Origin of the sequence: Nocardioides sp. (genome assembly GCF_030149505.1) — a bacterium.
GTDB lineage: Bacteria > Actinomycetota > Actinomycetes > Propionibacteriales > Nocardioidaceae > Nocardioides.
The window spans coordinates 1-108,509 of the sequence record NZ_JASBRN010000077.1 but is presented as its reverse complement, the minus strand read 5'-3'; the positions used below and the strand labels follow the sequence as shown (position 1 = coordinate 108,509).

Annotated in this window: 97 protein-coding genes, 3 tRNA genes and 1 other RNA gene; 56 read left to right on the top strand and 45 right to left on the bottom strand. The window is 73.8% G+C overall.

Features of this window, described 5'->3' with window-relative positions; all coding sequences use genetic code 11:
* Positions 1-93 precede the first annotated feature (93 nt).
* On the bottom strand, positions 94-855 hold the full coding sequence (locus Q1V71_RS17865; protein WP_300645574.1) for a WHG domain-containing protein: 762 nt from the start codon (positions 853-855) through the stop codon (positions 94-96).
* Positions 856-1,042: 187 nt separating this feature from the next.
* Between Q1V71_RS17865 and Q1V71_RS17860 the strand changes: the two genes are divergently transcribed.
* Positions 1,043-3,217, top strand: coding sequence for an MMPL family transporter (locus tag Q1V71_RS17860; RefSeq protein ID WP_300645573.1), 2,175 nt, complete (start codon positions 1,043-1,045; stop codon positions 3,215-3,217).
* 52 nt (positions 3,218-3,269) lie between these two features.
* On the opposite strand, the gene Q1V71_RS17855 is transcribed toward Q1V71_RS17860, so the two are convergent.
* The 4 genes from Q1V71_RS17855 to glgX form a co-directional block, all read right to left on the bottom strand.
* Positions 3,270-4,109 (bottom strand): hypothetical protein, encoded by an 840-nt coding sequence (locus tag Q1V71_RS17855; RefSeq protein ID WP_300645572.1) that lies wholly within the window; start codon positions 4,107-4,109, stop codon positions 3,270-3,272.
* A 92-nt stretch (positions 4,110-4,201) separates the two neighbouring features.
* On the bottom strand, positions 4,202-5,974 hold the full coding sequence (gene treZ / locus Q1V71_RS17850) for a malto-oligosyltrehalose trehalohydrolase (RefSeq protein WP_300645571.1): 1,773 nt from the start codon (positions 5,972-5,974) through the stop codon (positions 4,202-4,204).
* The gene (gene treY / locus Q1V71_RS17845; RefSeq protein WP_300645570.1) at positions 5,975-8,374 is read right to left on the bottom strand and encodes a malto-oligosyltrehalose synthase; all 2,400 of its coding nucleotides are present in this window, start codon (positions 8,372-8,374) and stop codon (positions 5,975-5,977) included.
* A complete protein-coding gene (gene glgX, locus Q1V71_RS17840) occupies positions 8,371-10,614 on the bottom strand; it encodes a glycogen debranching protein GlgX (protein WP_300645569.1) in 2,244 nt (747 codons plus the stop codon). Before glgX ends, treY begins: the two co-directional genes overlap by 4 nt.
* 159 nt (positions 10,615-10,773) lie before the next feature.
* On the opposite strand from glgX, the gene Q1V71_RS17835 reads away from it, so the two are divergent.
* From Q1V71_RS17835 to Q1V71_RS17805, 7 genes are all read left to right on the top strand, one after another.
* A complete protein-coding gene (locus Q1V71_RS17835; protein WP_300645567.1) occupies positions 10,774-11,919 on the top strand; it encodes an acyl-CoA dehydrogenase family protein in 1,146 nt (381 codons plus the stop codon).
* 257 nt (positions 11,920-12,176) lie between these two features.
* Positions 12,177-12,926, top strand: coding sequence for a VIT family protein (locus tag Q1V71_RS17830; protein WP_300645565.1), 750 nt, complete (start codon positions 12,177-12,179; stop codon positions 12,924-12,926).
* Positions 12,926-13,477 (top strand): RNA 2',3'-cyclic phosphodiesterase, encoded by a 552-nt coding sequence (gene thpR, locus Q1V71_RS17825; RefSeq protein ID WP_300645564.1) that lies wholly within the window; start codon positions 12,926-12,928, stop codon positions 13,475-13,477. The genes Q1V71_RS17830 and thpR overlap by 1 nt, the downstream gene beginning before the upstream one ends.
* A 99-nt stretch (positions 13,478-13,576) precedes the next feature.
* On the top strand, positions 13,577-14,719 hold the full coding sequence (locus Q1V71_RS17820; protein WP_300645562.1) for an NAD(P) transhydrogenase subunit alpha: 1,143 nt from the start codon (positions 13,577-13,579) through the stop codon (positions 14,717-14,719).
* A 14-nt stretch (positions 14,720-14,733) separates the two neighbouring features.
* Positions 14,734-15,051, top strand: coding sequence for an NAD(P) transhydrogenase subunit alpha (locus tag Q1V71_RS17815; protein ID WP_367280163.1), 318 nt, complete (start codon positions 14,734-14,736; stop codon positions 15,049-15,051).
* Positions 15,048-16,442: an NAD(P)(+) transhydrogenase (Re/Si-specific) subunit beta gene (locus tag Q1V71_RS17810; protein WP_300645559.1), complete on the top strand. Its 1,395-nt coding sequence runs from the start codon at positions 15,048-15,050 to the stop codon at positions 16,440-16,442. Before Q1V71_RS17815 ends, Q1V71_RS17810 begins: the two co-directional genes overlap by 4 nt.
* 391 nt (positions 16,443-16,833) lie before the next feature.
* On the top strand, positions 16,834-17,763 hold the full coding sequence (locus Q1V71_RS17805) for a hypothetical protein (protein ID WP_300645558.1): 930 nt from the start codon (positions 16,834-16,836) through the stop codon (positions 17,761-17,763).
* A gap of 167 nt (positions 17,764-17,930) precedes the next feature.
* Here Q1V71_RS17805 and upp read toward each other — a convergent pair whose 3' ends face one another.
* Entirely contained in the window at positions 17,931-18,572 is a 642-nt protein-coding gene (gene upp / locus Q1V71_RS17800; protein WP_300645557.1) for a uracil phosphoribosyltransferase, read from the bottom strand.
* Between the two features lie 176 nt (positions 18,573-18,748).
* On the opposite strand from upp, the gene Q1V71_RS17795 reads away from it, so the two are divergent.
* From Q1V71_RS17795 to Q1V71_RS17785, 3 genes are all read left to right on the top strand, one after another.
* On the top strand, positions 18,749-19,252 hold the full coding sequence (locus Q1V71_RS17795) for a tRNA adenosine deaminase-associated protein (RefSeq protein ID WP_300645556.1): 504 nt from the start codon (positions 18,749-18,751) through the stop codon (positions 19,250-19,252).
* 93 nt (positions 19,253-19,345) lie between these two features.
* A complete protein-coding gene (locus Q1V71_RS17790) occupies positions 19,346-19,780 on the top strand; it encodes a nucleoside deaminase (protein WP_300645555.1) in 435 nt (144 codons plus the stop codon).
* 151 nt (positions 19,781-19,931) lie between these two features.
* Positions 19,932-20,021: transfer RNA gene (locus tag Q1V71_RS17785), tRNA-Ser, on the top strand.
* A gap of 69 nt (positions 20,022-20,090) precedes the next feature.
* On the opposite strand, the gene Q1V71_RS17780 is transcribed toward Q1V71_RS17785, so the two are convergent.
* A complete protein-coding gene (locus Q1V71_RS17780; protein ID WP_300645553.1) occupies positions 20,091-21,524 on the bottom strand; it encodes an NAD(P)/FAD-dependent oxidoreductase in 1,434 nt (477 codons plus the stop codon).
* Positions 21,521-23,404, bottom strand: coding sequence for a DUF3556 domain-containing protein (locus Q1V71_RS17775; protein WP_300645551.1), 1,884 nt, complete (start codon positions 23,402-23,404; stop codon positions 21,521-21,523). Before Q1V71_RS17775 ends, Q1V71_RS17780 begins: the two co-directional genes overlap by 4 nt.
* A gap of 171 nt (positions 23,405-23,575) precedes the next feature.
* Between Q1V71_RS17775 and Q1V71_RS17770 the strand changes: the two genes are divergently transcribed.
* Positions 23,576-24,121 (top strand): gamma carbonic anhydrase family protein, encoded by a 546-nt coding sequence (locus Q1V71_RS17770; protein WP_300645549.1) that lies wholly within the window; start codon positions 23,576-23,578, stop codon positions 24,119-24,121.
* Positions 24,122-24,151: 30 nt separating this feature from the next.
* On the opposite strand, the gene Q1V71_RS17765 is transcribed toward Q1V71_RS17770, so the two are convergent.
* Genes Q1V71_RS17765 through Q1V71_RS17755 form a run of 3 tightly spaced genes read right to left on the bottom strand, consistent with a single transcriptional unit; the run spans position 24,152 to position 26,135 of the window.
* Positions 24,152-24,922, bottom strand: coding sequence for a fumarylacetoacetate hydrolase family protein (locus tag Q1V71_RS17765; protein WP_300645548.1), 771 nt, complete (start codon positions 24,920-24,922; stop codon positions 24,152-24,154).
* Positions 24,919-25,626: a serine esterase gene (locus Q1V71_RS17760; protein ID WP_300645547.1), complete on the bottom strand. Its 708-nt coding sequence runs from the start codon at positions 25,624-25,626 to the stop codon at positions 24,919-24,921. Before Q1V71_RS17760 ends, Q1V71_RS17765 begins: the two co-directional genes overlap by 4 nt.
* On the bottom strand, positions 25,623-26,135 hold the full coding sequence (locus Q1V71_RS17755; RefSeq protein ID WP_300645545.1) for a VOC family protein: 513 nt from the start codon (positions 26,133-26,135) through the stop codon (positions 25,623-25,625). Before Q1V71_RS17755 ends, Q1V71_RS17760 begins: the two co-directional genes overlap by 4 nt.
* A gap of 99 nt (positions 26,136-26,234) precedes the next feature.
* On the opposite strand from Q1V71_RS17755, the gene Q1V71_RS17750 reads away from it, so the two are divergent.
* Both Q1V71_RS17750 and Q1V71_RS17745 read left to right on the top strand, forming a co-directional pair.
* Entirely contained in the window at positions 26,235-26,780 is a 546-nt protein-coding gene (locus Q1V71_RS17750; protein ID WP_300645543.1) for a MarR family transcriptional regulator, read from the top strand.
* Between the two features lie 65 nt (positions 26,781-26,845).
* On the top strand, positions 26,846-27,640 hold the full coding sequence (locus Q1V71_RS17745; protein WP_300645542.1) for a crotonase/enoyl-CoA hydratase family protein: 795 nt from the start codon (positions 26,846-26,848) through the stop codon (positions 27,638-27,640).
* Positions 27,641-27,777: 137 nt separating this feature from the next.
* Here Q1V71_RS17745 and Q1V71_RS17740 read toward each other — a convergent pair whose 3' ends face one another.
* Positions 27,778-28,218, bottom strand: a complete 441-nt coding sequence (locus tag Q1V71_RS17740) for a hypothetical protein (RefSeq protein ID WP_300645541.1) — start codon at positions 28,216-28,218, stop codon at positions 27,778-27,780.
* Positions 28,219-28,319: 101 nt separating this feature from the next.
* On the opposite strand from Q1V71_RS17740, the gene Q1V71_RS17735 reads away from it, so the two are divergent.
* The 3 genes from Q1V71_RS17735 (at position 28,320) to Q1V71_RS17725 (ending at position 32,021) form a co-directional block, all read left to right on the top strand.
* Positions 28,320-29,195, top strand: a complete 876-nt coding sequence (locus Q1V71_RS17735; protein ID WP_300645540.1) for a MoxR family ATPase — start codon at positions 28,320-28,322, stop codon at positions 29,193-29,195.
* 1 nt (position 29,196) lies between these two features.
* Positions 29,197-30,651 carry a VWA domain-containing protein gene (locus Q1V71_RS17730; RefSeq protein WP_300645539.1) on the top strand — a complete coding sequence of 485 codons (1,455 nt, stop codon included), beginning with the start codon at positions 29,197-29,199 and terminating at the stop codon, positions 30,649-30,651.
* Positions 30,652-30,755: 104 nt separating this feature from the next.
* Positions 30,756-32,021 (top strand): PQQ-binding-like beta-propeller repeat protein, encoded by a 1,266-nt coding sequence (locus Q1V71_RS17725; RefSeq protein WP_300645538.1) that lies wholly within the window; start codon positions 30,756-30,758, stop codon positions 32,019-32,021.
* 20 nt (positions 32,022-32,041) lie between these two features.
* Here Q1V71_RS17725 and Q1V71_RS17720 read toward each other — a convergent pair whose 3' ends face one another.
* The 4 genes from Q1V71_RS17720 to Q1V71_RS17705 all read right to left on the bottom strand — a co-directional run bounded on the left by Q1V71_RS17720 (position 32,042) and on the right by Q1V71_RS17705 (position 36,823).
* Positions 32,042-33,274, bottom strand: a complete 1,233-nt coding sequence (locus tag Q1V71_RS17720; RefSeq protein WP_300645537.1) for a hypothetical protein — start codon at positions 33,272-33,274, stop codon at positions 32,042-32,044.
* Complete coding sequence (locus tag Q1V71_RS17715; protein ID WP_300645536.1) at positions 33,271-33,687, bottom strand: hypothetical protein; 417 nt, start codon at positions 33,685-33,687, stop codon at positions 33,271-33,273. Before Q1V71_RS17715 ends, Q1V71_RS17720 begins: the two co-directional genes overlap by 4 nt.
* Positions 33,688-33,977: 290 nt before the next feature.
* Complete coding sequence (locus Q1V71_RS17710) at positions 33,978-35,180, bottom strand: pyridoxal phosphate-dependent aminotransferase (protein ID WP_300645534.1); 1,203 nt, start codon at positions 35,178-35,180, stop codon at positions 33,978-33,980.
* A gap of 140 nt (positions 35,181-35,320) precedes the next feature.
* On the bottom strand, positions 35,321-36,823 hold the full coding sequence (locus tag Q1V71_RS17705; RefSeq protein ID WP_300645533.1) for an FAD-binding protein: 1,503 nt from the start codon (positions 36,821-36,823) through the stop codon (positions 35,321-35,323).
* Positions 36,824-36,902: 79 nt separating this feature from the next.
* On the opposite strand from Q1V71_RS17705, the gene Q1V71_RS17700 reads away from it, so the two are divergent.
* On the top strand, positions 36,903-38,456 hold the full coding sequence (locus Q1V71_RS17700) for a potassium/proton antiporter (protein ID WP_300645531.1): 1,554 nt from the start codon (positions 36,903-36,905) through the stop codon (positions 38,454-38,456).
* Positions 38,457-38,480: 24 nt separating this feature from the next.
* On the opposite strand, the gene Q1V71_RS17695 is transcribed toward Q1V71_RS17700, so the two are convergent.
* From Q1V71_RS17695 to Q1V71_RS17685, 3 genes are all read right to left on the bottom strand, one after another.
* Positions 38,481-39,005, bottom strand: coding sequence for a LytR C-terminal domain-containing protein (locus Q1V71_RS17695; protein ID WP_300645529.1), 525 nt, complete (start codon positions 39,003-39,005; stop codon positions 38,481-38,483).
* On the bottom strand, positions 39,002-39,316 hold the full coding sequence (locus Q1V71_RS17690; protein ID WP_300645528.1) for a type II toxin-antitoxin system VapB family antitoxin: 315 nt from the start codon (positions 39,314-39,316) through the stop codon (positions 39,002-39,004). The genes Q1V71_RS17695 and Q1V71_RS17690 overlap by 4 nt, the downstream gene beginning before the upstream one ends.
* A gap of 89 nt (positions 39,317-39,405) precedes the next feature.
* Positions 39,406-39,591, bottom strand: coding sequence for a hypothetical protein (locus Q1V71_RS17685; RefSeq protein ID WP_300645526.1), 186 nt, complete (start codon positions 39,589-39,591; stop codon positions 39,406-39,408).
* Positions 39,592-39,711: 120 nt separating this feature from the next.
* On the opposite strand from Q1V71_RS17685, the gene Q1V71_RS17680 reads away from it, so the two are divergent.
* On the top strand, positions 39,712-40,206 hold the full coding sequence (locus tag Q1V71_RS17680) for a nuclear transport factor 2 family protein (RefSeq protein ID WP_300645524.1): 495 nt from the start codon (positions 39,712-39,714) through the stop codon (positions 40,204-40,206).
* A gap of 189 nt (positions 40,207-40,395) precedes the next feature.
* Here Q1V71_RS17680 and eccCa read toward each other — a convergent pair whose 3' ends face one another.
* Positions 40,396-44,421, bottom strand: coding sequence for a type VII secretion protein EccCa (gene eccCa / locus Q1V71_RS17675; protein WP_300645522.1), 4,026 nt, complete (start codon positions 44,419-44,421; stop codon positions 40,396-40,398).
* A 168-nt stretch (positions 44,422-44,589) separates the two neighbouring features.
* Between eccCa and Q1V71_RS17670 the strand changes: the two genes are divergently transcribed.
* The 6 genes from Q1V71_RS17670 (at position 44,590) to Q1V71_RS17645 (ending at position 51,148) form a co-directional block, all read left to right on the top strand.
* Positions 44,590-45,948 carry a hypothetical protein gene (locus Q1V71_RS17670; protein ID WP_300645521.1) on the top strand — a complete coding sequence of 453 codons (1,359 nt, stop codon included), beginning with the start codon at positions 44,590-44,592 and terminating at the stop codon, positions 45,946-45,948.
* 229 nt (positions 45,949-46,177) lie between these two features.
* The gene (locus Q1V71_RS17665) at positions 46,178-46,510 is read left to right on the top strand and encodes a WXG100 family type VII secretion target (RefSeq protein ID WP_300645519.1); all 333 of its coding nucleotides are present in this window, start codon (positions 46,178-46,180) and stop codon (positions 46,508-46,510) included.
* Positions 46,511-46,529: 19 nt separating this feature from the next.
* A complete protein-coding gene (locus Q1V71_RS17660; RefSeq protein ID WP_300645517.1) occupies positions 46,530-46,826 on the top strand; it encodes a WXG100 family type VII secretion target in 297 nt (98 codons plus the stop codon).
* A 145-nt stretch (positions 46,827-46,971) separates the two neighbouring features.
* A complete protein-coding gene (eccD, locus tag Q1V71_RS17655) occupies positions 46,972-48,345 on the top strand; it encodes a type VII secretion integral membrane protein EccD (RefSeq protein ID WP_300645515.1) in 1,374 nt (457 codons plus the stop codon).
* Between the two features lie 8 nt (positions 48,346-48,353).
* The gene (gene eccB, locus Q1V71_RS17650) at positions 48,354-49,829 is read left to right on the top strand and encodes a type VII secretion protein EccB (RefSeq protein ID WP_300645513.1); all 1,476 of its coding nucleotides are present in this window, start codon (positions 48,354-48,356) and stop codon (positions 49,827-49,829) included.
* On the top strand, positions 49,820-51,148 hold the full coding sequence (locus tag Q1V71_RS17645) for a S8 family serine peptidase (protein ID WP_300645511.1): 1,329 nt from the start codon (positions 49,820-49,822) through the stop codon (positions 51,146-51,148). The genes eccB and Q1V71_RS17645 overlap by 10 nt, the downstream gene beginning before the upstream one ends.
* 221 nt (positions 51,149-51,369) lie before the next feature.
* Here the strand turns inward: Q1V71_RS17645 and Q1V71_RS17640 are convergent.
* Positions 51,370-51,455 (bottom strand) — tRNA-Ser (locus Q1V71_RS17640).
* Between the two features lie 167 nt (positions 51,456-51,622).
* Here Q1V71_RS17640 and ffs point away from each other — a divergent pair.
* The 7 genes from ffs (at position 51,623) to Q1V71_RS17605 (ending at position 58,309) form a co-directional block, all read left to right on the top strand.
* Positions 51,623-51,713: signal recognition particle sRNA small type (gene ffs, locus Q1V71_RS17635), an RNA gene on the top strand.
* 121 nt (positions 51,714-51,834) lie between these two features.
* Complete coding sequence (locus Q1V71_RS17630; protein WP_300645509.1) at positions 51,835-54,117, top strand: DNA polymerase III subunit gamma and tau; 2,283 nt, start codon at positions 51,835-51,837, stop codon at positions 54,115-54,117.
* A 69-nt stretch (positions 54,118-54,186) separates the two neighbouring features.
* Positions 54,187-54,609 carry a YbaB/EbfC family nucleoid-associated protein gene (locus tag Q1V71_RS17625; RefSeq protein ID WP_300645507.1) on the top strand — a complete coding sequence of 141 codons (423 nt, stop codon included), beginning with the start codon at positions 54,187-54,189 and terminating at the stop codon, positions 54,607-54,609.
* A gap of 9 nt (positions 54,610-54,618) precedes the next feature.
* A complete protein-coding gene (gene recR, locus Q1V71_RS17620; protein ID WP_300645505.1) occupies positions 54,619-55,215 on the top strand; it encodes a recombination mediator RecR in 597 nt (198 codons plus the stop codon).
* A complete protein-coding gene (locus tag Q1V71_RS17615) occupies positions 55,212-55,829 on the top strand; it encodes a DUF5063 domain-containing protein (protein WP_300645503.1) in 618 nt (205 codons plus the stop codon). The genes recR and Q1V71_RS17615 overlap by 4 nt, the downstream gene beginning before the upstream one ends.
* Positions 55,830-55,967: 138 nt before the next feature.
* Positions 55,968-57,242, top strand: coding sequence for an aspartate kinase (locus Q1V71_RS17610; RefSeq protein WP_300645501.1), 1,275 nt, complete (start codon positions 55,968-55,970; stop codon positions 57,240-57,242).
* Complete coding sequence (locus Q1V71_RS17605) at positions 57,239-58,309, top strand: aspartate-semialdehyde dehydrogenase (protein WP_300645499.1); 1,071 nt, start codon at positions 57,239-57,241, stop codon at positions 58,307-58,309. Before Q1V71_RS17610 ends, Q1V71_RS17605 begins: the two co-directional genes overlap by 4 nt.
* Positions 58,310-58,392: 83 nt before the next feature.
* Here Q1V71_RS17605 and Q1V71_RS17600 read toward each other — a convergent pair whose 3' ends face one another.
* The 3 genes from Q1V71_RS17600 to Q1V71_RS17590 all read right to left on the bottom strand — a co-directional run bounded on the left by Q1V71_RS17600 (position 58,393) and on the right by Q1V71_RS17590 (position 60,588).
* Positions 58,393-59,373 carry a hypothetical protein gene (locus Q1V71_RS17600; protein ID WP_300645497.1) on the bottom strand — a complete coding sequence of 327 codons (981 nt, stop codon included), beginning with the start codon at positions 59,371-59,373 and terminating at the stop codon, positions 58,393-58,395.
* 126 nt (positions 59,374-59,499) lie between these two features.
* Positions 59,500-59,573: transfer RNA gene (locus tag Q1V71_RS17595), tRNA-Pro, on the bottom strand.
* Positions 59,574-59,634: 61 nt separating this feature from the next.
* On the bottom strand, positions 59,635-60,588 hold the full coding sequence (locus Q1V71_RS17590; RefSeq protein WP_300645495.1) for a metallophosphoesterase: 954 nt from the start codon (positions 60,586-60,588) through the stop codon (positions 59,635-59,637).
* Between the two features lie 17 nt (positions 60,589-60,605).
* Between Q1V71_RS17590 and Q1V71_RS17585 the strand changes: the two genes are divergently transcribed.
* Positions 60,606-61,073, top strand: coding sequence for a GatB/YqeY domain-containing protein (locus tag Q1V71_RS17585; RefSeq protein ID WP_300645493.1), 468 nt, complete (start codon positions 60,606-60,608; stop codon positions 61,071-61,073).
* Between the two features lie 143 nt (positions 61,074-61,216).
* Here Q1V71_RS17585 and Q1V71_RS17580 read toward each other — a convergent pair whose 3' ends face one another.
* Positions 61,217-63,604 (bottom strand): transglycosylase domain-containing protein, encoded by a 2,388-nt coding sequence (locus tag Q1V71_RS17580; RefSeq protein ID WP_300645492.1) that lies wholly within the window; start codon positions 63,602-63,604, stop codon positions 61,217-61,219.
* Between the two features lie 191 nt (positions 63,605-63,795).
* On the opposite strand from Q1V71_RS17580, the gene Q1V71_RS17575 reads away from it, so the two are divergent.
* Entirely contained in the window at positions 63,796-64,104 is a 309-nt protein-coding gene (locus Q1V71_RS17575; protein WP_367280162.1) for a WhiB family transcriptional regulator, read from the top strand.
* A gap of 93 nt (positions 64,105-64,197) precedes the next feature.
* Here the strand turns inward: Q1V71_RS17575 and Q1V71_RS17570 are convergent, their stop codons facing one another.
* Entirely contained in the window at positions 64,198-65,427 is a 1,230-nt protein-coding gene (locus tag Q1V71_RS17570) for an ArsA-related P-loop ATPase (RefSeq protein WP_300645490.1), read from the bottom strand.
* Positions 65,424-66,428, bottom strand: a complete 1,005-nt coding sequence (locus Q1V71_RS17565) for an ArsA-related P-loop ATPase (RefSeq protein WP_300645489.1) — start codon at positions 66,426-66,428, stop codon at positions 65,424-65,426. Before Q1V71_RS17565 ends, Q1V71_RS17570 begins: the two co-directional genes overlap by 4 nt.
* Positions 66,429-66,536: 108 nt before the next feature.
* Here Q1V71_RS17565 and Q1V71_RS17560 point away from each other — a divergent pair, with 108 nt between their 5' ends.
* From Q1V71_RS17560 to Q1V71_RS17540, 5 genes are all read left to right on the top strand, one after another.
* A complete protein-coding gene (locus tag Q1V71_RS17560) occupies positions 66,537-68,228 on the top strand; it encodes a BCCT family transporter (RefSeq protein WP_300645488.1) in 1,692 nt (563 codons plus the stop codon).
* A 119-nt stretch (positions 68,229-68,347) separates the two neighbouring features.
* Positions 68,348-68,515 (top strand): hypothetical protein, encoded by a 168-nt coding sequence (locus Q1V71_RS17555; protein ID WP_300645487.1) that lies wholly within the window; start codon positions 68,348-68,350, stop codon positions 68,513-68,515.
* 8 nt (positions 68,516-68,523) lie between these two features.
* On the top strand, positions 68,524-68,985 hold the full coding sequence (locus tag Q1V71_RS17550) for a RidA family protein (RefSeq protein ID WP_300645579.1): 462 nt from the start codon (positions 68,524-68,526) through the stop codon (positions 68,983-68,985).
* The gene (locus Q1V71_RS17545) at positions 68,982-69,848 is read left to right on the top strand and encodes an NUDIX hydrolase (RefSeq protein ID WP_300645485.1); all 867 of its coding nucleotides are present in this window, start codon (positions 68,982-68,984) and stop codon (positions 69,846-69,848) included. Before Q1V71_RS17550 ends, Q1V71_RS17545 begins: the two co-directional genes overlap by 4 nt.
* A complete protein-coding gene (locus Q1V71_RS17540; protein WP_300645483.1) occupies positions 69,848-70,651 on the top strand; it encodes an MBL fold metallo-hydrolase in 804 nt (267 codons plus the stop codon). The genes Q1V71_RS17545 and Q1V71_RS17540 overlap by 1 nt, the downstream gene beginning before the upstream one ends.
* A gap of 92 nt (positions 70,652-70,743) precedes the next feature.
* Here the strand turns inward: Q1V71_RS17540 and Q1V71_RS17535 are convergent, their stop codons facing one another.
* From Q1V71_RS17535 to Q1V71_RS17505, 7 genes are all read right to left on the bottom strand, one after another.
* Positions 70,744-72,135 (bottom strand): hypothetical protein, encoded by a 1,392-nt coding sequence (locus Q1V71_RS17535; protein ID WP_300645482.1) that lies wholly within the window; start codon positions 72,133-72,135, stop codon positions 70,744-70,746.
* Entirely contained in the window at positions 72,132-72,629 is a 498-nt protein-coding gene (locus tag Q1V71_RS17530) for a SigE family RNA polymerase sigma factor (protein WP_300645481.1), read from the bottom strand. The genes Q1V71_RS17535 and Q1V71_RS17530 overlap by 4 nt, the downstream gene beginning before the upstream one ends.
* Before the next feature lie 48 nt (positions 72,630-72,677).
* Positions 72,678-73,325 carry a hypothetical protein gene (locus tag Q1V71_RS17525; RefSeq protein ID WP_300645480.1) on the bottom strand — a complete coding sequence of 216 codons (648 nt, stop codon included), beginning with the start codon at positions 73,323-73,325 and terminating at the stop codon, positions 72,678-72,680.
* A 112-nt stretch (positions 73,326-73,437) separates the two neighbouring features.
* Positions 73,438-74,541 (bottom strand): hypothetical protein, encoded by a 1,104-nt coding sequence (locus Q1V71_RS17520; protein WP_300645479.1) that lies wholly within the window; start codon positions 74,539-74,541, stop codon positions 73,438-73,440.
* A 104-nt stretch (positions 74,542-74,645) separates the two neighbouring features.
* Complete coding sequence (locus tag Q1V71_RS17515; protein WP_300645478.1) at positions 74,646-74,966, bottom strand: hypothetical protein; 321 nt, start codon at positions 74,964-74,966, stop codon at positions 74,646-74,648.
* Complete coding sequence (locus tag Q1V71_RS17510) at positions 74,963-75,280, bottom strand: SAV_915 family protein (RefSeq protein ID WP_300645477.1); 318 nt, start codon at positions 75,278-75,280, stop codon at positions 74,963-74,965. Before Q1V71_RS17510 ends, Q1V71_RS17515 begins: the two co-directional genes overlap by 4 nt.
* Positions 75,281-75,297: 17 nt before the next feature.
* Complete coding sequence (locus Q1V71_RS17505; protein WP_300645476.1) at positions 75,298-75,975, bottom strand: Crp/Fnr family transcriptional regulator; 678 nt, start codon at positions 75,973-75,975, stop codon at positions 75,298-75,300.
* A gap of 230 nt (positions 75,976-76,205) precedes the next feature.
* Between Q1V71_RS17505 and nth the strand changes: the two genes are divergently transcribed.
* The 5 genes from nth to Q1V71_RS17480 all read left to right on the top strand — a co-directional run bounded on the left by nth (position 76,206) and on the right by Q1V71_RS17480 (position 80,071).
* Entirely contained in the window at positions 76,206-76,910 is a 705-nt protein-coding gene (gene nth, locus Q1V71_RS17500; RefSeq protein ID WP_300645475.1) for an endonuclease III, read from the top strand.
* Positions 76,907-77,518 (top strand): TlpA disulfide reductase family protein, encoded by a 612-nt coding sequence (locus tag Q1V71_RS17495; RefSeq protein WP_300645474.1) that lies wholly within the window; start codon positions 76,907-76,909, stop codon positions 77,516-77,518. Before nth ends, Q1V71_RS17495 begins: the two co-directional genes overlap by 4 nt.
* A complete protein-coding gene (locus Q1V71_RS17490) occupies positions 77,515-78,228 on the top strand; it encodes a CoA pyrophosphatase (RefSeq protein WP_300645473.1) in 714 nt (237 codons plus the stop codon). The genes Q1V71_RS17495 and Q1V71_RS17490 overlap by 4 nt, the downstream gene beginning before the upstream one ends.
* Positions 78,229-79,401 (top strand): MarP family serine protease, encoded by a 1,173-nt coding sequence (locus tag Q1V71_RS17485; protein ID WP_300645472.1) that lies wholly within the window; start codon positions 78,229-78,231, stop codon positions 79,399-79,401.
* Between the two features lie 265 nt (positions 79,402-79,666).
* The gene (locus Q1V71_RS17480; RefSeq protein ID WP_300645471.1) at positions 79,667-80,071 is read left to right on the top strand and encodes a phage holin family protein; all 405 of its coding nucleotides are present in this window, start codon (positions 79,667-79,669) and stop codon (positions 80,069-80,071) included.
* Between the two features lie 153 nt (positions 80,072-80,224).
* Here the strand turns inward: Q1V71_RS17480 and nhaA are convergent, their stop codons facing one another.
* The 4 genes from nhaA to Q1V71_RS17460 form a co-directional block, all read right to left on the bottom strand.
* Positions 80,225-81,607, bottom strand: coding sequence for a Na+/H+ antiporter NhaA (gene nhaA / locus Q1V71_RS17475; RefSeq protein ID WP_367280161.1), 1,383 nt, complete (start codon positions 81,605-81,607; stop codon positions 80,225-80,227).
* Positions 81,608-81,809: 202 nt separating this feature from the next.
* The gene (acs, locus tag Q1V71_RS17470) at positions 81,810-83,792 is read right to left on the bottom strand and encodes an acetate--CoA ligase (protein WP_300645470.1); all 1,983 of its coding nucleotides are present in this window, start codon (positions 83,790-83,792) and stop codon (positions 81,810-81,812) included.
* 208 nt (positions 83,793-84,000) lie between these two features.
* Positions 84,001-85,593 (bottom strand): cation acetate symporter, encoded by a 1,593-nt coding sequence (locus Q1V71_RS17465; RefSeq protein WP_300645469.1) that lies wholly within the window; start codon positions 85,591-85,593, stop codon positions 84,001-84,003.
* Position 85,594: 1 nt separating this feature from the next.
* Entirely contained in the window at positions 85,595-85,969 is a 375-nt protein-coding gene (locus Q1V71_RS17460) for a DUF485 domain-containing protein (RefSeq protein WP_300645468.1), read from the bottom strand.
* A 350-nt stretch (positions 85,970-86,319) separates the two neighbouring features.
* Between Q1V71_RS17460 and Q1V71_RS17455 the strand changes: the two genes are divergently transcribed.
* From Q1V71_RS17455 to Q1V71_RS17425, 7 genes are all read left to right on the top strand, one after another.
* Complete coding sequence (locus Q1V71_RS17455) at positions 86,320-87,900, top strand: MFS transporter (RefSeq protein ID WP_300645467.1); 1,581 nt, start codon at positions 86,320-86,322, stop codon at positions 87,898-87,900.
* Entirely contained in the window at positions 87,897-89,987 is a 2,091-nt protein-coding gene (locus Q1V71_RS17450; protein WP_300645466.1) for a molybdopterin oxidoreductase family protein, read from the top strand. Before Q1V71_RS17455 ends, Q1V71_RS17450 begins: the two co-directional genes overlap by 4 nt.
* Positions 89,984-91,414: an FAD-dependent oxidoreductase gene (locus tag Q1V71_RS17445; protein ID WP_300645465.1), complete on the top strand. Its 1,431-nt coding sequence runs from the start codon at positions 89,984-89,986 to the stop codon at positions 91,412-91,414. Before Q1V71_RS17450 ends, Q1V71_RS17445 begins: the two co-directional genes overlap by 4 nt.
* Before the next feature lie 338 nt (positions 91,415-91,752).
* Entirely contained in the window at positions 91,753-94,332 is a 2,580-nt protein-coding gene (nirB, locus tag Q1V71_RS17440; RefSeq protein ID WP_300645464.1) for a nitrite reductase large subunit NirB, read from the top strand.
* Positions 94,329-94,691, top strand: coding sequence for a nitrite reductase small subunit NirD (gene nirD / locus Q1V71_RS17435; RefSeq protein WP_300645463.1), 363 nt, complete (start codon positions 94,329-94,331; stop codon positions 94,689-94,691). The genes nirB and nirD overlap by 4 nt, the downstream gene beginning before the upstream one ends.
* Positions 94,692-94,713: 22 nt before the next feature.
* Entirely contained in the window at positions 94,714-95,838 is a 1,125-nt protein-coding gene (locus Q1V71_RS17430) for a uroporphyrinogen-III synthase (RefSeq protein WP_300645461.1), read from the top strand.
* A complete protein-coding gene (locus Q1V71_RS17425) occupies positions 95,835-96,554 on the top strand; it encodes a sirohydrochlorin chelatase (RefSeq protein WP_300645460.1) in 720 nt (239 codons plus the stop codon). Before Q1V71_RS17430 ends, Q1V71_RS17425 begins: the two co-directional genes overlap by 4 nt.
* A gap of 83 nt (positions 96,555-96,637) precedes the next feature.
* Here Q1V71_RS17425 and Q1V71_RS17420 read toward each other — a convergent pair whose 3' ends face one another.
* The 6 genes from Q1V71_RS17420 to Q1V71_RS17395 all read right to left on the bottom strand — a co-directional run bounded on the left by Q1V71_RS17420 (position 96,638) and on the right by Q1V71_RS17395 (position 102,296).
* Positions 96,638-97,378 carry a hypothetical protein gene (locus tag Q1V71_RS17420; protein WP_300645459.1) on the bottom strand — a complete coding sequence of 247 codons (741 nt, stop codon included), beginning with the start codon at positions 97,376-97,378 and terminating at the stop codon, positions 96,638-96,640.
* A 79-nt stretch (positions 97,379-97,457) separates the two neighbouring features.
* Positions 97,458-99,002, bottom strand: a complete 1,545-nt coding sequence (locus Q1V71_RS17415) for a cation acetate symporter (RefSeq protein WP_300645458.1) — start codon at positions 99,000-99,002, stop codon at positions 97,458-97,460.
* Positions 98,999-99,310, bottom strand: coding sequence for a hypothetical protein (locus Q1V71_RS17410; RefSeq protein ID WP_300645457.1), 312 nt, complete (start codon positions 99,308-99,310; stop codon positions 98,999-99,001). Before Q1V71_RS17410 ends, Q1V71_RS17415 begins: the two co-directional genes overlap by 4 nt.
* Before the next feature lie 66 nt (positions 99,311-99,376).
* Positions 99,377-100,102 (bottom strand): LytTR family DNA-binding domain-containing protein, encoded by a 726-nt coding sequence (locus Q1V71_RS17405; RefSeq protein ID WP_300645456.1) that lies wholly within the window; start codon positions 100,100-100,102, stop codon positions 99,377-99,379.
* A 37-nt stretch (positions 100,103-100,139) separates the two neighbouring features.
* Positions 100,140-101,270: a sensor histidine kinase gene (locus tag Q1V71_RS17400; protein ID WP_367280160.1), complete on the bottom strand. Its 1,131-nt coding sequence runs from the start codon at positions 101,268-101,270 to the stop codon at positions 100,140-100,142.
* Positions 101,271-101,312: 42 nt separating this feature from the next.
* Positions 101,313-102,296 (bottom strand): class I SAM-dependent methyltransferase, encoded by a 984-nt coding sequence (locus Q1V71_RS17395; RefSeq protein ID WP_300645455.1) that lies wholly within the window; start codon positions 102,294-102,296, stop codon positions 101,313-101,315.
* Positions 102,297-102,331: 35 nt separating this feature from the next.
* Here Q1V71_RS17395 and Q1V71_RS17390 point away from each other — a divergent pair, with 35 nt between their 5' ends.
* The gene (locus tag Q1V71_RS17390) at positions 102,332-103,051 is read left to right on the top strand and encodes an oxidoreductase (protein ID WP_300645453.1); all 720 of its coding nucleotides are present in this window, start codon (positions 102,332-102,334) and stop codon (positions 103,049-103,051) included.
* A gap of 419 nt (positions 103,052-103,470) precedes the next feature.
* On the opposite strand, the gene Q1V71_RS17385 is transcribed toward Q1V71_RS17390, so the two are convergent.
* The gene (locus Q1V71_RS17385; RefSeq protein WP_300645452.1) at positions 103,471-104,259 is read right to left on the bottom strand and encodes an HAD family phosphatase; all 789 of its coding nucleotides are present in this window, start codon (positions 104,257-104,259) and stop codon (positions 103,471-103,473) included.
* A 112-nt stretch (positions 104,260-104,371) separates the two neighbouring features.
* Here Q1V71_RS17385 and ssd point away from each other — a divergent pair, with 112 nt between their 5' ends.
* From ssd to Q1V71_RS17365, 4 genes are read left to right on the top strand one after another with little or no spacing between them, the layout of a single operon-like run.
* Positions 104,372-105,421 carry a septum site-determining protein Ssd gene (gene ssd / locus Q1V71_RS17380; RefSeq protein WP_300645451.1) on the top strand — a complete coding sequence of 350 codons (1,050 nt, stop codon included), beginning with the start codon at positions 104,372-104,374 and terminating at the stop codon, positions 105,419-105,421.
* On the top strand, positions 105,418-106,572 hold the full coding sequence (locus tag Q1V71_RS17375; RefSeq protein ID WP_300645449.1) for a TadA family conjugal transfer-associated ATPase: 1,155 nt from the start codon (positions 105,418-105,420) through the stop codon (positions 106,570-106,572). The genes ssd and Q1V71_RS17375 overlap by 4 nt, the downstream gene beginning before the upstream one ends.
* Positions 106,569-107,375, top strand: a complete 807-nt coding sequence (locus tag Q1V71_RS17370) for a hypothetical protein (protein WP_300645448.1) — start codon at positions 106,569-106,571, stop codon at positions 107,373-107,375. The genes Q1V71_RS17375 and Q1V71_RS17370 overlap by 4 nt, the downstream gene beginning before the upstream one ends.
* 55 nt (positions 107,376-107,430) lie before the next feature.
* On the top strand, positions 107,431-108,168 hold the full coding sequence (locus Q1V71_RS17365; protein WP_300645446.1) for a type II secretion system F family protein: 738 nt from the start codon (positions 107,431-107,433) through the stop codon (positions 108,166-108,168).
* Positions 108,169-108,509: the final 341 nt, after the last annotated feature.

Here is a 108,509-nt window from a genome sequence, read left to right as displayed (position 1 = left end):
GGCGCGCGGGGGGGGGTCTCCCTAACTATCTTCCCCCCCCGGCGGGGGGTTGGGTATAAAAGGTTGGCGCACTACCCCGGTCCCGGCCGCGCCTCAGCGCGGGTGCGCCGCGATCCGCTCCCGGATCAGCGCCTCCAGCCGGGGTACGTCGTCGGCCAGCCCGATCCGGGGCGCGAACCGGAGCATCGTGTCGACGAAGAGGTCGCCCGACTCGACCAGCCGCGGATCCATGTGGCCGAAGACCTCGAGGGTGACGACGCCGTACAGCTGGGTCCAGCCCTGCATGTAGACCCACATCAGGCCGCGGTCCTCGACGGCGATCCCCTCGCTCTCGGCCGGGATGACCGGGTCGAGGACGGCCTGCTGGGCGGCGGGCGGCAGGTCGGCCACGGCTGGTACGGGGAAGTGCCGCTGCTCCCAGATCGCTCGGATCTGGCCGGTGAAGAGGTGCCCCGAGCTGCTGAGGGTGAGCGCGTCGCGCCGGATGCAGGCGCTGTCGGCGATCGGGTTGGCGAAGACCAGGCCGAACTCCCGCGGCGAGCCGTGCGCCCACTGGCGGAACTCCGCCGCGCTCACGCACAGCCGTCCCGCGACGTCGTCGACGGGCAGCTCGTCGGCAGCCGCGCGGAACCGCTCGGTCGCCTCCCGGTCGATCTCGAAGGCCACGAGGTCGACCAGCTCCTGGTAGCTCGCGACGTAGCGGTAGAGCGCCGGCGCGGTCATGCCCATCCGCTGGGCCACCGCCCGCAGCGAGAGGTCCTCCCGTTCGCGCAGCAGGGCGATCGAGGTCGTCACGATCTCGGCGTACGTCGCCTCGCGCTGTCGCTCGCGGCGCGTCGTCGGCTCGGCCGTCACGGGTCTCCTCACGGGCGGCGGGTGGTTGCGGGGTGGCAGTGCGGGTGGTCTCGACCAGTCACCAGGTGACTCGTTGACACCCACGTTAACATCATTTACGGTTTACGGCGTTCACTTCTGTGGGCACCTGTCACGGATCTGCGTGGGGAAGTCGAGGACGACGATGATCGATCGCTGAGGAGAGCTGGTGGGCCGCCGGGCCCTGGCCGTGCTGCTGGTCGGGGTGCTGCTCACCCTGGGCGCTGGAGCGTTCGGCGCGGGCGTCTTCGACTCGCTCTCGCAGGGCGGCTTCGACGACGCCTCCTCGGAGTCGGCCCAGGAGCTGGTCGCCGAGCGCGAGGCCTTCGGCAACAAGGGCATCGACGTGGTCGCCATCTACTCCGACGAGGGCGGCCTCACCGCCGACGACCCGCAGTTCCGCGCCGCCGTGGAGGACGTGGTCGGCGCGATCCCGGCCGACGCCGTCGCCAGCGTCGTGCCCTACTACGCCGCTCCCGACGCCGGCCTGGTCAGCCAGGACGCCAGTCACGCGCAGGTGCTCATCTCCCTGGCCGGGGTGTCCCAGGACGACTTCCTCACCAACTACGACCGGGTCGCACCCGTGCTGGAGGACGTCGAGGGCCTCGACGCCGACCTCGCCGGCGCCTTCGCGGTCTACAACGACGTCAACCAGATCACCTCCGACGACCTCAAGCGCGCCGAGCTGATCTCGCTCCCGATCGTCATCCTGCTCGCGCTGCTCATCTTCGGCTCCGCCGTGGCCGCCCTCATGCCCGCGATGGTCGGCATCGTGGCGATGCTCGGCGCCCTGGCCGTGGTGCGGGTGATCGCCGAGTTCACCGAGGTGTCGGTCTTCTCGGTCAACGTCATCTCGCTGCTGGGCATCGGCCTGGCCATCGACTACGCCCTCTTCGTCATCAGCCGCTTCCGCGAGGAGCTGGCCCTCCAGCCGCTCGACGCGCCCGACGCCGCTGCCGTCGCGATCCGCCGCACGATGGCCACCGCCGGCCGCACCGTGCTGTTCTCCGGCCTCACCGTCGCCGCGGCGATGGCCAGCCTGCTGATCTTCCCGCAGGCCTTCCTCCGCTCGATGGGGTACGGCGGCATCGCGGCCGTCGTGGTGGCCATGCTCGCCGCCCTCACGATCCTGCCGGCGGTGCTGCGGCTGCTCGGCCGGCGGGTCGACGCCGGCCGGTTGCCCTGGCGCCGCGACCGCTCCCTGGCCCCCGGCGAGGGCGGCCGGTGGGCGGGCCTCGCCCACGCCGTGATGCGCCGACCCGTGCTGGTCATGGTCGTCACGATCGCCGCCCTGCTCGCCGTCGCCAGCCCGTTCCTGGGCGCCAAGTGGGGCAGCGTCGACTACCGCGTGCTGCCGCCCGACGCCCCCGCCCACGAGGCCGCGGCACTGCTCAACGAGGAGTTCGGTCCCGAGACCTCCACCGCCCAGCTGCTTCTCCGGGGCACCGAGCCGACCGACGTGGCGGCGTACGTCGAGGAGGTCCGGGCGGTCCCCGGTGTGCTGGACGTGGTGTCCGTCGCCGAGGACGGCACCGACACGCTGCTGCGCGCGGTCTGGGAGGGCAACAGCCAGACCGAGGCCTCCCAGGACCTCGTCCGCGACCTGCGCGCGATCGACCCGGCCTCCGGCGAGGCGCTGGTCGGCGGGCTCAGCGCCGACACCGTCGACCTGATCGCCTCGGTCGCCGACCACCTGCCGTGGATGGGCCTGATCGTCGTCGGCGTGATGCTCGTGCTGCTGTTCGTGGCGTTCGGCTCGGTGGTGCTGCCGGTCAAGGCGGTGCTGATGAACCTCTTCTCCATCACCGCCTCCTTCGGCGTGGTGACCTGGATCTTCAGCGACGGCAACCTGGCCGGCCTCCTCGGCTTCGAGCCGCAGGGCTTCCTCGACGCCACCAACCCGATCCTGATGCTGGCGATCCTCTTCGGGCTCTCGATGGACTACGAGGTCTTCCTGCTCTCCCGCGTCCGCGAGGAGTGGGACCGCACGCACGACAACGACCGGGCGGTCGCTGCGGGCGTGCAGAAGACCGGGCGGATCATCACCTCGGCCGCGCTGCTGCTCGGCGTGGTGATCGGTGCGTTCGGCACCAGCGGCATCGTGTTCATGAAGATGCTCGGCGTCGGCATGCTCGTGGCGCTTCTCATCGACGCCACCATCGTCCGGGCGCTGCTCGTGCCGGCGACGATGAAGCTGCTGGGCGACTGGAACTGGTACGCCCCCGGGCCGCTCGCCCGCTGGTGGGAGAGGTACGGCTTCCGCGAGGAGGGCCCCGCCGCGCACGTCCCCGACACCCGCGACCCGGGCACGCCCTCCGAGGACCGGGTGCCCGAGCCCGTCTGACCCCCTGCCCCCCGGCGCGCGGCCGCCGCCCTCCCCGGGACGCCCTCGGGCGTCAGGCGGTCGCGCGCCGGCGCGGGAGCGCTGCGAGCACGAGCAGCAGGACCAGTGCGACGCCGGCCGCCAACGCGGTCGAGAGCCACAGGTCCGCGACCAGGGCGTCCCACACCTGCAGCACGAGCTCGCGCTCCTCGCCCCGCGGCGCGGCCGCCTCGACCACCCGCCGACCGGCGACCAGGGAGACGGCCAGCAGGCCGAGCGCCGGCAGGGCCAGCCCGGCCGCCAGCATCCCGGTGCGCCGCCGCAGGGGCGAGGCCGCCAGGGCCAGCGCCAGGGCGGCGAGCGCCAGCAGGGGTACGACGGTGCCCCGTCCCTCCACGGCCTGCCAGACCCGCCGGGCCTCGTCGATCTCGCCGGTCCCCGCGATCGTGAAGCTGGTGGGCGGCACCTCGACACGCTCGGCCAGGAACTGCGCCGGCAGCTGGTCGAGCACCGCCTCCACGACGGGGGTGATGTCGATCCGCACGTCGCCGCCCTCGCCGACCGGCCGCGACAGCACGTCCACGAGCGAGGTGTGCGCCACCTCGTTGCTCGCCCGCCACAGCGGCGGGAACGCCTGCGACGCCACCACCCGGCGTACGGCCAGGGAGACCGCGTCGCCCAGCGCGTCCTCGGCGACCGACGGCGCCCCGACCAGCCGCAGCACAGCGACCCGGACCCGCACCGTGATCGCGTCCTGCACCGCCTCGTCCTCGGCCAGCGGGGTCACCGCGTCGAGGTAGCCCTCCCGGTCCGCGACCGTGCGGTCCACCCAGGAGGTCACCAGCGCTGCCGGCAGCAGCACCACCGCGACGAGGACGAGCAGGACCGAGAGGACACGACGGAGCGGGCGCACCGGCGCGAGTCTGCCCCAGGCCCCCCGCGCCGACCCCCAGGGGGCCGAGCCGCCCCGCGTTTCCTGAAGGAGCGGGCCGCTCGGCGAGAAGGTCAGGGTCGGGGTCGGGGGGCGACGACGGCGGCGGCGTGCGGCGGGAGGACCAGGGTCGTCGCGCCGGGCGCGGTGTCCAGCCGCGGCCCGGCGGTGGTGCCGAGCAGCAGCCGGCCCCCGACCAGGGCACCGGTCAGCGGGACCTGCGCCGTGTCGTCGCCGAGGTTGAGCGCGACGAGGGTGTCGCGGCGCCACAGCAGCACCAGCCGCGAGGCCTCGTCGACCTCGCACCGCACGGCGGCGAAGGACGGGTCCGTCAGCTCCGGCCTCGTACGCCGCAGGGCGGCGAGCGCCCGGTAGAAGTCGAGCACCCGGGCGTGCCGTCCGCCGTCGCGGTCCGGATCGGTCTCGGACCAGTCGAGCTTCGAGGCGAGGAACGTCTGCGGGTGCTGCGGGTCGGGGACGACGGCCGGGTCCCAGCCCATCTTCTCGAACTCCGCGAGCCGCCCCTCGGCGGTCGCGCGGTCCAGCTCGGGCTCGGGGTGGGAGGTGAAGAAGGCGAACGGTGTGGACGCCGCCCACTCCTCGCCCTGGAAGAGCATCGGGGTGAAGGGCCCGGCCATCGTCAGCAGTGCCGCACACATCAGCTGGTCCTCGTCGAGGACCTCGGTGATCCGGTCGCCGCGGGCGCGGTTGCCGATCTGGTCGTGGTTCTGGCTGGCGACGACCAGCCGCCAGGTCGCGGTGTGCTCGAGGTCGATCGGCACCCCGTGCTCGCGCTCGCGGAACGAGGACCACGTGCCGTCGTGGAAGAACCCGCGCGTCAGCACCTTCTGCAGCGCGGTCAGCGGCTCGAAGTCGGCGTAGTAGCCGGTCGTCTCCCCGGTCAGCGCGACGTGGACCGCGTGGTGGAAGTCGTCGCTCCACTGGGCGGTCAGGCCGTGGCCGCCGGCCTCGCGCGGGCGGAACATCACCGGGTCGTTGAGGTCGGACTCGGCGATGAGCGACAGCGGCCGGCGCTGGTGCGCCGACAGGGCGTCGACCTCGACCGCCAGCTCCTCCAGCAGGTGGACCTCGGAGGAGTCGTGGAGCGCGTGCACGGCGTCGAGCCTCAGCCCGTCGACGTGGTAGTCGCGCAGGAACATCAGGGCGTTGTCGAGGATCAGCCGCCGCACCTCCGCGGAGCCCTCGCCGTCGAGGTTGACCAGGTCGCCCCAGGTGTTGCGGCCGTCCTTGAGGTAGGGCCCGAAGAGCGGCAGGTAGTTCCCCGACGGGCCGAGGTGGTTGTGCACGACGTCCTGCACGACCCCCAGGCCACGCGCGTGGCAGGCGTCCACGAACCGCTGGTAGGCCGCCGGCCCGCCGTACGTCTCGCTCACCGCGAACCAGCCGACCCCGTCGTACCCCCAGTTGTGGGTGCCGTTGAAGGAGTTGACCGGCAGCAGCTCGACCAGGTCGACGCCGATCGAGACGAGGTGGTCGAGCCGCTCGACGGCGGCGTCGAGGGTGCCGTCGGGCGTGAACGTGCCCAGGTGCAGCTCGTAGACGACCGAACCCGGCAGCTGCCGCCCGGTCCACCCCGCGTCGGTCCAGGCGAAGGTCGCGGGGTCGTACGTGCGCGACAGCCCGTGCACCCCGTCGGGCTGGCGCCGCGAACGGGGGTCGGGCCGCGGCGTCGGGTCGTCGTCGAGCAGGAAGCCGTAGTCGACCTCGCCCGCGACCGGGACGTCGACGCGCCACCAGCCGTCGTCGTCGCGCTCCATCGACACCGTCGCGCCGTCGACCAGCAACCGCACGCGCTCGGGCCGCGGGGCCCAGACCTCGAAGAGCACTCAGTCCTCCTTCACCAGCAGCGCGACGGGGTACGTCGACAGCAGCGACTCCAGCGACCCGTTGCTCACCCGGTTGGTGAGCAGGTCGCGCCAGGCGCCCTCGGGCAGGTCGAGCGTCGTGCCGCCCCAGCCCCCGCGTGTGCGCAGGCCCAGCGGCAGCCGGGTCGCGACGGTGATCGCGCCGCCGCGGTCGAAGGCCAGCACGTGGTCGGCCGCCTCCCCGGTCGCCGGCACGCCGGCGTACGTCGTGAACAGCTCGGGCCGGTCGCGACGCAGCCTCAGCGCGGTGCTCACCAGGTGCAGCTTGGCGGTGCCGGGGTCCTCCAGCCCGCCCACGAGCGCCCCGGGTCCGGCGGCCAGCATCGAGCGGCGCAGCTCGTGGTCGACCGGGCGTCGGTTGTCGGGGTCGACGAGCGACTGCTCCCACAGCTCCGAGCCCTGGTAGACGTCCGGGACACCGGGCATGGTCAGCGCCACCAGCTTGGCCGCCAGGGCGTTGCTCCATCCGGGGTCGACGGTCCAGGCGAGCACCTCGTGCAGGACGCGTTGCACGTCGTCGCGGTCGAGCGCGGCGTCGACGGCCGCGTGCACCGCGGCCTCGTAGTCCTCGTCGGGCTCGGTCCACGTCGTGCGGTCGCCCGCCTCACGCATCGCCTTCATCGCGTAACCGTGCAGCCGTTCCCGGAAGTCGCCCCCGGGCGCGGGACCGGTCGAGGCCGGCCAGGCGCCAACGACTGCCTGCCACAGTAGGTTCGCGAAGCCCGGGTCGGGCAGCGGCACGAGGTCCAGCAGCCGGTCGAGCGCGGCGGCCCAGCCCTCCGGGGCCTCGGCCAGCACGTGGATGCGGGCGCGGACGTCCTCGCCCCTCTTGGTGTCGTGGGTGGACAGCGTCGTCATCGCGTGCGGCCAGTCGCGCTGCCGCACGACCATCGCCTCGTGGAAGCCGTCGACGGTCAGCGAGAAGACGGACGGGTCGCCGCCGACCTCGTTGAGCGAGGTGAGCCGGGAGGTCCGGTAGAACGCGCAGTCCTCCACGCCCTTGGCCATCACCATCCCCGACGTCTGCTGGAAGCGCCGCGCCCCGTCGCACGAAGGGTCGCGCAGCCACGGCTCGACGACGTCGTACGTCGCCGCGAGGTCGGGCCGCCGGGCGCGGGCGTCCGCGAGCGCGGCGTCGAGGTGCTCCTCCCCGTCGCGCTCGGTGGTGGAGAGGTAGGAGCGGTAGACCGGGAAGCAGGCCAGCAGCTCGGCGACCGCGTCCTCGCCGCGGGCGCGGTCGAGCCGGGGGACGTCGCGCCGCAGGTCGCGCACGATCCGGGCCACCTCGCTGCCGAGCAGGCCGTCGGCCACCTCCCGCTTGAGGTCGTGGACCATCGCGTGGAAGTCGACGGGTCCGCCGCGCAGCCGGGCCTCGAGGTCGGTGAGCGGCTGCTCGCCGGCGGGGTCGACCAGGACCCGGTCGACGAGCGCGAGCGCGTCGTACCCCGTCGTCCCCTCGGTCGCCCACGAGGCAGGGAGCCCCTCACCGGGCTCCAGGATCTTCTCGACCAGGACGTAGGCGCCTTCGGTGAGCCGGGCCAGGTCGTCGAGGTAGCCCTTCGGGTCGCGCAGGCCGTCGGGGTGGTCGACCCGCAGCCCGTCGACCAGGCCCTCGCGGAACCAGCGGCGGATCTCGACGTGGGTGTCGGCGAAGACCTCGGGCTCCTCCACGCGCACCGCCGCGAGGGTGTTGACCGCGAAGAACCGGCGGTAGTTGAGGTCGTCGTCGGCGCGGTGCCAGTCGACCAGCTCGTAGTGCTGGCGGGCGTGCACGGCCTGCGGGTCGTCGTCGACGCCGCTGGCAGTGCCGGGCGCCACCGGGAACGCCTGGTCCCAGTAGTGCAGCTCCAGCCCGCCACGCTCGGCCGGGCCCTCGACCAGGGTCAGGTGCCCGACACCGCCGTCGGGCAGCAGGTCGTCGTCGCCGACCACGGGGATCCGCAGCCGCTGGCCGGCGGTGTCCCAGTCGACGTCGAAGGCGGGTGCGTGCTCGGCCTCCCGGCCGTGGCGCAGCACGTCCCACCACCACGGGTCCTCGGCCGGTGTCGCGACGCCGACGTGGTTGGGGACGATGTCGACGAGCACGCCGAGCCCGAGCTCGCGTGCCCTCGCGGCCACGGCGGCGAGCCCCTCCTCGCCGCCGCGGTCGGGATCGAGGTGGTCGTGCGCGACCACGTCGTAGCCGTGCGTCGAGCCGGGCTCGGCTGCCAGCAGCGGCGAGAGGTAGAGCCAGTCGGCGCCCAGGTCGTGCACGTACGTCGCCAGCCGGGCCACCTCGTGCAGGTCCAGCTCCTTGCTCACCTGGAAGCGGTACGTCGAGGCCGGGACCCTCGCCGGCGTACGCCGCTCGCGACCGCTCACGCCTGCTCCTGCTCGCTCGCGGCGCGGTCGGACTGGCTGCGGTCCGACTGGCTGCGGTCGGACTGGGCCTTCAGCGAGGCGTCGACGGAGTGGTCCACCTCGGCCTCCGGCTCGGCCCACTCCTGCAGCACCAGCACGGTGCGGCCGGGCAGCACCACCTTCGAGCCTGACCCCAGCGGCGCGGCCGGGTCGGTCTCGCCGGCGGTGTCGATCGCGACCGACCAGGCCGCGGCGTACTCCTCCGGCGGCAGCACGAGGGTGACCTCGTCGGCCCCGGCGTTGAAGTAGAGCAGGAAGTGGTCGTCGGTGATCGGGTTGCCGCGGGGGTCGCGACCGGCGATCCCGTGGCCGTTGAGGTACATCCCGAGGACCGCGGAGCCACCGTCCCAGTCGCCGTCCTCCATCCGCCGGCCCTCGGGGTGGAGCCACACGATGTCGTGCAGGCGCTCGCCGCCGCTGACCTCCGACCCGGTGAAGAAGCGCTTGCGCCGGAAGGTGGGGTGCTCGGCGCGCAGCCGGGAGACCGCCGCGGTGAACTCCACCAGCGGCAGGTCGAGGGAGTCCCAGTCCATCCAGGAGATCTCGGTGTCCTGGGCGTAGGTGTTGTTGTTGCCGCCCTGGGAGCGACCGCCCTCGTCGCCGTGGAGCAGCATAGGGACGCCCTGGCTGAGCAGCAGCGTCGCGATGAGGTTGCGCTGGGTCCGGGCCCGGAGCCGCAGGACGTCGGGGTCGTCGGTCGGGCCCTCGACGCCGAAGTTCTGCGAGCGGTTGTGGCTCTCGCCGTCGTTGTTGTCCTCGCCGTTGGCCTCGTTGTGCTTCTCGCAGTACGACACCAGGTCGGCCAGGGTGAAGCCGTCGTGGGCGGTCACGAAGTTGATGCTGGCGAAGGGGCGACGGCCGGACTGCTCGTAGAGGTCGGAGGAGCCGGCCAGGCGTGAGGCGAACTCACCCAGCGACGGCTCGCCGCGCCAGAAGTCGCGGACCGAGTCGCGGTACTTGCCGTTCCACTCGGTCCACTGCGGCGGGAACCCGCCCACCTGGTAGCCCCCGGGGCCGACGTCCCACGGCTCGGCGATGAGCTTGACCTGCGAGACCACCGGGTCCTGCTGGACGAGCTCGAAAAAGGTGGCCAGCCGGTCGACGTCGTAGAACTCCCGCGCCAGCGCGGAGGCGAGGTCGAAGCGGAAGCCGTCGACGTGCATCTCGGTCACCCAGTAGCGCAGCGAGTCCATGATCAGCTGCAGCGAGTGCGGGTGCCGCACGTTGAGCGTGTTGCCGGTGCCGGTGTAGTCCATGTAGTGGCGGGGGTCGTCCTCGACCAGGCGGTAGTAGGCCTGGTTGTCGATGCCCTTGAACGACAGCGTCGGCCCGAGGTGGTTGCCCTCCGCGGTGTGGTTGTAGACCACGTCGAGGATCACCTCGATGCCGGCGAGGTGGAGCTCCTTGACCATCGCCTTGAACTCCTGGACCTGCTGGCCCCGGCCGGCGGCGGGGTCGTGGGTGGCCGCGGAGTAGTCGGCGTGGGGGGCGAAGAACCCCAGGGTGTTGTAGCCCCAGTAGTTGCGCAGGCCCTTCTCCAGCAGCGTGTTGTCCTGCACGAACTGGTGGACCGGCATGAGCTCGATGGCGGTGACGCCGAGCTTGGTGAGGTGCTCCACGACGGCCGGGTGCGCGAGGCCGGCGTAGGTGCCGCGCAGCTCCTCGGGCACGTCGGGGTGCTGCATCGTCAGGCCCTTGACGTGCGCCTCGTAGATGACGGTGTCGGGGTAGGCGGTGCCCGGGCTGCGGTCGCCCTCCCAGTCGAAGAAGGGGTTGATGACCACGCCCAGGGTCATGTGCGGCGCGGAGTCATCGTCGTTGCGGGAGTCCTCCTCGCCGAAGGTGTAGGCGAACAGCGAGGGGTCCCAGTCGATCTCGCGCCAGGTCGCCTTGGCGTAGGGGTCCAGCAGCAGCTTGGCGGGGTTGCAGCGCAGTCCGGCGTCGGGATCCCAGGGGCCGTGGACGCGGAAGCCGTAGCGCTGGCCCGGCTGCACGCTCGGGAGGTAGCAGTGCCACACGTGGGCGTCGACCTCGGTGAGCTCGATCCGGGTCTCGACCAGCGGCCCGTCGGGCTGGTCGGGGTGGTCGTCGAAGAGGCAGAGCTCCACGCGCTCGGCGACCTCGCTGAACAGCGCGATGTTGGTGCCGCTGCCGTCGAAGGTCGCGCCGAGGGGGTAGGCGTTGCCGGGCCAGATCTCCATGTCACTCCCTGTTCCCTGTTTGGATCGATCTAACCGACCCCCCTCCCCCCGAGGGCTCACCCCTGCGCGCGGCCGGTCCGCGCGGCCGCTGCCGCGCTGGTACCCCGCGTTGCGCTCGTCACTCCCCACCTGGGTTACCTGCGGGTAGCATCTGGTCCCATGAAGCGCGAGATCTACGACGAGGACCACGAGGCATTCCGCTCCTCCGTGCGGGAGTTCCTGGAGCGTTCGGTCATCCCGAACGTCGAGCAGCACGCCATCGACAAGGCCATCCCCCGCGAGTTCTGGCTCGAGGCCGGCAAGCAGGGGTTCCTGGGTCTCGAGATCCCCGAGGAGTACGGCGGCGCCGGCGCCGGGGACTACCGCTTCAACGCCGTCATGGCCGAGGAGCTCTCCAAGGTCAACGCCGCCCTCGGCTCGTGCTGGGGCATCCACGCCGACATCACCGCGCCGTACATCGTCGCGATGGGCACCGAGGAGCAGAAGCAGCGCTGGCTCCCGGGCGTGGCCTCCGGCGAGATCCTGCTCGCCATCGGCATGACCGAGCCCTCCGGCGGCTCCGACCTCGCCGCGCTCAAGACCTCCGCGGTCAAGGACGGCGACGACTGGGTCATCAACGGCTCCAAGACCTTCATCACCAACGGCTACTCCGCCGACCTCATCATCACCGCGGTGCGCACCGACCCCGAGAAGGGCGCGCGCGGCATCTCGCTCTTCGCGATCCCCTCCGACGCCCCCGGCTTCTCGCGCGGTCGCAAGCTCGACAAGGTCGGCCAGGACGAGTCGGACACCGCCGAGCTCTTCTTCGAGGACGTCCGGCTCTCCGAGGAGCACGTGCTGGGTGAGCTCGGTGGCGGCTTCATCGCGATGATGCAGAAGCTCCCGCAGGAGCGCCTGGGCTGCGCGATCTCCAACGTCGCGCACGCCAAGCAGATCCTCATCGAGACGCTGCAGTACACCAAGGACCGCAAGGCCTTCGGCGCCCCGATCGGCACCTTCCAACACAACAAGTTCCTGCTGGCCGAGCTGTTCACCTCCATCGAGGTCGCCGAGGCCTACATCGACACCTGCGTCATCGCCCACGACAAGGGCGAGCTGACCCCCGTCGACGCGGCCAAGGCCAAGTGGTGGTCCTCGCAGGTCCAGAACGACGTGCTCGACCACTGCGTCCAGCTGCACGGCGGCTACGGCTTCATGAACGAGTACCGCGTGGCCCGCGCCTGGCGCGACGCCCGCGTCTCCAAGATCTGGGCCGGGTCCAACGAGATCATGAAGGAGCTCATCGGCCGCGATCTGGGCCTGTAGCACGCACCTCGCTGCGTTGTCGGCGCTCGACGACCCGCTTCGCTCCAAGGTCGCCTTCGCGCCTCCGCCTTGCGATGCACGCACTACAGGCCCAGCTCGCCACGGCGACCTAGGCTCGTAGCACTCGACCTGAGGGGGCGCCCTCCCGGCGTACGAGCCGGGGGGCGCCCCCTTCGTCGTCCCCGCACGTGACCGGGACCGCTGAGCGCAGCCTCACCTTCGTTGTCGGCCCGGACGCCACGGGGGAGGATCGACGCGTGACCTCCGAGCCGACGTACGTCGACCCCGCCGACGTGGACCCGCAGCAGCACGACGACGAGCCCCACGACACCGGCATCCGCTCGCGTCTGAACTGGCTGCGTGCCGGGGTGCTGGGCGCCAACGACGGCATCGTGTCGACCGCCGGCCTGGTGGTCGGTGTCGCCGGCGCGACCACCGACCGCTCGGCGATCCTGATCGCCGGCACCGCCGCCCTGGTGGCCGGTGCGCTGAGCATGGCGGCCGGTGAGTACGTCTCGGTCAGCACCCAGAGCGACTCCGAGAAGGCGCTGCTGGACAAGGAGCGCCGCGAGCTGGTCGAGGAGCCCGAGGAGGAGCTCGCCGAGCTCGCCCAGATCTACGTCGACAAGGGCCTCTCGCCCGCGCTCGCCCAGCAGGTCGCCGTCGAGCTCACCGCCCACGACGCGCTGGCCGCGCACGCCGAGGCGGAGCTGGGCATCGACCCCGGCGAGGTCACCAACGCCTGGCACGCGGCCTGGGCCTCGATGATCTCCTTTTTCCTCGGCGCGCTGCTGCCCCTGCTGACGATCGTGCTCGTCGGCCCCGACCTGCGCGTCCCGGTCACGATGGTCGCGGTCGCCGTGGCCCTCGCGCTCACCGGCTGGGCCAGCGCCAGGCTGGGCTACGGCCCGCCGGGCCGGGCCGTGGCGCGCAACGTCGGCGGCGGCGTCTTCGCCATGGTCGTCACGTTCGCGGTGGGATCGGCGCTGGGAGCCGGCATCGCCTGATGAGGGCGTTCGCGGCGTTGGTCCCGCCCCAGCACGCGGTGGACGACCTGGAGGACTTCCTCGAGCCACGCCGGGCGGCCGGCACCTTTCGGTGGTCCGCGCCGGAGCAGTGGCACGTGACGCTGGCCTTCTACGCCGACGTGGCCGAGCACCGGGTCGACGACCTGGTCGAGGCGCTGGCTGCGGCGGCCGCGCGACGGCGTACGACGCCGGCGCGGATCGCAGGCGGCGGCGCCTTCCCGCACGGGGTCGCCGCGAAGGTGCTCTGGGCGGGGCTCGTCGGCGATGACGAGGAACTCGGCCGCCTCGCCGCCGGCTGCCGCGCCGCGGCCTCCCGCGCCGGCACCCGCGTCGACGGCCAGCCGTTCCGGCCCCACGTGACCCTCGCCCGCATCGGGGCGCCGCAGGAGGTCACCCGCTGGGTCCGTCTCCTCGACACCTACACCGGACCGGAGTGGGTCGCCGACACCGTCACGCTCCTCGCCTCGCACCTGGGTGAGGGGCCCCGCCGCCGCCCCCGGCACGAGGTGCTCGAGGAGATCGCGGTCTGAGCCGGGACCGGACCTGCGGACCCGCGGGCACCCAGGCATTCGCAGGGCCGACCGGCGCGTACCCCACGCTCCACCCGGGAGAGGGCTAGGTTGCTGGACATGCGAGTCGCAGTCGCGCGGGAGACCCGCGAGGGCGAGACCCGGGTGGCGATGGTCCCCGAGCTCGTCGGGAAGCTGGCCGCGCTCGGGCACGAGGTCGTGGTCGAGACCGGCGCCGGCCTAGGGGCCCTCCACGAGGACGAGGAGTACGCCGCTGCCGGGGCCCTCGTCGAGGACGACCCGTTCCCGGAGGCCGACCTGGTCTGCTCGGTGCAGCCGCTGTCCCGTGACACCCTCCGCCGGCTCCGCGCCGGCGCGGTCACCGTCTCCTTCCTGTCCACCGCCGCCGAGCTCGACCTGGTCCGCGACCACCGCGACCTCGGCACCACCGCGATCGCCATGGAGCTCGTCCCGCGGATCTCGCGGGCCCAGTCGATGGACGCGCTGTCGTCGCAGTCGCTGGTCAGCGGCTACCGCTGCGCGGTCGTCTGCGCCGGGCTGCTGCGCCGGTTCTTCCCGCTCAACATGACCGCCGCCGGCACGGTGCCGCCCGCCCAGGTCGTCGTCCTGGGTGCCGGGGTGGCCGGCCTCCAGGCCATCGCCACCGCCCGTCGCCTCGGGGCCGTCGTGAAGGCGTACGACGTGCGTGCCGCCGCCGCGGAGGAGATCCGCTCCATGGGGGCGCACGCGATCGAGCTCGACCTGCCCACCCTCGAGGGAGCCGGCGGCTACGCGCGCGAGATGTCCGAGGAGCGCGCGGCCCTCCAGAGGGAGCTGCTGGCGCCGTACGTCGCGGCGGCCGACGGCATGATCACCACCGCCGCGGTGCCGGGGCGCACGGCCCCGGTGCTGGTCACGCGGGAGATGGTCGAGGCGATGAGCCCCGGGTCGGTCGTGGTGGACCTGGCGGCCGACTCCGGCGGCAACGTCGAGGGGTCGGTGGCGGGTGAGATCGTCGCGATCGGGCGGGCCCAGGTGTGGGGCGGGCGCAACGTCGCCGCGCAGATGCCGGGCCCGGCCTCGCGGCTCTACGCGCAGAACGTGCTGAGCCTGCTGACCCTCATGACGCGCGAGGGAGAGCTGGTCCTCGACCTCGACGACGAGATCCTCGACGGGGCCTGCGTCACCCATGCCGGCGTCGTGCGGCACGAGCCCACGCGGCTGCTGCTCGAGGGACCCGGCGCACCGGTGGAGGAGGAGTAGCCGTGGACGACGGCATGGTCTGGCTGACGATCTTCGTGCTCAGCGTCTTCGTGGGCGTGGAGGTCATCTCGAAGGTGTCCTCGACGCTGCACACCCCGCTGATGTCCGGGGCCAACGCGATCCACGGGATCATCCTGCTCGGTGCGGTGCTCGTCACCGGTCAGACCGAGTCGACGGTGGCGCTGGTCGTCGGACTGGTCGCGATCGTGCTGGCCGCCGTCAACCTGGTCGGCGGCTTCGTGGTGACCGACCGGATGCTGCAGATGTTCGTGCGCAGACGGGGGGCTCCGCCCCCCGTCGCCCCCCCGAGGACAAGCGGGGCCGGCCGGTGAGCGCCGTCCCCACCTGGGCGCAGCTGGTCTACCTGCTCTGCGCCGTCGGCTTCATCCTCGCGCTCAAGGGCCTCGCGGGCCCGCGGACCGCGCGCATCGGCAACCTCGTCGGCGCGGCCGCCGCGGTCGTCGCGGTGGTGCTGCCCTTCACCTACCTCGACCTCGACCACGTGCCGCTCATCGTCGGCGCGATCGTGGTCGGCTCCCTCGTGGGCGCGCTCGGCGCGCGCCGGGTGCAGATGACCCAGATGCCGCAGATGGTCGCGCTGTTCAACGGCGTGGGTGGTGGGGCCGCGGCCCTGGTCGCGCTGCTGGAGCTCGACGAGCTGCTGCACCTCTCCGACGCGGCCGAGGTCGAGTCCGTCGTGCTCGCGGCGACCGCCTTCACCGTGCTGGTCGGGTCGGTCTCCTTCGCGGGCTCCGTCATCACGTTCGCTAAGCTCCAGGAGCTCATGACCTCGCGACCGGTGGTCTTCGCCGGGCTCCCGCTCGTCTTCGGTGCCGCGATCCTGGCGTCGCTGGCCCTCGGCGTCCTGACCGTCACCAACGCGACGCTCGGGATCGGCATCGGCCTGGCCGTGCTCGGCCTGATCGTCGGCGTGCTGCTGGTGCTGCCGGTCGGCGGCGCGGACGTACCGATCGTCATCTCCCTGCTCAACGCCTTCACCGGGCTGACCGTCGCCGCCGGCGGCTACGTGCTCTCCAACGTGGTGCTGCTGGTCGCGGGCACGCTGGTCGGGGCCTCGGGCACCTTCCTCACCCTGCTGATGGCGCGCGCGATGGGCCGTTCGGTGCCCAACATCCTCTTCGGGGCACTGCGCGGCGGCTCCACCCTCGGCGCCGGCGAGGCCTCCGACCGCCCGGTCCGCTCGGCCGGCCCCGAGGACGTCGCGATCCTGCTGGGGTACGCCGACCGCGTCATCATCGTCCCCGGCTACGGCCTGGCCGTCGCCCAGGCCCAGCACACCCTGCGCGAGCTGGTCGAGGTGCTGCAGGCCCGCGGCACCCGCGTCGACTACGCCATCCACCCCGTCGCCGGCCGGATGCCCGGGCACATGAACGTCCTGCTCGCCGAGGCCCAGGTGCCCTACGAGCAGCTGGTCGAGATGGACGACATCAACGGCGAGTTCAAGCACACCGACGTCGTGCTGGTCGTCGGCGCCAACGACGTCGTCAACCCCGCCGCCCGCACCACGCCCTCGGCCCCGATCTACGGCATGCCGATCCTCGACGTCGACCAGGCCCAGCAGGTCGTCTTCCTCAAGCGCTCCATGCGTCCCGGGTTCGCCGGCATCGAGAACGAGCTGCTCTTCGACCCGCGCACCACCCTGCTCTTCGGGGACGCCAAGGAGTCGCTCACCAAGCTGCTCGCGGCCGCGAAGGGGCTGTAGGGGCGGGTCGGCGGGGCGAAGGTTCAGCGGCCGGCCGACAATCCTTGCCAGGCAGGCGACTGGAGTGCGCCTGACGTACCTGGCGCGTCATCTGCACTCCGGACCCGTGCGCCGGCGGGTTCGAGTCGCCCCTCGCCCGCCCGCACCCGACTGGAGTGCCGATGACGCGCCAGGAGCCTCGGGTGCACTCCGTTCCGGCGGCCGTCGGCGACGGCGTACGTCGGGGTCGGCCCGCTACCCATCAACAGGAGGACCCGGGGCCGGCTCATGCACAGGCGCTCGCCGTCGCCACCGCTCAGGACTGCCATGGCCGCAGGCTCGCGGGGTGGACGAGCTGGCACGGTTGATGAGGCGGCAGGCCGGCGTGGTCTCGCGTCGACAGGTGGCGGCCGTGGGAGGCACGCCAGCGTTCATCGAGCGGCAGTTGCGCCGACGCGAGTGGGTGCGAGTGCATCCCGGGGTCTTCCTCGACCACACCGGGCCGCCGTCGAGGACCCAGCGGGAGTGGGCGGCGTTGGTGCGCCACCCGGGGTCCGTGCTGGCGGGACGGTCCTCGCTCCGTGCAGACGGGATCGGTGCTGAGCTCACGCGCAGGGACGCCGTCGAGCTGGCCGTGCCGCACGGCCGGCACCTCGCTCGCGAGCCGGGGCTCGAGGTCGTGCAGCTGCGCGACTTCGACCGTGTGGCGCGTCCGGACGCGACCCCACCTCGACTCCGGGTGGAGACCGCGCTGCTGATGGTTGCCGCGGCTGCAGGCAGCGAGGACGCGGTCGTGGCCGTCCTCGCGGACGCGGTACGCACGGGAGCCACCACCGCGACCAGGCTGACTGTCGTCCTCGCGGGACTGCGTCGCCTCCCGCGACGCGCGCTGCTCCTTGAGGTGCTGGCCGACGTAGGCGCAGGCGCCGAGTCGCCGCTGGAGCGGCGTTACCTCCGGGACGTGGAGCGAGCCCACGGCCTACCGCGAGGCGAGCGCCAGGTGCGCGAGGTGGTGAGGGTGGTGGCGGGTGAGCCGGTGCGGCTGGTCCTCCGGGACGTGCGGTACCGCCCCCACACCACGCTCGTCGAGCTGGACGGGCAGCTCGGTCATGCGGCCGCGGCGGATCGTTGGGCCGACCTCACCCGTGATCTGGAGGCGGCCGTCAACGGTGACGCCAGCCTCCGAGCCGGGTGGCAGCAGGTCCTCTCGCGTTGTCGGCTGGCGGTGCTGGTCGGCAGGGTCCTGCAGAGCCGCGGCTGGACCGGACGACCGACTCCGTGCGCCTCCGTCGACTGCGACGTCCGGTTGACGGGGCTCGAGCGGCGAGCGGAGTGCGCCTGACGCGCCTGGCGCGTCACCGACACTCCGGTGCGCGGGTCGATGGGGTCGACCGGGTGCTCTGTCGACTGGAGGGTGTCTGACGCGTCAGGCACGTCGGCCGCACTCCGGTCGGGCAAGGTTTGTCGGCCAGCCGACAAATCTCGCGCGCGTCCGAGCCGCCGCCCGCCTCAGCCCGCGACGCCGTACAACCGGTCACCCGCGTCCCCGAGCCCGGGCACGATGTAGCCCTTCTCGTTGAGCCGCTCGTCCATGGCGGCGGTGACGACGGTGACGGGCACCTCGAGGCCCTCGAGGTCGGCGGCGAGGCGCTCGCAGCCCTCGGGGGCGGCGAGCAGGCAGATCGCGGTGATGTGGTCGGCGCCGCGGTCGGTGAGGAAGCGGATCGCCGCGGCGAGGGTGCCGCCGGTGGCGAGCATCGGGTCCAGGACGTAGCACTGGCGGCCGGAGAGGTCGTCGGGCAGCCGCTCGGCGTACGTCGAGGCCTCGAGGGTGTCCTCGTTGCGCACCATCCCGAGGAAGCCCACCTCGGCGGTCGGCAGCAGCCGCATGAAGCCGTCGAGCATCCCCAGCCCGGCCCGCAGGATCGGGACCACGAGCGGCTTCGGCGAGGCGAGACGTACGCCGGTGGCGGTCGCGACCGGGGTCTGGATCTCGACCGGCTCGACCCGGACGTCGCGGGTGGCCTCGTAGGCCAGCAGCGCGACCAGCTCGTCGGTGAGCGCGCGGAAGGTCGGTGAGTCGGTGCGCTCGTCGCGCAGCGTCGTGAGCTTGTGGGTGACGAGCGGGTGGTCCACGACCTGGGTGCGCATGCGGCCAGCCTAGGGTGTGGCGGACCGGTGTCGCCCCGACGGGCAAAGGGGTTGGCCGTGGGTGGGACGTCTGCCACGCTGGTGCCTGCACGACGGCTCCACCAGATGAGCGCCACACCTGCACACGCACCACCTCCACGTGGGCCGCGGGCCCGCACCGGGTCCAGGGAGACCACATGGACGAGACCACCACGCAGCTCGACGACGTCGACCTCGCCGTGGCGGCGTACCGCCAGGCTGGGCGCTGGGTCGTGCAGGAGCTGACCCTCGAGCACTGCGAGGACGTCGAGGTGCTGGCCGACGCGCTGCGCCGCCTCGACGGCGAGACGGGCGCGATCGGGCTGGTCTCGGTCGACGAGGACTTCTTCGTCATCGTGCGGGTCGAGGGTGAGCGGACGAGGGTGCTGCTCTCGGACGCCAGCGCCGCCGAGGACTGGGACCTCGCCGAGACCGTCATCGACCTGCTCGACGAGATCGACCCCGACGACCTCGACGAGCGCGACGAGGACGAGCCGGCCGGCGACCTGGGTCTGCTCTCGGACCTCGGGGTCAGCGAGGACGCGCTCGAGGAGCTGCTCGACGACCCCGACGCCTACCCCGACGAGGTGCTCTCCGACGTGGCGCGGCTGATCGGCTTCGGCGAGCAGTTCGACGACGTCGCGGGACTGGCCCCCGCGTGAGGGCCCCGGCGTGGACCGCATCGGGGCAGGCGGCACCGGGGCAGGCGGCACCGGCGTGAGGGCCGAGCGCTGAGGGAGGGCTGGGCGGACCCGATGCGGGCCGCCCTCGCCGAGGCGCGCGCCGCGCTCGCGACCGGCGACGTCCCCATCGGGGCCGTGGTCCTCGACGCAGACGGCGAGGTGGTCGGCCGCGGCCGCAACGTCCGCGAGGCCGAGGCCGATCCCACCGGACACGCCGAGGTGGTCGCGCTCCGCGAGGCCGCCCGCGCGCGCGGTGGGTGGCGGCTGACCGGGTGCACCCTCGTGGTCACCCTGGAGCCGTGCACCATGTGCGCCGGCGCGGCCGTGCTCAGCCGGGTCGACCGCGTCGTGTTCGCGGCGTACGACGAGAAGGCCGGCGCGGTCGGCAGCCTCTGGGACGTCGTGCGCGACCGTCGGCTCAACCACCGCCCGGAGGTGCTGGCCGGCGTCCTGGCCGAGGAGTCGAGCGCGCTGCTCGCGGAGTTCTTCGCCGAGCAGCGGGCCTGACCCGGTCCGGGTCCGTACCCGGGCGGTCGTACCGAAGGCCCCGCGGCTGCGTCCCAGGCTCAGCACGGACAACGGGCGGCACGGTATGACCGTCCGGGTACGAGCCGAGGTGATTTCACCCGCTCCGACCCGCTCCGGTACATTCACCCGCGGTGGCGTGTCCGAGCGGCCGAAGGTGCATCACTCGAAATGATGTGTGGGGTCAAACCCACCGTGGGTTCAAATCCCACCGCCACCGCCAGCGTCACGAGAGCCCCGGACCGGGTCGGTCCGGGGCTCTCGTCGTCCCAGGCTGGCTCCAGCCGCGAGGTCAGAGCCGGCGCAGCGCGGTCTCCGCGGCGTTGAACCCGCTCATCCCGTGCACGCCGCCGCCCGGCGGGCTGGCCGACGAGCAGAGGTACACCCCGTCGACGCCGAGGGCGTAGGGGTTGAGTGCCGGTCGCGGCCGCATCGCGATCTGGGTCCAGGTGTTGGCGCCGGCGGAGATGTCGCCGCCGACGTAGTTGGGGTTGTAGGCCTCCCAGTCCGCGGGGGTCCAGACCTTCGTCGCGACGACCCGCTCGCGGAAGCCGGGCGCGAAGCGCTCGATCTGCGCGGTGACGGCCTCGGTGGCGTCCCCGGCGTACCCGTGCGGCACGTGGGCGTAGGCGTAGACCGGCACGATCGAGCCGACCGCGCGCGCCGGGTCTGCGACCTGCTGCTGGCCGAGCAGCACGAACGGGCGCTCGGGCATCTGGCCGCGCGCGGTCGCCGCCTCGACAGCCACGATCTCGCGCGCGGAGCCACCGAGGTGCAGGGTGCCCGCGCGCCCGCAGTCGGGGTTGGTCCAGGGGATCCCACCCTCGACGGCGTAGTCGACCTTGTACGCCGCGGGGCCGTAGTCGAAGCGCTCGAAGGCCCGTCGCACGCGGGCGGGCAGGGCCTCGCCGACGATCTCCAGCACCCCGGCCGGCGCGGTGTCGAGCACGACGACCTCGGGCCTGCGGTCCAGCCCGGCGAGCTCGGCGACCGAGTCCAGCGACCGCACGCGTACGCCGCTGCGGACCGTCCCGCCGAGCGAGGCGAGCTCGGCCAGCAGGGCCCGGGTGATCGACTCGGTGCCGCCCTCGGCGACCGGCCACCCGACCGCGTGCGCGGCGCCCGCGAGCAGGTAGCCGACCGAGGACCCCAGCGGGCCGGTCAGGGTGCCGAACTTGTGCGCGGCCACGCCGGTGAGCAGCGCCTTGGCCGGCTCGTCGGAGAAGCGGGCCGCCTGCCAGGTCGCGGGCATCGCGGCCTTGAGGCCGAAGCGGCCCAGGGTGACGGGGTGCTGCGGCACGTGCACGACGGGCTGGAAGACGTCGGCGACGAGGTCGTCGAAGTTCCGCACGATCGGCTCGAAGATCCGACGCCACCGGGCGCCGTCGCGGCCCAGGCTGGCGACCGAGCGGTCCATGTCGCGGGCGGCCAGCGCGGCGCGCCCCTCGTCGAGCGGGTGGGCCAGGTCGATCTCGGGCCACAGCCAGCGCAGCCCGTGCCGGCCCAGGTCCAGGGAGGCGAAGAACGGCGAGGCCACCGCGGTCGGGTGGAAGCCGGCGCACACGTCGTGCACCAGGCCCGGGACGGTCAGCTGGTCGTCGGTGCGGGTGCCGCCCCCGGCGCGCTCGTGCGCCTCCAGGACGGTGACCTCGAGCCCGGCCTGGGCCAGGCGGATGGCGGCAGCGAGCCCGTTGGGCCCGCTGCCGACCACGACGGCGCTCGTCACGCGGGCTGCTCCTGGTCGGTGTCGGCGCCGCTCGTCGACCCGCGGGTCAGCGTCTGGCGGCGTACGAAGCCGGGGGCCGACCAGGTCACGTGGAGCGGCACGGGACCCTCCGGCAGCCAGGGCTGGCGGGACACGCAGTCGCGGACGTCCCAGGTGCCTTGCTCGACGAGGCCGAGCGCTGCGTCGATCACGCGGTACTCCTGCGGTCGGCTGTGGCGCCACGGGGTCGGCTGGGACTCGCAGTAGACCATGACCAGGTCACCCGGCTGGAGCTGGAGCCGCTCCTGCACGGCTGCCACGAGGCGCTCGTCGTTGAGGTGGCCGTCGCCGAAGTTCCAGCCCAGCAGCATGTTGGACATGAACTCGCCCTCGCGGACCGTGCGCTCCTCCAGGTCGTCGAGGTGCTCGATGAGCACGGAGTAGAGGCCGCGGCCCTGGCTGTGCATGGCGCGCCAGGCGTTGACCTTCTGCAGGGTCATCTCCGCGTCGTCGTGCTCGTAGGGCATGGCGAGCATCCGCTCGAGCTGGTGGCCCTGGGTCTCCACGCAGCGGATCTCCTCCAACCGGTCCTCGATCCCCGGACGCATCGCCCAGGTGCCGGCGGCCCAGTTGCCGGCGTACTGCCGCATGCCGGGCAGGAAGCTCACCAGGTCCGGGCGGAAGGTCCCCAGGACCGGGAAGGCCAGGAGCAGCGCGAAGACCGGGACGAGCAGCAGCGGCTCGGAGAACTCGAAGAGGTTGTAGACCGAGGCGTCGAAGCCGTCGCCGAACCCGCCCCACAGCACGATCGCGATGTAGCCGAAGTAGACGTTCCACTCCAGCGGCACCGCCATCGGGAAGGTGGAGGTGATGTAGAGGTGGAACAGCAGCATGCAGACCGCCGCGACCAGGGCGACGGTGTCGTTGACGGTGAGCAGCAGGACGAGCGGGATGCCGAGCTCGACGGTGGTGCCGTTGACGTGCGCCATGAACCAGGCCAGGCGGGAGGGCCGGAGGTCGCCGCCGGCTGCGTCGCGGTAGTGCGCGCGCTTCCACCGCTTCGGGATGCCGGGGCTGTTGGAGACCATCGGCGGCACGACGTTCTCGAAGTGCAGGCCGAGCTTGGACATGCCGGCGCCCAGCCACACGACGCAGATGACCACCTTGAAGACCACGACCAGGTCCACGAAGTCGCTGCTCGTCGCGCCGTCGGCCAGCACGACGGCGCCGAACAGCGCGGAGAACAGCATGATCGGGAGGTACTGCTCGGAGCGGGCGGCCAGGAAGACCACCTTGTCACGCAGGCCCATCAGCGGCATCAGCACCAGGATCGGGACGAACGCCACGGCGGGCACGAGCTCCTGCGGACCGGTGCCGACGGGCAGGGCCGACACCTGCTCGGCCGGCGCGAGGAGCGGCCAGGCGAGGGCGGCCAGCACGCCGACGTACAGCAGGACGTCGCCGACGGTGCGCTCGTCACCGCCGGTGCCAGGGACCTTGGTGGGCCACGGGGCCATCCGGATCGTGCCGGGGCGCAGCCAGTAGCGGATGTTGCCGAGGAAGGGCATGAAGTGCCCGCACAGGGGGCCGAACGCGCCGCCGAGGCCGACGACTTCCAGCAGCATCAGCCAGATCGCCAGCTTCTGGTAGACGACGATGTTGTCGAACCAGGTGCTCGGCTCGGTGAACGCGACGAACTCCGTCGTCTGCGCGGTGATGAGCAGGCCGACGGCGAAGTAGAGCCCGAGCATCTTGACGATGTAGACGAGCGTCAGCGCCTTGGGCGTGCCGAAGCCGTCGTCGACCCAGTTGGTCGTGAGGACCCGGAGCCGCTCCTGGAACGGGAGACGGACGAACTCGGCCGGCGGCACCGGCTGGGGGGAGGGGGTCAGGAAGCCCATGAAGAGGTCCCCTTCGACGGGAGGCGGGAGCGGAGGTCGACCGTGGCGTGTGACCGACGCCACTGTCAGACGTACTGTGCCGCCTCCGGGCCGGGGCGTCGAGGGTCGTGACCACGGGTCGGAGCCGGGTCGGGGCCGCGGCCGGCTCCTGTCGCAGGCAGGATGCGCTGCGTGAACATCGTCGAGTTCGAGGGCAAGCGCCCGGTCGTCCACCCCGAGGCCTTCGTTGCCGCCACCGCCACGCTGGTCGGCGACGTGACGGTCGAGGCCGGAGCGAGCATCTGGTACGGCGCGGTCCTGCGCGGTGACATCTGCACGATCGTCGTGCGTGAGGGCTCCAACATCCAGGACAACTCCGTCCTGCACGCCGCTCCCGGCGAGGTGCTCACGGTCGGCCCGCACGCCACCGTCGGCCACTCCTGCGTCGTGCACGGTCGTGACGTCGGCGAGCGGGCGCTGGTCGGCAACGGGAGCACGCTGCTCGACGGCTCGGTCGTCGGGCCCGGCACCCTGGTCGGCGCCGGGTCGGTCGTCACCCCCGGCACCGAGCTGCCCGGAGGAATGGTCGCCACCGGCACGCCCTGCAAGCCGCTCAAGCCGGTCGAGGGGACCAGCTCGCAGGTGTGGATCGACACCAACGCCGGCTACTACCGCGAGCTCGGCGAACGGCACCGGCTCGGTGCGGGGGTCGTCGAGGGCCCGGCGACGCCCGCCTGAGGTCACCCGGGGCGGCTGGGGCCCGGCGCCTCAGCAGGCGTCGAGCCGGATCGTCCCGAGTGTCTCGACCTCGAGCTCGTAGCGGCGGCCCGCGACCAGCGGCACCGCGTCGGTGAACGCCCCGGCCAGCACCCACGACCCCTCGGGCAGGACCTCCTCGTGCGCGGCCAGGTGCTCGGACAGCAGGACGAGCGCGCGCAACGGGTCGCCCAGCACGGCCGCCCCGGTCGCACGCTCGACCACCTCTCCGTCGACCCGGACCTCCCCGCGCAGGGCGGCCAGGTCGCCGACCGTCGCGAGGTCGTGCACCCCGCTCCCGAGCACGAACCCGGCCGCGCTCGTGGCGTCGGCCAGCACGTCGGCCAGCCGGAACCGGTAGCCGGTCCACCGCGAGTCCAGCACCTCCGCCGCCACCCCCACGCCCCCGACGTACGACGCCGCCTCGGTCGGTCCGAGGGCCCGGTCGATGCGGCGGCCGGTCAGGAACGCGACCTCGGGCTCGACCCGCGGTTGCACCCAGCGACGCGTGTCGACCGGTCCCTCCGACAGCAGCATCGCGTCGGTGAGGAAGCCGACCACGGGTCGCCGCACCCCCATCCGCTGCTGCTTGGCCTCGCTGGTCAGACCGAGCTTGGCGCCGATCGGCTGCTCGCCTGCGCCCAGCCGCGCGCGGAGGTCGAGGCGCTGCACGGCGTACCCCCATGCCTCGTCGAGACCGGGGTGCTCGTCGGTGAACGGCTCGAGGGTGCGGCCCTCGACCCGGGCGGCACGCAGCGTCGCGGCTGCTTCGCCGGGGGTCACGAGCCCGCCGGCGCGGCGGAGGTCGCGCCGCGGGACCCGTCCACGTCCTGGCCCAGCACCTCGTCCAGCCAGCCGACCAGCGCCCGCACGGTGCCGGGCGTCAGCAGGTGGCCGCCGGCGTCGCGGTGGCTGGTGGTCCGGGCGCCGGAAGGGCCGCGGAGGTACTCCCAGGTGCGGGCCAGCAGCTCGGCCGGGATGACCCGGTCCTGCTCGCCCTGGGCCACCAGGACCGGCAGCCCCTCGAGGCGGCCGGCGTCGGCCGGGACCCCGGCGTCGAACGGGAGGGTCCCGAGGAGCACGGCCAGCCCGGCCCACCGCGCGGGGTCGTCGAGCGCCAGGCCGCCGGCGAAGGCGGCACCGCCGCTGAACCCCACGAGGACCACCGGGCGCCCACCCGCCTGGTCGGCCCAGGTCCGGAACCAGTCCATCGTGCTGCGCAGGGACTCCGGGAGCGGCCGGCCGATGCCCCGGTTGGCGAACCACGCGAAGCCGGCGCCCTCCGCCAGGGGCGCCCGGACCGCGGCGTACTCCGCCCGGCCGGGCAGCGCCGTCTCGAGCGCCTCCCCGAGCGCGACCACCGAGGACTCGTCGGCACCCCGGCCGTGCAGCAGCACCACGAGCGGCCGGTCGGTCCGGCCCCCACCCACGCGCGCGACGACCGGCGCGGGCAGGGTGCCGTGGGTGTCGGTCGGAGCAGGGCTCACCGCGTGGCCTCGACCGGACGCAGCTCCGAGCCGGTGGCGACGCCGCCCCAGCGACGGATCTCGCCGGGCAGGTCGAGCCGCTCGATGGGAGCGGTGTCCTCGTACTCGCCCCAGGCCGCCCGCGGCAGCATCCACATGACCTCCAGCTCGTTGCCGTCGGGGTCGATGCCGTAGATGCTCTTCGTGGCGCCGTGGCTCGACTCGCCGGTGTAGGCGTCGCGCTCGGCCAGCAGCATCCGCGCGGCCTCGAGGTCCTCGATCGCGTCGACCTGCCAGGCGAGGTGGTAGAGCCCGATCGAGCCACGGGGGCGCGGCGGGCGGGCGCCGACGCCGAAGAGGCCGAGGTCGTGGTGGTTGCCCGAGCGCACGAGCCGGAGGAAGGCGGCGTTGGCGCGCGGCTCACGGGCCGCGACCTCCATGCCGAGGACCGCGGAGTAGAAGGCGATGCTGCGCTCGAGGTCGGAGACGTAGAGCACGGCGTGGTTGAGGCGGACGGCCTGGACGGTCATGGGTGGGTCCTTCGGGTGTGGGAACGATGCTTGTACCTACAACTAACAGCGTAGCCCAGACAGTTGTTCCGTCAACTATTCGTGGTGGAGGATGGGACCATGAGCGGGAGCGAGGAGGGCGAGGAAGCGGTGCCGGATGACGTGTCGGATGACGTGTCGGCTGACGTGCCGTGGCTCGACGTGCGGGAGATGCGGGCGTGGCTGCGCCTCGTGGCGGTCCTCGAGCTGCTGCCCGGCACGCTCGACGCCCAGCTGCGGCGCGACGCGGCCATGACCCACTTCGACTACATGGTCGTCTCGCAGCTCTCCGAGGCCCCGGGTCGCACGCTGCGGATGACCGCCCTCGCGCAGCGCACCAACGCCACGCTGCCGCGGCTCTCCCACGTCGTTCGCCGCCTCGAGGAGCGCGGCCTGGTCGAGCGCGCGCCCTCGCCGGAGGACCGCCGGGCGACCGACGCCCGGCTCACCGACGCCGGGCTCGCGGCGGTCGTCGACGCCGCGCCCGGGCACGTCCGGGCCGTGCGCGAGCACGTCGTCGACGCGCTCTCGTCGGAGCAGGTGGAGCAGCTGGCCGAGATCGCGGAGGCGCTGCTGCGCCGGCTCGACCCCGACGGCCGCATGACCGACTTGTACGACCCGGCCTGACCCGCCCGCCGTCGTACGCCGTCGGCGGCTGCGCGGGGGTCGTCCGGGGCGGCAGGATGTCGCGCGTGAGCTCTCCCACCCCTGTTGCCGGCGCCGGGCCGGCGGTCTGCGTCGAGCGCGACGGTCCGGTCACCACCGTCGTCCTGCACCGACCGCACGCCCGCAACGCCGTCGACGGCGCGACGGCCGCTGCCCTGGCGCAGGCGTTCCGCGAGTTCGACGCCGACGACTCCGCCGCGGTCGCGGTCCTGTGGGGCGACGGCGGCACGTTCTGCGCCGGCGCGGACCTCAAGGCCGTCGGCACCCCCGACGGCAACCGGGTCGACCCGCCCGGCGCCGACGGCCCGATGGGCCCCACGCGGATGCGGCTGTCGAAGCCGGTCGTCGCCGCGATCGAGGGGTACGCCGTCGCCGGTGGCCTCGAGCTGGCCGCCTGGTGCGACCTGCGGGTCGCGGCGGCCGACGCGGTGCTCGGCGTCTTCTGCCGGCGCTGGGGCGTGCCACTGATCGACGGCGGCACGGTCCGGCTGCCCCGGCTCATCGGCGCCAGCCGGGCGATGGACCTGGTCCTCACCGGCCGCCCCGTCGATGCGTGGGAGGCCGAGCGGATGGGGCTGGTCAACCGGGTCGTGCCGGTCGGCCAGGCCCGGGCCGAGGCCGAGGCGCTCGCCCACGAGCTCGCCGCCCTGCCGCAGACCTGCCTGCGCCAGGACCGGCTCTCGCTCCTGGGCTCGGAGGGCCTGACCGAGGATGACGCACTGGCTCTGGAGCACCAGCACGGGCTGGTCTCCCTCACCGAGGCCGTCGAGGGGGCCCGGCGCTTCGCCGACGGTGCCGGCCGCCACGGCTCACCCGCCTGACCCACCGCCGAGCCGTCAGGAATGAACCGCCGAACCGTCAGGAATGAACCCCCGAGCCGTCACTTCCGCACCCTCGATGCGAGGCGCCGTACCGAGCTGACGCGTCGGCGGTGCGGACGTGACGGGTCGGCGGAGGCTCAGCGGGGGCCGAGGCAGACGGCGACGAGCTCGCCCGGGGCCGTGCCCTGGTACGCCGCCCAGCCGCGGTCGAGGGAGACGACCCGCAGCTGGCCCTCGCGGTTGCGCAGCAGCGTGCTGACGGGCACCGAGCCGTCGGGGAAGCCCGTGGTGGTGCAGCGGTGGTCGGCCATCAGCTGCTCCAGGGCCGTGTCGACCTGGGGTGCCGGCGTCACCGGCTCGGCGGGCTCGGCGGACACGTGGGCGGTCGCGCCGATGGTGATGACCGCGCCCAGCACCGCGCTCTTGACCAGGTCGAGGGTGCGGAGCACGTGCCGACGCCGCCAGGCCCGTCGCGGCGCGCGCAGCCGGGCCCGTCGCGGCGCGCGCAGCTGGGGTGGGGCGAGGGCCAAGTGGGCGGTGGGGGAACCGTCGACCGGACCGGTGGGGGAGTCGGTCACGGTGCGACAACGAGGCGAGGGGCCGGTGCGCTACGCCGGGACGGACCGGTGTCACCTGGACGGCGCCCGGTCGTCGTGCGTCGATGGGTGAGGATGGCGCCATGAACCCTCCTGGGACCTGGTTCGCCTCACCCGCCGACGCCGCCGAGCGGCTGACGGCCACCGGCTACCTCGCCGACACCGCCACCGCGACGACGACCTTCCTGGCCGGGGCCCTCGAGAAGCCGCTGCTGCTGGAGGGGCCCGCGGGGGTCGGCAAGACCGAGCTCGCCAAGGCCGTGGCCCGCGCGACGGGCGCCGAGCTGGTGCGGCTGCAGTGCTACGAGGGGCTCGACGAGGCGCGCGCGCTCTACGAGTGGAACTACAAGAAGCAGCTGCTGCGCATCCAGTCCAGCCAGGGCCAGGAGTGGGACCAGACCCACGACGACATCTTCACCGACGAGTTCCTGCTGACCCGGCCGCTGCTCACCGCGATCCGGCGCGAGGAGCCGACCGTGCTGCTCATCGACGAGGTCGACAAGACCGACGTCGAGGTCGAGGGGCTGTTGCTGGAGGTGCTCAGCGACTTCCAGGTCACGATCCCCGAGATGGGCACCGTCGCGGCGGTCCGCCGGCCGTACGTCGTGCTCACCTCCAACGCGACCCGCGAGCTCAGCGAGGCGGTCAAGCGCCGCTGCCTCTACCTGCACCTGGAGTACCCCGACGCCGAGCGCGAGCGCGAGATCGTCCTCTCCCAGGTGCCCGACCTCGAGGAGGCCGTCGCCACCCAGCTGGTCACCCTCATCGGCCGGCTCCGTGAGCTGGAGCTCAAGAAGGCGCCCTCGATCGCGGAGTCGGTCGACTGGGCCCGCACCCTGCTGGCGCTCGAGATCAAGGACCTCGACGACGCTGCGGTCTCCGCCACGCTCGGCGTGGTGCTCAAGCACGTCTCCGACACCGAGCGCGCGGTCAAGGAGCTGCGCCTGGCCCGCGCGTGACATGAGCGCCCCGTCCGACCGTTCCGAGCACTCCGGCCTGCTGGACCGGCACATCGCCTTCCTCGAGGCGCTCCGCGCGGCGGGCCTGCCGGTCTCGCTGGCCGAGGACCTCGACGCGGTCGCGGTGCTGACCTCCCTGGACTGGTCGGACCGCCGGGTGGTCAAGGAGGGGTACGCCGCCGCCGTCGTCAAGCGGCACCAGTGGCGCCCGACCTTCGACGCGCTCTTCGACCTCTACTTCCCGCGGATGGTCGGTGAGGGCGCCGGCGGCCGGCTGGACGCGTCCCTCGACGCCGAGGGCGGGGAGGGTCGCGAGGGGGGCGAGGGTCCCGAGGGCGACGGTGGACCGCGGACCGCGCGCGACAACGGCGCCGCCCTGCAGGAGTTCCGTGAGCGGCTCGAGGCAGCGCTGGTCGACGGCGACCAGGAGGCGCTGGACGCGCTCGCCGTGGAGATGGTCGCGCGGTTCGGCGCCATGCCCGGGCGCGGTCCCGGGCTGTCCAGCTGGTCGGCGTACACCGCCCTCCAGCGCGTGGCCCCCGCAGAGCTGGTCGAGCAGATCGTCGCCGGGCTGATGGCCGCCGGGCGGAGCCAGGAAGAGGCCGACCGGCTCGCGGCCCGCCGGGTCGGCGGGTTCACCCGCAGCGTGGAGTCCGACGCGCGTCGTCGGATCGGCGAGGAGAAGGGGCCCGACCACGTCGCCCAGGCGGCGCTGCGGCCGACGATCGACCGCCTCGACTTCCTGTCCATGCGGCGCAGCGACCTGGAGGAGATGCGCCGCGAGATCCAGCCGCTGGCCCGCCGGCTCGCCACCCGACTGACCCAGCAGCACCACGCCCACCGGCGCGGCCCGCTCGACTTCCGCCGCACGGTGCGCGCCTCGGTCTCCACCGGCGGCGTGCCGCTCACCACCCACCACAAGCCGAAGCGGCCGCACCGCAGCGAGCTGGTCGTGCTCTGCGACGTGAGCGGCTCGGTCGCGAACTTCGCGCAGTTCACCCTGCTGCTGGTCTTCGCCCTGCGCGACCAGTTCACCAAGGTCCGCGCCTTCACCTTCATCGACCACGTCCACGAGGTCACCCACCACTTCAAGCCCGGCGCCGACGTCGTCGACGTGATGGCCGACCTCGCCGCGAGCACCGCCCACGCCGCGCTGTGGGGCCGCACCAACTACGGCCGCGCCCTGACCACGTTCGCCGAGCGGCACGCCGACGCGATCGGCCCGCGCACCGCGCTGCTCGTCCTGGGCGACGCCCGCTCCAACTACTCCGACCTCAACATCGACGTGCTCGCCGACCTCGCGGGCCAGTGCCGCCACGCCTGGTGGCTCAACCCCGAGCACCGCCGACACTGGGACACCGGCGACTCCGCCGCGTCCCGCTACGGCGAGGTCGTGCCGATGGTCGAGTGCCGGAACCTGACCCAGCTCGGGGAGTTCGTCCACCGGGCGCTCTGAGCCCGGGTCCCCGTCGCGCTGCCCGCCGGGCGAGACGCGCCGTGACGGAGACTCGCCCATGTCGTTGGATACCTGAAGGTTGTTCAGGTTCCTGGGAGGTCCCGATGTCGCACCCCGTCCGCCGCGCACTCGTGTCGCTGGCCGGTCTCGTCCTCGCCGCGCCGCTGCTGGCCGGCGCCACAGGCCCCGTCGCCAGCGCTGACGAGGCGCCCGCGCGCGCCGACGACCTGCGCCGGGTGGTGTACGTCGGCAACAACTGGGACGGCACCGCCGACGTGCTCCTGCCGGGCTCGTTCCGACGCGTCGGTCGGATCGACATCGTCCCTGACCGCGAGGAGCGGATGGCCGAGATCCAGCTCAACCCCTACCGCCTGGCCTACTTCCTGGCGATCCGCCAGCTGATCGGCGAGGGCAACGACCAGCTGGTCGACGACATGTACTCCTCCAACGACGGCAAGCTGCTCATCGTCTCCCGGCCCTCCTTCGCCGACGTCGTGGCGATCGAGCTGGCCACCGGTGAGATCGTCTGGCGCTTCGCTGTGGACGGGGTCCGCTCCGACCACATGGCGCTCTCGCCCGACGGCGAGACCGTCGTGGTGTCGGCCTCCACCGGCAACGTCGTGCACGCCCTCGACGTCGAGACCGGCGAGGAGGTGGGCCGCTTCGCGTCCGGGGGGTCCCCGCACGAGTCGGTCTACCTCGACGACGGGGAGACGATCCTGCACGCCTCCATCGGGCTGGTCTACACGCCGCTCGACAACGCCGTCCTCGACCCCACCAAGGGCGAGCGGGTGCTCCAGCTCGTCGACGCCGACACCTTCGAGGTGACCCGTCGCTACGACCTGCGCGCCGCCCTGGACGAGGCCGGCCTGGAGGACGTGTCGACAGCCGTGCGTCCGCTCACGCACACCCCTGATGACCAGACCTTCCTCTTCCAGCTGTCCTTCTTCCACGGCTTCGTCGAGATGGACCGCGAGAGTGGGGAGATCACGAGGGTCAAGCGGCTGCCGGACCTCGTCCCGGACACCCCGCGCGAGCTCTACGTGCTCGACTCCGCCCACCACGGCATCTCGATGGACCCGACCGGCAAGCACATCTGCGTCGCCGGGACCATGTCGGACTACGCCACCGTCGTGGACTACCCGTCGATGGAGCGCTCGAAGCTGCTCAAGGGCGGCGAGAAGCCGTACTGGGTGACGCAGAGCTGGAACGGCAAGCACTGCTACATCTCCTGGGCGGAGTCCGACACCGTCTCCAAGATCTCCTACCGCACGGCCAAGATCGTCAAGACGACCGACGTCGGGCTGCACCCGCAGCGCGTGCGCAACGGCTTCATCCAGCGCTCGGCGCTCGCGGGGCTCTCCCGCTAGTCCGGGGCCGTAGCGAGGGCTCACTCCTCCCGCACCACCTGCAGCAACCGGCTGCTGACCGCGGTCCCGTCCGCGGGGTCGAGGAAGCCGGCGCGCCGCAGCTCCTCCAGCTGGGTGCGCACCGACGGGTGGTCGCTGGCGTCGACCAGCGAGGCGCCCTCGGCGTACGCCGCGAAGCCGTGCCGGTCGGCCAAGACCTCCAGCCCACCCCGTCCTCCGCCGTCGTCGACGGGTCCGAAGGTCACGGTCACCTGCTCGACGCTGTCGGGGTTGGCACCCCCGTCCAGCAGGGGTACGACGTCGCCCCGGTGCTCCAGCGAGAGCACCTGGCTCCCCGCGGGGACCCCGGGGAGCTGGCCGGTCGGGGACCCGAGCGTGACCGCGTGGCGGATCGACAGCCCGTGCTCGTCGGCCCGGGTCAGCAGGGCTGCGGCCACCATCCCGCCCTGGCTGTGCCCGACGACGAGCACCGGGTCCTGACCGACGCCGGCGTCCACCAACGCCTCGAGCACCCCGTCGGTGACGTCGTCGGGGACGCCCCCGACCAGCGCGAGGTTGGCGCCCATGTCCCGCGCGTCCCCGTCGCGGGTCCACGGCAGGGTCGTCATGTCGTCGGTGCCGGGCAGCAGCAGGACGTGGCGCCGCGCCCCCTCGGTCGTGGTGAGGGTCTGCAGCTCGAAGGTGCCGTTGCGCGCGGGGGCGTCGGGCGGGCTGAGGGCGCTGAGCTGGCGCAGGTGCTCGACGAGGTCCCGGACGCTGCGCGGGGCGGTGTGCGAGGCCGGCACCACCACCCCGGGCACCGGTCGCACGCCAGGGCTGCCGTCGGGGTAGAGCCGGGCCAGCACCCCGGCCACCGGCGGCACCCATCCCGGTGCGCTCACGAGGACCAGGCCCAGCGGCAGCAGCAGCCGGTCCAGGCCCGCCGATGCCAGCCGGTCGGCGTCGAGGAGCAGGCCTGCGGTCAGGCGCACCGCCGCCGCGTCGGCCTCCCAGGCCAGGGACTCCACCCCCACGCCGTCGGGCCCGAGGGTGGCCGCCAGGACCTGCGCCTCGGCGGCGGCCAGCGTCACGGGGGAGAGTGGCCCCGAGGCGAGCAGACCCGGGTCGACCAGCACGGCCGCACCTCTGGCCGCCCAGCCGCGCATCCGCTCGGCCGCCTCGTCGTACTCCCACGCCAGGGCCAGGAGCTCCTCGTGCCGCGCAGCGACGCCGGCCACTCCTCCCGTGACCTCGAGGCCGGCGTCCCCGCTCACGCTGCCCTCCTGTCCAGCGCGACCGCCGCGAGGAGGCCGGGACCGACCCCCGGCGACCCGCCGGGCAGCCCGTCGGGCAGTCCGTCCGGCAGCAGGTCGCGCAGGTGCCCGAGGCCGTCCCCGACCAGCTCGCCCACCCCGTCCACGAGGTCGCCCGCGCGGGCCAGGAGCGCGAGCCGGTGCTCGACCGACTCGGCGTGCAGCGCCAGCGCGCGGGCCGCGTCGTCGTGGCGGGCGGCGCAGTCCTCGAGGTCGTCGCAGCGGCGACGCGCGAGCGTCCTGGCTGCCTCCGCGGCGCGTCCGGACCAGGCGGTCGCGTCGAGGAGGGCGAGCAGGCGACGACCCTCCGCGCGCATCTCCTCGCCCTGGTCGTGCAGGGTCCGCGCCAGCGCGCGGATGGCGTCGGCATCCATGGGCAGCCTCCAGGGGTGGGGTGCCTCGAGGGTGCCGGCGCGCCGCCGGTCGCGGGGACCGGCCGGGAGGACCTGTGGGCACCGCGGTCCGGCCGGGCCCGGTGGAGGACTGGCGGGCCACACCCGGCGAGCCGGCGTACGCCGGTCACGGCTTGGAGGGCGATCTGGAGGTCCTGCACGGCACCTGCTTCGGTGCAGGACCTCCAGATCAGTCGCTCCCCGGGATCCTCCCGCGGTCGGGCGGTGCGGGAAGCGGTAGCGCCGTGCCGAGGGTGCGGTCGGCGGTGGGGTCAGCCCCGCAGGTACGCCGCCAGCCGCTCCAGCCCGACCTCGACGTCCGAGGTCGGACCGGCGAAGCTGAACCGGATCGACCGGCCGCCGTCGACGGTGTCGAAGTCGACGCCCGGTGCGACGGCGACGCCCGTGCGGGCCAGCAGGTCGTGGGCGAGGGCCATCGAGTCGTCGGTGAGGTGGCCGACGTCGGCGTAGGCGTAGAACGCACCGTCCGCCGGCGCGAGCCGCGTGATCCCCAGCGAGGACAGCCCGTCCAGCAGGAGCCGCCGGTTGCCGGCGTACCGCGCGACATGCCCGTCGAGCTCGCTGTATGACTCGTCGGTGAAGGCGGCCAGGCACGCGCGCTGGGCGAGGACCGGTGGGCAGATCGTGAAGTTGCCGGTGAGCACGTCGACAGCCCGGCGCAGCCGCGGTGGCACGAGCATCCAGCCGATCCGCCAGCCGGTCATGGAGAAGTACTTGCTGAAGCTGGCGAAGACGATCGCCTCGCGGCTGGTCTCCCAGGCCGAGCGGGCCAGCCGCGGCTCGCCGTCGAGCGGCGCGTACTCGATACCGTGGTAGATCTCGTCCGAGATCAGCTGCACCCCGTGCTCCTCGCACCAGCGCGCGAGCGCGGCCAGCTCCTCCGGCAGAAGCATCGTGCCGGTGGGGTTGGCGGGGCTGGCCACCACGAGGCCCGTGAGGTCCGGGATCGCCGCGACCTGCTCGACGGTCGGCTGGAAGCGCGTCTCGGGACCGGTCTCGATCTCCACGACCTCGCACCCCAGGGCGGTGAGCACGTTGCGGTAGCAGGGGTAGCCCGGGCGGGCCATCGCCACCTTGTCCCCCGGCTCGAAGGCGGCGAGGAAGGCCAGCAGGAACCCGCCGCTGGACCCGGTCGTGGTGACGACGTCGTCGGGATCCACCTCGATCCCGTGCGTACGCCGGTGGTGGGCCGCGATCGCCTCGCGCAGCTCCAGGATCCCGACGCTGGGGGTGTAGCCGAGCGGGTCGCCGCTGCGCAGCAGCCGCACCGCCTCCTCGGCCACCGGCGCCGGTGCCCCCGTGCTCGGCTGCCCGGCGACCATGTTGACCAGGTCGCCGTGGCTGCGCTGGCGCCGGGTCGCGGCCTCCAGCAGGTCCATCACGTGGAAGGGCGGCACGTTCGCGCGGCTCGCCACCCTCCAGCGGCTGCTCGGGTCCTGCGGCGTGGCGGTCATGGGGGCGAGCCTAGGTGGGAGCACCCGTCGGTGGTCGAGGTGCGAGGCGCGCCAGCGCCGCACCACGAGACCCGGCGACCGGCGTACGGGGTCTCGTGGCTCGCTGCGCTCGCACCTCGACCATCGGTGGAGCCCCGGGCTCAGGCGCTGGCGCCGACGGCCCCCGCGGCCACGGCCGCCGCGTGCCGCCCCGCCCGCCGCCCGAAGAACGAGCCCTCGCCCAGCTGGGTGCCGGAGCAGTAGCCCTTGCCGTCCTGGGCCAGGTTGGAGGCGCAGGCGCCGGCGGCGTACAGGCCGGGGACGACCGAGCCGTCGGGGCGCTGGGCGCGGCCGTCGACGTCGACGCGGATGCCGCCGAGGGTGAACCCGGCGTACAACGCCTTGCCCAGCCGCAGGTCGAAGGCGGCCCAGGGGCCGGTGTCCTGCGGGGCCAGCCACTCGGGCGACTTGTGGAAGTCGGGGTCCTCGCCGCGGGCGGCGTGCTCGTTGTAGCGGTCCAGGGTCGCCGCGACGGAGCCGGCCGGCAGCGAGAGCGCGGTCTCGAGCTCCTCGATGGTGTCGTAGGCGTCGATGATCGGGACCAGCATGGAGTAGCTGGCCAGCTCGCCGTGCTCGCTGTCGACGATGAGGTAGGCCTCGGAGTCGGGCTGCTCCATCACGTGCTGGGAGGTGCGGGAGTGGTAGGAGTCCTCGGCCACGAACCGCTCGCCGCGGTTGTTGACCAGGATGCCGGTGAGCAGGATCGACGGGGGGTACATCGGCGCGGTGATGAACGGCTCGTCCATGTGCTTGAGCTCCGCGCCGACCGAGCGGCCCAGCCGGATGCCCAGCCCGTCGTCGTACGTCGAGCCGAGGGTGAAGAGCTTGGAGCCGAGCGCGGGGGTGTGCTCGGCGACCATGTCGGCGTTCATCACGAAGCCACCGGCGGCCATGACGACCGCGCCGGTCCGGACCGTGCCCGTGCGCTCGAAGGAGCGCCACGCGACCCCGACGACCGCGCCTCCGCCCTCCGCGGAGTCGTCGACGACCAGGTTGGTCACGCCCGTCTCGTAGCGGACCTCGGCGCCGGCCTCGGCCAGCCGCTCCTTGAGCAGGTCCATCACGATTCGGGTGCCCTCGGTGTCGCCGGGCACCGGCACCTTGTGCCCGCGCGGGGCGGGGACGGCCTGCTCCTTGTAGGGCCAGACCTTCTCGTTGCCGGTGAACATCAGGCCCTGGGTGCCGGGCTGGATGACGGCCTTCTCGGGGTAGTAGGAGCGCTCGAACTCGAAGCCGAGCGCCTCGAGCCAGCCGAAGTGCTCGACCGAGCCGTCGCAGTAGGCGCGGATCTTGTCGTGCTCCGGCTCCTTGGAGGCCGCGACGAGGTACTTGTACATCTCCTCGGGGGTGTCCTCGTGCCCCGTGGCCTGCTGCACCGGCGTACCCCCGCCGAGGTAGAAGTGGCCGCCCGACATCGCGGAGGTGCCGCCGTGCACGGCGGCCTTCTCCAGCAGCAGCACCCGGGCGCCGGCGCGGGCCGCCTCGAGGGCCGCGCAGCCGCCGGCGATGCCGAACCCGACCACGACCACGTCGTACGTCTCCGCCCCGTCGAGGACCGAGGCGGGCAGGACGTCGGGGACGGTGGTGCCGGGGGTCTCGCTCATGACACAAATCTAGAACAAGTTCCAGTTTTCTGGAACCTGCGGTCGGACAGTTGTCCAGCTGCGTGCCGACGATAGGCTCATGCTCCAGGCCGGACCCCGCGGGGACAGGGGAGCGATGACCTTCGACGTGCAGGCGCTCGACGAGTTCGTGTTGGTGGGATCGGTCGTCACGTTGCTGGCGATCCTCGCCGTGCGGCTCTCCTCGCGCGCGGGCCTGCCGTCGCTGCTGGTCTACCTGCTCATGGGTGCCGCGCTCGGGGAGTCCGGCTTCGGCATCGGCTTCGAGGACGCCGAGCTCGCCCACGCCCTGGGGTTCGCTGCCCTGGCGGTGATCCTCGCCGAGGGCGGCCTGACCTCGAACTGGCGCGAGCTGCGCCCCTCGATGGCGCTCGGCGTCTCGCTCGCCACCGTCGGCGTCGCGGTCTCGACGGTCGTGGTCGCCGGCTTCGGCCACCTCGTGCTCGGCCTGCCGTGGGAGCTCGCCGTCCTGCTGGCGGCGGTGCTCGCGCCCACCGACGCGGCCGCGGTCTTCTCCGTCCTGCGCGTGGTCCCGCTGCCCGGCAGGGTCCGCGGTGCCCTGGAGGCCGAGTCCGGCCTCAACGACGCCCCCACCGTCGTGCTCGTCACGCTCATCGCCTCCGGCGCGGTCGGCGAGCACCCGCCGGTCGTCGTCGGCGCCATCATCGCGGGCGAGCTGGCGCTCGGCGTGGCGTGCGGGCTGGTCGCCGGTTTCGGCGGCGCCTGGGTCATGCGTCGCGCCGCCCTACCGACGGCCGGCCTCTACCCGCTCGCCGTCGTCTCCCTCACCTTCCTCGGGTATGGCACCGCGACCGCGCTGCACGGCTCCGGCTTCGCCGCGGTGTACGTCGCCGGGCTGGTGCTCGGCAGCGCCGACCTGCCGCACCGGGCCGCCACCCGCTCCTTCGCCGAGGGCGTCGCGTGGCTGGCCCAGATCGGGCTCTTCGTCATGCTCGGGCTGCTGCTCTCCCCGGGTCGCATCACGCTCGAGACCGTCGGGCTCGCGCTCGCGGTCGTGCTGGTGCTGACCGTCGTGGCCCGGCCGGCGTCCGTGGGGCTCAGTGCGCTCGTGCGGCCGATGCCGTGGAACGAGCTCGCGTTCGTGTCCTGGGCGGGCCTGCGCGGTGCCGTGCCCGTGGTGCTCGCGACCATCCCGCTCTCGGAGGGCGTGGCCGGGGCGGGGCGGCTCTTCGACCTGGTCTTCGTCGTCATCGTGGTCGACACCCTCCTGACTGGCCCGACCCTGCCCTGGGCGGCGCGGGTGCTGCGGGTCGCCTCGAGGTCCGAGCCCCGTGACCTCGACGTCGAGGCGGCGCCGCTGGAGCGGGTCGCGGCCGACCTCCTCCAGGTCACGATCAGTCCCCGCTCGCGGCTGCACGGGGTCGAGGTGGGGGAGCTGCGGCTGCCGCACGGTGCCTCGGTGTCGTTGGTGATCCGCGGCGACCAGACCCTCGTGCCCGAGCGTCGCACCGCGCTCCGCGCCGGCGACGACCTGCTGGTCGTCACCCCGCGCAAGCAGCGCGAGCAGACCGAGCGCCGCCTGCGGGAGGTCAGTCGCGGTGGGCGGTTGGCCCAGTGGCTGGGTCCCGAGACGAGGGAGTCGCGCGGCCGCTGAGGCGCTCGCGTCGCCGGGGCCGGCTCACGGAGCGCAGGCGGACCCGTCCTGGCGCGCGGTGATCGAGGTCCGGCCCTCGCGCAGCTCGCCGAAGTCGTTGCCGACCACGACCACGACCCCCGGCGCGTTGATCTCGGTGTCGACCACGGGCGCAGGCTGCGGCAGGGCGCTGCGGACCAGCTCGACCGCGGGGTCGCGGCGGTCGGCAGCCCAGATCTGGACCTTCGCGACCTCGGTGCCGGTGGGTGCGTTGCCGCTGCTGCCCTGGCGGAAACCCCGCTCCACGAAGCCGTCCATCACCTCGCCCGCGAGGCCCTCGCGGTTGCCGGCGTTGAGGATCGAGACCTCCACCTGCGAGCTGTCCAGGCGCTCACCGGCCACCACGGTGAACGGCTCGCAGGCTCCCTGGTCCTCCTCGGAGCCGGGGAGCGGGGCGGTCGCCGAGGACCAGCCCCACACCAGCATCAGCAGGAGCAGGACGCCCAGCACGGCCAGGGTCAGCGCCGAGCGCAGCGGGGCGGTCAGGGCGGAGCCCGGGCGCTCGGTCATGCCCCTACCGTGCCCACCGCGGCGTGGTCGAACACCCGCGCATGCACCACGGGCCGCTGCTGCAGGGCTGCGCGCAGGGCCCGGTGCAGACCGTCCTCGAGGTAGAGCTCGCCGTGCCAGGCCACCACGTGGGCGAAGAGGTCGCCGTAGAACGTGGAGTCCTCGTCGAGCAGCGCACCCAGGAAGAGGGTGTCCTTCGTGGTCACCAGCTCGTCGAGCCGGACCTGGCGCGGCGGCAGGGCGGCCCAGTCACGGGACGAGAGCCCGTGCTCGGGGTAGGGCCGCCCCTCGCCCACGCGCTTGAAGATCACGACCGCAACTCTAGACGGGACCGGCGGCGCGCCTGCGGACCGTCTTCACCGGGCAGGGGCGCCGCCGCCGTACGTCGTGGGCCGGGCGCTCACGCGCTCCAGCGCACCGAGTCGTCGACGAAGTCGGCGAGGGCGTGGACGCCGCGCAGGTCGTCGCGGGCCTCCATGAGGGCGGTGAGCTTCTGCGCGTGCTTGAGCCGGAGCGCGGCTCGCTGCTCGGCGGTCTTGTCGGACATGCCGGCGAGGGCGGCGGTGACGTGCGTGCTGTCGGCCATCGGGGACTCCTGTGGGTGGGGAGGACTGGAGCCCTCACCCTGCGCCGCCAAGATCGCCGGACGGTTGACGGCCGGTTACATCCGTGTTCCGCGGGCTGTGACCTGGGTTACTGTGCCGCCGTGAGCGAAACTGGAACAGGTTCTACTACCCCGACCGCCGGCGACTGGCGCGACCACGAGGACGTCAAGCAGCTGAAGTACCGATACCTGCGCACCCTGGACACCAAGGCCTGGGACGACTTCGAGGCCTGCTTCCTGCCCGAGGCCACCGCCGACTACAACGGACTGGTCTTCGCCGACCGGGCCGCGCTGGTGGACTACATGCGCACCAACCTCGGCGAGGGTCTGGTGACCCTCCACCAGGTGCACCACCCCGAGATCCACGTCGACGGCGACACCGCGACCGCCCGGTGGTACCTCCAGGACAAGGTGATCGTCGCCGCGTTCGGCTTCATGCTCGAGGGCGCCGCCTTCTACGAGGACCGCTACCAGCGCACCCCCGACGGCTGGCGGGTCGCCCACACGGGTTACCGCCGCACCTACGAGGCGACCTACAACCTCGCCGACCTCCCCGGCTTCGCGATCAAGGGCCCGGGCGAGCACACGCACGTCTGAGGGTGGTGGGGCCGGTCGACACGGCCGGCCGGAGGCGCCCCCTTCGTCGCTACCAGGCCGTTCGCTCGTTCCTCACGAACGGCCTGGTAGACCCGACCACGCTCCTCCGGGGGCGCCTCCGACCGACCGCGCCGCCCGGCCCGGCCGCCGCGCCCGCCCGCGGAGGCGGCATCGTCGTGGGCGGCGGCCTCAGATCGTCGGCTCGCTCCAGGCCGTCTGCACGACCTCGATGCCCCGGTCTCGGGTGATGAGCCGGCCGCGGCCGGGGGGCAGGGGGGTCGGGCGCAGGTTGCCCAGGAGCGGACCCTCGTCGGGGCTGCCCGACATGAGCAGGCCCGGCATCGCCAGGTCGCGCAGCGTCTGGATGACCGGCTCGTAGAGCGCGCGCGAGGCGCCGCCGGAGCGGCGGGTCACCACGACGTGCAGGCCGACGTCGCGGGCCTGGGCCAGCAGCGGCTGGAGGACGGCGACCGGGGAGCTCTGCTGGGTGGCGACCAGGTCGTAGTCGTCGACGAGCAGGAACACCTCCGCGCCCTGCCACCAGGAGCGGTTGCGGAGCTGGTCGGGCGTGACGTCGGGGCCGGGGATGCGCTGCTCGAGGTAGGCCGCGACGTCCTTGAGGGCGGGCGTCGCCTGCTGCGCGGAGGTGAGGTAGTTGAGGAGGTACTCCTCGGGCACCTCGCCCAGCAGCGAGCGGCGGTAGTCGACCAGGATGATCTGCGCCTCCTGCGGGCTGCGGGTGCGCATCACCTCCTGGGCGTAGGTGCGCAGCAGGCCGCTCTTGCCCGACTGCCCGTCGCCGAGGACCAGCAGGTGCGGCTCGGCGTCGGGGTCCAGGCCGACGGGGGCCAGGTCCTTCTCGTTGACGCCGAGCAGCAGCCGCCCACCGGGGCGCGGCGCGGAGTCGTCGACCTGCTCGGGCACCCGCGCGAGACGGCGTACGTCGGCGAGGTCGATGCGGTCCGGGAGCAGCCGCAGCTTGGGGCCGGCCGGGCCGCGCCAGGCGCGCGTGACCCGGTCGATGAGCCCCTCCACGCCCTCACCGAGCGACTCGGCGTCGGGGCGGCCGTCGATGCGGGGCAGCGCGCCGAGGAAGTGCAGCTTGGCCTGCACCAGACCACGGCCGGGGCGGCCGGTCGGGACGAGTGCGGCCATCTTCCGGTCGATCTCGGAGTCGATGTGGTCGCCGAGCCGCAGCTCGAGCCGGGTGCCGAAGACGTCGCGCATGGCGGCGCGGAAGTCCGACCACCGCGCGGCACCGGCGACGACGTGCAGGCCGAAGGTGAGGCCGCGGCCGGCGAGCTGCTGGATCTCCAGCTCGAGGTCGTCGAAGTCCGCACGCAGCGTCGACCAGCCGTCGACGACGAGGAAGACGTCGCCGTACCCGTCGTCGGCGCGGCCTTGGCGGCGCCGCGCGCGGTAGGTCTCGATGGAGTCGATGCCCTGGGCGCGGAAGTAGGCCTCGCGGCGGTCGACGATGCCGGTGACCTCGGCGACGATCCGGCGCACGACGTCGGGCTCGGAGCGGGTGCCGACCCCCGCCACGTGCGGGAAGGTGGTCATCGGCGCGAAGGCACCGCCGCCGAAGTCGAGGACGAAGAACTGCGACTCCGCCGGCGTGGTGACCAGCGACGCGCTGGTCAGGATCGTGCGCAGCAGCGTCGACTTGCCGCTGCGGGGACCGCCCACGACGGCGACGTGGCCGGCGGCGCCGGACAGGTCGACCGACAGGGTGTCGCGGCGCTGCTCGCGCGGGCGGTCGACGGTGCCGAGCGGAACGGTGAGGCCGCCGAGCTCGCGCCACGACGGGGAGACCAGGCCGAGCTCGCGGTCCTCGACCAGGTCGCCGAAGAGGCCGTCGAGGGTGTCGGGGACGTCCAGCGGCGGCAGCCAGACCTGGTGCGCGGCCGGGCCGTGGCCCTGCATCCGGCGCACGGCGATGTCGAGCAGTGAGGGCTGGTTGCCGACCTCCGCGGCCGGGCTCGGCGTGGGTGCCTGCTCGACCTCCGGCTCGGGTTCGAGGGTCTGCACCGCGGAGATCGTGAACGGCAGGATCCCCTGCACGTGGCCGCCCTCGTCGCGACGCACGCGCGACCGCCCGCTCGGCGGCCCGGAGACGTACGCCGCCTTGAACCGCTGCATGGTGGTCGGATCGGGCTTGAGGTACCCCAGGCCGGGCACCGCCGGCAGCTCGTAGGCGTCGGGGACCCCGAGGACCGCCCGGGACTCCTGGGCGCTGAAGGTGCGCAGGCCCACCCGGTAGGACAGGTGCGACTCGAGCCCGCGCAGCCGGCCCTCCTCCAGGCGCTGGCTGGCCAGCAGCAGGTGCAGGCCCAGCGAGCGGCCCAGGCGGCCGATGGCGACGAACAGGTCGATGAACTCCGGCTTGGCGCTGAGCATCTCGGAGAACTCGTCGACCACGATGAACAGCGACGGCATCGGCTCGAGGTCCTCCCCGGCCGCCCGCGCCTTCTCGTAGTCGCGGATCGAGGCGAAGTTGCCGGCCTCGCGCAGCAGCTCCTGGCGGCGCACCATCTCACCGGACAGTGCGTCCTGCATGCGGTCGACGAGGGTGAGCTCCTGGGACAGGTTGGTGATGACCGCGGAGACGTGCGGCATCTCCGACATCCCTGCGAAGGTCGCGCCGCCCTTGAAGTCGACGAGCACCATGTTGAGCTGCTCGGGGGAGTGGGTCATCGCCAGCCCGAGCACGAGCGTGCGCAGGAACTCCGACTTGCCCGAGCCGGTCGCGCCGATCACCAGGCCGTGCGGGCCCATGCCCTGCTGGGCGGACTCCTTGATGTCCAGGTGCACGAGGCCGCCGCCGTCGCCGACCCCGATCGGCACGCGCAACCGGTCGCGGGCCGGGCGGGTGCGCCACGCGGCGTCGGGGTCCAGCACGTGCACGTCACCCAGGCCGAGGACCTCCATGAAGTCGGTCGGCCCGGTGATCTCCGAGCTCGGTGCGGCGTCGACGGCGCCGGCGGAGACGGTGTGCAGGGCGGTGAGCCGGCGGGCGAACGCCTCGGCGGTGGCGAGGTCGCACTGGTCGCCCTTGGCGCGGATCGCGGGCTCGCGGACCCGCACCGCCTCCAGCGGCACCAGGCCGTCGGACGGCTCCTCGGCCAGAAGCGCCAGCCGCAGCCGGCTGGCGTCCTCCAGCTCGTCCCAGCGCGCCGGCAGGTCGAGCACGGTGACGCCGTGCAGCCCGTCGGGCGGGACGACGTGGTTGCCCGGCGGAAGGGTCGCGCCGTCGAGGACCAGCAGCACGTGGGGCGTGGCGGGGCGCTCGTCGGCGCCGAAGCGGGGCCGGTCGGCCAGGTCCGGCGGCAGCAGGTCGGCGAGCTCGTCGAGGGAGGTCGAGACCATCCGGCGCGGGCCCACCGCGTCGGACTCCTGCGGGCTGTGGCTGTGCGGCAGCCACTTGACCCAGTCCCAGTGCGCGAGCTGCCGCTCGCCCGCGAGCACCGCGACGACGAGGTGCTCGGGGGACTGGAAGGCCGTCGCGGAGCAGAGCAGCGCCCGCGCCAGCGAGCGGGCCGGCTCCTCCGGGCCGCACACCTCGATCCGGTCGAAGGCGCGCAGGTCGACCGAGGCCGGCAGGTCGGGCTGGTTGCGGTGGACGACGAGGAGGCGGTGCAGCGCCGAGGCCGCGGCCGGGTCGACCTGGTCGATCGGTGCGCTCTCGGGCGGGACCAGGCGCAGCGCGAGCTCCTGGTGGCACACGCCGTACCGCACGTGCAGGAACTCCGCGTCGGTCGAGGTGCGCTCCCAGACCCGGCTGCGTTCCTCGGCGAACGCCGGGAGCGAGGTGGGGTCGGGGTGCTGCCAGGTGAGCGCCTGGCGCTGCTGGGCGGCGGCGTCGCGGGCGACCGAGCGGACGGTCGCGAGGTAGCGGAGGTACTCGGTGCGCGAGCCGGTCACCGACTGCGCGCGCTGCTTCCGCTGCCGGTCGATCTGGACGACGATGAAGCCGAGCGTGGCGAAGAGGAACATGCCGGCCGCGATGTAGGAGCGGCCACCCCCGCCGCCCGCCCCGGCGCCCATCGAGGCGACGAGCACGATCGAGCCCAGGCTGCCGAGCATCGGGATGGCGTTCATCAGCACGCCGGCGGCGCCCTCGGACTGGTCGAGCTCGGGGGGCGCCTGCAGCTTGATCTCCCCGCTCGGCATCTCGGGTGCCTCGGGGCGCTGTCCGCGCAGGGTCGTCGTCACGGCGGGCGACTACCCTTCCCCCGCCCGGGCGAAACCGGGTCGGGCCGGTGGTCAGTACCTCCTGCGCCCGTGTCGCGGGGCGTGACCTGCGTGGTCCAGGAGAGCACCCGGTGCAGACCGGTGGCGCCGGGCGGTGTCGACCGCACCGTGGTGGGGAAGGGAGGTGCCGTGGCGGCAAGGACAGGGACCGGCGACGTCGTCGCGCTCAGTGTGCACGGCCCCGGCGGGGTCGTGGACCTCGTCGTCCCCTCCATGGCCACCGCCGCCGACGTCGCCCAGGAGTACGCCGAGCAGCTGGGCCTGCCCGCGGTGCCCTCGCTCGGCACCACGACCGGCCTCGCGCTCCAGCCCGCCCTGCCGCTGGCCGACGCCGGGGTCCGCCCCGGGTCGCTGCTCGTGGTGGTGCCCGACGCCGTCCCCGACCGCCCCGCCCGTGACGCCCAGCGCCCCGGCCGCAGCGCCGACGGCGGTCCCTGGCTGGCCGCCCTGCTCGTGGTCGCGGGGGCGCTCGCCCTGCTCGCGGGCTGGTCGGCGACCACCGCGAGCGCTGCCCTCCGCGACGTCACGGTCGCCGTCCTCGTCGGTGGCGCCGTCCTGGCCGCCCTCCCGGTCGGCCGCTGGGCCGCCGCGCGGGCGCTGGTCGCCCCGGCGTACGCCGGCGCCGCGGCGTACGCCGTCGTCTGGGACCCCGCGCCGGAACGGCTGCCCACCGTGCTCGGTGTCGCCGCGCTGGTCTCCGCGGTGGCCGCGGCGATCGCGCGGGCGCTCGCCCCGCACGGCTCGGAGGTGCTGCGCGTCTGGACCGTCGTGGGCCTCGGCTTCTTCCTCGTGACCATGGGCGGCGCGCTCGTGGGCGCGGGCTCCCAGCTGGTGTGGGCCGTGCTGCTGGTCCTGGCCATGCTGGCGCCCCGCTTCGTGCCCGGCTTCGCCGTCGACGTCCCCGACCAGATGCTCATCGACGTCGAGCGGCTCGCGGTCACCGCGTGGTCGGCGCGGGAGCGGCCGACCGGCCGCCGTGGCCGCACCGTCGTGCCGCCCGCGACCGTGCGCGCGGTCGCGGAGCAGGGCGCACGTACCGTGACCGCTGCCTCGGCCGGTGTGCTGGCGGTGCTGCTCCTGGCCGCGCCCGGCGTGCTGTCCTCGGTCGAGGAGTCGGCAGACGTGGTCGGCGCACGCCTGCTCGTGCTGCTCTCCGGCGGCGCGGTCCTGCTGGCCGCCCGCAGCTACCGCCACCGGCTGGCCCGCGTGCTGCTGCGCGTGGGCGGACTGGCCTGCTGGGCGGCGCTGCTGCTCGACCTCGCCCCGGCGCTCGCCGAGGGGTCGGGCTGGTGGCTCGCCCTGGGTGCGGTGGCTGTCGGCGCGCTCGTGGTCCTCGCGGCCGTCGCGACCGGGCGCGGATGGCGTTCGGCGTGGTGGTCGCGACGGGCCGAGGTGCTCGAGGGACTGACCGCGGCACTCGCCCTGGCCTGTCTCGTCCCGGCCAGCGGCCTGTTCCGGCACCTGTGGGAGAACATCCCCGACGTGTGATTCCCAGGCTGGTCCCCGCCTGGGAACGCACCCGGGAGCGCCTCGGGGTCCCCACCGGGGGGTCGGTCCTCCACAGCCCCGGGTCCATGGTGGTTTAGCGGGTAAAGGCGGGGGTACACGCCTGCTCGTCCAGCAGGAGCCGGTCCCACGGGGGCTCGGGCCGGCTGACGGACCCAGACACACACGACATCTCGGGCGACTTGGTCGCCTCCGAGGAAGGAGCAGGGCCATGGCAGCACCCGACTACGGCCAGGGCGAGAAGACCCTGACCCGCGCCGCCGGACTGGTGGCGGACGCCAAGGCGGAGTTCGACGGCATCTCCAAGACGCTGATGAACAACGTCGAAGCGCTGCGCAGCCAGTGGGGCGGCCAGGGCTCGACCTCGTTCCAGGCGCTCGCGATGGCGTGGAACGAGAAGCAGCAGAAGATCGTCAACGCGCTCAACGAGTTCGAGCAGAACCTCATCACGACCGAGAAGGACAACGTGTCGACCGACGACGCGCAGCAGTCCTCGATGACCGCCCTCCAGAACTCGCTGGGCGCCCTGCCCAACGGTCGCTGAGACAGGACAGGAGACAGACATGTTCGACGGCATCAGCGTCAACCACGGTGGCCTGGACATCGGCGCCACCGACCTCGCCAACGGGGTCAAGGCCATCGAGGACCGGATGAACCGCCTCGAGGACGACCTCAAGGAGCTCAAGGGCGCCGGCTGGTCCGGTAGCGCCCAGCAGGCCTACACCCAGGCCAAGGCCCAGTGGGACCAGGCGATCCACGAGATGAAGGACCTGCTGGCCCGCACCAGCGTCGCCGTCTCGACGGCCAACCAGGACTACCGCTCGGCCGACCAGCGCGGCGCCGCCCTCTTCGGGGGCTGAGCCTCACCCTCGGGGCCACCTGCGCACCTCGGCCCGTCCTCCCGGTCCAGACCGGGGGGACGGGCCGCTCTCGCGTGGGTAGGACCCACGCGTCCCCCGCACCCCGTCGCCCCCGTCCCCCGCACCGTCCTGGAGGGAACCCCCGATGACCACCGCGCCCCCCAGCGCCGCAGGAACCCCGTCCGTGGCCTCCGGCCTGGTCCGGGTCACCGTCGCCTCCGGCAGCCGCCGGGTCGACCTGGTCCTGCCCGGGGCGGTGCCCGTGGCCGAGCTGGTCCCCGAGCTGGCCCGCAGCGTCGGGCTGCTCGACGCGCTGACCGTCCACGGCGGGTACGCCGTCACGACCGCCGAGGGCCGCCGGCTCTCCGGCGACGTGGGCCTGCTCGTCCAGGGCGTGGAGGACGGCGGGCTGCTGACCGTGACGGCCGGTGTCGACGAGGAGCCGCCGCGGGTCTACGACGACGTCGTGGAGGCGATGACCGACGTCGTGGAGCGCGACCTGCGCCCGTGGTCGCCCGCCTCCGGTCGGCGTACGGCCCTGGTCGCCGCCGGCCTGCTGCTCGTCCTGGGGGCGGGCAGCCTGCTGCTGCAGACCGACTCCGCGCTCGCGGGCACCGCCGCCGTGGTGGTCGCCGCGGCGCTGCTCGGAGGCTCGGTCGTGCTCTCGCGCGTGCAGGGCGAGCGCGACGCCGCGGTCGCGGTGGCGTGGACGTCCGGGTTGTACGCCGCGGTCGCCGGGCTGCTCCTCGCGCCCGAGGGCGACCTGTTCGGACTGCCGGTCGCCATGGCCGGCCTGGGCGCGCTCGCCGCCGGCCTGCTCGCGCTACTGGCCGTGGGGGAGGGCCGCGCGCTCGTGCTGCCGCCGGCCATCGTCGGTGCGGTCTTCCTGGTGAGCGGGCTCCTCCTCGACGGCACCGGGGCCGAGCCCGCCCGCGTGCTGGTCGGGCTGCTGGTCCTGCTGGTCGTGTGCGGCAGCGTCTTCCCCTGGCTCGCGCTGGGCGTCACCGGGCGCAACGTCGAGCAGATCTACTCCGTCACCGACATCACCGCCGACCCCGAGGAGATCGACCCCGACGAGGTCGGCAGCGACGCCCGGCTGGCCCACGAGATCCTGGTCTCGATCGGCGCCACCGTCGGCCTGCTGCTCGTGGCGGTCGCACCGCTGGCGGTGGGGGCGGGGCTGTCCGGGACGCTGCTGGCCGTCGTCTGCGCGCTGGTCCTGATGCTGCGGACCCGGCAGTACCGCACCGGCACCGAGGTGCTCGTCGGGCTGGTCAGCGGGCTGCTCGGTCTGGTGTCGGTCGCGGTGTCGCTGCTGTGGCTGCACCCCGACTGGCGGCCCACCACCGCCGTCGTGCTGGCGGCCACCGGCGGGATCCTGCTCGCGGTCACCCTGGTGCCGTCGGCCCCCTCGGTGCGCCGGGCGCGCCTGGGCGACGTGGCCGAGACCGCGGCACTGGTCTCCCTGCTGCCGCTCGCGGTCCTCGCGACCGGGCTCTTCGACGCGATCAGCGGCTGAGGCGGGGCATGGCCACCAAGCGCGACCTCGTCGAGGCGCACTCCTTCTCCCGCCGCCGACTCGTCACCGCCTTCGTCTCGGGCGCCCCCGGCGGCCACGAGGTCGAGCCCGCGCGGCCCGGCCGCAGCATCGTCGGCGGCGCGGCCCTGTCGGTGCTGCTCATCGCCGGGGCCGCGGTGACCGGTGTCTTCTCCGACCGCCCGGACAGCGACTGGGACGCGCCCGGGCTGGTCATCAGCAAGGAGCAGGGCGCGGCGTACGTCATCCTCGACGACGAGGAGGAGACCGGCGAGCCGCCCGAGCTGCGCCCGGTCATCAACATCACCTCCGCCCGGCTGATCCTCGGCGCCGAGGGCCTCGAGCCCCGGATCGTCTCCCAGGAGACCATCGAGACCCGCCCGCTCGGCGAGGACATCGGCATCCTCAACGCCCCCGCGAGCCTGCCCGCGACCGACGACCTCGTCGACACCGGCTGGACCGCCTGCACCGGCCCGGACCGCGGCCTGACCGTGCGGGTCTCCTCGCAGGTGGGCGTGACGCCGACCCAGGGCACCGAGGCGGCCCTGGTCGAGGTCAAGGGGCCCGGGGCCGGCCTGTGGCTGGTGGCCACCGTCCCCGAGAGCACCCTGGGCCCGGCGCAGGCCTACCGCTACGCCGTCCCCGACGAGGACTCCGACGAGACCGAGGCCTTCCTGCGTGCCGTCGGCCTCAACGGCACCGCCGGTGCGGTGAAGGTGCCGAGGGAGTGGTTGGACCTCTTCCCGCGCGGCGGCGACCTCGACGCGGCCGCCTTCGACCTCGACGACCTCGGCGAACCGGCACCCGGCCAGCCCGACGGCGTCCGCGTCGGCGACTACACCCGCTCCGACTCCGGCACCGGCTTCCTGGTCGACGACACCGGGGCGCTGCAGCCGTTGTCCGCCTTCGCCCTCGCCCTGTGGAGCAACCTCGACCTCTCCTCGGGGGGTCGCGGCGACCGCGGGCCGCGCGAGCGCGACGGGCTCGACGGAGGCGCTGCCTCGGAGGGGTACGCCGCCGCGCGCTGGCCCCAGGACCTGCTCTCTGCCGTGCCCGGCCAGACGTGCGCGCTGCTGGACGCCGCCGCCGACCGGCCGCCTCTGGTGCAGCTCGCCACCTCACCCGACGAGGACGCCTCCGCGGACCGCGTGCTCGACCCGTCGCAGCGGCTGGTCGACGTGGATCCCGGCGCCGGGGCCTACGTCGTGAGCGGGGACTTCGAGGGTCTGGCCGCCGACACCGTGGTGGACGGCGAGCTCGCGGGCAGCCGGTTCGTGGTCGACCAGAAGGGCCGGGCCAACGCCCTCGTCGGCGCGGACACCCCCGAGCTGCTCGGGTACGGCGCGTACGCCGCCCCGCTGGTCCCGAGCACCTGGCTGGACCTCTTCGACGCCGGGGTGGCGCTGTCGCAGGAGGCGGCGCTCTGCCCGCCGCAGCCCGAGGGCGCGGAGCCGACGTGCGGCTGAGCCCCGCCGGCACCGCTGGTCGCGCAGCGAGCACCGGCGAGCGTCGTCGGGACCGGGTGACCCGCTCGTGGGCGGTGACCACGGTCCTCGGGATCGCCCTCGGCCTTCCCGTCGGCGTGGCCGCACCCGCCCACGCGATCGACGTCTCCTGCCTCGAGGTCGCCCCGGGCGACCCGCGTCCCACCACCGAGACCGCCAGCGAGGCCCTGCGGCGGGCGGGGGTGCTCGCCGCCCAGGACCGTCTCGAGCGCAGCGGCCGCGGCCAGGCGGGTGCCGGCACGACCGTCGCCGTGCTGTCCTCGGGCATCTCCGGCGCGGCGGACCTCCCGCTGGGCCCCGGCGGGACCTCGGTCGTCGGCCCGGGCCCGGTCGTCGACCCCACCGGCACCGTCGTGGCCGGCCTGCTCGCCGGGCCCGCGCGTGACGTCGACCTCCCGGTCGGCGTGGCGCCCGGGGTCGAGCTGGTCGACGTGCGCGTCTACGACACCGCGACCCCGACCCAGGAGGGCCAGGAGGCCCCGGACGCGGCGGCACTGGCCGACGGCCTGGCCCACGTGCGGGACCGGGTGCCGTCGGTCGACATCGTCGTCGTGCCCCTGCAGGTGCCGCAGGACGACCGGGTCGCCGACCTGGTGTCCGACCTGGTCGAGGCGGGCGTGCTGGTCGTGGCCCAGGGCGGTGACCGCCCGGTGGACCTGGTCGGCGAGGTGGCTGCCGACGCCGGGTCCGGTTCGCTCACCGCGCTCGCCACCCCTCGTCCCGACGAGGACGCCGGTCCGCTGGTGCACCCCGCGGCGCTCCCGGGCGTCGTCGCGGTCGGGCCGTTGCCCGAGCAGGTCAACGACCCGCTGCGCAGCAGCGCCCTCGACGTCGTCGCCCCTGCCGACGACGCCGTCTCGGTCTCGCTGGAGGGCGGCCACTGCGTCCTGGACGGCAACGGCTCCAGCGCCTGGTCCACCGGGCTCGTCGCCGGCGTCCTGGCCATGCTGCGCTCCGCCTACCCCCAGGCCGAGCCCGAGGAGCTCGTCGCACGCCTCGTCGCCACCGCCGACGGCCGCCCGGACGTGCGCTCGCCCCTCACCGGCGCCGGCCAGGTGCAGGCCCTCGCCGCGCTGACCGCCACGGCGGGGGAGCTGCGCGAGGGCGGGTACGCCGGGGACACCGACGTCCCCCGCCCCACCACCGCGGCCGCCGCCCCCGAGGAGCCCGAGGACCTGCTGGCCACCACCCGCGGCAGCGCCGTGTGGTGGGGGCTGCTCGGTGGCGGTGCGCTGCTGCTCGCCGTGCTGGCCCGCCCGCTCCTGGCCCGCCGCCGCTGACCCTGCGTCGTCGGGGCCGGGTGGCGCTCGCTACGCCGCGGACGACCGGGGGCGCCCCCTTCGTCGCTACCAGCCTCCTCGCTCGTCCCTCACGAGGAGGCCGCCAGACCCAACCACGCTCCTCCGGGGGCGCCCCCGGCCGTCCGCGGCCCCGCGCGCCGCCCGACAGCCGGGAAGCACGAACGGCGCCGACCTGTCGGTCGACGCCGTCCTCTCTGCGGCGGAGGTAGGGGGATTCGAACCCCCGAGGGCTATTAACCCAACCCGCTTTCCAAGCGAGCGCCATAGGCCACTAGGCGATACCTCCGCCGAGGAGGGTACCGGTGGGCCTGCGCCGCACGAAATCGCCTGCCGCGCGCCCGGACGGTGCTCCGGGCCGCGGTCGAGCGCGCGCGGCGGCGCGGGGCGGCGTACGACGGGGGGCCGGCCGGGCCGGGTTGGCCGCCCTCCACGCGCTCACCTAGACTCCCGGGCAACCCCCCGCGTGGCGGCACCTCGCCCAACTCCCCCAGGGCCGAGAGGCAGCAAGGGTAAGTGAGCTCTGTCGGGTGCGCGGGGGGCCTTCGTGTCCCTGGGGCCGCACGGCTCGTGCTGCTCCCGGGTCGACGACGGCCGATCCGGACGCCGTCCCCATGCCGTTCCCGCCGCCGTGGTGCGTTGTCGGCGGCCGTGGTTAGGGTCTGCACGTGGAGTCGCCGCTCGCCCTGTACCGCCGCTACCGGCCCGAGACCTTCAACGAGGTCATCGGGCAGGACCACGTGACGGCTCCCCTGCGCGCGGCCCTGGCCAACAACCGGGTCAACCACGCCTACCTCTTCTCCGGCCCCCGTGGCTGCGGCAAGACCACGAGCGCCCGCATCCTGGCGCGGGCCCTCAACTGCGAGCAGGCCCCGGTGGCCGACCCGTGCGGGGAGTGCGACTCCTGCCGCGACCTCGCGCGCGGCGGGCCCGGGTCGATCGACGTGATCGAGATCGACGCGGCCTCGCACGGTGGCGTCGACGACGCGCGCGACCTTCGGGAGAAAGCGTTCTTCGCGCCGGTGCGCAGCCGCTACAAGATCTACATCATCGACGAGGCCCACATGGTCTCCCCGCAGGGCTTCAACGCCCTGCTGAAGCTGGTGGAGGAGCCGCCGCCACACCTGCGGTTCATCTTCGCCACGACCGAGCCCGACAAGGTGATCGGGACGATCCGTTCCCGCACCCACCACTACCCGTTCCGACTGATCCCGCCGCGCCTGCTCTCCAGCTACCTCACCGAGCTGTGCGAGCGCGAGGGGGTCGCGATCGAGCCGGCTGCGATCCCGCTCGTGGTCCGCGCCGGTGGGGGCTCGGCCCGTGACACCCTCTCGGTGCTCGACCAGCTGCTCGGTGGCGCCGGCCCCGAGGGTGTCACGCACGCGCTGGCCACGGGTCTGCTGGGCTACACCCCCGACAGCCTGCTCGACGAGGTCGTCGACGCCTTCGCCGCCGGCGACGGAGCCGCGGTCTTCGGCGTGGTCGACAAGGTCGTCGAGACCGGGCAGGACCCGCGCCGCTTCACCGAGGACCTGCTGCGCCGCCTGCGCGACCTGGTGATCGTCGCCGCCGTGCCCGACGCCCCCGCGACCGGGCTGATCGACGTCTCCGAGGACGCCGGCGAGCGGCTGGTGGCCCAGGCCGCCCGGTTCGGCCCCGCCGACCTCACCCGCGCCGCCGACCTCGTGGCCGCCGGCCTCACCGAGATGCGCGGCGCCACCGCGCCCCGGCTGCTGCTGGAGCTGATCTGCGCCCGCGTCCTGCTGCCGGGCGCCGACCACGGCACGGAGGGCCTCGCCGCCCGCCTCGACCGGCTGGAGCGCCGAATGGCGGTCACCGGTACGCCGGCAGCGACCGCGCCCGCAGCCGCCGCGGCAGCGCCGGCCCGCCCGGTCCGACCCGCCCAGGTGGCCGAGGACGTGCCCGCGCAGGACCGTCCCGCTCCCGCTGCCCAGGCCCCCGAGCCGGTGCCGACCCCCGCGCCCACCCCGGCACCTGCCCAGGGCTGGCCCACCACGCCCGAGCCCGAGCCGGTCCCGCCGCACCCGGCGCAGCGGCCTGCGCAGCAGCACCCCGCGCCGCAGTCCGGGCCGCAGTCCGGGCAGCAGCCTCCGCGGGTCGACGCCACCGGCGTGCCGCCGCTCGCGGGTTCCGCACTCGAGCCATCCGCCGCTGCCGCGCCGGCCGCTCCGGCTCCGGCGCCGGATGCCCCGGCCCCGACGCAGGCCGCCCCCGGCGCGTTGTCGCTGGTCGAGGTGCGCCGGCTGTGGCCGGACATCGTCGATGCCACGAAGCTGCGTCGCCGGGTCACCTGGATCCACCTCACGCAGAACGCCCAGGTCGTGGCGGTCGACGAGCGCACTCTGACCCTCGGGTTCGCCAACGCCGGGGCCCGCGACTCCTTCGACGGCAACGGCAGTGCCGAGGTCGTGCGACAGGCAGCGATCGACGTGGTCGGCACCGACTGGCGGATCGAGACGATCGTCGACCCGGGGGCCTCGCCCGACGCCGGACCCCCGCCGTCCCCGCCGCCCGCCGCCCCCGCGGTCGACCCGCGTCCCGTGGCCGGCAGCGACCGACCGGCACCCCCCGCGCCCGACGCCGCTCCGGCCGACCCCGGCCCGTCGGCGGTCTCCGACGAGCCGCCGCCGCCCTGGGCGGTCGAGCCCCCGGCCGACCTCGACGACGGGCCGGAGCCCGGCGCGCCGGCGACGCCCGCGGCTCCCGCGGCACCGCCTGCCGGCGCCTCCTCGATCGCGGCCGCGCGCGGCGCGATCCAGCAGACCCGACCCGCCGGCGCTCCCGGCACCGAGCAGGGGCCCGACCTCCGCGCGGCCGACGCCGACGCCCACCCCGACGACGAGGTCCTCGACCACGACGACACGGCCGGGGCGGAGCTGCTGGCCCGCGAGCTCGGCGCCAAGGTGATCGAGGAGATCACCCACTCGTGAGCCCCCACCCATCGTGTTGAGTGGACCCCGACCACCGCGCCCGACCCGCCAGCCACCCGAGGTGACCAGATGAGCCAGAACCCCTTCGACGCCCTGGGCGGCGGACTCGACATGAACGCCCTGCTCCAGCAGGCCCAGCAGATGCAGGAGCAGCTGACCCAGGCCCAGCAGCGCCTGGCCGAGACGGTCCTCGAGGGCACCGTCGCCGGGGGCGCCGTGACCGTGCGGGTCAACGGCACCGGCGAGCTGGTGGGTGTCGACATCCGCGCCGGCGGCTTCGACGGCAACGACGCCGACGACCTCGCCGACCTCGGCGACATGGTCGTGGCGGCCTACCGCGACGCCAAGTCCCAGGCCGACGCGGCTGCCGGAGAGGCCCTGGGCCCGTTGGCCGGCGGTCTCGGCGGCGGGGGCGGCGGGCTCGGCGACGTGCTCGGCGGAGCGCTGGGTGGTGGGGAGCCGGGCCAGGCGCCCGGCCGCCTCGGCTTCTAGCGGGCCCGCGTGTACGAAGGTGTCGTCCAGGACCTGATCGACGAGCTCGGTCGGCTCCCGGGCGTGGGCCCCAAGAGCGCCCAGCGCATCGCGTTCCACCTGCTCCAGGCCGACCCCGTCGACGTACGCCGCCTGGCCGACGTGCTCATCGAGGTCAAGGCCAAGGTGCAGTTCTGCACGATCTGCGGCAACGTCAGCGAGGACGAGCAGTGCCGCATCTGCCGCGACCCGCGCCGGGACCCGAGCGTGCTGTGCGTGGTCGAGGAGTACAAGGACGTCGTCGCGATCGAGCGCACCCGGGAGTACCGCGGTCGCTACCACGTCCTGGGCGGCGCGATCAGCCCGATCGACGGCATCGGTCCCGACCAGCTGCGGGTCCGCGAGCTCATGACGCGGCTGGCCGACGGCGCCGTCACCGAGGTCATCCTGGCCACGGATCCCAACCTCGAGGGCGAGGCCACGGCGACGTACCTCACCCGGATGCTCAAGGTGCTGGACTTGCGCGTCACGCGCCTGGCGAGTGGACTGCCCGTAGGCGGCGACCTGGAGTACGCCGACGAGGTGACCCTGGGCCGCGCGTTCGCGGGGAGGCGAGCAGCAGAATGAGCATCGAGAGCAGCACCACCCCCGGCGTCGCCGCGCCCGCCGCGGCCCTGGACGCCGACACGATGGAGTTCGCCCAGCAGATCGCCGACCAGGTCGCCAGCTTCCTGCTGGCCTTGCGCGCGATCGCCGAGGAGGAGGACGGCGGCCGGGCGATCTCCCTGCTGCTGCTCGAGATCAGCCAGGTGCTGCTCGCCGGTGCCCGGCTGGGCGCGCAGCAGGACTTCGTGCCCCGCGACGAGTACCAGCCCGATGTCGGTCCCGAGCCCGACCTGGACCGGATGCGCCTGCGGCTGGCCTCGATGCTCGACAACGTCGACACCTACAGCTTCGTCTTCGACCCCTACGTGCCCGAGGTGGTCGAGAGCCAGCTCTCCGACGACCTCACCGCGATCGCCACCGACCTCGACACCGGTCTGCGCCACTACCGCGCCGGGCACGTCAGCGAGGCGCTGTGGTGGTGGCAGTTCTCCTACGTCTCCAGCTGGGGCAACCTCGCCGGCGCCGCGCTCAACGCGCTGCTCTCCGTGGTCAGCCACGACCGCCTCGACGTGGACGTCGAGCTCGACGCCGACCAGGTGGTCGCGGCCGAGCAGATGCTCGCCGACGAGGGCTGAGCCCGGCCCCGGGACGCCCCCGTCCACGGCAGGAAAGTCCGACGGGTCGTCCCAGGCCCCGCCGGTAGACTCGGGGCTTCGACCAGGCGCGCCCGCGACGGGTGACCGCGCCGCACACGGGACGAGGGGACCAGAGCAGTGGGCATTGTCGTGCAGAAGTACGGCGGGTCGTCGGTGGCGGACGCCGACGGCATCAAGCGGGTGGCCCAGCGCATCGTCAACACCAAGAAGCAGGGCCACGAGGTGGTCGTGGTCGTCTCGGCGATGGGCGACACCACCGACGACCTGCGCGACCTCGCCGAGCAGGTCACCCCGCTGCCGCCGCCGCGCGAGCTGGACATGCTGCTCACCGCGGGTGAGCGGATCTCCATGGCCCTGCTGGCCATGGCCGTCAGCTCCCTGGGCCACGAGGCGCAGTCCTTCACCGGCTCCCAGGCCGGCGTGATCACCGACTCGGTGCACGGCAAGGCCAAGATCATCGACATCACCCCGGGCCGCATCCAGAGCGCCATCGACGAGGGCCACGTGGCGATCGTCGCGGGCTTCCAGGGCGTCTCCCAGGACACCAAGGACGTCACCACGCTCGGTCGCGGCGCCTCCGACACCACCGCGGTCGCGCTCGCCGCCGCCCTGGGCGCGGAGGTCTGCGAGATCTACACCGACGTCGCCGGCGTCTTCACCGCCGACCCGCGGATCGTGCCGGCCGCGCGCAAGCTCGACCGCGTCTCCCACGAGGAGATGCTCGAGATGGCCGCCTCCGGCGCCAAGATCCTGCACCTGCGCTGCGTCGAGTACGCACGCCGCTACGACGTGCCGATCCACGTGCGCACCTCGTTCGACACCATCGAGGGCACCTGGGTCCTCCCCGACACCGCTGAAGAAGGAGACACCGTGGAGCAGGCGATCATCGCGGGCGTGGCCCACGACCGGTCCGAGGCCAAGATCACCGTCGTCGGGGTCCCCGACAAGGTCGGCGAGGCCGCCCGCATCTTCGAGGTGCTGGCCGCGTCCGAGGTCAACATCGACATGGTCGTGCAGAACGTCTCCGCCGCGGCGACCGCGCGCACCGACATCTCCTTCACCCTGCCCCGCGAGGACGGCCAGGTCGCGATGGCGGCCCTGGCGAAGATCCAGGACGAGGTCGGCTACGACAAGCTGCTCTTCGACGACCGCGTCGGCAAGGTCTCCCTCATCGGCGCCGGCATGCGCAGCCACCCGGGCATCACCGCGAAGTTCTTCGCCGCCCTCGCGGCCGCCGGGGTCAACATCGAGATGATCTCCACCTCCGAGATCCGCATCTCGGTCATCGTCGACGAGGGCCAGATCGACACCGCGGTCCGCGCGACGCACACCGCGTTCGACCTGGACGCCGACGAGGTCGAGGCGGTCGTGTACGGCGGGACCGGCCGATGAGCGCGCCCGCCGGCGCCGGCGCCGGCCTGCGGATCGGCGTCGTCGGCGCCACCGGCCAGGTCGGTGTCGCCATGCGCCAGATCCTCGCCGAGCGGGACTTCCCGGTCGCCGAGATCCGCTTCTTCTCCTCCGCGCGCTCGGCCGGGAAGGTCCTGGACTACCGCGGCACCGAGGTCGTCGTGGAGGACGCCGAGACCGCCGACCCGACCGGGCTCGACATCGCACTGTTCTCCGCCGGTGCCACCGCGTCCCGGGCGCTCGTGCCGCGTTTCGTCGAGGCCGGCGTCATCGTCGTCGACAACTCCTCGGCCTTCCGCAAGGACCCCGCGATCCCGCTCGTCGTCTCCGAGGTCAACCCGGAGGCCGCGGCCGAGGTGATCGCCGCCGGGCGCGGCATCATCGCCAACCCCAACTGCACGACCATGGCTGCGATGCCGGTCCTCAAGCCGCTGCACGAGGAGGCCGGCCTGGTCCGGCTGGTCGCCTCGACGTACCAGGCCGTCTCCGGCTCCGGGATCGCCGGCGTCGAGGAGCTCGCCACCGGCATCGCCGCGGCCGGCGACAAGGCCCGCGAGCTCGCCTACGACGGGGAGGCCGTGGCCTTCCCCGAGCCCGGCGTCTACCAGCGCACCATCGCCCACAACGTGCTGCCGTTCGCGGGCAACCTGGTCGACGACGGGCTGAACGAGACCGACGAGGAGCAGAAGCTCCGCAACGAGTCGCGCAAGATCCTCGGCCTGCCGGACCTCAAGGTGTCCGGCATCTGCGTGCGGGTCCCGGTCTTCACCGGCCACTCGCTGGCGATCAACGCCGAGTTCGAGCGCCCGATCAGCCCCGAGCGCGCCACCGAGCTGCTCGCCGCGGCCCCCGGTGTCGAGCTCAGCGAGATCCCGACCCCGCTCCAGGCCGCCGGCAAGGACCCGTCGTACGTCGGTCGCATCCGCGCCGACGAGGGCGTCGACGGTGGTCGTGGGCTCGCGCTGTTCATCAGCAACGACAACCTGCGCAAGGGCGCCGCCCTCAACACGGTGCAGATCGCCGAGCTCGTGGCGGCCGCCCGGGCCTGACCCGATGTGCCCGACCCCGGGACGCCGAACGGGCAGGTCTCTCGTGCACGCTGCACGAAGGACCTGCCCGTTCGGCCGTTCGGTCAGGCGTCGGAGTCGACGACCTGGGTGGTCACCCAGTGCGAGAGCAGGAACATCGCGGCGGAGAGCAGCGGGATGACGATGATCATCCACCACTCCTCCAGCACGTCGACGAGGAAGAGCAGCGAGAGCACCGCCAGCAGGCCGACCGCGAGGAAGCTGGTGCTGGTCGGGTCGGGGACCCGGGCCAGGCGCAGCATCACGCCGCCCAGGACGACCATGCCGGCCATCACCAGGACCAGCAGCAGGAAGCCGGGGCCACCGCCGCAGCTGGAGACGCCGCGGACGCTCTCGCACAGGGCCAGCGAGCCGGCCGTCAGGACGACGACGAGCAGACCGACCACGAGCCCGGTGACGCCGGTGGCGACCCGTCCGTCGACGGTCAGCGTGGCCCGGGGTGCCCGGGTCGGTGCGGAGGCCTGCTCGGCGGCCACGGGCTCGGGGGCCGACTCGGCAGCGACCGGCGTCGGGGCCGGTGCGGGAGCGGGCGTCGGGGCAGGGGCGGGAGTCGGGACCGCGGCCGCCGGCGGGACGACCGGTCGGGCCGCTGCCGGGGGAGCGGCTGCCGCGGGGGGCAGCACCGTGGTGTCCTCGTCGGGCGAGGACGCGGCTGCCGCGGGCGGCTGGGCGGACGGCTCAGCAGACGGCCGGGCAGAGGGCGGGGCAGTCGACTGGGCGGACTGCGGGGTCGGCGGGGCAGTCGGCGGGGCAGTCGGCGGGGCAGTCGACTGGGCAGGCGGCGCGCTGTCGGCACGCGGCGTCGCGGGCTCGGCCTCGACGGGGGCCGCCTCGATCGGCGCGGCAGGGTCGACGGCCCGGTCAGGGGCTCGGTCAGGGGCAGGGGCGGCGGCCCGGTCGGCCGGGGGCGCCTGCTGCTCCGTGGCGGGGTCCGCGGCCGGCGTACGGCCCTTGCGCCGCTTGAGCAGCTTCCCGAGGCTGGGTGCCTCCAGCGAGGGCGCGTCAGGACGCTGGTCATCTCCCATGCGCCCGATCATGTCACGCACCTCGACGCCGCCGACGCGGCTTCCGGATGCGCCGGACGTGCGGTGCTCGAGAAGGGAGCAGGAAGCAGGGAGGGCCCGGATCCTCGACGGATCCGGGCCCCGCTGTCGGGCTGACAGGATTTGAACCTGCGGCCTCCTCGTCCCGAACGAGGCGCGCTACCAAGCTGCGCCACAGCCCGATCGGACCGCCCGGTGAGATGCCTCAGGGGCAGGTCCGCGTCGGAGCATAGCCGAGCGGGCTCAGCCCTCCCCAATCGGGACCAGGGTCAGCAGGACGGCCTCGGGGCGGCAGGCGATCCGGACCCGCGCGTACGGCGAGGTGCCCAGCCCGGCACCGACGTGCATCCACGTCGAGCCGGGGTCCCCGGGGCGGGAGTCCGCCGGGTGGCGGTGCACGCCGCGAGCCCGGGCGGGCTCGAGGTCGCAGTTGGTCGTGAGCGCCCGACCGCCCGGGAGGCAGACCTGCCCGCCGTGGGTGTGGCCGGCCAGCACGGCGTCGTAGCCGTCGCGCGCGAAGGCGTCGAGCACCCGCAGGTACGGCGCGTGCGTGACCGCCAGGCGCAGGTCGGCGCCGCGGTCGGCCGGTCCGGCGACGTCCTCGAGCCGGTCGTAGCCCAGGTGCGGGTCGTCGACCCCGGCGAGCGCGACGTCGAGGTCGCCCACCCGCAGCCGGTCGCGGGTGTTGGTGAGGTCCAGCCAGCCGGCGTCGGTGAAGGTGCGCGACAGCTCGCGCCACGGCAGCGCAGGCACGTCGGTGTGCCGCTTCCCGTCGTCGGGCAGCAGGTACCGGAAGGGGTTGCGGAAGCTGGGCTCGAAGTAGTCGTTGCTGCCGTGGACGAAGACGCCCGGGACGTCCAGCAACGGCCCGAGCGCGTCTCGCACCACCGGGACCGCGCCGCGGTGCGCCAGGTTGTCCCCGGTGTCGACGACCAGGTCGAGCGTCGGGGCGAGTCCTCCGAGGCCGGCCAGCCACTCCCGCTTGGCGCGCTGGCCCGGGGTGAGGTGCAGGTCGGTCAGGTGCAGCACCCGCAGCGGGCGAGCGCCCACCGGGAGCACCGGCAGCGTCCGCTCGCGCAGCACGTAGCGCCGCGCCTCCCACCCGGCGTACGCCGTCGTCGCCAGGCCCGCGGCGAGTCCGCCGACCGCGACCCCGGCGAGGGCGCGGGGGAGCGGGTCATCCTGGGTGAGCGGCACCCGGCCAGGCTGCCACAATGGCGCCCATGAGCCTCAAGGACCGTCTGCGCGCCGACCTGACCACCGCCATGAAGGCGCGCGACGAGCTGCGCTCCTCGACGCTGCGCATGGTGCTCTCCGCCGTGACCAACGCCGAGGTCGCCGGCAAGAGCGCCAAGGTCCTCACCGACGACGAGGTCGTCGCGGTGCTCACCACCGAGGCCAAGAAGCGTCGCGAGGCCGCGGTCGCCTTCGCCGAGGGAGGCCGTGCCGAGAGCGCTGAGAAGGAGCGCGCCGAGGCCGCGGTCATCGCCGACTACCTGCCCGAGCAGCTCACGGAGGCCGAGGTGGCCGACATCGTCGCCGCGGCCATCGAGTCGACGGGTGCGGCCGCCGAGGGCATGAAGGCCATGGGCAAGGTGATGGGCGTGGTCACGCCCCAGGTCAAGGGTCGCGCCGACGGTGGCGCCGTCGCGGCAGAGATACGCCGCCAGCTCGGCGCCTGAGCGCACCTGCCCCGGTCCCGGGCGACCCGCTGGGGCGCCGGGTCTCGTGGCTCGTGGCTGACGCTCCTCGTGCCTCGACCAGCGGTCGCACGCTCGAACGGGCGCCGAGTCACGCTCGAACGAGTGCCGAGTGGGCGCCGGGGTCAGCGCCGGCCGTTGCCGTTCCCGTTGCCCCGGCCGTTGTTGCCGTTGCCGTTGCCGTTGCCGTTGCCGCTGCTGTCGTCACCACGGTCGCCGCCGCCGCCACCACCACCACCCTGCGGTCGCGGGGCCCGGCCGGTGGACTGGTAGATCGTCACGGTCGAGCCGGAGGGCACGATCGCGCCGGTGCCCGGGCTGGAGTAGGCGACCAGGCCCTCCGCGACGGCGCTGTCGACGTACCCGCCGTAGGAGACGGTGAAGCCGGCGGCCTCGAGCTGCTGGGTGGCCGACTCCACGGACACCCCGGAGACCCCCGGGACGGTGGTCGGCACGCCGGCGATGTCGGAGGCGCTGGGGGCCACGAAGGCGGTGTCGGGCAGCTGGCCCTGGATCGCGCGCATCGCGGTGCCCCAGATGGGGGCCGCGAAGCCGGAGCCCGAGGCCGAGGAGATGAAGTTCGGTCCGACCGTCTGGCCGGTGAGGCTGACCGGGGTGCCGGACTGGTTGGCGCCGGCGATCATCGCGGCCGCGGCCATGTTGGGGGTGTAGCCCACGAACCACACCGACTTGCCGTCCTGGGTGGTTCCGGTCTTGCCCGCCGAGGGCTGCTCGAGCGCCCAGGCGCTGGCGAAGCCGCCCTCGATGACGCCGCGGAGCACGTCGTTGACGGCGTCAGCGGTGGAGTTCTGCATCACCTGGCGGCACTTGGCGGGGTACTCCTTGAGCGTGTTGCCCGCCATGTCCTCGATCGCGGTGACCGGGCGCGAGGTGCAGTGCAGGCCGCGCGCGGCGAAGGTCGCGTAGGCCTCGGCCATCTCCAGCGGGCTCACGCTCGCGACGCCGAGGGCGAAGGAGGGCACCATCCACTTGTCGCGGTCGTCGAGACCGACGACGCCCATCTGCTTGGCGAGCTTGTAGGGCTCGCACAGACCGGTCTGCTGCGACAGGGCGATGTAGAAGGTGTTCACCGACTGCTGGGTGCCGGTGTAGAGGTTGAAGGTGCCCTCGCCGGTGGAGTTGGTGACCGGGTAGTCCTGCGTCGAGGCGTAGTTCTGCCCGTCGCAGACCGGGAACTCGTTCTGCTGGAAGGTCCGGGCCTGGGGCGAGGCGATGGAGGTGCTGAGCGGGATGCCCTGCTCCACCGCCGCCGCCAGGACGAACGCCTTGAACGTCGAGCCGGGCTGGAAGCCGCCGGAGTCGCCGTACTTCCGTGGCACGGTGTAGTTGAGGTAGGTCTGGCCGGCCTCGCGGTCCGCGCCCATCGGGCGGGACTGGGCCAGGGCGCGGACCTCGCCGGTGCCGGGCTCGACCATCGCGAGCGCGCCTATCGCAGTGTCGCGGGGGTAGACCCGCTCCCGGACGGAGGTGTCGGCGGCGCGCTGGTAGTCCAGGTCCAGGGTGGTGCGGATGGTCAGGCCGCCGGTGTTGAGCAGCTGGCGGCGCGACTTCTTGTTGGGCCCGAGCGCGTCGTCCTTGAGCAGGTACTGGATGACGTAGTCGCAGAAGAACGGGGCCGCGGAGAAGACGCAGCCGTTGGAGAAGCGCTGCACGTCGAGGCCCAGCGGCTTCTTCTGGAGCCGGTCGACCCGTTTGCTGTTGAGGACGCCCACGGCGCCGAGGCGCTGCAGCACGACGTTGCGGCGGGTCAGGGCGCGCTCCGGGTTGTCGGTGGGGTCGTAGCCCTCGGGGTTGCGCACGAGCCCGGCCAGCGTGGCCGACTGGAGCAGGTTGAGCTTGCTCGCGTTGGTGTTGAAGAAGTGCTTGGCCGCGGACTGGATGCCGTAGGCGCCGTCGCCGAAGTAGACGGTGTTGAGGTAGCGCTCGAGGATCCAGTCCTTGGAGTGCTCCTTCTCCAGGGCGATCGCGTAGCGCAGCTCGCGCAGCTTGCGCGCGTAGGTGTCGTCGAGCGCGGCGGCCTGCTCCTCCTCCGTGGTGGCCTGGAGGACGAGGGTCTGCTTGACCAGCTGCTGGGTGATCGAGGAGCCACCCTGCACGGTGCCGGAGTTGGCGGCGTTGGTGATGAAGGCCCGCAGCGTGCCCTGGATGTCCAGGGCGCCGTGCTCGTAGAACCGCGCGTCCTCCACGGCCACGATCGCCTTGACCATCTTGCGCGACACCTGCGTGAGCGGCACCTCGACCCGGTTCTGGTCGAAGAGCGTCGCCAGGACGTTGCCGTCGGCGTCGAGGATGGTCGTGCGCTGGGCCAGCTGCTCGGTCTCGAGCTCCTCGGGCAGGTTGTCCATCGTCGCAGCCACGTTGCGCGCCCCCACGCCGACCACGCCGGCGAAGGGGATGGCCAGGCCGGCGACGAGGACGCCCAGGACCGCCGAGACCACGACCATCACCCCGAGGTGGGAGAGGACGCGGGAGGTCGTGCGAGGGTCCGACATGGCCCCCAGCGTACGGGAGGGCCCTTTACACCCCGGATCGGTGCGGGGCACCCCGGACTAGTCATTTCGGACCATGCGCATTGGGCTGAACGTGTCTGCCCCCACACAGCCGTGGCCCTTAACTTTGTGGCAGGGACATGGGGGCAGGCGTCATGGGGACGCGTTACCTGCTCCTCGACAGATGTGGGGACATCATGTGGGTTGAGGACTGGACTCCGCGCGCCGCGTGCAAGTCGGCGTCGCCGGATCAGCTGTTCGTCAGGGGAGCGGAGCAGAACAAGGCCAAGCAGGTCTGCCAGGGCTGCCCGGTGCGCACCGAGTGCCTCGCCGAGGCGCTCGACAACCAGATCGAGTGGGGCGTCTGGGGCGGCATGACCGAGCGGGAGCGCCGCGCGCTGCTGCGTCGTCGGCCGACCGCCTCGTGGCGCCAGGTCCTGGAGAGCGCCCGCACCCGGACGCAGACGACCGCCGCGACCGAGAAGGTCTCGCACCCGGCCTGAGCCGGGTCCTGCCCGACCCGCCCACCGGCGTACGCCGTGGAGCGGGTGCGGGTGCAGTGCGTCCGTGACCAGCGGCTGGTCCGCGGGCGTCGCTCAGCCGTCGGCGAGCAGCTCGCCGACCCGGCGCAGCCCGCCGAGGCCGTGCCCGTCGCGGGCCAGCGCCGGCACCACCGCGGTGGGGACACCCGGGTGCCCGGCCTCGAAGCGCGCCCGCAGCTGCGCCTCGCGCGCCAGCGTCGTCATCCGGTCCGCGTGCAGTCGCAGCAGCCCGGCCGTCAGCGTGGGGTCACCCGGCCCGTCCGCGGGCGCGTCCCCGGCGGCCTCGAGCCGCTGCACGGCGGCGCTCGCCTCCTCGGCGGACAGCTTCCCACGCGGCTGCGGGCCGGCGCGGTTGACCACGAGCCCGGCCAGGGGCATCCGGTCGCCCTCGAGCCGCTCGACGAAGTACGCCGCCTCGCGCAGCGCGTCCGGCTCGGGCGCGGCCACGACGACGAACGCCGTGGACGGGTCCTGCAGCAGCGCGTAGGTCTTCTGCGCGCGCACGCGGAACCCGCCGAAGACGGTGTCGATCGCCGCGACGAAGGTCTGCAGGTCGGTCAGCACCTGGGCGCCGAGCACCTTGGTCAGCGCCCCGGTGACGAGGCCGAGGCCGGCGGTCATCAGCCGGGCCGGACCCTTGGCGGGCGCGAGCATCAGTCGGATGAAGCGGCCGTCGAGGAAGCTGGAGAGCCGCTCGGGTGCGTCGAGGAAGTCCAGCGCCGAGCGCGAGGGTGGGGTGTCGACGACGATCAGGTCGTAGGTGCCGCGCTCCTGGGCGTCGGCGTGGATCTGCCCCAGCTTCTCCATCGCCATGTACTCCTGCGTCCCGGCGAAGGAGGTCGAGAGCACGATGTAGAAGGGGTTCTCGAGGATCTGCTTGGCCTTCTCGGGCGAGGCCTGGCTGAGGACGACCTCGTCGAAGGTCGACTTCATGTCCAGCATCATCGCGTCCAGGCTGCCGCCGGCGGCCGGGTCGATCCCGGCCACGGGGCGCGGGGTGTTGTCGAGGGCCTCGATGCCCATCGACTGCGCCAGCCGGCGGGCGGGGTCGATGGTGAGGACGACGACCTTGCGGCCGCGCTCGGCCGCACGCAGCGCCAGTGCCGCGGAGGTGGTGGTCTTGCCGACGCCTCCGGAGCCGCAGCACACGATGATCCCGGTGGCGGGGTCGTCGATGAGGGCGTCGACGTCCAGGCGGGTGGTCGTGCCGGGGTGGGCGGCCAGCGGGCCCACCCGGCCCTTGCCGCGGGTCGTCGCGCGGCCGGCTCCCTGCGTCGTGCTCATCCCAGCCCCTGGTCGCGCATCGTGGCGGCGAGGTCGTAGAGCGCACCCATGTCGATGCCGCCCGCCAGCCGCTCCAGCTCGTACGTCGGCACGCCCATCTGCTGCACGAGGGCCCGCTGGGACTCCTCGAGCGCCCGTCGCTCGGCGTGGTCGCGCGCCTCGGCGGCCAGCCCGTCGACCAGGGCCTTGGTCGTGCTCACGCCCACCCGCTCCAGGTCGGCCCGGACGGCCTCCTTGTCCAGCTTCCCCGCACCCGCGAGCGCGAGGGTCTCGTCCGGGAGCGCGCGGGGGCGGACCAGGTTGACCACCACCCCGCCCACGGGCAGCCCGGCGGCGCGCAGCTCGGCGATGCCGTCGGCGGTCTCCTGCACGGGCATCTCCTCCAGCACGGTCACCAGGTGCACGGCGGTGCGGGGGGAGCGGAAGAGCGTCATCATCGTGTCGGCCTGCGACTTGATCGGGCCGACCTTGGCCAGCCCGGCGAGCTCGTCGCTGACGTTGAGGAACTGCACGATCCGGCCGGTCGGCGGCGCGTCGAGCACGACCGCGTCGTACTCGATGGCGCCCTTGTTGCGGCTGTTGCGCTGCACCGCCTCGAAGACCTTGCCGGTGAGCAGCACGTCGCGGACGCCGGGGGCGATGGTCGTGGCGAACTCGACGACCCCGAAGCGGTCCAACGCCTTCCCGGCACGGCCGAGGCGGTAGTACATCGCGAGGTACTCCAGCAGCGCGGACTCCGGGTCGATGTGCAGCGCGTGCACGGTGCCCGGCGGCTTCCCGTCGGGGCCCCGGAGGCCCGTGGCGATCCGCGTCTCGGCGTACGGCAGGGGGTCGACGTCGAACATCCGCGCGAGGCCCTGGCGACCCTCGACCTCGCAGACCAGGACGTTCTTGCCGTGGGAGGCCAAGGCCAGGGCGAGGGACGCGGCCACGGTCGTCTTGCCCGTGCCGCCCTTGCCCGTGACCACGTGCAGCCGCACGCGCGGCCAGTCGCTGCTCACGAGCGAACCCTAGCCACCCACCTGGAGGGGTGGTGCAGCCCACGTGTGCGCCGCGCGACAGCGGGCACGATCCCCGACGGCCTGTACGACACCCCCACAGGAGACGTCATGACCACCACCGCACCATCCCCCCGCTCCAGCGACAGCCCGGACGGCCCCGACGCGCCGCCCGGCTCGGGCCCAGGAGGTGGTCGCGGCCGGTTCCGCATGGCGGCGCCGCGGGTGTTCATCCCCTCCGCGGCGCTGCTGCTCGTCTTCGTGGCGCTGGCTGCCATCTTCCCGACGGGCATGTCGGAGCTGCTGGCGAGTGCCAACGAGACCGTGGTGCAGGACCTCGGCTGGTTCTACGTCGCCGTGGTGACCGGCTTCGTGGGCTTCGCCCTGTGGGCGGCGCTCTCCCCGATGGGTGACATCGTCCTGGGCAGGGACGACGAGGACCCGGAGTTCGGGCTGGGTTCGTGGTTCGCGATGCTCTTCGCCGCCGGCATGGGCATCGGCCTCGTCTACTGGGGCGTCGCCGAGCCGCTCAACCACTACGCCACGCCGCCGCCGGGCTCGGCCGCCGGTGACGCCGCCACCACGGCGCGCACCGCGCTCGACACGACCTTCCTGCACTGGGGCCTGCACGCGTGGGCGATCTACGTCGTGGTCGGCCTGGCCATCGCGTACGCCGTGCACCGCAAGGGTCGGCCGATCTCGATCCGCTACGCGCTGGAGCCGCTCTTCGGCAAGCGCATCCTCGGCTTCTGGGGCGACGTCGTCGACGTCATCGCCATCCTCGGCACGCTCTTCGGTGTCGCCACCTCGCTCGGCTTCGGCGTGACCCAGCTCGGGTCCGGCCTGTCCTTCCTGGGCGTCGTCGACGAGGCCGGCACCCCGCTCCTGGTCGTGCTGGTCGTCGCCATCACCGCGATCGCCCTGGCCTCGGTGCTCTCCGGCGTCGACAAGGGCATCAAGCTGCTGTCCAACCTCAACATGGGATTGGCCGGCGTCTTCCTGCTCCTCGTGCTGGTGCTGGGTCCCACGGTCTTCCTGCTGAGCGACTTCGTCACCCAGATCGGCTCCTACCTGCAGAACTTCCTGCGGATGTCCTTCAACGTGCGCCCCTTCCAGGGCGAGGACGGTGCGAGCTGGCTGTCGGGCTGGACCACCTACTACTGGGGCTGGTGGATGAGCTGGGCGCCGTTCGTCGGCGTCTTCATCGCGCGCATCTCCCGCGGCCGGACCGTGCGGCAGTTCGTGCTCGGCGTGATGCTGGTGCCGACCCTGGTGACCTTCCTGTGGTTCTCGGTGCTCGGTGGTTCCGCGCTCTACCGCGAGATGTTCGGCGAGGGCGGTCTGGTCGTCGACGGTGCGGTCAACACCGACACCGCGCTCTTCGAGCTGCTCTCCGGCCTGCCGCTCGGCACGGTCCTCAGCGTCGTGGCGCTCGTCCTCATCGTCGTCTTCTTCGTCACCAGCTCCGACTCCGGCTCCTTCGTCGTCGACATGCTGGCCGAGGGCGGTGACCTGGACCCGCCGCGCTGGAGCCGTGCCTTCTGGGCGGTGATGGAGGGTGTCGTCGCCGCGGTGCTCCTCGTCGTCGGCGCCGGTGGACTGGCTGCCCTGCAGACCATGTCGATCCTGGTCGCGCTGCCGTTCAGCATCGTGATGGTGCTGATGGTCGTGGCCACCACGAAGGCGCTGCTGGCCGAGCACCGCTGGTACCAGAAGCGTCGCCGCCAGTGGTTCGCCCAGCAGGTGGCCGAGGAGGTCACCGAGGAGCTGCGCAAGGATCCCTCGCTGCGCGTCGAGCGCTGATCCGGCGCGGCACCCCCCGGCGTACGACGGCCGGCACCGGTCCCCGGTGCCGGCCGTCGCGCGTCTCCCACCGACGCGGCCCTGTCGAGGTGGTCGCGGTGGTGAGTAGGGTCGGCGCCATGACGACGTGGGAGTACCAGGTGGCGCCGATTCCGCTCCACAACGAGGCACTGATGCTCAACAACTTCGGCCAGGACGGCTGGGAGCTGGTGACCATCCAGACCAACGCCCAGGGCGGGCTGATCGCCTTCTTGAAGCGGCCTTCCCAGGGATCGGGCGGAGCGTGACCGCGGCGATGACCCCGGAGGAGCGGCTGGCCGAGCTGGGGCTGGCCGTCCCCGAGGTCGCCAAGCCGGTCGCGGCGTACGTCCCGGCGGTCCGCTCGGGCAATCACGTCTACACCTCCGGCCAGCTGCCGGTGCGCTCCGGCGAGCTGATCATCGCCGGCAAGGTCGGCGGGGAGGTCACGGCCGAGGAGGCCTACGCCTGCGCCCAGCAGTGCGTGCTCAACGCGATCGCGGCGATCAAGGCCGAGGTCGGCGAGCTGTCCCGGGTCCGCCGGATCGTGAAGGTCGTGGCGTTCGTGGCCTCAACACCCGACTTCACCGGCCAGCCCGGCGTCGCCAACGGCGCCTCGGAGCTGCTCGGCCAGGTCTTCGGCGACGCGGGCGTGCACGCGCGCTCGGCCGTGGGCGTCCCGGTGCTGCCGCTCGACGCGCCCGTCGAGGTCGAGCTGCTCGTCGAGGTCGACGCGTGAGGATCCCGCTGCCGCCGGTGCCGTTGCCGGAGGCTGTGGTCGACGTGGCCCGGGAGTACGACGACGGCACCCGCACCGCGGCCGAGCCGCGCGACGCGGCGACCGTGATCCTGCTGCGCGACTCCCCGGCCGGCCCCGAGGCCTACTACCTGCGCCGCCAGCTCTCCATGGACTTCGCCGGCGGCATGGCGGTCTTCCCCGGCGGCGGCGTGGACCCCCGCGACGTCGAGCTCGAGGACGAGCACTGGGCCGGACCGTCAGCGGCCGTCTGGGCCGAGCGCCTGGGGTGCTCGGAGTCGGAGGCACGGGCCCTGGTCTGCGCCGCCGTGCGCGAGACCTTCGAGGAGTCCGGTGTCCTGCTGGCGGGCACCTCGCCCGACGACGTCGTCGCCGACACCAGCGGGAAGGACTGGGAGGCGGACCGGGTCGCCCTCGAGGGCCGCGAGACCTCGCTGACCGAGGTCCTGGACCGCCGCGGGCTGGTGCTGCGCACCGACCTGCTCGGCGCCTGGGACGCCTGGCTGACGCCGGTCTTCGAGCCCAAGCGCTACCGCACGTGGTTCTTCGTCGCCCGGCTGCCCGAGGGGCAGCTGACCCGCGACGTGTCCTCGGAGTCCTCCTCGGTCACCTGGCTGCCCGCGGCGGTGGCCGCCGACCAGGCCGACTCCGGCGACCTGGCGATGATGCCGCCGACCTACCTGGTCTCCATGGAGGTCGGCACGTACGCCGACACCGACGCCGTCCTCGCGGCCGCGACCGACCGGCGGCTGGAGATGTTCTGCCCCGCGGTCGAGCCGCTCGACGACGGCTGGACGCTGTCGATGCCCGACCGGCTGCGGCCGATCCTGGCGGCGCGGCGCTGATGTCCTGGGCCGGCGGGTCCTTCGGCGAGCGCGGGCGGTGCGTGCTCGCCCCGAACCCGAACATCATGACGCTGGACGGCACCAACTCCTGGGTGCTGCGCGAGCCCGGCGGGCGGCGCTCGGTCGTCGTCGACCCGGGTCCCTCGGACCCCGGGCACCTCGCCGCCCTCGCGGAGGCGGCCGGGGGCCGGGGCAACGTGGGTGCCGTGCTCCTCACGCACCACCACGCCGACCACTCCGAGGCCGCCCGGGAGTTCGCGGAGGCGGTCGGCTGCGGCGTACGAGCCCTGGACCCGGGGTACCGCCTGGGCTCCGAGGGCCTCGCCGATGGTGACGTCGTGGCCGTCGACGGCCTGGAGGTCCACGTGGTCGGGACGCCCGGCCACACCGCCGACTCGCTGTCGTTCCTGCTGCCCGCCGACCGGGTCGTGCTGACCGGCGACACGGTGCTCGGCCGCGGCACCACCGTCGTCGCGCACCCCGACGGCCAGCTCGGCGCCTACCTCGACTCCCTCGACCGGCTGCACGCCCTCGCCGAGCGCGAGGAGGCCACCGCCGTCTGGCCCGGCCACGGCCCGGTCATCGACGACGCGCTGGCCGCCCTCACCTACTACCGCGACCACCGCCAGGCCCGGCTCGACCAGGTCGAGGCCGCCCTCGGCCAGCTCGAGGACGAGCAGCTCGGCGAGGACGCGCTGCCACGCCGCGTCGTCGAGGTCGTGTACGCCGACGTCGACCCCGTCCTCTGGGGTGCCGCCGAGCTCTCCGTCCGCGCGCAGCTGGCGTACCTGCAGGGTCGCTGAGCCAACCGTCGTACCCAGACGGTCATAGCGGGACCGCGGCCGGGTCCTCCACGCCTGGCCGAGCGGAGGACAGGCCTGTTGTGACCGTCTGGCTACGCGCGTCGTCGGAGCAGCAGCCCGAGACCCAGCAGCAGGAGCACGAGCAGTGCTCCGCCACCGAGCGTCGCCACCCACCGCTCCTCGCTCCACGGCCAGTCGGGGTCGGGGCGCTCGACCGTCGGCCGGTCGAGGGTGACCAGGTCGATCGCGACGCTGGGGGTGCCCACCGCGCTGTCCACGACCCCGACGTCCACGCTCGTGCCGTCCTCGGCGTCGACCGGCACGACCGAGAGGATCCCGTCGGAGCCCTCGTCGTCGTCACGCAGCACGAGCACGTGCTCGTCGTCGATCCAACCGAGCGCGGACACCTGCCACGGGCGGTCGTCGGGCATCCCCTCGGCAGCGACCGTGGGTCGACGGTCGCCGAGCTCCAGGGTGACCAGGTCGTACCCGTCGTACGTGCTCAGGGCCAGGATCGAGCCGTCGGGGGAGAGAGCGGCGCCGGGGGCGACGTCGGCGGTCCCGGGCACTCGCCTCACGGTGCTCGGCACGCAGAACGTGTCGAACCGCGAGGTCGGGGGGCAGCTGGCGAAGGTCGTGACCCGGCCGGAGTCGAGTGCGTAACCGAATCCCTCGTCCGACACGGCGATCGCTCCGCTGCCGGCCACCTCGAGCTCGACGACGGGTCCGGTCACCTCGTCGCTGAGGACCCCGGCCACCGGGTCGTTGCCACCGATCGAGGAGGTGGTCCACTCCCTTGGCCGACTGCCGCGCCACCCGAGCCACTCGCTCGAGCGTGACCACGTCAGCTGCGACACCACGACCGGGCCGGACGAGGACAGCGGACGATCCCACGCGAGCTCCCCGGTGACGAGGTCGACGACCCGGATGCCTGTCAGCGAGACGGCGTCGGTGATCCGGCCGTAGCCGTAGGCCAGCAGTCGGCCGTCCGGGGACAACGCGACCGGCTGCCAGTCCGACCCGTGTTGCGACCGGGCCAGCACGTTCGCGCTCACCACGTCCGGCAGGTCGAGGAGGTGGTGCTCGCCGGTCTCGGCGTCGATGACGACGGGCAGGCCGCCAGGGGTCACCCAGGCCGCGGCGGCCGGACCGACGGCCAGGTCGGAGCGGACCTCGTCCCGGATCCACTCCCCGGTCTCGATGTCCTGGTCCGACATCCGCTCCGGTGGCGCGTGGAGGTGGTCCGGCAGACCCAGGCCGGCGCCGGGACCGGCAGGGGACACCGGGCGGTCGGCACCTGGCAGCAGCCCCGGGCCGACGAGGACGCCGGCCACCACGGCTGCCGCAGCCACGATCACCGCACCGGCCTTGGTGCGCCGGCGACGGCGGCCGCGCTGCCAGGTGTCGGCGGGGACGACCACGTGCGGGGCGTGCTCGGCCTCCCGCTCGAGCAGGTCGCGCAGGGAGTCGGGGGAGGGGCTCATGCGGGGTCCTCCACGAACTCGGCCAGGTGGGGCGCGACGCGGCGCAGCCGGTCGAAGGCCTGGCGGGTGGTGGACTTCACCGAGCCGCGGCTGATGCCGAGCACGTCGGCGACCTGGTGCTCGGTGAGGTCCTCGAAGAAGCGCAGCACCAGCACCTGGCGCTGCCGCGTGGTCAGCAGCGCCAGCGCGTCGCGGACGCTCAGGGCGACGTCGAGGTCGGGGACGCGGTCGGCGGCGTCGTACCCCTCGATGGTGTGCTCGCGCACGCCGCGACGACGTCGCCACCAGGAGACCTGCTGGTGGTACATCGTGCGCCGGACGTAGGCCTCGGGCGAGGTGTGGATGCGCTGCCAGTGCTCGGCGGCCTTGAGCAGCGCGGACTGCACGAGGTCCTCGGCGAGGTGGGCGTCGCCGGTGAGCAGGTACGCCGTCCGGGCGAGCGCGGCCGTGCGGGCGGCGACGAACGCCTCGAAGCCCACCCGGTCGTTGCTCACCGCCCCACCCTCACACCACGTCAGACGCAGACGGGGGTCGGAATGGGGTCACCTGATCGGGAGGTCAGGAGTGCCGCGGGGGATGAGCGCCTCGCGGGTGGGTCGGTCGCCGATGTGCAGGTCCCGGAGCAGCCGCATGATGGCGGCGGGGTCCTGGAGCAGCGTGAGACGGACCTCGATCCCCGGCTCCTCGGGCACGTGGTCGAGCGGGAGCAGGGAGAACCTCTTGCGGGCGCGGTGGGTGGTGGCGTCGCGAGCGGCGCCGATGCGCACGCTGGCCCAGCGGGAGCGCCGGTGGACGTAGTCGATGAAGGACACGTCGTCCCAGGCCAGCTCGACCTCGATGCCGGCGCCTTCGTGACGCAGCCGGTCGATCCCGATGAGCAGGGCCGGTGCCCGCGCGGCGACCCGCCCCATCTCCTCGGCGAGCAGCAGGAAGCCCAGCGCCAGGATGCCCACGATGACGCCGCCGACGGCGGACTGCTCCGCGATGCTCAGGGCGCCGAGCCCGATACCCAGGGCTGTCGCGACAAGGACGACGGCGACAGCGACCGTGAGGGAGCGCGTGGGCCCGAGCCGCAGTCGCCAAGCCGGGCGGCCGTCGAGCTCAGCGACCGACCAGGGGTCCATGTAGCCCCGGAGGCTGGCCAGCATCATGAGTGACACCGACCCGGTGAAGAGCGCCAGGACGAGCATGCCTGTCCGGTCCTGCTGCCCGGTGGCGGCAGCCCAGAGGGCTCCTGCGCAGATCACCCCCGTGATCGCGGCCGTGAAGAGAACGCCCGCCGTTCGAGGGGTGGAAAGGCCTTCAGAAGATCGCGTCAAAGACCTCGCCTACCCCATCTCCGACGCTGCCGACAGTTTCGCCGAGCTCGCCCAACCCGTCGGAGACGGCGCCTCCCCAGTCGCCCAGACTGTCGGCGCCGGACTCGAAAAGGCTGTCGACGGCTCCGGACGTGAACGAGCCGACCACGAGCCCTACACCAGCACCGACGACGACCCCAGCGGCCGTCCCGACTCCCGGTAACGGAACGAGGGTGCCGATAGCCGCGCCTGCTGCTGCGCCGGCTAGAACACCCGAGGCGATCGAGGCCGTCGCGGGGACGGCGTTGGAGACGATGGCCTGCGTCGGCCCCTCCTCGTCCCAGTCCGAGTAGATGCCGAACCCGGCTGCCGCGACGTCGAGCACCCACAGCCCCCGAGTGAGTCCGCGCGGCAGCTCCCAGTTGGGGAGTCCCGCACGGGCGGCGGGGTGGGCGTCGTCGAGACGGTCCGCTTCGTCGAGCAGGTCGTAGAAGTGGTTCCGGTCGAGTACTCGGCCGTCAGGGGTGTAGAGGGCATCGGCGTGCACGCGCAGCTCGGCCGCCCGCGTGAGCATGGAGTCGACCTCGGCGACGAGGATGGGCGTCGTACGTCGGATGAGCTCGAGCTGGACGCCAGCTGACAGGAGCGCGGCCGCGATGTTGACGTACCTCGTGTCATGACGTGCCCAAGCCGCGCCAGCCGCGTCGAGCGCGGCCTGCCACCTGTTCCACGTGCCATTCGCGTCCTCGACACAGCGGTTCCAGGTTCGCACCCGCTGCTCGTGCTGGCGCACGCTCTCATCCCAAGCGTCCGCTTGGGCAGGTGTGGCGTCGGGTCCGGGTCTCGACCCGGACGGCCCCGGACCCGGATGGCGGACGAAGAAGCCGTCGACTGTCAGTTCGGCGCTCATGGCGAGGGAGCGGACAGTGGCCATCTCCTCCTGTGCTTTCTCCATCGCGGTGGCAAGCGCCTCGAGGTCGACTGCGACGGCAGCGCTGATCTGCGCGCCCTCATCGGCTGCGGTGGCGAGAGTGGCCGCACGGGAAGCGAACGCCGTGGCGGCCTCCCCGTCCCAGTCTCCCCGCGCAGCCGAGCGCTGGGCGGCCACGGTGTCGCCGAGGTCGGAGAAGCCGGTGCCGAGGTCGGAGCGGAGCCAGGTGGCCACGGAGCGGATCGCCGCGCTGCTGCCCTCGATCTCGGTGTCGAGATCGCTCACGACCTGAGCCCCTGGACGAGGAAGGAGGCCGCGGCGACGGCGTCGGTGTCCTGCACCACGACGTTGCAGTCCTCGACGGCCGAGGCGAGGACCCGGGCCTCGTAGGAGAGCCTCGCCCCGGCCTCACTGGCAGCAGCCAGGATCATCAGCAGTAGCGGCTCGGCCTGCCCGGTGCCACCTGCCGTGGGACGCGTGCTTCCGCAGGCATCGAGCTCGCCCGCACCGGTGCCGAGGCCGGCGGCGACCCGCGTCAGCGCGGCGGGATCGACAACCAGGCTCGACGGGGCCGTGCCGCCTCCGCCGTCGGCGGCGATCACCGCGGCTGCCTCTGAGGACCGGGCTCGCGCCGCTCCTCGGGGACGTAGACATCGGTGTAGACGACGTCGAACGGTCGGACGTCGTAGAGACGTTGGAGCTCGTGGGTCGGCAGTCCGAACCACGGCTGGTCCTCGCCGCAGCAAGCGTGCAGCCTGTCGAGCGCTGAGTAGACGAGCAGGGCGGTGCGGCCGTCCTTCGTCGTGCGGTAAACCGCCTCGGCTCCCGCGGCCTCGCGCACGTGCGCGAGACAGGGGATGTAGAGGAACGGCGGGTAGTCGCGCGGGATGCGAGGAGCAGTGGTGTCCGAGTCCACCGGGTGCGTCCTCCGGCTCAGCGGGCGCGGCGGCTGAGCCGCTCGACGTCCATGATCACGACCGAGCGGGGCTCCAGGCGCAGCCAGCCGCGCGAGGCGAAGTCGGCCAGCGCCTTGTTGACGGTCTCGCGGGAGGCGCCGACCAACTGGGCGAGCTCCTCCTGGGTGAGGTCGTGGTGGACGTGCACGCCGTCGTCGGCGGTGCGGCCGAAGCGGTCGGCGAGGTCGAGCAGCGCCTTGGCGACGCGGCCGGGCACGTCGGAGAAGACCAGGTCGGCCACGACGTCGTTGGCCTTGCGCAGCCGGCCGGCGAGCTGGGCGAGCAGGCCACGGGCGACGACCGGACGGCCCTCGAGCCAGCGCAGGAGGTCCTCGTGGGAGAGCGAGGCGAAGGAGCAGTCGGTGACCGCGGTGACGGTGGCCGAGCGCGGGCCCGGGTCGAAGAGCGACAGCTCGCCGAACATCTGGCCGGGGCCGAGGATCGCCAGGAGGTTCTCGCGGCCGTCGGAGGAGGTGCGGCCCAGCTTCACCTTGCCGTCGAGGACGACGTAGAGCTTGTCGCCGGAGTCGCCCTCGTGGAAGAGCACGTCGCCGCGGCGCAGCCGGTTCTCGCTCATCGAGCCGCGCAGCGCCGAGGCCGCCTCGTCGTCGAGCGCGCTGAAGAGCGGTGCCTGGCGGAGCACGTCGTTGTCCACGGGACCTCCTTGGGGAGCGTCGAGGACCAGGGCGGTCCGCGGCGCACGTCTGCGTGTGACGATCCTATCGAGTGCAATTCATCACAAGCACCATCGGGGGCGCCACCCGCGTGGCGGTCCTTCCGGCAAAGCTCCTGCTCGCGTGGGGGTTCCGGGGTCCGGAGCGCGGTGAGGAGCGGCCGGCCACGGCGTACGAGCCGGCTGTCGCACCCGTCTCGTAGGGTTGCGCTGTGCCCGCGCCGGAGTCCCCCCTCGCCCTGACCCGGCGGGCCCGTCGCATCCACCGGGTGCTGGCCGAGACCTACCCCGACGCGCACTGCGAGCTCGACTTCGACGACGCCTTCCAGCTGCTCGTCGTCACGGTCCTGTCCGCGCAGACGACCGACAAGCGGGTCAACGCGGTGCGCCCGACCCTCTTCGCCGCCTACCCCGACGCCCGGGCAATGGCGGCGGCCGACCGGGAGACGCTCGAGGGGATCGTCGGGCCGCTCGGCTTCTTCCGGGCCAAGACCGAGTCGCTGCTCAAGCTCTCCGCCCACCTCGTCGAGCACCACGAGGGCCAGGTGCCGCCGAGGCTGGCCGAGCTCGTGAAGCTGCCCGGCGTCGGCCGCAAGACCGCCAACGTCGTGCTCGGCAACGCCTTCGACGTGCCGGGCATCACCGTCGACACCCACTTCGGCCGGCTGGCACGCCGGTTCGGTTGGACAGAGGAGACCGACCCGGTCAAGGTCGAGCACGCCGTGGGGGCACTGTTCCCCCGCAGGGACTGGACGATGCTCAGCCACCGCCTCATCTGGCACGGCCGGCGCCGCTGCCACGCGCAGAAGCCCGCGTGCGGTGCCTGCCCGGTCGCCCGCCTCTGCCCGGCGTACGGCGAGGGGCCGACGGACCCGGTGGCCGCCGAAAAGCTCGTGCGCACCGAGGGCCGCGCATGAGCGCCCGGCTGCGGCCCGCCCTCGCAGCGCTGGCCGCGGCGGCCCTGCTCGCCGGCTGCTCCGGCGGGGAGAGCCCGATCGTGCCCGACCCGCCCCGGATCGACGTCGACACCCAGGAGCTGCGCGAGGCCAAGGAGGAGGCGGGCATCGAGGACTGCGTGCCCGGTGAGGCGGAGCCGGTCGAGGGCGGCCTGCCCCAGATCGTCCTGCCCTGTTTCGGCGGCGGTCCCGACGTCGACCTCTCCACCCTGCGCGGGCCGCTCGTGGTCAACCTCTGGGCATCGTGGTGCGGCCCGTGCCGCCGCGAGATGCCCGTCCTGGCGGAGTTCCACCGCGAGCACGGCGACCGGGTCCCGGTGCTGGGCGTGGACTTCCAGGACCCGGCGACCGGGGTGGCGATGGAGCAGCTCGTGCAGCGCGGCGTCACCTACCCCTCGGTCGCCGACACCGGCGGCGACCTGGCGGCCACGGCGCTGCGGATCACTGCGATGCCCACGACGGTCCTGGTCGCCGAGGACGGCACCGTCGCCCAGGTGCTGCCGCTGGAGCTGGAGACCGTCGAGGAGCTCGAGGACCTCGTCGCCGAGCACCTGGGGATCGAGCTGTGACCGGCGTACGCCCCTCGCTGCCCGCGTGGCTCGAGGAGGTCCGCGCCGGGGCCGAGGCCATCGACGCCCTGGACCTGACCCGGTTCACCCCGCCCGAGGACGGTTCGGCCCGCCCCGGCGCCGTCCTGATGCTGTTCGGCGAGGGGGAGCAGGGTGGCGAGCTGCTGCTCACCGAGCGCGCCCACGACATGCGCAGCCACCCCGGGCAGGTCTCCTTCCCGGGCGGCTCCCTCGACCCGGGCGAGACCGTCGAGGAGGCGGCGCTGCGCGAGGCCGAGGAGGAGGTCGGGCTCGACCCGGCCGAGGTGACGCTCTTCGGTCGGCTGCCCGAGCTGTGGCTGCCCCCCTCGAACTTCGCCGTCACGCCGGTCCTGGGCTGGTGGGCAGACCCGTCGGGGGTGCACATCGCCTCGCGGGCGGAGGTGCACGCCATCCACCACGCGCCGATCGCCGAGCTGCTCGACCCCGAGCACCGCGTGACCGTGCGGCACCCCAAGGGCTACCAGAGCCCCGGGTTCCTCATCGGGCCCGAGAAGGACGTCATCCTCTGGGGCTTCACCGGTGGCATCATCGCCCGCCTCTTCGACTACCTCGGCTGGTCCCGGCCCTGGGACGAGTCACGCATCCAGGACCTGCCCGACTACATGCTCTCCGCCGACCACCGGATCTCCGAGGCCGCCAAGATGCTCGACATCGAGGAGGACCTGTAGGTGAACCTCCTCGACTGGCTGCTGCTGCTCCTCGTCTTGGCCTACGCCCTCTCCGGCTACTGGCAGGGCTTCATCACCGGTGCCGCCGCCACCGCCGGCCTGCTCCTCGGCGGACTGCTCGGTATCTGGCTGGCCCCGATCGCCCTCGGCGACGCCGACCCCTCGCTGCTGGTCTCCCTCGGGGCGCTCTTCATCGTCATCGTGGCCGCGTCCCTGGGCCAGGCCTCCTTCCAGTACGCCGGGGCCCGGCTGCGCTCGCGGATCACCTGGCAGCCCGTGCGTGCCCTCGACGCGGTCGGCGGTGCCGCGTTGAGCGCGGCGGCGGTCCTGCTGGTCGCCTGGGCCCTGGGCGTGGCGGTCTCCGGCTCGCGGATCGCCGGCATCACCCCGCTCGTGCGCTCCTCCAGCGTGCTGGCCCAGGTCGACGACGCGCTCCCGACCTCCGCGGACCGGCTGCTCCAGGCGTTCAACGGCGTCGTCGGCACCGGCTTCTTCCCGCGCTACCTCGAGCCGTTCGCCCCCGAGCGGATCGTCCAGGTGGCCCCCGGCAACGAGCGGGTGCTGCGCCGTCCGGCCGTGGAGGCGGTCCGGCCGAGCGTGCTGAAGATCCGCGGCACCAACCGCTGCGGCTCCGGCATCGAGGGCAGCGGCTTCGTCTACGCGCCCGACCGGGTCATGACCAACGCCCACGTGGTGGCCGGTGTCGACGCCCCGCAGGTGCAGGTCGGCGAGGAGACCGTGCAGGGCGAGGTCGTCTACTACAACCCCGACGTCGACGTCGCGGTGGTCGAGGTCGACACCGGCACCGCGCCGGTCCTGGAGTTCGCCGACGCCGCCCCCGAGGACGCGATCGTCATCGTCGGCTACCCCGAGGACGGCCCGTACGACGTGCGCGCCGGCCGCATCCGCGCCGAGCAGCGGCTGCGCTCGCCCAACATCTACGGCACCGGCACGGTGATCCGCGAGGTCTTCTCGCTGCGTGGCCTCGTCCGTCCCGGGAACTCCGGCGGCCCGATCGTCAACCCGCGCGGCGACGTCGTCGGCGTGGTGTTCGCGGCCTCGGTCACCGACGCCGAGACCGGCTACGCCCTGACGCGCGACCAGGTGCAGACCGCGGCCGAGCAGGGTCGGGCGGGCACGGAGCCGGTCTCCACCGGCGCCTGCGCGTCCTAGGGTCCGCGGGTGGGTGCGCGGGGTCGCGGCCTCCCGGGGACGCCCGCCTCGTCGCTACCAGCCTCCTCGCTCGTGCCTCACGAGGAGGCCGCCAGACCCAACCACGCTCCTCGGCGGGCGTCCCCGTCCGGCCGCGCCCCCCGCGCACCCCCGGGCCGGCGGCGGGGAACCCACCCGGCGCGGGTCACCCGGGCGGGCCGGGTGGGAGGGGGCAGGTGTTCGCTAGGGTCGGGCAGTCAGCCGGAGCCGAGTCCCAGGAGTTGCAGTGGCCATCGAAGAGGTCAAGGAGACCGACCCGACCATCGGGCGCCTGGTGGCCGACGCCAGCCGTGACATCTCCACGCTCATCAGCAAGGAGATCGAGCTCGCCAAGTCCGAGCTCAAGATCAGCGCCAAGTTCGGCGGCGTGGGCGTCGGGCTCTTCGCGGCCGCCGCGTTCGTCGCAGTGCTGGCGATCATCATGCTGTCGGTCGCGCTGGCGTACTTCATCCACTGGAACGGCTCGGGCCTGGACCTGCACTGGGCGTTCCTGATCGTCTTCGGCTTCTACCTCCTGCTCGCGGGCGGGATGGTGTTCGCCGGGGTCCGCAGCGTGAAGAAGGTCAAGGCCCCCGAGCGTGCGATCAAGCAGGGCAAGGAGATCCCCCGGGCGCTGAAGGGCCAGGCCTGAGCGTTCGTCGCTTTCGCGGGCGGCAAGGTTCATCGGCCGGCCGATGAACCTTGCGCTGGGCCGATGAAGGAACGTCGGCCTACGTCAAGGTCTGTCGGCCGGCCGATGAATCTCGCCGGACCGGACCGGACCGGGCCTACCCGCCCGTCTCCCTCAGCGGCGCTCGCGCTGGAACACGTCGGGGATGCCGTCGAGGTCCTCGTCGACGGTCTCGAGCTCGTTGAGCCGCTGGTAGACCCGGTCCCGCGCCTTGAGCACGATGCTCGCCAGTGCGACCGCGGTCATCGAGCCCACGAGGACGCCGACCTTCACGTGCTCGTCACGCTCGGAGCCGGTGCCGAAGGCCAGCTCGCCGATGAGCAGCGAGACTGTGAAGCCGATGCCCGCGAGCATCGACAGGCCGATGACGTCGACCCACGAGAGCTCGTCGTCGAGCTCGGCGCGGGTGAACTTCGATAGCAGCCAGGTCGCGCCCGTGATGCCGACGCTCTTGCCGACGACCAGGCCGGTGATGATGCCCAGCGCGACCGGGTCGGTGATCGACTCCGCCAGCCCGGACAGGCCGCCGACGGTGACGCCGGCGGCGAAGAAGGCGAAGACGGGTACGGCGAATCCGGCACTGATCGGGCGCACCAGGTGCTCCAGGTGCTCGGCCAGGCCGGGGCCGTCGGCGCCGTCGCGGCGCAGCACCGGCACCGTGAAGCCGAGCAGCACCCCGGCCACGGTGGCGTGCACGCCGGACTCGTGGATCAGCACCCAGGCCAGCACTGCAAGGGGGAGGAGCAGCCAGCCGGAGCGGATCCGCTTCTGCACGAGCAACGCGAAGACGGCGATCGGCACCAGGCCGAGCAGCAGGAACACCACGTCGAGGTCGGCGGTGTAGAAGAGCGCGATGATCGTGATGGCCAGCAGGTCGTCCACCACGGCCAGGGTCAGCAGGAAGGTCCGCAGCCCCGAGGGCAGGTGGGTGCTGATGACGGCGAGGATCGCCACGGCGAACGCGATGTCGGTCGCGGTCGGGATGGCCCAACCCTCCAGCGCGCCGTCGGAACCGAGGTTCCACGCGACGTAGATCAGCGCCGGGGCGATCATGCCGCCGACGGCGGCCGCCATCGGCAGCGCAGCGCGCCGCGGGTCGCGCAGGTCGCCGGCGACGAACTCGCGCTTGAGCTCCAGGCCGACCACGAAGAAGAAGATCGCCAGCAGTCCGTCGGCCGCCCACTTGCCGATCGTCAGGTCGAGGTGGAGGGAGAACGCACCGAGGTCGACGGGCTCGGAGATCGGCTTGAAGTCGCGGATCGCCTCGTACGCGCCGGCGTAGGCGGTGTTGGCCCAGATGATGGCGATCGCGGCACCCACGATGAGCAGCAGGCCGCCGGTCGTCTCTCCGCGCAGGACCTCCGAGACCCGGCTGCTCTCCAGGAAGCTGCCGCGGCTGAAGAGCCGGGGGTGGGCCGCCACGTCGTGCTCGCCGGCCCCCTGGGGGTCGGGCTCACGGGGGTCGATCGGGCTGCCGGTCGGGTCGGTGGGGCTCACGCAGGTCTCCTCGGGGGACGACGGGTCGACGACGTACGTGCCGACCAGACTTCCCGGCTCACCGAGGGTCCACGCTACCGGTCCGGGTGCTCACCCCGACCGGTGGGACGCGGCGTACCGGTGGTGCTCACCGGTACGCCGCGTCGCTCCTGGTCCGCCCGCAGGCGGCTGCCCGGCCGCCCACGGGCGGCTCGGGCTCCGCTCACTCGTCGCCCTTGCCGCCCGAGAGGCCGGAGGAGATGAGGTCCATCACGGAGGAGTCGGCGAGCGTGGTGACGTCCCCGACCTCGCGGTTCTCGGCGACGTCGCGCAGCAGGCGGCGCATGATCTTGCCCGAGCGGGTCTTCGGCAGCTCGGGGACTATCATGATCTGCCGCGGCGTCGCGATCGGGCCGATCTCCTTGCGCACGTGCTTGCGGAGCTCGGCGACGATGTCGTCGCCGCCGTCGCCGGCCTCCTCGCGGAGGATGACGAACGCGCAGACCGCCTGGCCGGTGTCCTCGTCCTTGGCGCCGACGACCGCAGCCTCGGCGACCTTGGGGTGCGAGACCAGTGCCGACTCGATCTCGGTCGTGGACAGCCGGTGGCCCGACACGTTCATCACGTCGTCGACGCGGCCCAGCACCCAGAGGTCGCCGTCGGAGTCCTTCTTGGCGCCGTCGCCGGCGAAGTAGTAGCCCTGCTTGGCGAAGCGCGACCAGTAGGTCTCCTTGAACCGCTCGTCGTCGCCCCAGATCGTGCGCAGCATCGAGGGCCACGGCTCGGTGAGCACGAGGTAGCCGCCCGAGCCGTTCGGGACGGGCTTGCCCTCCTCGTCGACGACCTCCGCCGCCACGCCGGGGATGGGGATCATCGCGGAGCCCGGCTTGCCCGCAGTGACGCCGGGCAGCGGGCTGATCATGATCGAGCCGGTCTCGGTCTGCCACCAGGTGTCGACAACGGGCGTCCTGTCGCCCCCGATCACGTGGCGGTACCAGACGTAGGCCTCGGGGTTGATCGGCTCACCGACCGAGCCGAGGAGCCGCAGCGAGGACAGGTCGCGCGCGTCGGGGATCTCGCGGCCCTGCTTCATGAACGAGCGGATCGCGGTGGGTGCGGTGTAGAAGATCGTCACCCCGTGCTGCTCGATGATGTCCCACCACCGGCCGCGCTCGGGGGAGTCGGGGGTGCCCTCGTAGAGCACCTGCGTCACGCCGTTGGCCAGCGGGCCGTAGACGATGTAGGAGTGCCCGGTGACCCAGCCGATGTCGGCGGTGCACCAGTAGACGTCGTCGTCCTTGAGGTCGAAGACCGCCCAGTGCGTGTAGGAGCAGCCCACGAGGTAGCCCCCGGTGGTGTGCAGGATGCCCTTGGGCTTGCCGGTCGTGCCTGAGGTGTACATGACGTAGAGCGGGTGCTCGGCGTCGAAGGCCTCCGGGGTGTGCTGGGTCGAGGCGCCGTCCACGGCGTCGTGCCACCACACGTCGACGCTGTCGTCCCACTCCACCTCCTGGCCGGTGCGGCGCACGACGAGGACCTTCTCCACCGTGTGGCCCAGGGTCTCGGCCTTGGTGCGGGCCTCGTCGACGGCCGGCTTGAGCGCCGATGCGGCGCCGCGGCGGTAGCCGCCGTCGGCGGTGACGACGACCTTGGCCTGGCAGTCCTCCAGGCGGGAGGCGAGCGCGTCGGAGGAGAACCCGCCGAAGACGACCGTGTGCGGGGCGCCGATGCGTGCGCAAGCCAGCATCGTGACGACGGCCTCGGGGATCATCGGCATGTAGATCGCGACCCGGTCGCCGGCCGCGACGCCGAGGTCGGTGAGGGCGTTGGCGGCCTGGGAGACCAGGTCCTGCAACTCGGCGTAGGTGATCGAGCGCGTGTCACCCACGGGCTCGCCGACGAAGTGGATCGCGACCTTGTCGCCGCGGCCGGCCTCGACGTGCCGGTCGACGCAGTTGTACGCCGCGTTCAGCTTCCCCCCGACGTACCACTTCGCGAACGGCGGGTCGCTCCAGTCGAGGACCTGCGTGAACGGCTCGGCCCAGGTGATCCGCTCGGCCTGCGCGGCCCAGAAGCCCTCGCGGTCCGCGGCGGCGCGGTCGTAGGCCTCGGCGGTGAGGTTGGCGTGTGCGGCCAGCTCGGCGGGGGGGTCGAAGCGGCGGTCCTCCTGGAGCAGGTTGGCCAAGGTCTGGTCGGTGTTGCTCACGTCGTCATCTCCTGCGCGGGATCGAAGGGGTGGCCCGGCTCACACTAGGCGGCCGGGGGAGGCGGGGGGGATACCCGGTTACCCGGGTATCGGCGCACATCCGTGCGCGGGTAGCGGACCGGATGTGCAGCGGTACCCGGGGGAGGCGGGTATCGCAGCACCGGGGCCGCCGGGGAGCACCCCGACGACCCCGGTCGCCACGGTGGCGTCAGTGGCTGACCGCCTCCTCGGCCCCGGCGCCGGTGAGCGCGCGGACCTCGAGCTCGGTGTAGCGGTCGGCGGCGGCCGGCTCCTTGCTGGTGACGCTGCCGAGCCAGCCCAGGAAGAAGCCCATCGGGATCGAGACGATGCCGGGGTTGCTGAGCGGGAACCAGGACCAGTCGCCGCTGGTGAACAGCGCGGTCTCGGAGCCGGAGACCACCGGGGAGAAGAACACCAGGCCGACGGCGCTGATGAGGCCGCCGTAGATGCTCCACACGGCACCGCGGGTGTTGAAGCCGCGCCAGAACATGTTGTAGACGATCGCCGGCAGGTTGGCGGAGGCCGCGACGGCGAAGGCCAGTGCCACCAGGAAGGCGATGTTGAGGTTCTGGGCCGGGATGGCCAGGACGATCGCGACCAGGCCGATGCCGGCGGCGGCGTACCGGGTCACGCGGATCTCGTCCTGCTCGCTCGCGGTGCCCTTCTTGAGCACGCTGTTGTAGATGTCGTGCGCCACCGAGGCGGACGAGGTCAGCACCAGTCCTGCGACCACCGCGAGGATCGTCGCGAAGGCGACCGCCGCGATGAGGGCCAGCAGGACCGCACCGCCGGTCGAGCCGGCACCGCCGCCGACGGCCTCGGCCAGCTTCGGCGAGGCCAGGTTGCCGGCCGAGTCGAGCGTGGAGGTGTCCAGCAGGGCCGCGGCACCGAAGCCGAGCACCAGCGTGAACAGGTAAAACACGCCGATCAGGCCGATCGCCCACAGCACCGACTTCCGGGCGTCACGGGAGGTCGGGACGGTGTAGAAGCGGATCAGGATGTGCGGCAGACCGGCGGTGCCGAGCACCAGGGCCAGGCCCAGGGAGATGAAGTCGATCTTCGAGGTGGCGTCGGCGCCGTACCGCAGCCCCGGCTCGAGGAAGGCCTGGCCGGACCCGGAGTTCGCGGCCGCGGCGCCGAGCATGTCGGAGATGTTGAAGTCGAACTTCGCCAGCACCAGCACGACGATGAGCGCCGAGCCGGTCATCAGCAGGACCGCCTTGACGATCTGGACCCAGGTGGTGCCCTTCATGCCGCCGACGGTGACGTAGAAGATCATCAGCGCGCCGACGGCGAAGATCGTGAGGTTCTTGGTGGTCTGGCTGTCGACGCCGAGCAGCAGCGCGACGAGCGCACCCGCGCCGACCATCTGGGCGAGCAGGTAGAAGATCGACACGACGACGGTCGAGGTGGCGGCCGCGGTGCGGACCGGGCGCTGGCGCATCCGGAAGGCCAGCTGGTCGGCCATGGTGTAGCGCCCGGAGTTGCGCAGCATCTCCGCGACCAGGAGCAGGGCGACCAGCCAGGCGACCAGGAAGCCGATGGAGTAGAGGAAGCCGTCGTAGCCGTAGAGCGCGATGGCGCCGGAGATGCCGAGGAAGGACGCGGCCGACATGTAGTCGCCGCCGATCGCGAGGCCGTTCTGGAAGCCGGAGAAGGACCGGCCGCCGGCGTAGAAGTCGTTGGTGCCGGAGGACTGGCGGCTGGCCCAGAAGGTGATGCCGACGGTCAGGGCGACGACGGTCAGGAACAGGATCGTGGTGAGGACCTGGCTGCTCATCTCAGCGCACCTCCGCCCGCTCGGCGCGGTAGCGCTGGTCCAGGGCACGGGCGCCCGGGTCGAGGTGCTTGTTGGAGTAGCGGCTGTAGAGCCACGCGATGAGGAAGGTCGTCGCGAACTGCAGCAGGCCGAAGACCAGCGCGACGTTGATGTTGCCCACGACCTGGATCGCCATGAAGTCGGTGGCGTAGTTCGACATGAGCACGTAGAGCAGGTACCAGCTCAGGAACGCCACGGTCGCCGGCAGCACGAAGCCGCGGTAGGCCTTGCGCAGGGCGGCGAACTCGTCGCTGGCGTGCAGGTGGTCGTAGACCGGATCGTGACGGGCGGCCTGGTCGTGGCCGTGGCTCCCGGCCGGCTCGTGGGTGGTGGGCACTGCAACCTCCTGGTGTCGCGCGGGTCGCACGGGTGTGTGACCGCGGTCACGCTAGGGAGCGGGCGGTTCGCTTGTGGATGCCCTCAGACCCGCCCGTCGCCCAGCGGCGCCCACGCGCGCCGAACGGTCGTGCTCGTACGACGAGCGGCGGGTGCGCGCGGCCGCACCAGCGCGGCCCGAGGGTGGCGTGGGCGTGGCCCGAGGCCGGCGTGAGGTCGTGAGGTGGAGTTGACGGCGTCGTTGCGCAGGGGCCACGGCGGCGGAACCTCCGCGGCCCAGGGTGGTGACCACGGCGCCGCTCGGGCGCCCTGAGGTCACCCGGACGCACCGACACCCGCAGGAGCCGCACCATGACACCGACCACGAGCACGGGCACGGCCCCGGGCACCGTTCCTGGCACCGCCCCGGGCACTCCCGTCGCGGGCACCCTCGGAACCGCGGTGCCGGCCGGGACGCCCCGGCGCCGGCGTACCGGTCGGTGGATCGACGAGTGGACCCCCGAGGACCCGGCGTTCTGGGAGGGCGGCGGCCGGAGGGTGGCCCGCCGCAACCTCGTCTGGTCGGTCTTCGCCGAGCACCTGGGCTTCTCGGTGTGGCTGATCTGGTCGGTCTCGGCGGCGATGCTGGGCTCGCAGTTCGGCTACAGCCCGCAGCAGCTGTTCTTCCTGGTCGCGGCCCCCAACCTGGTCGGCGCGCTCATCCGGGTGCCCTACACCTTCGCGGTGCCGGTCTTCGGCGGCCGCAACTGGACGGTCGTGAGCGCGCTGCTGCTCCTCGTGCCGACGCTGCTGTTCGTCGTGGCGGTGCAGGACACCTCCACGCCGTACTGGGTGATGGTCGTCATCGCCGCGACCGCCGGCCTGGGCGGCGGCAACTTCGCCTCCTCGATGGCCAACATCAACGCCTTCTACCCGGCGGACAAGAAGGGCGCGGCGCTCGGGCTGAACGCCGCCGGCGGTAACATCGGCGTGGCGGTGATCCAGCTCTTCCTGCCGGTCATGGTCGGCGCGGCCGGCATCTTCGGCCTGGTGCAGGCCTCCGAGGGCGGCATCCACCTCGAGCGCGCCGGCTGGGTCTACGTCGGGCTCGCGCTCGTGGCGGCCGCGGCCGCCTACCTGTTCATGGACAACCTCGGCACGGCCTCGGGCTCCACCCGCGAGACGGCTGCCGTCGTGCGGCGCCGCCAGACGTGGGTGATGAGCCTGCTCTACATCGGCACCTTCGGGTCCTTCATCGGCTACTCCGCGGCCATGCCGCTGCTGATCAAGATGCACTTCTCCCTCGTCGACGCCGCCAGCGGCGCCGTCGTGGGCGGCATCAACTTCGCCTTCTTCGCCTTCCTCGGCGCGCTGGTCGGCTCCATCACGCGGCCCTTCGGCGGGTGGCTCTCGGACCGCCTCGGAGGTGCGCGGGTCACGGTCGGCGCCTTCGTCGGCCTGGTCCTCTCCACGGCCGGCGTGCTGTGGACGCTCAACCAGCTGACCCCGATCGCCGCCGCCAGCGACCCGGCTGCTGCCGCGGCCGCCAACCGCGCATGGTTCCCGGTGTTCCTCGGCTGCTTCCTGCTCGTCTTCGCCGCGACCGGCATCGGCAACGGCTCGACCTACCGGATGATCCCCACGATCTGGCGATTCGAGGCCACCGAGCGGCTCGCCGACGGCGGGGCGCCCGACCCGACCGCCCCCGCGTGGCGCGAGGCCGTGCTGCGGGCGACCAAGGAGTCCTCAGCGGCCGTCGGCATCATCGGCGCCGTGGGTGCCCTGGGCGGCTTCCTCATCCCGATGATGTTCGGCGCCCCGTGGGTGGAGGAGCCGTTGTCCTCGGTGCGCACGGCGTTCGCCCTCTTCATCGGCTACTACGTCGCCTGCGGCGCGCTGACCTGGGCGGTCTACCTCCGGCGCGGGTCCAGGCTGGCGGCGGCCGGCGCATGACCCCTGCGACCACCGGCCGGCCGTCGCCACCCACCGTCACCGCCACCGAGACCCACTGCCCCTACTGCTCGCTGCAGTGCGGGATGCGGCTGGAGGGGCGGCGCACGACGACCGTGCAGCCGTGGGCGGAGTTCCCGGTCAACGAGGGCGGGCTGTGCCGCAAAGGCTGGACCGCCACCGGCCTGCTCGGCCACCGCGAGCGGCTGACCACCCCGCTGGTGCGCGACCGCGCCACGGGGGCCTGGTCGGCCGTCTCCTGGGACGGCGCCCTCGACCTGGTCGCGCAGCGGCTGCGCGCCGTCCAGGCCGCCCACGGGCCCGACGGCGTCGCGGTCTTCGGCGGGGGCGGGCTGACCAACGAGAAGGCCTACAGCCTCGGCAAGCTCGCCCGGGTCGCGCTCGGCACCAGCCAGGTCGACTACAACGGGCGCTGGTGCATGAGCTCGGCGGCCTCGGCCTCGACCCGGGCCCTCGGGATCGACCGCGGTCTGCCCTTCCCGCTCGTCGACGTCGAGCACGCCGACGTCGTGGTGCTGGTCGGCTCCAACCTGGCCGAGACGATGCCGCCGGCTGCCCGCCACCTCGACCGCTGCCGCGAGAACGGCGGCCGCGTCGTGGTCGTCGACCCGCGACGCACCCCCACCGCCGATCGCGCGGACCTGCTGCTCCAGCCGGTGCCTGGCGGGGACCTCGCCCTGGCGCTCGGCGTGCTGCACCTGCTGGTGGCCGGCGGCCACGTCGACGAGGAGTACGTCGCCACCCGGACCGTCGGCTGGGAGTCCGTGCGCGAGGCGGTCGCGGCGTGGTGGCCCGAGCGGGTCGAACGGGTCACCGGCGTGGCCGCGGACGAGGTCCGGGCGCTGGCCGACCTGCTGGCCGCCGGCGAGCGGGTCGTGGTGCTCACGGCCCGCGGAGCCGAGCAGCACGCCCAGGGCTCCGACACGGTGCTCGCCTGGATCGACGTCGCGCTCGCCCTCGGCATGCCGGGGAAGCCGTACGCCGGCTACGGCTGCCTCACCGGCCAGGGCAACGGCCAGGGCGGGCGCGAGCACGGTCAGAAGGCCGACCAGCTCCCGGGCTACCGGCTCATCGACGACCCGGCCGCACGCGCCCACGTCGCCGCGGTCTGGGGCGTGGAACCCGACTCGCTGCCGGGACGGGGCCGGTCGGCGTACGAGCTGCTCGAGGCGCTGGGCACCGAGGACGGACCGCGCGCGCTGCTCGTGCACGGGTCGAACATCGTGGTCTCCGCGCCCCACGCCACCCGCGTGCAGGAGCGGCTGGAGTCGCTGGACCTGCTGGTCGTCTGCGACCTGGTGATGAGCGAGACGGCCGCGCTGGCCGACGTCGTGCTGCCGGTGACCCAGTGGGCGGAGGAGACCGGCACGATGACCAACCTCGAGGGCCGGGTCGTGCTGCGGCAGGCGCACCGGCCGGCCCCGGACGGGGTGCGCTCGGACCTGGAGGTGATCGCCGGCCTCGCGGAGCGGATGGGCTCGCCGGTGCCGTTCAGCGCGGACCCGGAGGAGGTGTTCGACGAGCTTGGCCGGGCGTCGGCGGGCGGGAGGGCCGACTACGCCGGCATCACCTACGACCGGATCCGTGCCGAGCACGGGGTGTTCTGGCCCTGTCCCTCGGCCGACCACCCGGGCACCCCGCGGCTGTTCGCCGACTCCTTCCCGACCCCCGACGGGCGGGCCCGCTTCCACACGGTCGAGCACCGCGGCCCGGCCGAGGCGCCCTGCGGGGACTACCCGCTGCACCTCACGACCGGTCGGGTGCTCGCGCAGTACCAGTCCGGCGCCCAGACCCGCCGGGTGCGCGACCTCCCCGACGACGGCGCCTTCGCCGAGCTGCACCCCCTGCTGGCCGCGCGGATCGGGGTCGCGGACGGCATGGCGGTGCGGGTCACCACCCGGCGCGGGTCGCTGCGCGTGCCGGCCCGGGTGGTGACCACGATCCGCCCCGACACCGTCTTCGTGCCCTTCCACTGGCTCGGGGTCAACCGGTTGGTCAACGACGCCCTCGACCCGGCCAGCCGGATGCCGGAGTTCAAGGTGTGCGCGGCCCGGGTGGAGGCGGGGTGAGCGGGCCGGCCGGTGCCCGCGAGCGGCTGGTCGTCGTCGGGAACGGGATGGCCGCGACCCGGCTGGTCGAGGGCCTGGTGGCGGGCGGGTACGCCGGTGAGGTGACCGTGCTCGGGGACGAGCCGGTGCCGGCGTACAACCGGATCCTGCTCTCGGCCGTGCTCGAGGGCACTCACGCTGCCGACGCGCTGACCCTCCGTTCGCCGCAGTGGTACGCCGAGCACGGGATCACCCTGCGCACCGGCTCGCGGGTGCTCGCGGTCGACCGGGACCACGGCGACGTGATGCTCGTCGACGGGACCCTGGTGCCGTTCGACCGACTCGTCCTGGCCACCGGGGCGATCCCCACGCTGCCGCCGGTCCGCGGGCTCGTGCGCGCGGACGGCTCGCTGCACCCGCGGGTGCACGCCTTCCGCAGCCTGGCCGACTGCGAGGGACTGCTTGAGGCGGTCCCCGGCGCGCGTCGCGCGGTGGTGGTCGGTGGCGGGCTGCTCGGCCTGCAGGTCGCCCGGGCCCTGTCGGTGCGGGCCGGGCTCGACGTGGAGGTCGTCGAGGGCGGGGAGCACCTGCTGCACCGGCAGGTGCCGCCGCCCGCGGGTGCGGTGCTGCGGCGCAGCCTGGCCCGGCTCGGCACGACGGTCTACACCGGCGCCCGGGCGGTTCGGCTGCACGACCACGGCGGGTCCGTCGGCGTACGCCTCGACACCGGGCCGGTCCTCGACACCGACCTGGTCGTCCTCACCGCCGGCGGGCGCCCGAGCACCGCGCTGGCCCGCGCCGCGGGCCTGGAGGTACGCCGAGGGGTGGTCGTCGACGACCACCTCACCTCGCCCACCGACCCGCGGGTCCACGCGATCGGCGACTGCGCCGAGCACCGCGGCGTGACGACCGGCTTCGTGCCGCCCGCCTGGGAGCAGGCGCAGCTGCTGGCGGCCCGGCTGTGCGGGTCCGACGTCGCCCACGAGGGCTCGCGGTCGGTGGCGCGGCTGCGGGCGACCGACCTGGACGTGGCGGTGCTGGGCGACCCGGTGCACGAGCCCGGGGAGGTCGTCGAGGTCGCCAACCCGCTCGCCGGCCGCCACGCACGGCTGGTCGTCCGCGACGGCGTGGTCGTCGCGGCCGCGCTCGTGGGTGACCTCGGTCGGGTCGGGCTCATCACCCAGCACTACGACCGCGGCACCGTCCTCGGCCCCACCGAGCCCGGCGACCTGCTGCTGCCGGACCCGGTCGCCGCCCCGCCCGTGCTGCCCGACGACGCGGAGGTCTGCGCCTGCGCGGGCGTCACCGCCGGCGCCGTACGCGCCTGTGCCTCGCTCGCCGAGGTCCGTGAGACCACACGCGCCACCACCGGCTGTGGCGGGTGCGCGTCGGTCTGCGCCTCACTCGTCGGCCGAGCAGGCGAGCGCCGACGAGCCGTCGTCCCCTGATGGTCGAGCAGGCGAGCGTCAGCGAGCCGTCGTCGAGACCCCGGGAGCTGTCCGTGGTCGCCGACCACAGGCAGCGCACGGGGTCTCGACACGCCTGTCGCGCCTTCGTCCCTCAGGCGCGGGCTCGCTCGACCTTCGGCCGCGACGCCGCCCCTCCTCCGTCGGGTCGGCTGCGGTCTCGACACGCCTGTCGCTCGCTCGACCTTCGGCCGCGACGCCGCCCCTCCTCCGTCGGGTGGCCTCGCGGCCTCGCGGCCTCGTGAGGTCGTGAGGCAGCTGCAACACAGATCGTCACGAGGCGTGACGACCGGGCAACCGGGGCCGCCGAGGGTGGAGCCATGAGTCCCACGCACCGCCAGCGCCTCGTCGTGGTCGGCCACGGCATGGTCGGCCACCGGTTCGTCCAGGCCGCGATCGAGCGCGGCCTCACCGAGACCCACGACGTGATCGTGCTGGGGGAGGAGCCGCGGCCGGCGTACGACCGGGTCGCGCTCACCTCCTGGTTCGGCTCCGGCGCGGACGCCCTCTCCCTCCTCTCGTCGGGGAAGTACGACGACCCGCGGGTCACCCTGCGCACCAGCACCGTCGTCGCGGCGATCCGGCCGGAGGCGCGCACGGTCACCCTCGCCGGGGGCGAGGCCCTGGCCTACGACCGGCTCGTGCTCGCGACGGGGGCCGCCCCGTTCGTACCGCCGGTGCCCGGCCGCGACCTGGCGGGCTGCTTCACCTACCGCACGATCGAGGACCTCGAGGCGATCCGCGACGCGGCCGCCACGGCGAGTGCCGGGGTCGTCATCGGCGGCGGGTTGCTCGGGCTGGAGGCGGCCAACGCCCTGGTGCAGCTGGGCCTGGAGACCCACGTCGTCGAGATGGCGCCGCGGCTGATGCCGGTGCAGCTCGACGACGCCGCGGGCCAGACCCTGGTGCGGCACATCGAGAAGCTGGGCGTCACCGTCCACACCGGCGTCTCGACCGAGGCGATCACCGGCGCCGACGCCGTGGACGGGCTCGCCCTCGCCGGCGGGGAGCGGATCGACGCCCAGGTGGTGGTCTTCTCCGCCGGCATCCGGCCCCGTGACGCCCTCGCCCGCGAGGCGGGCCTGGCGGTGGCCGAGCGCGGCGGGGTGCTCGTGGACGAGCAGTGCCGCACCAGCGACCCGCGCATCCACGCGATCGGGGAGTGCGCGGCGCCGGGCGGTCGGATGTACGGCCTGGTGGCGCCCGGCTACGACATGGCCGAGGTGGCCGTCGACGCGCTGCTCGACGGCGCGGGCAGTTTCACCGGCGCGGACATGTCGACCAAGCTCAAGCTGCTCGGCGTGGACGTCGCCTCCTTCGGCGACGCCTTCGCCACGACCGACGGGGCGCTCGAGCTCGTCTACTCCGACGCCGTCGCCGGCGTCTACAAGAAGCTCGTCGTCAGCGACGACGGCACCCGGCTGCTCGGCGGGATCCTGGTGGGCGACGCGTCGGCGTACGGCATCCTGCGGCCGATGGTCAGCAGCGGCATCGCGCTGCCCGACAACCCCGAGGAGCTGATCCTCCCGGCCGGCCGCGGTGGCGGCGCCACCGGGGTGCAGGCGCTGCCCGACGACGCCCAGGTCTGCTCGTGCAACAACGTCAGCAAGGGCGAGATCACCGGTGCGCTGGACGAGCACGACTGCGAGGACGTCGCCGCGGTCAAGAAGTGCACCGGGGCCGGCACCACGTGCGGCTCCTGCGTCGGCACCGTGAAGGCCATCGTGGAGGACCACTTCGCCAAGGCCGGCAAGGAGGTCAGCCGCGCCCTGTGCGAGCACTTCGGACTCTCGCGCAGCGAGCTCTTCGAGGTCGTCGCTATCCACGGGCACCGCACCTTCGACGAGATCGTCGAGGCCCACGGCACCGGTCGCGGCTGCGACGTCTGCAAGCCGGCCGTGGCGAGCATCCTGGCCAGCCAGCTCAACGGGCACGTGCTCGCCCCCGAGAACGCGACCCTGCAGGACACCAACGACGCCTACCTCGCCAACATCCAGCGCAACGGCACCTACTCCGTCGTCCCACGCATCCCCGGCGGCGAGATCACCCCGGAGAAGCTCATCGTCATCGGTGAGGTCGCGCGCGACTTCGGGCTCTACACGAAGATCACCGGCGGCCAGCGGATCGACCTCTTCGGCGCCCGGATGGAGCAGCTCCCGGTGATCTGGAAGCGGCTGGTCGACGCCGGCTTCGAGTCCGGCCACGCCTACGGCAAGTCGCTGCGCACGGTGAAGTCGTGCGTGGGCTCGACCTGGTGCCGGTACGGCGTGCAGGACTCGGTCGGCATGGCGATCGCCCTGGAGCTGCGCTACCGCGGGCTGCGGTCGCCGCACAAGCTCAAGGGCGGCGTCTCCGGGTGCGCCCGCGAGTGCGCGGAGGCGCGCTCGAAGGACTTCGGGATCATCGCCACCGAGAAGGGCTGGAACCTCTACGTCGGCGGCAACGGCGGCGCGACGCCGGTCCACGCGCGGCTGCTCGCCGGGGACCTCGACGACGAGACCCTGGTGCGCTACCTCGACCGCTACCTCATGTACTACATCCGCACCGCGGACCGGCTCCAGCGCACCGCGCCCTGGGTCGACTCCCTCGAGGGCGGCCTGGACCGGCTGCGCGCGGTCGTCGTCGACGACGTGCTCGGGCTCGGCTCGGAGCTCGAGGCGGCGATGGCGCGGCACGTGGCGACGTACGTCGACGAGTGGGCCGCCACGCTGGAGGACCCCGACAAGCTGGCTCGCTTCGTCTCCTTCGTCAACGCCCCGGACCTGCCGGACCCGACCATCAGCTTCGAGGTCGAGCGCGAGCAGGTCGTGCCGGCCCGTCCTGGTCCGGCCGGGCCGGTGCCGCTGGGTGCGTCCATCCCCGTCGGCGCGCCGGCTCCTGCGGCGGCGGTGGGTCGATGACCGCGCTCGTGGAGCAGTCGACCCAGGGGAGCACGTGGGTGGCGGTGTGCCCCCTGGCGAGGATCGCGCGGGAGTCCGGCGTGGCGGCGTGGGTGCAGGGCGAGGCCGTGGCGGTCTTCCGCGACCACCTCGACCAGCTGCACGCGCTGTCCAACCTCGACCCGGCGACGGGCGCCTCGGTGCTGGCGCGCGGGATCGTCGGGACGCGAGGCGGCGTACCCTTCGTGGCATCGCCGCTGCACAAGCAGCCCTACCGGCTCAGCGACGGCGTGTGCCTCGACGACGAGGCGGTGCGGGTGCCGACGTACGCCGTGCGCCTCGTCGACGGCGTGGTGCAGGTCGGCCCCCGCAGGACCTGACGCCTTGCAGGAGGAGACCCCCGTGACCGCGACGCTCGCCGGCTTCCGGGTCGCGGTGACCGCCGCCCGCAAGGCCGAGGAGCAGATCGCCCTGCTCGAGCGGCGGGGCGCGGTCGTCGAGCACGCCCCTGCGCTGACCCTGGACCCCCACCGGGTCGACGAGGAGGCGCTGCGCGCCGCCACCGAACGGGTCGTCGCCGAGCCGCCGGACATGTTCCTGGCCACGACCGGCATCGGGATGCGCGCGTGGTTGGACGCCGCCGAAGGCTGGGGGCTGCGCGAGCCCCTCGTGCAGGCGCTGTCCGGCGCCGAGATCCTGGCCCGCGGGCCGAAGTCGGTCGGTGCGCTTCGCCGGGCGGGGCTGCGCGAGCTGTGGGCGCCGGAGTCCGAGCTCTTCGAGGACGTGCTCGACCACCTGCGCGGCCGTGACCTCAGCGGGCGCCGGATCGTGGTGCAGGAGCACGGCCAGTCGTTGTCGATGGTGGCCCACGCGCTGCGCCGGCAGGGGGCCGAGGTCGAGAACGTCACGGTCTACCGGGTGATCTCCGCCGAGGACCCCGCGCCGATGTTCGCGATGGTCGAGCGGGTCGCCGACGCCGAGGTGGACGCGGTGACCTTCACCTCGGCGCCCGCCGTCGCCACGATGATGGACTGCGCGGCCGCCGCCGGCCGGCGCGACGACCTGGTCTCGGCGTTCCAGGCCGACGTCGTCGCGGTGTGCGTCGGGCCCGTGACGGCGGCCGCCTTCGAGATGTGGGGCGTGCCCACGATCTATCCGTCCGACCGGTCCCGCCTCGGCGCGATGGTCAGGCTGATGGAGACCGAGCTGCCCTCGCGGCGCTCGGGTCTGAGCGTCGACCTGGTGGGTGGGCACCAGCTGCTCCTGCACGGCGACCAGGTGCTCCTCGACGGGGTGGAGGTCAAGCTGTCGCCGGCACCCCTGTCGGTGCTGCAGGCACTGGTCGCCGCCCCCGGGCACGTCATCCCGCGACCGGCCCTGCTGGCGATGCTGCCCTCGGGCACCGCCTCCTCCGAGCACGCCGTCGAGATGGCGGTCGCGCGGCTGCGCGCGGCGCTCGGCACCCGGTCCGTCCAGACGGTCGTCAAGCGGGGCTATCGACTGGCGGTGGCATCGTGGGAGTCGTGAGCCTCGCCAGACACCCCGGGCAGCCTGCGGGCAGCGCCGCCGCGCTCGTCACGGTCGCGCACGGCACCCGCCGCGCCGGCGGCAACGAGATCGCCCGACAGATCACCCGCGGGGCCGGCATCGCCCTCGGGGTCGAGTCGACGGCGGCGTACGTCGAGCTGAGCGAGCCGCTCCTCGAGGACGTCGTGCGCGGGCTCGACCGGCCGGCCGCGGTGGTGCCGCTCCTGCTGTCGACCGGTTACCACGTGCGTACCGACCTGCCGGCCGCGTGCGCGGGGGCCCCGGCGCACGCGCCGGTCGTGCTCGGCCGCCCGCTCGGCCCCGACCCGCTGCTGGCCGCCGCCCAGGTCGCCCGGCTGGAGGCCGCCGGGATCGAGCCCGGCGCCCCGCTGGTCCTGGTCGCCACCGGCTCGACCGACCCCAAGGCCTGGCGCGACCTGCGCGCCGCCTCCCACCTGCTGGCCGACCAGTGGGGCACCCCGATCCGCACCGCCACGCTCACCGGCCTCGGCCCGCGCCCCGAGGCGGTCCTGCGCCCGGGCGACGCGGTGTCGCCGTACCTGCTCTCGCCGGGGCTCTTCTCTCGCCGGCTCTTCGAGCTGTGCGACGAGCTCGGCCACCCGTACGCCGACGTCATCGGCCCGCACCCGCTCGTGATCGACCTGGTCGCCGACCGCTACCGCTCGCTCGTCGCCGGGGTGGCCGCCACCGCCTAGAGGAGTCGTCGGGACGTCATACGCCGCGTGCAGGAGGACGTCCCGTCCGCATGACGTCCACGGGCCGAGGGCGAGGGCTGTGGTCAGCGGCGGGGGACGCGGAAGACGAAGCGGCCGGGGGCGCCCTCGCCGACGAGGTTGACCGCGTGGACTCGTAGGACATGGCGGCCGGGGGCCAGGGGGAGCGTGACGCCCCGGTAGCCCAGCCCCGGGTTCGCCACGATGCCGCCACCGTCGAGCCTGAACGGCTTCTCGCCCTTGAACCGCAGCACGAAGTCCGTGATGCCGGATCCGCGCCCGTGTGCGTACCACCCGATGGCGGTCGCGCCGCGGCGGTGCTCGACCGAGAACCTCCAGGGGCGGCGGGGCACCTCGGGCCCGATGACGGTGCGGGTCACCGACGCCTCGTTGCCGGCGAGGTCGCGGGCGTAGAAGGTGAGCTCGTGCAGACCCGGTCCGTCCAGCCAGGTCTCGGTGACGTAGTCGTAGTCGCTGACCACGTCGTTGTACGGCTGCCCCCACAGACCGTAGGGGCTGAATCCCGTCCCGTCGTCGTACACGCGCTCGCTCAGGACGACGTCTCCGGACCGGACGCCGGCGACGGCCAGCCCCTCCGCGGGGTCCACGCGGGACTCGGCCACCCAGACCGCGTCCCGCCGCGAGCAGGCCTCGCCGAGCGGGACCTCGGGGCACGGGTCGAGCCGCACCTGCGGGGGCGTGGTGTCCGGCTCCTCGGTCGTGGCCGCGGCGGCCGGGACCAGCAGGCCGGCCCCCAGGAGGGAGGCGGCGACGGCGGTCAGGGCGGTTCCGAGAGGTCCGAGCACGAGAGAAAGGTAAAGGATCCCGCGACATCGCGGGCCCACATCCCCGGACGGCCCGTATCGACGACGTCCTCGGCCGGTCTCAGCCGCGGTCGAGCACGACCGCCTCGGGCGTGTGGAGGCGGACCATGAGCCGGTTGGTGTGCGCGGGGACGGTACGCCGGGTGGCGAGCGAGACACCGACCATCACCAGCAGCGCGAGGGGCGCGGACCAGGCGGCGGGCTGTCGCAGCAGCACGTCGGACCAGCCGTCGGAGGCGGGGGTGTAGAGCGTGACCAGGGCGGCGGCGCTGGAGCCGACCCCGCCCGCGAGGAGGCCGGCGATCGCCCCGGCGGGGGTGAGCCCGCGCCACCAGATCCCCAGCACCAGCAGGGGGCAGAAGGTGGAGGCGGCGACCGCGAAGGCGAGCCCGACGGTCGTGGCGACACCCGCGCCGGACCCGGTCAGCGCGACCCCGGCCGGCACCACCACCGCGACGACCGCCCCGGCGCGGAAGCCCGCGACCCCGGAGAGCCGGGTCCCGCGGAAGGGACGGGTGAAGACGTCCTGCGACAGCACGCCGGCGACGGCGATGGCCAGGCCCGAGGAGGTGGAGAGGAACGCCGCGAACGCGCCGCCGACGACCATCCCCGTCAGCACGTCGCCGCCGAGCCCCGGCACGACCAGCCCCGGCAGCTCCAGCACCAGCCCGTCGGAGCCGGAGTCCGCCAGCCCGGGCGCGTAGACCCGCGCCAGCCCGGCGTACACGGGGGGCAGCAGGTAGAAGACGCCGAGCAGGACCAGCACGAGCAGCGTCGTGCGGCGGGCTGCGCGGCCGTCGGGGTTGGTGTAGAAGCGCACGACCACGTGCGGGAGCCCCATCGTGCCGAGGAAGGTCGCGGCGATGAGGGAGTAGGTGAGGTAGAGCCCCTGCGCGCCCCCGTCGGCGAGCGGCACCGACCAGGCCGTGGTGGCGGCGGTCGACGCCGGGTCGCCGGGACGGCCGTCGCCCCACCACACCACCAGGAGGACGGCGGCGGGGACGAGCAGGGCGGTGAGCTTGAGCCAGTACTGGAAGGCCTGCACCAGCGTGATCGAGCGCATGCCGCCCGCGGTGACGTTGACGAGCACGACCACCGCGACCACGACCGGGCCCAGCCACCCCGGTCCGCCGACCGCGCTGGCCAGGGTGATGCCCGCGCCCTGGAACTGCGGCAGCAGGTAGAGCCAGCCGATCGCGACCACCAGCAGCGCGCAGGTGCGGCGGACGGCGCGCGAGCCGAGCCGCGCCTCGGCGAAGTCCGGCAGCGTGTAGGCGCCCGAGCGGCGCAGCGGTGCGGCGACCAGGACGAGGAGGACGAGGTAGCCCGCGGTCCAGCCGACCGGGTACCACAGCATCTCGGCGCCGAAGGCCAGCAGCAGCCCGGCGGCGCCCAGGAAGGAGGCGGCCGAGAGGTACTCGCCGCTCACCGCCGCCGCGTTCATCCGCGGCCCCACCGCGCGCGAGGCGACCATGAAGTCGCTGGTGGTGCGTGAGAGCCGCAGCCCGTAGGTGCCCAGCGCCAGCGTCGCGACGGTGACCAGCACGATCGCGACGATCCCCGGGGCCGCGCCGGTCCCCGGCAGGCCGGGCAGGTCGGAGATCACCGGTCGACCTCGTCCATCAGCTCCGCGAACGCCGCCTCGTTGCGCTCGGCCCGCCGCACGTAGCGCCAGGCCAGCAGCACGAGGATGGGGTACGTCGCCCCGCCGAGCACCAGCCAGGCGACCGGGAACGGGCCGACCCGCAGCGCCGCCAGGTCGGGAGCCAGGTGCAGCACGAGCGGCAGCGACCCGACCACCAGCGCGAGCACCGTGAGCGTCCGCGCGGCGAGCCAGAGCTGCTCGCGCAGCAGGCTGCCGACGTACAGGCCCCCGAGACGGGTGTCCTGGTCGACCTCGCCCGCGCGCGCCACGGGCGGTCGGCGCCGCGGCGGGCCGGTGACGCGGACGCGGGGCCGTGGCCCTGGGTCGGCCACGGCTCAGGTGCCCCGGGTGAGCAGCAGCTCGCGCAGCTCGCGGGTGTGGCGGCGGCTGACGACGAGCTCGGCGCCGCCGCGCACCACCACCGAGCAGCGACCGGAGTCCATCCGGACCTCGGTGACGTGCGGCAGCGCGACGAGGAGGGAGCGGTGGATCCGCACGAAGCCGGCCGGGCCCCACTCCTCCTCCAGGGTCGACAACGGGGTGCGGACCAGGTGCGAGCCCTCGCCGGTGTGCAGCCGGGCGTAGTCGCCCTGCGCCTCGACGTGGGTGATGTCGGCGCGGCTGACGAAGCGGGTCACCCCGCCGAGCTCGACGGGGATCTGCAGGTCGCGCCCGGCGGTCGGCTCCGCAGGGGCGCCGCCGACCCGGCGCACGGCCTCGGCGAGCCGCTCGGCGCGCACCGGCTTGAGGACGTAGTCGACGGCCTGCAGCTCGAAGGCCTCCACGGCGTGCGCCTCGTGCGCGGTCACGAAGACGATGCGGGGTGGCTGCTTGAAGCGGCTCAGCACCTGGGCGAGCTCCAGGCCGCTGAGGCCGGGCATGGAGATGTCGAGGAAGAGCGCGTCGACCTCGCGCTCCTGCAGGATCCGCAGCGCCTCGGTCGAGGCCGTGCAGGAGAGCACCTCCCCGACACGCGGATCGCGGCGCAGCAGCCACACCAGCTCCTCGACGGCCGGCTGCTCGTCGTCCACGACCAGCACCGTGAGGGCGGCCGCGCTCACCGTTCACCTGCTCGGGCGGTCACTCGCTGCTCGACCATCAGGCGTGCACCCCCGGGTGGAACTTCGGGACCCGGACGACGACCTTCGTGCCGGCCCCGGGCGCCGTCTCGACGACCAGACCGTACTCGTCGCCGTAGACCGCGCGCAGCCTCCCGTCGACGTTGCCGAGGCCGACGGAGTCGACCGACCGGTCGCCGGCCAGCACCCGGCGCACGTGCTCCGGCTCCTCGCCGACCCCGTTGTCCTCGACCTCGATCAGGCACTCCTGGTCCTGGTCGCGCGCGGTGATCCGGATGTGCCCGCCGCCCTCGACCGACTCCAGTCCGTGGCGCACGGCATTCTCGACCAGCGGCTGGATGCACAGGAAGGGCACCGCCACCGGCAGCACCTCCGGCGCGATGGAGAGCGTGACGTGCAGTCGATCGCCGAAGCGGGCCTGCTCGAGCAGCAGGTAGCGCTCGACCGAGCGCAGCTCCTCGGCCAGGGTCGTGAAGTCGCCGTGGCGGCGGAAGGAGTAGCGGGTGAAGTCGGCGAACTCCAGCAGCAGCTCGCGCGCCCGGTCGGGGTCGGTGCGCACGAAGCTGGCGATCGCGCCCAGGGAGTTGTAGACGAAGTGCGGGCTGATCTGGGCTCGCAGCGCGCGCACCTCCGCCTCCATCAGCCGGGTGCGGGAGTCGTCGAGCTCGGCCAGCTCCAGCTGGCCGGAGACCCACTGCGCGACCTCCTCGGTCGCACGGGCCAGGCCGGCGGTCGAGACGGGAGCGAAGGCCTGGAGGGTGCCGACGACCCGGTCCTCGACGAAGAGCGGGCTCACCACGGCCGTGCGGGCCGGGCAGCCGGACTCCGCGCAGTGCAGGTCCTCGCGGCCGAAGGCCCGGGTGCCGGTGCGCTCCAGGGTCTGCTGCACCAGGTCGGGCACCCGGTCGGCGTGGTGCTGGCCGGCGCCGTCCCACGCCAGCAGGCCGGCGGTGTCGGTGAGTGCGACCGCCGGGGTGCCGAGCAGGGTCCGGAGGTGGCGGACGGCCCGCTCGGCGCTGTCGCGGGTCAGGCCCGCCCGCAGCGCCGGGCTCGCCAGCGCCGCGGTGTGCAGCGTGCGGAAGGTCGCGCGGTCGGCGTCCGTGCCGAGGTGGCGCCGGCGCCAGGACCTCAGCAGCCGGGGCCTCAGCACCGGGCGCCGCCTCGCGGTCTCGAGCGCGTCATCGGTGCCGGCTCAGCGGAAGTCGATGAGCAGCATCGCGGTGTCGTCGTCGAGCACCGACGGCGGCGGGGCCTTGGCCACCTCGACCTCGATCCGCGGGATGCTGCCGGTGGTGACGAGCATGGGGGAGTCGGTGGAGGCGTCGTACGCCGCCTCCTGGTCGGTGCTCGTGCCGCCGACCGCGTCGGGGGCGGTCGCGGGCTCCGCTGCGGGCCGCTCGGCCACGGGCCGCTCGACCACCTTCGTGCGGAAGCAGCGCGCGACCAGCGGCAGGTGCATGCCGTCCATGCCGCGGCCGTAGTCGTCGTAGAAGGCGAGCACCTCGGCGACCTTCGCCTGCCGGCCGGCCTCGTCGAGGACCGCGACGTGGGAACGGGACAGGACGAGGTCCTGGATGGTCTCGCGGTCGATGTGTTGGCGGTGCTTGAACCGGGCGTCCTCGACCCAGCCGAAGAGGCCGGTCTCCTCCAACGGGTGGCCGAGGTCGTCGCGCTGGTCCTGCTCGCCGATCAGCCCGCCGAGGCGCCGCACCCACGGGACCCGGTCGTCGCGCTGGTTCCACACCAGGCCCAGGTGTCCACCGGGTCGGAGCACGCGGTTGATCTCCGGGAGCGCCCGCTCGAGGTCGAACCAGTGGAACGCCTGCCCCGCCACGACCACGTCGACGCTGCGGTCGGGCAGCGGGATCTCCTCCGCGCCCGTGGCGCTGACCCGCACCAGCGGCAGGCGCGCCCGCAGCACCTCCAGCATCGCCTCGTCGGGGTCGGTGGCGTGCACGTGGTGGCCGAGGGACACGAGCACCTCGGTCAGCTTGCCCGTTCCCGCGCCGAGCTCGAGGACCCGCAGCGGTCGACCGAGGTCGGCGTCGGCGACCTCGGTCAGCCAGGTCGCGGCCTCGACGGGGTACGACGGGCGGCCGCGGTCGTAGGCGAGGGCCACGGACCCGAAGCTGCGCCCGGGGGACCCAGGACGGGCGCCCGGCTGGAGGTCGGTCATCGGGACGACTGTAGTGCGCCGATACCCTCTCGCAGGTGAGCGTCGACCCTCTGTCCTGGCTGGTGTCGCTCGAGGGCGTCCCCAGTGCCTTCGCCGCCACCCGCGACGGCATCGACGCCCTGCTGCGTGACCGTGGCCTGCGGCGTACCTCGCCCGAGCAGACCGCCACCTCGCTGCTGCGCGGTGCGCACGCCTCGGCGGTGCTCGAGGGGTCCACCTCGACGTGGGATGAGGTCGAGTCCGGTGCCGGCGACAGCGTCGCCGCCGACGCGGTGCGGCTCTCCACCGAGCTGCTCTCCCAGGTGCCCGTGCTGGGCCGGGCGCCCCTGCAGGCGCTGGCCCGGCTGCACGCTGTCGCCTCCGCCACCTCGCTGCCCGAGGAGCAGCGCGGCCGTCCGCGTGACGCCGCCGCCGCCGAGCGGTTGCGCGGGTTGTCCGAGCTGCTGCTCGCCGACACCTCCGCCCCCGCCCTGCTCGTCGCCGCGCTCGTGCACGCCGACCTCGCGACGGCAGCACCCTTCCCGTCGCACAACGGCCTGGTCGCCCGCGCCGCCGAGCGCCTGGTGCTGGTCGCGCGCGGGGTCGACCCGGCCTCGCTCACCGTCCCCGAGGCCGGCCACCTCGCGCTGCGCGCGGCCTACGAGTCCAACCTGCGCGGCTACGCCACCGGTGGCGACTCCGGCGTGCACGCGTGGCTGCTCTACGCCCCCGAGGCGTTCGCCGCCGGTGCCGACGCCTCCCCGCTGCGCGGCTGACCCGCGCACCCAGCGCTGGTCCATCGCTCACTCGGCGCGCGTTCGAGCCTGACTCGGCACCGTTTCGAGCGTGGCTCGGCGCCGGTTCGAGTGCGGTTCGGGTCCCGGCCGCAAGCCCGGTCCGCACCGGTGAACGATCCAATCCGGTGACTCGCCGGTAGCCCTTGCACCCCTCGCCGGACAGGCGTACACATGGAGTCACAACTCCAGAGACGTACACGAGATCCGCGGTACCCACGCGGCGATCGACCCTCTCGAAGAGGGTGCCTGTCGAGTCGGGATACTCCCGCGGCAGCAAGTCGAAGATGCACGCCTGGTAGCCAGGCGGATCTCGTGTCAGCGGTGGCCTCCGGGGCGTATGAACCCGGGGGCCACCAGCATCTTCGGCGCAGACAGTCCGCCGAGGCCCACGCGCGAGCTCAGGTCCCCGTCGTACGCCGTCGGGCGCCGGCCCACCAGACGCCGCCGACCGCGACCGCCCCGCCGACGGCCAGCGCCGCGAGCGTGGGCCGCGAGGGCACGGGGACCCGGGAGCGCAGGGCCACCGGCTTGTCGAAGACCAGCACCGGCCACTCCTGCTCGACGGCGTGCCGGCGCAGGTCCTTGTCGGGGTTGACCGCGTGGGGGTGGCCGACCGCCTCGAGCATGGGGATGTCGGTGACCGAGTCGCTGTAGGCGTAGCAGTCCGCGAGGTCCCAGCCGCGTCGCTCGGCGAGCTCGCGGATCGCGATCGCCTTCTCCTCGGCGTACATGTAGGTCGCGATCTCGCCGGTGTACCGGCCGTCCTCGACCTCGAGCCGGGTGGCGATGACGGAGTCCGCGCCGAGGAGCGCGCCGATCGGCTCGACGACCTCCGTGCCGGAGGCAGAGACGATGACGACCTCGAGGCCGTCCGCGCGGTGGGCCTCCATCAGCTCGACGGCCTCCTCGTAGACCAGCGGGTCCACGACGTCGTGCAGGGTCTCGGCGACGATGTCGCGCACGGTCTGCACGTCCCAGCCGGCGCACAGCTGCGACATGAACTGGCGCAGCTTCTCCATCTGGTCGTGGTCGGCGCCGCCCACGAGGTACATGAACTGCGCGTACGCCGAGCGCAGCACCGCCCGCCGGGAGATGAGTCCTCCGGCCTGGAAGGGTCGGCTGAAGGCCAGGGTGCTCGACTTGGCGATGATCGTCTTGTCGAGGTCGAAGAAGGCCGCAGCGGGCATGTCGTCGAGCATACGGGCCGCGGTTCCTGCACAGGGGTGGCCGCGCGCGGGGTCCTCCACACCGCGTCACGTACGCCGTCGCGCGGGCGTTGCAGCAGGCCAGCCTGGACCCATGGACCGCCCCGCCCCGCTGCTCGCCACCGCCGACGCCCACCTCGCCGAGGAGGTGCAGCGCCTCGCCGCGTCCCTGGGCACCAGCCCGGTCGTGACGGCCGATGCCGGCGGGCTGCTGCGCCGCTGGCACGGCCCTCCGCTCGTGCTGGTGGGGGCCGACCTGGTGGAGCAGGCCGCAGCCCTGCGCCCGCCACGCCGGGCGGGCGTCGTGCTGGTGAGCAGCGGCCCGCTGCCGCCGGGGCTGCTGCGTCCGGCGCTCGACCTCGGTGTCGGCGAGGTCGTCGAGCTGCCGAGCGGCACCGGCTGGCTGGCCACGGCGCTTGGCGACCTGGAGGAGGCGACGCGAGGTGGACCCGTCGTGGGCGTGCTGGGGGGCGCCGGCGGCGCGGGCGCGACCACCTTCGCAGCGGCGCTCGGGCAGCTGGCCGCCACCCAGGGGCCGGTGCTGGTCGTCGACGCCGACCCGCTGGGGCCGGGACTCGACCGCGTGCTCGGCGTGGAGCAGGGGGAGGGGGTGGGCTGGGAGGTGCTGACGACCTCGCGCGGTCGGCTCTCGGCCCGAGACCTGCGCGAGGGGGTGCCACGGCGCGGTCCGCTCGGCGTCCTGACCTGGCGCGCGGCCCAGCCACCGCGGATGCCTGACGACGACCAGCTCGCGGAGGTGGTCGAGGCGGCCCGTCGGGGCCACGACCTGGTCGTGCTCGACCTCGCGCGCAGCCGGGACGACCGAGCCGGGCTGCTCGCGCGCTGCGACCTGGTGGTCGTCCTGGTGCCGGCGACGGTGGTGGGCGTGGCCTCGACGGTGCGGGCCTGCGCAGCACTGGACGATCCGGGGCGGGCGGGGCTCGTGCTGGTGGGTCGTGAGGCTGACGAGGAGGCGGTCGCGAGCGCGACCGGTCTCCGAGTGCTGGCGCGGATGACCCGGCAGCGCGGGCTCGACGAGGCGGTCGACCTCGGGCTCGGGCCGGTGCGGCACCACCGCGGCCAGCTCGGCCGGGCCGCGGCGGCGGTGCTGACGCGCACCGCCCTGCTCGGGCGGGCGGCGTGAGCGCTCCCGCCGCCGACCTGGTCGAGCGCGTCCGTGCGCGGCTCGCGGCCCACCCGGGGCCGCTCACCGCGCAGGCGGTCGCGGAGGCCCTGCGGCAGGACGCCGGGCCGGTCGGCCACGACACCGTGCTCGCGGTCCACGCGCGGCTGCTGCGCGACGTGGCCGGGGCGGGCCCGCTCGAGGACCTGCTGGCGCTGCCCGGTGTGACCGACGTGCTCGTCAACGGCGCCTCGGCCGTCTACGTCGACCGCGGCCACGGACTGGAGCGCAGCCGGGTCGACCTCGGCGAGGAGGAGGCGGTGCGGCGGCTCGCGCAGCGGCTGGCGTCCCTGGGCGGTCGCCGCCTCGACGACGCCTCACCCTGCGTGGACCTGCGGCTGCCCGACGGTACCCGCTTCCACGCGGTGCTCTCGCCGGTCGCGAGCCCGGGCACCTCGATCTCGCTGCGGGTGCCGCCGCGGCGCTCGCTCACCCTCGACCAGCTGGTCGCCTCCGGTGCCGCACCGCCACCGGTGGCCCGTCTGCTCCGGGCGCTGGTGGCCTCGCGTGCAGCGTTCCTCGTCTCCGGGGGCACCGGCAGCGGCAAGACGACCGTGCTCGCGACGCTGCTCGGGCTGGTGCCGTCCGAGCAGCGGATCGTCGTGGTGGAGGACGCCGCCGAGCTGCGACCGGACCACCCCCACGTGGTCTCCCTCGAGGCCCGGCCGGCCAACCTCGAGGGGGCCGGTGCCCTCGACCTGCGGACCCTCGTCCGGCAGGCGCTGCGGATGCGCCCGGACCGGATCGTCGTCGGCGAGGTACGCGGCGCCGAGGTGGTCGAGCTGCTCGCCGCGCTCAACACCGGCCACGAGGGCGGCTGCGGCACCCTGCACGCCAACACCGCCGCCGACGTCCCCGCCCGCGTGGAGGCGCTCGCCCTGGCCGCCGGGCTGGACCGGGCCGCCGCGCACAGCCAGCTGGCAGCCGGCGTCGAGGCGGTCGTTCACCTGCGACGGGGGCGGGACGGCGTACGACGGGTGGAGGAGGTGGCCGTGCCCGAGCGGACCGCGGACGGCTCCGTGCGGATGCTCACGGGGGTCCGGGTGGAGTCGGGGCGGGTCGTCGACGGTCCGGGGCTGGAGCGGCTCGCGCACGTGCTCGAGCGGGCGTGACCGGCGCCGGCGTCGTCGCCGCGCTGCTGGCGGCCGGGTGCGTGGCGCTGCTCGTGCCCGGGGGCGGGCGGCTGCCCGGCGGGGCCGTCCCGCGTGCGGCTGCTGCGACCCGGCGTGCCCGCGTCCTCGTCCCGGTCGCTGCGGTGGTCGCGGGCGTGGCGGTGCTGCCGCTCGGGCTGCCCGGCCGGGTCGTGGTGCTCGGCCTGCTCTCGACGGCGGCCGTCGGCGCGGTGGCGGTGCTTCTCGGCCTGCGCCGTGACGCGCGGGCCGCCGCCCACGCGGGCGAGCGCACCCGTGAGACCTGCGAGGCGATCGCCGACGACCTCGCCGCTGGCGCGAGCGCCGAGCGGGCGCTGGCCCGTGCCGCCTCGGAGTGGCCCGACCTGCGCCCGGTGCTCTCCGCGCACCGGGTCGGAGCGGACGTGCCGACCGCGTGGCGCGCGGTGGCGGCCGGGAGGGCCGGTGCCGACGGGCTGCGCCTGGTGGCCGCGGCGTGGCAGGTGTCGGGTCGCACGGGGCAGGGGCTGTCGCTGGCCCTGCACCGGGTCGCCGCCGACCTCCGCGCCGCCGCCGCGACCCGGCGCGCCGTCGACTCCGAGCTCGCCTCGGCCCGGGCCACGGGTCGGCTCGTCGCCGGGCTGCCGGTGCTGGCCTGGCTGATGGGGTCCGGTGCGGGGCAGCACCCGCTGGCCTGGCTGCTCGCCGGTCCGGTCGGCTGGGCCTGCCTCGGGGTGGGCCTCGGGCTGCTGCTGCTCGGGCTGACCTGGGTCGAGCTGCTGGCGCGCGGGGCGGTCTCGACATGAGGTTCGGCGGCCGCCCGCGGGGGACGTCGGCTCAACGGCCCGCCGGGGAGGCGCTGTGACGGGGTGGAGCCTCCTGGCCGGGGGCGCGGTCGCCGTGGCACTGCTGCTCGCCGGCAGGCCGGGCGGCCCCACGCTCGTCGCCGACACGGCTGCCGGGTCCGACCCGGAGCCGCGGCCACCCGCCGACGTACGCCGCCACCGGGCGCCGGCCGCCGTGCTGGCCGTCGTCGCCGGGCTGACCCTGGGGCGGGCGGTGCTCGGTCCGACCGGGGGAGTGCTCGTCGGGCTGGCGGCCGCGGCCGCGGTGTGGACGCTGGCCGCGCGGGGGGAGTCCTCGGCCGAGCGGCGGGACCGACGCCGTGCCGCCGCCGACCTGCCGCACCTGGTGGGCCTGGTCGCCGACGCCCTCCGGTCGGGCGCCGACCCGGTGGCGGCCGTCCGCCGGGCCGGAGCGGCCCTCCCGGGACCGGCCGGCGAGCGGCTGCTCGCCCACACGCACGCGCTCGGGCTCGGCGCCGACCCCGCCGAGGTCTGGCGAGCGCTCGGCCGCGACCCGGCCCTCGCGCCGCTGGGCCGGGCCCTGGGCCGGGCCCATGACACGGGTACGCCGGTCGCCCGCGTCGTCCACCTGCTCGCCGAGCAGCTTGCCGAGCAGGCCCGCGCCGGCGTGGAGGACCGTGCCCGCCAGGTCGGCGTGCGCGCCGCCGTGCCCCTGGGGCTGTGCCTGCTCCCCGCCTTCGTGGTGCTGGGCATCGTCCCGCTGGCCGCCACGCTCCTCGGCGACCTCTGGTGAGCCCGCGGGGGATGGTGCGCCTCCGCCCGCCGCTGGGCCGCCGCTGGGCCGCCGCCGTCCCGTGACCCGCTCCGACGGCTCGGTCCTGTGCGGCTCGGTTCCGTGGGGCTCGGTTCCGTGGGGCTCCGTCCTGTGCGGCTCGCTCCCGTGCGGCCCGGCCGCCCGCGGCTCCTGCCGCTCCTGCCGCTCCGGGAGCGGCTTGTGTGGTGTTCCGGTTCAAGCAGGTGGCTGTTGCAAATCGCCGGGCGAGATCGGCCCGTTTTTGCGGCTGGGGCGAAATACTTGGGCATGGCTCGTTCGTATCGCCCAGTCGTGCGGGATCAGGAGTTCCTGCTCCCGCC

What these genes read in the sequence shown, in the direction of transcription:
- Q1V71_RS17560 (WP_300645488.1), top strand. Translation starts at nt 66,537, where the DNA reads ATGACCACCACCGCACCATCCCCCCGCTCCAGCGACAGCCCGGACGGC.
- Q1V71_RS17465 (WP_300645469.1), bottom strand. Translation starts at nt 85,593, where the DNA reads ATGAGCAGCCAGGTCCTCACCACGATCCTGTTCCTGACCGTCGTCGCC.
- Q1V71_RS17750 (WP_300645543.1), top strand. Translation starts at nt 26,235, where the DNA reads ATGAGCGGGAGCGAGGAGGGCGAGGAAGCGGTGCCGGATGACGTGTCG.
- Q1V71_RS17820 (WP_300645562.1), top strand. Translation starts at nt 13,577, where the DNA reads ATGCGAGTCGCAGTCGCGCGGGAGACCCGCGAGGGCGAGACCCGGGTG.
- Q1V71_RS17555 (WP_300645487.1), top strand. Translation starts at nt 68,348, where the DNA reads ATGACGACGTGGGAGTACCAGGTGGCGCCGATTCCGCTCCACAACGAG.
- Q1V71_RS17710 (WP_300645534.1), bottom strand. Translation starts at nt 35,180, where the DNA reads ATGACCGCCACGCCGCAGGACCCGAGCAGCCGCTGGAGGGTGGCGAGC.
- nirB (WP_300645464.1), top strand. Translation starts at nt 91,753, where the DNA reads ATGAGTCCCACGCACCGCCAGCGCCTCGTCGTGGTCGGCCACGGCATG.
- Q1V71_RS17570 (WP_300645490.1), bottom strand. Translation starts at nt 65,427, where the DNA reads ATGAGCACGACGCAGGGAGCCGGCCGCGCGACGACCCGCGGCAAGGGC.
- Q1V71_RS17525 (WP_300645480.1), bottom strand. Translation starts at nt 73,325, where the DNA reads ATGCTCGTCCTGGCGCTCTTCACCGGGTCGGTGTCACTCATGATGCTG.
- Q1V71_RS17715 (WP_300645536.1), bottom strand. Translation starts at nt 33,687, where the DNA reads ATGGATGCCGACGCCATCCGCGCGCTGGCGCGGACCCTGCACGACCAG.
- Q1V71_RS17725 (WP_300645538.1), top strand. Translation starts at nt 30,756, where the DNA reads ATGTCGCACCCCGTCCGCCGCGCACTCGTGTCGCTGGCCGGTCTCGTC.
- glgX (WP_300645569.1), bottom strand. Translation starts at nt 10,614, where the DNA reads ATGGAGATCTGGCCCGGCAACGCCTACCCCCTCGGCGCGACCTTCGAC.
- Q1V71_RS17795 (WP_300645556.1), top strand. Translation starts at nt 18,749, where the DNA reads ATGGACGAGACCACCACGCAGCTCGACGACGTCGACCTCGCCGTGGCG.
- eccD (WP_300645515.1), top strand. Translation starts at nt 46,972, where the DNA reads ATGACCACCGCGCCCCCCAGCGCCGCAGGAACCCCGTCCGTGGCCTCC.
- Q1V71_RS17535 (WP_300645482.1), bottom strand. Translation starts at nt 72,135, where the DNA reads ATGAGCCCCTCCCCCGACTCCCTGCGCGACCTGCTCGAGCGGGAGGCC.
- Q1V71_RS17705 (WP_300645533.1), bottom strand. Translation starts at nt 36,823, where the DNA reads ATGAGCGAGACCCCCGGCACCACCGTCCCCGACGTCCTGCCCGCCTCG.
- eccB (WP_300645513.1), top strand. Translation starts at nt 48,354, where the DNA reads ATGGCCACCAAGCGCGACCTCGTCGAGGCGCACTCCTTCTCCCGCCGC.
- Q1V71_RS17660 (WP_300645517.1), top strand. Translation starts at nt 46,530, where the DNA reads ATGTTCGACGGCATCAGCGTCAACCACGGTGGCCTGGACATCGGCGCC.
- Q1V71_RS17550 (WP_300645579.1), top strand. Translation starts at nt 68,524, where the DNA reads ATGACCCCGGAGGAGCGGCTGGCCGAGCTGGGGCTGGCCGTCCCCGAG.
- Q1V71_RS17385 (WP_300645452.1), bottom strand. Translation starts at nt 104,259, where the DNA reads ATGCCCGCTGCGGCCTTCTTCGACCTCGACAAGACGATCATCGCCAAG.
- Q1V71_RS17395 (WP_300645455.1), bottom strand. Translation starts at nt 102,296, where the DNA reads ATGACCGACCTCCAGCCGGGCGCCCGTCCTGGGTCCCCCGGGCGCAGC.
- Q1V71_RS17615 (WP_300645503.1), top strand. Translation starts at nt 55,212, where the DNA reads ATGAGCATCGAGAGCAGCACCACCCCCGGCGTCGCCGCGCCCGCCGCG.
- Q1V71_RS17600 (WP_300645497.1), bottom strand. Translation starts at nt 59,373, where the DNA reads ATGGGAGATGACCAGCGTCCTGACGCGCCCTCGCTGGAGGCACCCAGC.
- Q1V71_RS17775 (WP_300645551.1), bottom strand. Translation starts at nt 23,404, where the DNA reads ATGGGCTTCCTGACCCCCTCCCCCCAGCCGGTGCCGCCGGCCGAGTTC.
- Q1V71_RS17495 (WP_300645474.1), top strand. Translation starts at nt 76,907, where the DNA reads ATGAGCGCCCGGCTGCGGCCCGCCCTCGCAGCGCTGGCCGCGGCGGCC.
- Q1V71_RS17755 (WP_300645545.1), bottom strand. Translation starts at nt 26,135, where the DNA reads ATGACCGTCCAGGCCGTCCGCCTCAACCACGCCGTGCTCTACGTCTCC.
- Q1V71_RS17625 (WP_300645507.1), top strand. Translation starts at nt 54,187, where the DNA reads ATGAGCCAGAACCCCTTCGACGCCCTGGGCGGCGGACTCGACATGAAC.
- Q1V71_RS17665 (WP_300645519.1), top strand. Translation starts at nt 46,178, where the DNA reads ATGGCAGCACCCGACTACGGCCAGGGCGAGAAGACCCTGACCCGCGCC.
- Q1V71_RS17455 (WP_300645467.1), top strand. Translation starts at nt 86,320, where the DNA reads ATGACACCGACCACGAGCACGGGCACGGCCCCGGGCACCGTTCCTGGC.
- thpR (WP_300645564.1), top strand. Translation starts at nt 12,926, where the DNA reads ATGAGGGCGTTCGCGGCGTTGGTCCCGCCCCAGCACGCGGTGGACGAC.
- Q1V71_RS17730 (WP_300645539.1), top strand. Translation starts at nt 29,197, where the DNA reads ATGAGCGCCCCGTCCGACCGTTCCGAGCACTCCGGCCTGCTGGACCGG.
- Q1V71_RS17450 (WP_300645466.1), top strand. Translation starts at nt 87,897, where the DNA reads ATGACCCCTGCGACCACCGGCCGGCCGTCGCCACCCACCGTCACCGCC.
- Q1V71_RS17790 (WP_300645555.1), top strand. Translation starts at nt 19,346, where the DNA reads ATGCGGGCCGCCCTCGCCGAGGCGCGCGCCGCGCTCGCGACCGGCGAC.
- ssd (WP_300645451.1), top strand. Translation starts at nt 104,372, where the DNA reads ATGGACCGCCCCGCCCCGCTGCTCGCCACCGCCGACGCCCACCTCGCC.
- Q1V71_RS17815 (WP_367280163.1), top strand. Translation starts at nt 14,734, where the DNA reads ATGGTCTGGCTGACGATCTTCGTGCTCAGCGTCTTCGTGGGCGTGGAG.
- Q1V71_RS17735 (WP_300645540.1), top strand. Translation starts at nt 28,320, where the DNA reads ATGAACCCTCCTGGGACCTGGTTCGCCTCACCCGCCGACGCCGCCGAG.
- Q1V71_RS17580 (WP_300645492.1), bottom strand. Translation starts at nt 63,604, where the DNA reads ATGTCGGACCCTCGCACGACCTCCCGCGTCCTCTCCCACCTCGGGGTG.
- upp (WP_300645557.1), bottom strand. Translation starts at nt 18,572, where the DNA reads ATGCGCACCCAGGTCGTGGACCACCCGCTCGTCACCCACAAGCTCACG.
- Q1V71_RS17605 (WP_300645499.1), top strand. Translation starts at nt 57,239, where the DNA reads ATGAGCGCGCCCGCCGGCGCCGGCGCCGGCCTGCGGATCGGCGTCGTC.
- Q1V71_RS17695 (WP_300645529.1), bottom strand. Translation starts at nt 39,005, where the DNA reads ATGACCGAGCGCCCGGGCTCCGCCCTGACCGCCCCGCTGCGCTCGGCG.
- Q1V71_RS17585 (WP_300645493.1), top strand. Translation starts at nt 60,606, where the DNA reads ATGGCGCCCATGAGCCTCAAGGACCGTCTGCGCGCCGACCTGACCACC.
- nirD (WP_300645463.1), top strand. Translation starts at nt 94,329, where the DNA reads ATGACCGCGCTCGTGGAGCAGTCGACCCAGGGGAGCACGTGGGTGGCG.
- Q1V71_RS17540 (WP_300645483.1), top strand. Translation starts at nt 69,848, where the DNA reads ATGTCCTGGGCCGGCGGGTCCTTCGGCGAGCGCGGGCGGTGCGTGCTC.
- Q1V71_RS17700 (WP_300645531.1), top strand. Translation starts at nt 36,903, where the DNA reads ATGCTCCAGGCCGGACCCCGCGGGGACAGGGGAGCGATGACCTTCGAC.
- Q1V71_RS17685 (WP_300645526.1), bottom strand. Translation starts at nt 39,591, where the DNA reads ATGGCCGACAGCACGCACGTCACCGCCGCCCTCGCCGGCATGTCCGAC.
- Q1V71_RS17835 (WP_300645567.1), top strand. Translation starts at nt 10,774, where the DNA reads ATGAAGCGCGAGATCTACGACGAGGACCACGAGGCATTCCGCTCCTCC.